Annotated in this window: 104 protein-coding genes and 6 pseudogenes (2 of these 110 cut by a window edge); 62 read left to right on the top strand and 48 right to left on the bottom strand. The window is 62.3% G+C overall.

What is annotated here, in order from left to right; translation table 11 throughout:
• Positions 1-162 carry the final stretch of a DUF2285 domain-containing protein gene (locus ABC729_RS16850; RefSeq protein WP_495608770.1) on the top strand. 315 nt of this gene lie to the left of the window's left edge, so only the last 162 of its 477 coding nucleotides appear in the window; its start codon lies beyond the left edge, outside the window; it ends in the stop codon at positions 160-162.
• A 100-nt stretch (positions 163-262) separates the two neighbouring features.
• On the top strand, positions 263-748 hold the full coding sequence (locus tag ABC729_RS16855; RefSeq protein ID WP_495608771.1) for a thermonuclease family protein: 486 nt from the start codon (positions 263-265) through the stop codon (positions 746-748).
• Here the strand turns inward: ABC729_RS16855 and ABC729_RS16860 are convergent.
• The gene (locus tag ABC729_RS16860; protein WP_495608772.1) at positions 742-1,248 is read right to left on the bottom strand and encodes a hypothetical protein; all 507 of its coding nucleotides are present in this window, start codon (positions 1,246-1,248) and stop codon (positions 742-744) included. The two genes, ABC729_RS16855 and ABC729_RS16860, sit on opposite strands and share 7 nt — an antisense overlap.
• Before the next feature lie 88 nt (positions 1,249-1,336).
• Here ABC729_RS16860 and ABC729_RS16865 point away from each other — a divergent pair, with 88 nt between their 5' ends.
• From ABC729_RS16865 to ABC729_RS16900, 8 genes are all read left to right on the top strand, one after another.
• Positions 1,337-1,576, top strand: a complete 240-nt coding sequence (locus ABC729_RS16865) for a helix-turn-helix domain-containing protein (RefSeq protein ID WP_495608773.1) — start codon at positions 1,337-1,339, stop codon at positions 1,574-1,576.
• Positions 1,577-1,671: 95 nt separating this feature from the next.
• A complete protein-coding gene (locus ABC729_RS16870) occupies positions 1,672-2,868 on the top strand; it encodes a DUF932 domain-containing protein (protein WP_495608774.1) in 1,197 nt (398 codons plus the stop codon).
• A gap of 95 nt (positions 2,869-2,963) precedes the next feature.
• On the top strand, positions 2,964-5,027 hold the full coding sequence (locus ABC729_RS16875) for a ParB/RepB/Spo0J family partition protein (RefSeq protein ID WP_495608775.1): 2,064 nt from the start codon (positions 2,964-2,966) through the stop codon (positions 5,025-5,027).
• 65 nt (positions 5,028-5,092) lie between these two features.
• Entirely contained in the window at positions 5,093-5,569 is a 477-nt protein-coding gene (locus tag ABC729_RS16880) for a DUF6878 family protein (protein WP_495608776.1), read from the top strand.
• An 11-nt stretch (positions 5,570-5,580) separates the two neighbouring features.
• The gene (locus ABC729_RS16885; protein WP_495608777.1) at positions 5,581-5,988 is read left to right on the top strand and encodes a DUF6915 family protein; all 408 of its coding nucleotides are present in this window, start codon (positions 5,581-5,583) and stop codon (positions 5,986-5,988) included.
• Positions 5,989-6,055: 67 nt separating this feature from the next.
• A complete protein-coding gene (locus ABC729_RS16890) occupies positions 6,056-6,301 on the top strand; it encodes a DUF6117 family protein (protein ID WP_495608778.1) in 246 nt (81 codons plus the stop codon).
• A gap of 2 nt (positions 6,302-6,303) precedes the next feature.
• The gene (locus ABC729_RS16895; RefSeq protein WP_495608779.1) at positions 6,304-7,302 is read left to right on the top strand and encodes a DUF7146 domain-containing protein; all 999 of its coding nucleotides are present in this window, start codon (positions 6,304-6,306) and stop codon (positions 7,300-7,302) included.
• A gap of 256 nt (positions 7,303-7,558) precedes the next feature.
• Positions 7,559-8,503 carry a DUF2493 domain-containing protein gene (locus ABC729_RS16900; RefSeq protein ID WP_495608780.1) on the top strand — a complete coding sequence of 315 codons (945 nt, stop codon included), beginning with the start codon at positions 7,559-7,561 and terminating at the stop codon, positions 8,501-8,503.
• A 113-nt stretch (positions 8,504-8,616) separates the two neighbouring features.
• Here ABC729_RS16900 and ABC729_RS16905 read toward each other — a convergent pair whose 3' ends face one another.
• The 7 genes and pseudogenes from ABC729_RS16905 to ABC729_RS16935 form a co-directional block, all read right to left on the bottom strand.
• Entirely contained in the window at positions 8,617-9,081 is a 465-nt protein-coding gene (locus ABC729_RS16905) for a ubiquitination-like system serine protease family protein (protein WP_495608781.1), read from the bottom strand.
• The gene (locus tag ABC729_RS16910; RefSeq protein ID WP_495608782.1) at positions 9,078-10,262 is read right to left on the bottom strand and encodes a ThiF family adenylyltransferase; all 1,185 of its coding nucleotides are present in this window, start codon (positions 10,260-10,262) and stop codon (positions 9,078-9,080) included. The genes ABC729_RS16905 and ABC729_RS16910 overlap by 4 nt, the downstream gene beginning before the upstream one ends.
• A complete protein-coding gene (locus ABC729_RS16915; RefSeq protein ID WP_495608783.1) occupies positions 10,237-10,818 on the bottom strand; it encodes a multiubiquitin domain-containing protein in 582 nt (193 codons plus the stop codon). The genes ABC729_RS16910 and ABC729_RS16915 overlap by 26 nt, the downstream gene beginning before the upstream one ends.
• Positions 10,712-11,622: pseudogene (locus ABC729_RS16920) on the bottom strand (IS3 family transposase); the annotation flags it as partial. The gene ABC729_RS16915 and the pseudogene ABC729_RS16920, both read right to left, overlap by 107 nt.
• The gene (locus ABC729_RS16925; RefSeq protein WP_495608784.1) at positions 11,618-12,979 is read right to left on the bottom strand and encodes an IS110 family RNA-guided transposase; all 1,362 of its coding nucleotides are present in this window, start codon (positions 12,977-12,979) and stop codon (positions 11,618-11,620) included. The pseudogene ABC729_RS16920 and the gene ABC729_RS16925, both read right to left, overlap by 5 nt.
• A 230-nt stretch (positions 12,980-13,209) precedes the next feature.
• A pseudogene (locus ABC729_RS16930) lies at positions 13,210-13,479 on the bottom strand (transposase); the annotation flags it as partial.
• 58 nt (positions 13,480-13,537) lie between these two features.
• Positions 13,538-15,733: pseudogene (locus ABC729_RS16935) on the bottom strand (Tn3 family transposase); the annotation flags it as partial.
• Positions 15,734-15,828: 95 nt separating this feature from the next.
• Between ABC729_RS16935 and ABC729_RS16940 the strand changes: the two are divergent.
• Positions 15,829-16,434 (top strand): recombinase family protein, encoded by a 606-nt coding sequence (locus ABC729_RS16940; RefSeq protein WP_495608785.1) that lies wholly within the window; start codon positions 15,829-15,831, stop codon positions 16,432-16,434.
• 263 nt (positions 16,435-16,697) lie between these two features.
• Here ABC729_RS16940 and ABC729_RS16945 read toward each other — a convergent pair.
• Positions 16,698-17,075, bottom strand: a pseudogene (locus ABC729_RS16945) (transposase); the annotation flags it as partial.
• Between the two features lie 54 nt (positions 17,076-17,129).
• Between ABC729_RS16945 and ABC729_RS16950 the strand changes: the two are divergent.
• Entirely contained in the window at positions 17,130-17,435 is a 306-nt protein-coding gene (locus ABC729_RS16950; protein ID WP_495608786.1) for a chromate resistance protein ChrB domain-containing protein, read from the top strand.
• Positions 17,436-17,623: 188 nt separating this feature from the next.
• On the opposite strand, the gene ABC729_RS16955 is transcribed toward ABC729_RS16950, so the two are convergent.
• From ABC729_RS16955 to ABC729_RS17000, 10 genes are all read right to left on the bottom strand, one after another.
• Positions 17,624-19,984 (bottom strand): heavy metal translocating P-type ATPase, encoded by a 2,361-nt coding sequence (locus ABC729_RS16955; protein ID WP_495608787.1) that lies wholly within the window; start codon positions 19,982-19,984, stop codon positions 17,624-17,626.
• Positions 19,985-20,005: 21 nt separating this feature from the next.
• A complete protein-coding gene (locus ABC729_RS16960; protein ID WP_495608788.1) occupies positions 20,006-20,449 on the bottom strand; it encodes a DUF411 domain-containing protein in 444 nt (147 codons plus the stop codon).
• Between the two features lie 52 nt (positions 20,450-20,501).
• Positions 20,502-22,349 carry an NADH:ubiquinone reductase (Na(+)-transporting) subunit F gene (gene nqrF / locus ABC729_RS16965; protein WP_495608789.1) on the bottom strand — a complete coding sequence of 616 codons (1,848 nt, stop codon included), beginning with the start codon at positions 22,347-22,349 and terminating at the stop codon, positions 20,502-20,504.
• Between the two features lie 11 nt (positions 22,350-22,360).
• The gene (locus ABC729_RS16970) at positions 22,361-23,068 is read right to left on the bottom strand and encodes a PepSY domain-containing protein (protein WP_495608790.1); all 708 of its coding nucleotides are present in this window, start codon (positions 23,066-23,068) and stop codon (positions 22,361-22,363) included.
• A gap of 70 nt (positions 23,069-23,138) precedes the next feature.
• Complete coding sequence (locus ABC729_RS16975; RefSeq protein ID WP_495608791.1) at positions 23,139-25,820, bottom strand: TonB-dependent receptor; 2,682 nt, start codon at positions 25,818-25,820, stop codon at positions 23,139-23,141.
• A gap of 377 nt (positions 25,821-26,197) precedes the next feature.
• Positions 26,198-26,584 (bottom strand): hypothetical protein, encoded by a 387-nt coding sequence (locus tag ABC729_RS16980; RefSeq protein WP_495608792.1) that lies wholly within the window; start codon positions 26,582-26,584, stop codon positions 26,198-26,200.
• A 157-nt stretch (positions 26,585-26,741) separates the two neighbouring features.
• A complete protein-coding gene (locus ABC729_RS16985; RefSeq protein ID WP_495608793.1) occupies positions 26,742-27,479 on the bottom strand; it encodes a copper resistance protein B in 738 nt (245 codons plus the stop codon).
• A gap of 14 nt (positions 27,480-27,493) precedes the next feature.
• The gene (locus tag ABC729_RS16990; protein ID WP_495608794.1) at positions 27,494-29,230 is read right to left on the bottom strand and encodes a copper resistance system multicopper oxidase; all 1,737 of its coding nucleotides are present in this window, start codon (positions 29,228-29,230) and stop codon (positions 27,494-27,496) included.
• Between the two features lie 11 nt (positions 29,231-29,241).
• A complete protein-coding gene (locus ABC729_RS16995) occupies positions 29,242-29,814 on the bottom strand; it encodes a cupredoxin domain-containing protein (protein ID WP_495608795.1) in 573 nt (190 codons plus the stop codon).
• Positions 29,815-30,640: 826 nt separating this feature from the next.
• A complete protein-coding gene (locus ABC729_RS17000; protein WP_416621613.1) occupies positions 30,641-30,790 on the bottom strand; it encodes a hypothetical protein in 150 nt (49 codons plus the stop codon).
• A 138-nt stretch (positions 30,791-30,928) separates the two neighbouring features.
• Here ABC729_RS17000 and ABC729_RS17005 point away from each other — a divergent pair.
• The 10 genes from ABC729_RS17005 to ABC729_RS17050 all read left to right on the top strand — a co-directional run bounded on the left by ABC729_RS17005 (position 30,929) and on the right by ABC729_RS17050 (position 43,071).
• A protein-coding gene (locus ABC729_RS17005; protein ID WP_495608796.1) for an IS3 family transposase occupies positions 30,929-32,070 on the top strand; the annotation gives its coding sequence in 2 pieces (ribosomal slippage) (positions 30,929-31,205 and positions 31,205-32,070; 1,143 coding nt in all).
• A 10-nt stretch (positions 32,071-32,080) separates the two neighbouring features.
• Entirely contained in the window at positions 32,081-32,302 is a 222-nt protein-coding gene (locus tag ABC729_RS17010) for a helix-turn-helix transcriptional regulator (RefSeq protein ID WP_495608797.1), read from the top strand.
• 122 nt (positions 32,303-32,424) lie between these two features.
• Positions 32,425-32,694 (top strand): DNA -binding domain-containing protein, encoded by a 270-nt coding sequence (locus ABC729_RS17015; RefSeq protein WP_495608798.1) that lies wholly within the window; start codon positions 32,425-32,427, stop codon positions 32,692-32,694.
• A gap of 281 nt (positions 32,695-32,975) precedes the next feature.
• Positions 32,976-33,317: a hypothetical protein gene (locus tag ABC729_RS17020; RefSeq protein ID WP_495608799.1), complete on the top strand. Its 342-nt coding sequence runs from the start codon at positions 32,976-32,978 to the stop codon at positions 33,315-33,317.
• Between the two features lie 138 nt (positions 33,318-33,455).
• Positions 33,456-33,851 (top strand): FixH family protein, encoded by a 396-nt coding sequence (locus ABC729_RS17025; protein WP_495608800.1) that lies wholly within the window; start codon positions 33,456-33,458, stop codon positions 33,849-33,851.
• Entirely contained in the window at positions 33,848-35,257 is a 1,410-nt protein-coding gene (locus tag ABC729_RS17030; RefSeq protein ID WP_495608801.1) for an efflux RND transporter periplasmic adaptor subunit, read from the top strand. The genes ABC729_RS17025 and ABC729_RS17030 overlap by 4 nt, the downstream gene beginning before the upstream one ends.
• A complete protein-coding gene (locus ABC729_RS17035) occupies positions 35,254-38,388 on the top strand; it encodes an efflux RND transporter permease subunit (protein WP_495608802.1) in 3,135 nt (1,044 codons plus the stop codon). Before ABC729_RS17030 ends, ABC729_RS17035 begins: the two co-directional genes overlap by 4 nt.
• A gap of 181 nt (positions 38,389-38,569) precedes the next feature.
• Entirely contained in the window at positions 38,570-39,184 is a 615-nt protein-coding gene (lspA, locus tag ABC729_RS17040) for a signal peptidase II (protein WP_495608803.1), read from the top strand.
• 107 nt (positions 39,185-39,291) lie between these two features.
• Positions 39,292-42,093, top strand: coding sequence for a heavy metal translocating P-type ATPase (locus tag ABC729_RS17045; RefSeq protein WP_495608804.1), 2,802 nt, complete (start codon positions 39,292-39,294; stop codon positions 42,091-42,093).
• A gap of 105 nt (positions 42,094-42,198) precedes the next feature.
• Entirely contained in the window at positions 42,199-43,071 is an 873-nt protein-coding gene (locus ABC729_RS17050) for a sterol desaturase family protein (protein WP_495608805.1), read from the top strand.
• Positions 43,072-43,157: 86 nt separating this feature from the next.
• Here the strand turns inward: ABC729_RS17050 and ABC729_RS17055 are convergent, their stop codons facing one another.
• From ABC729_RS17055 to ABC729_RS17085, 7 genes are all read right to left on the bottom strand, one after another.
• Positions 43,158-43,856 (bottom strand): helix-turn-helix domain-containing protein, encoded by a 699-nt coding sequence (locus ABC729_RS17055; RefSeq protein ID WP_495608806.1) that lies wholly within the window; start codon positions 43,854-43,856, stop codon positions 43,158-43,160.
• A gap of 147 nt (positions 43,857-44,003) precedes the next feature.
• Positions 44,004-46,022 (bottom strand): heavy metal translocating P-type ATPase, encoded by a 2,019-nt coding sequence (locus ABC729_RS17060; protein WP_495608807.1) that lies wholly within the window; start codon positions 46,020-46,022, stop codon positions 44,004-44,006.
• Positions 46,023-46,331: 309 nt separating this feature from the next.
• The gene (locus ABC729_RS17065; protein WP_495608808.1) at positions 46,332-46,733 is read right to left on the bottom strand and encodes a hypothetical protein; all 402 of its coding nucleotides are present in this window, start codon (positions 46,731-46,733) and stop codon (positions 46,332-46,334) included.
• 75 nt (positions 46,734-46,808) lie between these two features.
• Positions 46,809-50,069: an efflux RND transporter permease subunit gene (locus ABC729_RS17070; RefSeq protein WP_495608809.1), complete on the bottom strand. Its 3,261-nt coding sequence runs from the start codon at positions 50,067-50,069 to the stop codon at positions 46,809-46,811.
• A gap of 11 nt (positions 50,070-50,080) precedes the next feature.
• Positions 50,081-51,301, bottom strand: coding sequence for an efflux RND transporter periplasmic adaptor subunit (locus ABC729_RS17075; protein ID WP_495608810.1), 1,221 nt, complete (start codon positions 51,299-51,301; stop codon positions 50,081-50,083).
• Positions 51,298-52,581, bottom strand: coding sequence for a TolC family protein (locus tag ABC729_RS17080; RefSeq protein WP_495608811.1), 1,284 nt, complete (start codon positions 52,579-52,581; stop codon positions 51,298-51,300). Before ABC729_RS17080 ends, ABC729_RS17075 begins: the two co-directional genes overlap by 4 nt.
• A 72-nt stretch (positions 52,582-52,653) precedes the next feature.
• Positions 52,654-52,953: a hypothetical protein gene (locus ABC729_RS17085; protein WP_495608812.1), complete on the bottom strand. Its 300-nt coding sequence runs from the start codon at positions 52,951-52,953 to the stop codon at positions 52,654-52,656.
• Between the two features lie 145 nt (positions 52,954-53,098).
• On the opposite strand from ABC729_RS17085, the gene ABC729_RS17090 reads away from it, so the two are divergent.
• Together ABC729_RS17090 and ABC729_RS17095 are read left to right on the top strand one after the other, a co-directional pair.
• Complete coding sequence (locus tag ABC729_RS17090; RefSeq protein ID WP_495608813.1) at positions 53,099-53,440, top strand: hypothetical protein; 342 nt, start codon at positions 53,099-53,101, stop codon at positions 53,438-53,440.
• Between the two features lie 703 nt (positions 53,441-54,143).
• Positions 54,144-54,635 (top strand): methyltransferase family protein, encoded by a 492-nt coding sequence (locus ABC729_RS17095; protein WP_495608814.1) that lies wholly within the window; start codon positions 54,144-54,146, stop codon positions 54,633-54,635.
• Positions 54,636-54,681: 46 nt separating this feature from the next.
• Here the strand turns inward: ABC729_RS17095 and ABC729_RS17100 are convergent, their stop codons facing one another.
• Positions 54,682-55,113 (bottom strand): MerR family transcriptional regulator, encoded by a 432-nt coding sequence (locus tag ABC729_RS17100; protein WP_495608815.1) that lies wholly within the window; start codon positions 55,111-55,113, stop codon positions 54,682-54,684.
• 71 nt (positions 55,114-55,184) lie between these two features.
• Between ABC729_RS17100 and ABC729_RS17105 the strand changes: the two genes are divergently transcribed.
• A complete protein-coding gene (locus tag ABC729_RS17105) occupies positions 55,185-55,820 on the top strand; it encodes a cation efflux transmembrane domain-containing protein (protein ID WP_495608816.1) in 636 nt (211 codons plus the stop codon).
• A gap of 478 nt (positions 55,821-56,298) precedes the next feature.
• On the opposite strand, the gene ABC729_RS17110 is transcribed toward ABC729_RS17105, so the two are convergent.
• Positions 56,299-56,448: a hypothetical protein gene (locus ABC729_RS17110; RefSeq protein WP_495608817.1), complete on the bottom strand. Its 150-nt coding sequence runs from the start codon at positions 56,446-56,448 to the stop codon at positions 56,299-56,301.
• A 670-nt stretch (positions 56,449-57,118) separates the two neighbouring features.
• Here ABC729_RS17110 and ABC729_RS17115 point away from each other — a divergent pair.
• From ABC729_RS17115 to rlxS, 9 genes are all read left to right on the top strand, one after another.
• A complete protein-coding gene (locus ABC729_RS17115; protein ID WP_495608818.1) occupies positions 57,119-57,490 on the top strand; it encodes a hypothetical protein in 372 nt (123 codons plus the stop codon).
• 96 nt (positions 57,491-57,586) lie between these two features.
• The gene (locus ABC729_RS17120) at positions 57,587-57,925 is read left to right on the top strand and encodes a hypothetical protein (RefSeq protein WP_495608819.1); all 339 of its coding nucleotides are present in this window, start codon (positions 57,587-57,589) and stop codon (positions 57,923-57,925) included.
• 714 nt (positions 57,926-58,639) lie between these two features.
• The gene (locus ABC729_RS17125; protein ID WP_495608820.1) at positions 58,640-58,978 is read left to right on the top strand and encodes a DUF736 domain-containing protein; all 339 of its coding nucleotides are present in this window, start codon (positions 58,640-58,642) and stop codon (positions 58,976-58,978) included.
• A 176-nt stretch (positions 58,979-59,154) separates the two neighbouring features.
• The gene (locus ABC729_RS17130; RefSeq protein ID WP_089290451.1) at positions 59,155-59,394 is read left to right on the top strand and encodes a helix-turn-helix transcriptional regulator; all 240 of its coding nucleotides are present in this window, start codon (positions 59,155-59,157) and stop codon (positions 59,392-59,394) included.
• Complete coding sequence (locus ABC729_RS17135) at positions 59,391-59,957, top strand: S26 family signal peptidase (protein WP_495608821.1); 567 nt, start codon at positions 59,391-59,393, stop codon at positions 59,955-59,957. The genes ABC729_RS17130 and ABC729_RS17135 overlap by 4 nt, the downstream gene beginning before the upstream one ends.
• On the top strand, positions 59,945-60,499 hold the full coding sequence (locus ABC729_RS17140) for a lytic transglycosylase domain-containing protein (RefSeq protein ID WP_495608822.1): 555 nt from the start codon (positions 59,945-59,947) through the stop codon (positions 60,497-60,499). The genes ABC729_RS17135 and ABC729_RS17140 overlap by 13 nt, the downstream gene beginning before the upstream one ends.
• A gap of 209 nt (positions 60,500-60,708) precedes the next feature.
• A complete protein-coding gene (locus tag ABC729_RS17145; RefSeq protein ID WP_495608823.1) occupies positions 60,709-60,972 on the top strand; it encodes a hypothetical protein in 264 nt (87 codons plus the stop codon).
• A gap of 285 nt (positions 60,973-61,257) precedes the next feature.
• Positions 61,258-61,623: a hypothetical protein gene (locus tag ABC729_RS17150; protein WP_495608824.1), complete on the top strand. Its 366-nt coding sequence runs from the start codon at positions 61,258-61,260 to the stop codon at positions 61,621-61,623.
• Positions 61,624-61,886: 263 nt separating this feature from the next.
• Entirely contained in the window at positions 61,887-63,875 is a 1,989-nt protein-coding gene (rlxS, locus tag ABC729_RS17155; protein ID WP_495608825.1) for a relaxase/mobilization nuclease RlxS, read from the top strand.
• Position 63,876: 1 nt separating this feature from the next.
• Here rlxS and ABC729_RS17160 read toward each other — a convergent pair whose 3' ends face one another.
• The gene (locus ABC729_RS17160) at positions 63,877-64,080 is read right to left on the bottom strand and encodes a helix-turn-helix domain-containing protein (protein ID WP_495608826.1); all 204 of its coding nucleotides are present in this window, start codon (positions 64,078-64,080) and stop codon (positions 63,877-63,879) included.
• Positions 64,081-64,148: 68 nt separating this feature from the next.
• Between ABC729_RS17160 and ABC729_RS17165 the strand changes: the two genes are divergently transcribed.
• From ABC729_RS17165 to ABC729_RS17175, 3 genes are all read left to right on the top strand, one after another.
• On the top strand, positions 64,149-64,634 hold the full coding sequence (locus ABC729_RS17165; protein WP_495608827.1) for a hypothetical protein: 486 nt from the start codon (positions 64,149-64,151) through the stop codon (positions 64,632-64,634).
• A 129-nt stretch (positions 64,635-64,763) separates the two neighbouring features.
• Positions 64,764-66,101 carry a DUF8535 domain-containing protein gene (locus ABC729_RS17170; protein WP_495608828.1) on the top strand — a complete coding sequence of 446 codons (1,338 nt, stop codon included), beginning with the start codon at positions 64,764-64,766 and terminating at the stop codon, positions 66,099-66,101.
• Positions 66,102-66,176: 75 nt separating this feature from the next.
• Positions 66,177-68,201, top strand: a complete 2,025-nt coding sequence (locus ABC729_RS17175; protein ID WP_495608829.1) for a conjugal transfer protein TraG — start codon at positions 66,177-66,179, stop codon at positions 68,199-68,201.
• 50 nt (positions 68,202-68,251) lie between these two features.
• On the opposite strand, the pseudogene ABC729_RS17180 reads toward ABC729_RS17175, so the two are convergent.
• The 3 genes and pseudogenes from ABC729_RS17180 to ABC729_RS17190 all read right to left on the bottom strand — a co-directional run.
• Positions 68,252-68,383, bottom strand: a pseudogene (locus tag ABC729_RS17180) (HU family DNA-binding protein); the annotation flags it as partial.
• Positions 68,384-68,454: 71 nt separating this feature from the next.
• Entirely contained in the window at positions 68,455-68,934 is a 480-nt protein-coding gene (locus tag ABC729_RS17185; RefSeq protein ID WP_495608830.1) for a hypothetical protein, read from the bottom strand.
• A complete protein-coding gene (locus tag ABC729_RS17190) occupies positions 68,931-69,200 on the bottom strand; it encodes a hypothetical protein (RefSeq protein ID WP_495608831.1) in 270 nt (89 codons plus the stop codon). The genes ABC729_RS17185 and ABC729_RS17190 overlap by 4 nt, the downstream gene beginning before the upstream one ends.
• A 282-nt stretch (positions 69,201-69,482) precedes the next feature.
• Between ABC729_RS17190 and ABC729_RS17195 the strand changes: the two genes are divergently transcribed.
• The 20 genes and pseudogenes from ABC729_RS17195 to ABC729_RS17290 all read left to right on the top strand — a co-directional run bounded on the left by ABC729_RS17195 (position 69,483) and on the right by ABC729_RS17290 (position 89,667).
• Positions 69,483-69,881, top strand: coding sequence for a ribbon-helix-helix domain-containing protein (locus ABC729_RS17195; protein WP_495608832.1), 399 nt, complete (start codon positions 69,483-69,485; stop codon positions 69,879-69,881).
• Positions 69,878-70,846: a P-type conjugative transfer ATPase TrbB gene (gene trbB / locus ABC729_RS17200; RefSeq protein ID WP_495608833.1), complete on the top strand. Its 969-nt coding sequence runs from the start codon at positions 69,878-69,880 to the stop codon at positions 70,844-70,846. Before ABC729_RS17195 ends, trbB begins: the two co-directional genes overlap by 4 nt.
• A gap of 14 nt (positions 70,847-70,860) precedes the next feature.
• Positions 70,861-71,184, top strand: a complete 324-nt coding sequence (locus ABC729_RS17205) for a TrbC/VirB2 family type IV secretion system protein (protein WP_495608834.1) — start codon at positions 70,861-70,863, stop codon at positions 71,182-71,184.
• A complete protein-coding gene (locus tag ABC729_RS17210; RefSeq protein WP_495608835.1) occupies positions 71,181-71,444 on the top strand; it encodes a VirB3 family type IV secretion system protein in 264 nt (87 codons plus the stop codon). The genes ABC729_RS17205 and ABC729_RS17210 overlap by 4 nt, the downstream gene beginning before the upstream one ends.
• Entirely contained in the window at positions 71,438-73,870 is a 2,433-nt protein-coding gene (gene trbE, locus ABC729_RS17215; protein WP_495608836.1) for a conjugal transfer protein TrbE, read from the top strand. Before ABC729_RS17210 ends, trbE begins: the two co-directional genes overlap by 7 nt.
• The gene (gene trbJ / locus ABC729_RS17220) at positions 73,867-74,562 is read left to right on the top strand and encodes a P-type conjugative transfer protein TrbJ (protein ID WP_495608837.1); all 696 of its coding nucleotides are present in this window, start codon (positions 73,867-73,869) and stop codon (positions 74,560-74,562) included. Before trbE ends, trbJ begins: the two co-directional genes overlap by 4 nt.
• An 11-nt stretch (positions 74,563-74,573) precedes the next feature.
• Positions 74,574-75,881 carry a P-type conjugative transfer protein TrbL gene (gene trbL, locus ABC729_RS17225; RefSeq protein ID WP_495608838.1) on the top strand — a complete coding sequence of 436 codons (1,308 nt, stop codon included), beginning with the start codon at positions 74,574-74,576 and terminating at the stop codon, positions 75,879-75,881.
• A 2-nt stretch (positions 75,882-75,883) separates the two neighbouring features.
• On the top strand, positions 75,884-76,591 hold the full coding sequence (gene trbF / locus ABC729_RS17230) for a conjugal transfer protein TrbF (RefSeq protein WP_495608839.1): 708 nt from the start codon (positions 75,884-75,886) through the stop codon (positions 76,589-76,591).
• The gene (trbG, locus tag ABC729_RS17235) at positions 76,588-77,568 is read left to right on the top strand and encodes a P-type conjugative transfer protein TrbG (protein ID WP_495608840.1); all 981 of its coding nucleotides are present in this window, start codon (positions 76,588-76,590) and stop codon (positions 77,566-77,568) included. The genes trbF and trbG overlap by 4 nt, the downstream gene beginning before the upstream one ends.
• Positions 77,565-78,746 (top strand): TraB/TrbI/VirB10 family type IV secretion system protein, encoded by a 1,182-nt coding sequence (locus ABC729_RS17240; RefSeq protein ID WP_495608841.1) that lies wholly within the window; start codon positions 77,565-77,567, stop codon positions 78,744-78,746. Before trbG ends, ABC729_RS17240 begins: the two co-directional genes overlap by 4 nt.
• A gap of 3 nt (positions 78,747-78,749) precedes the next feature.
• Positions 78,750-79,040 (top strand): DUF2274 domain-containing protein, encoded by a 291-nt coding sequence (locus ABC729_RS17245; protein WP_495608842.1) that lies wholly within the window; start codon positions 78,750-78,752, stop codon positions 79,038-79,040.
• 3 nt (positions 79,041-79,043) lie between these two features.
• Positions 79,044-79,361, top strand: coding sequence for a DUF736 domain-containing protein (locus ABC729_RS17250; RefSeq protein WP_495608843.1), 318 nt, complete (start codon positions 79,044-79,046; stop codon positions 79,359-79,361).
• Positions 79,362-79,634: 273 nt separating this feature from the next.
• On the top strand, positions 79,635-81,059 hold the full coding sequence (locus tag ABC729_RS17255; protein WP_495608844.1) for an SMEK domain-containing protein: 1,425 nt from the start codon (positions 79,635-79,637) through the stop codon (positions 81,057-81,059).
• Complete coding sequence (locus tag ABC729_RS17260) at positions 81,056-82,462, top strand: argonaute/piwi family protein (protein ID WP_495608845.1); 1,407 nt, start codon at positions 81,056-81,058, stop codon at positions 82,460-82,462. The genes ABC729_RS17255 and ABC729_RS17260 overlap by 4 nt, the downstream gene beginning before the upstream one ends.
• A 316-nt stretch (positions 82,463-82,778) precedes the next feature.
• A pseudogene (locus ABC729_RS17265) lies at positions 82,779-83,020 on the top strand (transposase); the annotation flags it as partial.
• A gap of 217 nt (positions 83,021-83,237) precedes the next feature.
• The gene (locus ABC729_RS17270) at positions 83,238-83,612 is read left to right on the top strand and encodes a hypothetical protein (RefSeq protein WP_495608846.1); all 375 of its coding nucleotides are present in this window, start codon (positions 83,238-83,240) and stop codon (positions 83,610-83,612) included.
• A complete protein-coding gene (locus tag ABC729_RS17275) occupies positions 83,603-84,574 on the top strand; it encodes an MvdC/MvdD family ATP grasp protein (RefSeq protein WP_495608847.1) in 972 nt (323 codons plus the stop codon). The genes ABC729_RS17270 and ABC729_RS17275 overlap by 10 nt, the downstream gene beginning before the upstream one ends.
• The gene (locus ABC729_RS17280; RefSeq protein ID WP_495608848.1) at positions 84,571-85,470 is read left to right on the top strand and encodes a hypothetical protein; all 900 of its coding nucleotides are present in this window, start codon (positions 84,571-84,573) and stop codon (positions 85,468-85,470) included. The genes ABC729_RS17275 and ABC729_RS17280 overlap by 4 nt, the downstream gene beginning before the upstream one ends.
• Complete coding sequence (locus ABC729_RS17285) at positions 85,467-86,582, top strand: hypothetical protein (RefSeq protein WP_495608849.1); 1,116 nt, start codon at positions 85,467-85,469, stop codon at positions 86,580-86,582. The genes ABC729_RS17280 and ABC729_RS17285 overlap by 4 nt, the downstream gene beginning before the upstream one ends.
• Positions 86,583-86,772: 190 nt before the next feature.
• Positions 86,773-89,667 (top strand): SEC-C metal-binding domain-containing protein, encoded by a 2,895-nt coding sequence (locus ABC729_RS17290; protein ID WP_495608850.1) that lies wholly within the window; start codon positions 86,773-86,775, stop codon positions 89,665-89,667.
• Between the two features lie 39 nt (positions 89,668-89,706).
• Here ABC729_RS17290 and ABC729_RS17295 read toward each other — a convergent pair whose 3' ends face one another.
• The 6 genes from ABC729_RS17295 to ABC729_RS17320 form a co-directional block, all read right to left on the bottom strand.
• Entirely contained in the window at positions 89,707-90,816 is a 1,110-nt protein-coding gene (locus ABC729_RS17295; protein WP_495608851.1) for an HNH endonuclease, read from the bottom strand.
• A 456-nt stretch (positions 90,817-91,272) separates the two neighbouring features.
• A complete protein-coding gene (locus tag ABC729_RS17300) occupies positions 91,273-92,505 on the bottom strand; it encodes a site-specific integrase (RefSeq protein ID WP_495608852.1) in 1,233 nt (410 codons plus the stop codon).
• Positions 92,506-92,705: 200 nt separating this feature from the next.
• On the bottom strand, positions 92,706-94,373 hold the full coding sequence (locus tag ABC729_RS17305; RefSeq protein WP_495608853.1) for a recombinase family protein: 1,668 nt from the start codon (positions 94,371-94,373) through the stop codon (positions 92,706-92,708).
• A gap of 52 nt (positions 94,374-94,425) precedes the next feature.
• Positions 94,426-94,614: a hypothetical protein gene (locus tag ABC729_RS17310; protein WP_495608854.1), complete on the bottom strand. Its 189-nt coding sequence runs from the start codon at positions 94,612-94,614 to the stop codon at positions 94,426-94,428.
• Positions 94,615-94,955: 341 nt separating this feature from the next.
• Complete coding sequence (locus tag ABC729_RS17315; protein WP_495608855.1) at positions 94,956-97,013, bottom strand: AAA family ATPase; 2,058 nt, start codon at positions 97,011-97,013, stop codon at positions 94,956-94,958.
• Positions 97,014-97,375: 362 nt separating this feature from the next.
• Entirely contained in the window at positions 97,376-97,993 is a 618-nt protein-coding gene (locus ABC729_RS17320) for a hypothetical protein (protein ID WP_495608856.1), read from the bottom strand.
• Between the two features lie 272 nt (positions 97,994-98,265).
• Between ABC729_RS17320 and ABC729_RS17325 the strand changes: the two genes are divergently transcribed.
• From ABC729_RS17325 to ABC729_RS17335, 3 genes are all read left to right on the top strand, one after another.
• Positions 98,266-98,586: a helix-turn-helix domain-containing protein gene (locus tag ABC729_RS17325; RefSeq protein ID WP_495608857.1), complete on the top strand. Its 321-nt coding sequence runs from the start codon at positions 98,266-98,268 to the stop codon at positions 98,584-98,586.
• A gap of 456 nt (positions 98,587-99,042) precedes the next feature.
• Positions 99,043-101,127: a hypothetical protein gene (locus ABC729_RS17330; protein ID WP_495608858.1), complete on the top strand. Its 2,085-nt coding sequence runs from the start codon at positions 99,043-99,045 to the stop codon at positions 101,125-101,127.
• Between the two features lie 89 nt (positions 101,128-101,216).
• Positions 101,217-101,507, top strand: coding sequence for a hypothetical protein (locus ABC729_RS17335; RefSeq protein WP_495608859.1), 291 nt, complete (start codon positions 101,217-101,219; stop codon positions 101,505-101,507).
• A gap of 110 nt (positions 101,508-101,617) precedes the next feature.
• Here the strand turns inward: ABC729_RS17335 and ABC729_RS17340 are convergent, their stop codons facing one another.
• A complete protein-coding gene (locus tag ABC729_RS17340) occupies positions 101,618-101,836 on the bottom strand; it encodes a hypothetical protein (protein WP_495608860.1) in 219 nt (72 codons plus the stop codon).
• Entirely contained in the window at positions 101,833-102,501 is a 669-nt protein-coding gene (locus ABC729_RS17345) for an exonuclease/endonuclease/phosphatase family protein (protein WP_495608861.1), read from the bottom strand. The genes ABC729_RS17340 and ABC729_RS17345 overlap by 4 nt, the downstream gene beginning before the upstream one ends.
• A 53-nt stretch (positions 102,502-102,554) precedes the next feature.
• Between ABC729_RS17345 and ABC729_RS17350 the strand changes: the two genes are divergently transcribed.
• Positions 102,555-103,634: a site-specific integrase gene (locus tag ABC729_RS17350; protein WP_495608862.1), complete on the top strand. Its 1,080-nt coding sequence runs from the start codon at positions 102,555-102,557 to the stop codon at positions 103,632-103,634.
• Positions 103,635-103,768: 134 nt separating this feature from the next.
• On the opposite strand, the gene ABC729_RS17355 is transcribed toward ABC729_RS17350, so the two are convergent.
• The 4 genes from ABC729_RS17355 to ABC729_RS17370 all read right to left on the bottom strand — a co-directional run bounded on the left by ABC729_RS17355 (position 103,769) and on the right by ABC729_RS17370 (position 106,753).
• Positions 103,769-104,523, bottom strand: a protein-coding gene (locus tag ABC729_RS17355) for an IS5 family transposase (protein ID WP_495608863.1) whose coding sequence is annotated in 2 segments (ribosomal slippage) — positions 103,769-104,193 and positions 104,193-104,523 — 756 coding nt in all. Because the reading frame shifts where the segments join, the coding sequence is not laid out codon by codon here.
• A 558-nt stretch (positions 104,524-105,081) separates the two neighbouring features.
• Positions 105,082-105,369: a type II toxin-antitoxin system VapC family toxin gene (locus tag ABC729_RS17360; protein ID WP_495608864.1), complete on the bottom strand. Its 288-nt coding sequence runs from the start codon at positions 105,367-105,369 to the stop codon at positions 105,082-105,084.
• Positions 105,345-105,611, bottom strand: a complete 267-nt coding sequence (locus tag ABC729_RS17365) for a type II toxin-antitoxin system Phd/YefM family antitoxin (protein ID WP_495608865.1) — start codon at positions 105,609-105,611, stop codon at positions 105,345-105,347. Before ABC729_RS17365 ends, ABC729_RS17360 begins: the two co-directional genes overlap by 25 nt.
• Positions 105,612-105,874: 263 nt before the next feature.
• Positions 105,875-106,753 (bottom strand): SDR family oxidoreductase, encoded by an 879-nt coding sequence (locus ABC729_RS17370; protein WP_495608866.1) that lies wholly within the window; start codon positions 106,751-106,753, stop codon positions 105,875-105,877.
• A gap of 104 nt (positions 106,754-106,857) precedes the next feature.
• On the opposite strand from ABC729_RS17370, the gene ABC729_RS17375 reads away from it, so the two are divergent.
• Positions 106,858-107,748 carry a LysR family transcriptional regulator gene (locus ABC729_RS17375; RefSeq protein ID WP_495608867.1) on the top strand — a complete coding sequence of 297 codons (891 nt, stop codon included), beginning with the start codon at positions 106,858-106,860 and terminating at the stop codon, positions 107,746-107,748.
• Between the two features lie 276 nt (positions 107,749-108,024).
• On the opposite strand, the gene ABC729_RS17380 is transcribed toward ABC729_RS17375, so the two are convergent.
• The 4 genes in view from ABC729_RS17380 to zorA are tightly spaced (at most 16 nt apart) and all read right to left on the bottom strand, a layout consistent with a single transcriptional unit that may run on beyond the window.
• On the bottom strand, positions 108,025-111,825 hold the full coding sequence (locus ABC729_RS17380) for an SNF2-related protein (protein WP_495608868.1): 3,801 nt from the start codon (positions 111,823-111,825) through the stop codon (positions 108,025-108,027).
• Positions 111,822-113,453, bottom strand: a complete 1,632-nt coding sequence (locus tag ABC729_RS17385; RefSeq protein WP_495608869.1) for an EH signature domain-containing protein — start codon at positions 113,451-113,453, stop codon at positions 111,822-111,824. Before ABC729_RS17385 ends, ABC729_RS17380 begins: the two co-directional genes overlap by 4 nt.
• Positions 113,454-113,457: 4 nt before the next feature.
• On the bottom strand, positions 113,458-114,165 hold the full coding sequence (locus ABC729_RS17390; RefSeq protein WP_495608870.1) for an OmpA/MotB family protein: 708 nt from the start codon (positions 114,163-114,165) through the stop codon (positions 113,458-113,460).
• 16 nt (positions 114,166-114,181) lie between these two features.
• Positions 114,182-114,660, bottom strand: partial view of an anti-phage ZorAB system protein ZorA gene (gene zorA / locus ABC729_RS17395; RefSeq protein WP_495608871.1) — the 3' portion only. It continues 1,681 nt past the right edge of the window; the window shows 479 of its 2,160 coding nt (coding positions 1,682-2,160); the start codon falls outside the window, past its right edge; its stop codon occupies positions 114,182-114,184.

Here is a 114,660-nt window from a genome sequence, read left to right on the forward strand (position 1 = left end):
GCGGGCGCGCCCCAGCGTGACATTGCCGTCGCGCTCTTTGGGGAAAGGCGTGTTGCCGTTGAATGGTCGCGCGGATCGGATTGTCTGCGGCTGCGGGTCCAGCGGCTCATCCGCGAGGGACGGCGGATGGTGCGCGGTGGCTACCGGGATCTGCTGGCCTGAGGGGCCAGAGTCAAAGGGCGGCGGGCGCGGGTGTCAGGGTCTTGGGCGGGAGAAGGTTCCGCCCTTTGACTGCAACCATGATGTGACGGAGGGCTTTGCCATGAAGCTGTTCAAGATCGGATTGTCCGTGCTGGTACTGGTGGGCATCGGTACGGGGGCTTTCATTTACTGGCCCAAGGGTCGGGTGGAACAGGAGGGACCGGCCACGGTGGTCAAGGCTGACGTGGTCGAGATCGCGGGTGTTCGGCATCGGCTGGCCGGGATCGTGGTGCCACTGCCCGACCAACAATGCCTGGATCGAAAGGGTCAACCATGGCCCTGTGGTCCGGAAGCAATCAGGGCGCTTACTGAACTGACGACCGGGACACCGGTTTTGTGCCGTCCGCGTGCTGCCAACTCTGACTTGTCGGACTGCTTTGTCGGCGGTGATTCCCTGTCGGAACTGATGGTTCGTCGTGGTTGGGCGATGGCATGCCGATCGGGTCATGACGACCTGAGTGATTGGGAACGAAATGCGCGCTTCCTGTTGTCCGGTGTGTGGCGTGGCACCTTTGATCCGCCCATACCCCCAGACCAATGTCAGTGAAGGTCCATTTCTTGCGGCAAATCATCAGATACAGGACCATCGGCTGGATAGGCGCGAGCAGCCTGAACGCCGATGATCCAAAGCGTTTCTGCTGGGTTGCTGCCCATCACGGGCAGCCTGAGAAAACCGACAACACGGTCTCGGCTGCCAATCTCGTGATAGGCGGCTTGATCGACCGGTTCCTGCGACAGGATGCTGTTGATGATGGACTTATCATCCAGACCCGGGAGCGAACGGACCAGCGACAGCGCCGTCTGGCCGATCATCCGCCAGCATCGCGGTTGGATCGAGGGGTCAACGACAGCGATAGTGCCTTGGTGCGCGTCCGCGACCCCTGCAAGGACTTCTGTCACCGCAGGAAGGGGTGTCTGTTCATGTCCCGCCCTGGTCCAACTGACCAGCAAGCTGCGATGGCCGGGCTGGTGAATCCGCTGCAAATGCGGCACGCCGACCATGGCAAGGGCGAAGACCATCCGGTCTGAATAATCAGCGAGTGACATGCAGGGGGGCCGATCCTGTATAGGCTCAATAAGGGCGAAAATAGCCCTTATTCACCGCCTTGTCACCGGCTTTGCTTTGATCGGAGCCATGATCTCGCTCCGACAAATCCGTGCTGCCCGCGCTCTCCTTGGTTGGTCCCAGCAAAAGCTGGCCGACGAGGCTATCGTTTCGGTCAAGGCGGTCGCACGCCTGGAACGCAACGAGGTGTCTACGCGCACCTCTACCCTGGAAGCGCTGGAGAACACCCTCACCAAGGCGGGGATTATCTTCATCTCGGCGTCAGACGGGGTGGGGGAGGGTGTGCGCCTGGCTTCGGACGTGGATTGACCCGGTGGTGGGGGTAAAGAGTCAGAGGCGGCTTGGGCCTTCGTGACGGGTTGGGCTGGAGGAGTGGCCTTCGGCACCCGTCATGGAGATGTGCCATGACCCAGGTGGAAATCCTCGACAATCCCCGTGATGCCGCGCGCGGCTACCGGGTGGATGCGAACCGTGGCCAGCGCAATGGCCGGGTATCGTCGGAATGGTTCTCGCGGCCGAATGATGAGCGGTTCCTGTCCCTGTCCGACCTCTATGCGTCGGTTAAGACCCGCACGGATCGCAGCCGGACGCGCACCCTGGCTAGTGCTGATATACGGGTGGAGGCGCGCAGCGATGTGCCGGAACGGCTGTCGCTGCTGCTGCCTGGGGCTGACCGCCCCGTGGCACCGACCCATTGGAGCTTCGGACAGTTGGCGGGGCTGGTCGGGGCACCCGCCTCCTATCTGCGGCAGCTTCCGGCGGCGCTGGCCGGGATCAACCTGCAATATGGGCTGACATCGCATCGGGCCGAACAGGTCAAGACCCTGGAGATTGAAGACGGTCGCGTTGAGCTGCGCGCCGTCACCGGGCCGGATTATGGCCGTATCTTTGATCATGAGCTGGTCGAGGCGGTGCAGCGCATTGCCGGCAATGGCACCGGGGACACCCGCTGGAAGGTGCCCGGCGTGCTGGACTGGTCGACCGGCATCTATCATCCGCGCGTGGACATTACCCGCGACACGACCACGCTCTATGCCAGCGACCGCGACGTGTTCCTGTTCCTGGTCGATGACCTGAACCCGATTGAGGCGGGGCGACTGCCCGATGGGTCGCCGGATCTCTATTTCCGGGGTTTCTATTGCTGGAACAGCGAGGTCGGGGCCAAAACCCTGGGCATGGCCAGCTTCTACCTGCGGGCGGTGTGTCAAAATCGAAACCTGTGGGGCGTGGAGGATTTCCAGGAAATCACCATCCGCCATTCCAAATATGCCGCGTCCCGCTTTGCCCATGAGGCGGCACCCGCTCTGACGCGCTTTGCCAATTCCTCGCCCATGCCGTTTATCAACGGCATCAAGGCATCGCGTGGACAGATCGTCGCCCGCAGCGATGATGACCGCGACGAGTTCCTGCGCAAGCGCGGCTTTTCCAAGGCGGAGACGGGCAAGATCATCGAAACCGTGCTGGCGGAGGAGGGGCGCAAGCCGGAAAGCATCTTTGATTTTGTCCAAGGCATCACGGCAGTCGCCCGCGACAAGCCGCACCAGGACGCGCGGCTGGATATGGAGGCCAGGGCCAAGAAGCTGCTGGACCGGGTTGCCTGACCGGCGGCGGGCACAGAGGCAGAGGAGGCTGGGGGTTTCGCGACGGGTGCCAGGGTGGGAGAGAGGCTTCCACCGGCCCGTCATGGAGAAAACCCATGGCCACGAAAGCAGCTGACAAGATCATCCTGAGCCGGTCCCAGGATATCCCCTTCAACAAGCTGGTCCTGTCCCAGGCCAATGTCCGCCGCGTCAAGGCGGGCGTGTCCATCGCCGATCTGGCCGAGGACATTGCCCGCCGGACCCTGCTGCAAAGCCTGTCCGTCCGGGCGCAGTTGGATGACCAGGGCCAGGAGACGGGCATTTACGAGGTGCCGACCGGCGGGCGTCGCTACCGGGCGTTGGAACTGCTGGTCAAGCAGAAGCGCCTGGCCCGCAACGCCCCCATCCCCTGTGTCATCCGTACCGAGGGGCTGGGCGAGGAGGACAGTCTGGCGGAAAACCTGCAACGGGTAGCGCTGCACCCGCTGGATCAGTTCCGCGCCTTTCAGACCCTGATGGACAAAGGCCTCAGCGAAGAAGACATCGCCGCCCGCTTCTTTGTCACCCCGGCCGTGGTGAAACAGCGGCTGCGGCTGGCTTCAGTGTCGCCCAAGCTGCTGGAAATCTATGCCGAGGATGGCATGAACCTCGACATGCTGATGGCCTTCAGCGTCAGCGACAGCCATGAGCGCCAGGAACAGGTCTGGGCCTCCCTCACCCAGCCCTGGCAGAAGGAGCCCTATCACATCCGCCGTGCCCTGACGGCCAGCAGCATCCCCGCCTATGACAAGCGCGCCCGCTTTGTCGGGCTGGAAGCCTATATCGCCGCCGGTGGTCCGGTGATGCGCGATCTGTTCACGCCGGACGAGGGCGGTTGGTTGGGCGACGTACCGCTGCTGGAACGGCTGGTGGCGGAAAAGCTGGCCAAGGCCGCTGACGCTGTGATGGCCGAGGGCTGGAAATGGGTCGAGGTGAATGTCGATTTCCTCTATGGCCACACCGTCGGTCAGCGCCGCCTGAAGGCGGAGATTGTCCCCCGGACGGAGGATGAGGAGGCGCGGTTTTCCGAGCTTTCTGCCGACTATGAACGGCTGGCCGAGGAACATGATACGGGCGAGGACATCCCCGAGGAGGTCGATCAGCGGCTGACGGCTCTTTCGGCTGAAATCGCCCAGTTGGAAGAGCGGCCGGAGCGTTTCAATCCCGATGAGATGGCGCGGGCTGGCTGCTATGTTCGTGTGAACGCGGAAGGGGAATTGCGGGTGGAGCGCGGTTTCGTGCGCCGCGAAGATGAACCGCCGGTGGAGGAGGTGATCCCCGAGGGTGACACGCCGGAATGCGATGTCAACCAACCTGCTGCTGCCCATGCCGCCTATACCGGCACCAGTGTCAGCCAGGAACCGGAACCCGAGGATGAGGGCATGAAGCCATTGTCCGACCGGCTGGTGATGGAACTGACCACCCATCGCACGCTGGCCCTGCGGGATGCCTTGGCGCGGGACCCGGACACGGCGTTCCTGGCCGTGCTGCATGTGCTGTGCCTGGAGACCTTCTATCCCGGCTCCTATGCCAGTTGCCTGGAAATCAGCGCCCGCGGCACGGTGCCGGTGCTCCAGGAACCCAGCTTGCGCGACTGTGCCGCCGCCACCGCCATCGTGGACCGACATGAGAACTGGCGGCAGCAGATGCCGACGCGGGCGACGGAGTTGTGGGATGTGCTGGTGGGGTTCGATGCCGACAGCCGGTCTGGCCTGTTTGCGCATTGTGTGGCGGGGACGGTGAATGCCGTGCATGAGAACTGGAACCGCCACAATGGCCGCCTGAACCATGCCGACACGCTGGCGGGCGTGCTGGACCTGGATATGGCTGCCGCGGGTTGGGCGCCGACGGTGGACAACTTCCTGGGCCGCGTCACCAAGGCCCGCATCCTGGAAGCCGTCCGGGAGGCGAAGGGAGCAGACGCCGCCCAGCGCATTGAGCATCTGAAGAAGCCCGACATGGCGGCCCATGCGCAGGAGCTGCTGGCGGGCATAGGCTGGCTACCGGAACTGCTGCGCAAACCCAAGCGGACGATGTCCGCACAGGAGGAAGTGGCGCAGCCGACCCCGGAAATTGAGCCGGAGGAGGGGGCAGCCGTCGAGGACCCGTCGATGGCGGCACCAGCGATAGCCGCCGAATGAAGCCCGATCAATGCCATTTTCGAGCCCGGTTCGCTGCCGGGCTCCCTTTTTTGGGGAGAACTGTCATGACCGACACGACCCATGTCCCGGCACCCGCCAACCCATGTGAGGCCTGGCAGATAGAAGCCGCGCACCGTGCACGGCTGGCGGCAGAGGCCCGTATCGTCAACCGTGCCGCTATCTTTGCGGCCCTGGCCGATGCCGGTATCACCACGGTCACGCTGCATTTCGACGGCTATGGCGATTCCGGCCAGATCGAGGATGTAACCGCCCTTGCTGGTGATCAGTCCAGGGCCCTGCCGTCTGTATCCGTTGAGATGGCCAAGGCGATTTGGGATGGCTCCGGGCTTGAGCGCCAACATATGCCGCTGTCTCAGGCCATTGAGAGCTTGGTCTATGATTGTCTTGAATCAACCCATTCGGGCTGGGAGAACAACGATGGCGGCTATGGGGATTTTGTCTTCGATGTCGCCGCGCAGACGATCAAGCTCGACTATGACGAGCGGTATGTCGCCATCGAAAATTACCAACATGATTTTTGAGGGAGGCTGACATGGGACATCCCTGCCACCATGCCCTTTCCTCGGTCCGCAAATGGGGCGGGACGGCGGATGAGTACCTGCCTTTGCATCAATGGCTGGACGCGTCCAAAATGTTGGTGGCTGATTTTCGTCACCGCGCCCTGCGCCACCATGCCCAGGGCATCTTTGAGATGGAACGGGTCTATGGCGTTACGCTGACGCTATCGACGGGACGGGTTGTGCCCGTCAGGCTGGTCGGTGAGCAGCACATTATTGAGGATCTGGGCTTCATCCCCAGCTTTGCCGACTGGGTCCGCTGCATCCGTCCTGAACCCTGGATGGGGCGCGCCCAGCCGATCCACAGGCTGGTCGATCCCTTTGCCATGGCTGACCCCATGCCGGAATGCGGTACGGCAAAGGCCCCGGTCAGCCTTGAATGACCGCACCTCCCCATAGAAATCGGGCCCGGTCTCAGCGCCGGGCCTTTTACCTCTCAGGAGATGGATAATGGCGATACCTGACCATGCCCGTGCCAATTTCCAAACCCTGCTGCGGGCCGCTCATGATGGAAATCTGGCGCTGATGGAATGCAACGACGCGGTTACCGGGGAGCCGCGTTATGTCATCTGTGCCGTTGGGCGCGATGCCGACGGCTTCCTCATGACACCCTTCGGTCATCTCGCGGATGGCAATCCGTATGAGGCCTATCTCCCGCCAGATGCGCCTGGCGGTCCGGGCAGTACGGATGGCTGATCATGGAAAATATCGGCCAGTTGGTTCGCCGCCTTGCGCTGGAGGCCGAGGCGGTGTGCCGTCAGTTCTTGCCCAATGGACGTCGGCAGGGGTGCTATTGGCTGGTCGGCGATGTGCAAGGTCATCATGGCCGCAGCCTCTATGTCCGCCTGACGGGCTCCCGTGCTGGTTCCTGGACCGATGCCGCCACGGGGGAGCATGGCGACCTGTTGGACCTGATTGCCCTGAACCGGGGCCTGTCCATCCGCGACGCTATGGCGGAAGCACGGGCGGTGCTGCATCTGCCGCTGCCGGTCACCGGAACCTTTACCACTGCAATGGCACCCAAAGGTTCACCCGAAGCCTGCCGCCGTCTGTTTGCGGCCAGCAAGCCTTTGCCGGGCACTTTGGCGGAACGCTACCTGGCCAAGCGCGGCATTGTCTTGCACCACCCTGAACCGGCGCTGCGGTTTCATCCGCACTGCCATCGCTGGGAGCCGTCCGGCACCATCAGCTTGCCCGCCTTGATTGCCGCCGTCACCGATGATGGCGGCCACATCACGGGCTTGCACCGAACCTGGCTCAGCCTAGCCGGCGACAAGGCCGCGCTGGATGATCCCCGCCGTGCGATGGGTCATTTGCTGGGAAATGGCGTGCGCTTTGGCCCCTTTGGCCCCGTCATGGCGGCGGGGGAGGGGGTGGAAACGATGCTGTCGCTACGCCAGGCCTTGCCGTTGCTGCCGGCGGTCGCAACCCTCTCCGCAGCACACCTCGCCGCCTGGACTTTTCCAGCGCTGCTGCGTCGGCTCTATGTCGTCTGTGATGCCGATCCGGCGGGGGAATGGGCTTTTGCCCGTCTGTCGTCGCGTGGCCACGCCGCCGCGTTGACGGTCCTGCCTTTGCGGCCCCGGCTAGACGATCTCAACAGCGACCTGATGGCCTATGGGCTGATGGCGCTGCGCGAATGGATCGTCCCGCAATTGGCCGAGGTCGATACAACCACCTTCCTGCCCTGCGGATAGGATCCTGGCATCCGCAGCGTCAGAAGCGGACTGGGCCTGTACGGCGCACAGCATCGTCATGTCACCCGTGAAGGGCGGGCCGCAGCAAGGCGGCCTTCCAGGTTGGGGATCTGCCAGGGTCACCCGGCCCCGCAACGGCCAGAGGCCGTCCTCCGCTGGCGCTGCGGCCCGCGAGGGGTGCGGGGCCGGGCTTAACCCTGGCGGGCGCTCCCCAGGAAGGCCGCGACCGGCGCGGCCCACAAATCCGGTGACCGCCATGCTGACCAGCCGCACGACATCCCCATTCCCCGCCACCGACGGCCTTACGGAGGCCGCACCGTCCGCCCATCTGCTGGAGGAACTGCAGCTTTACGGCTATCGCCCCTTCCAGGACGAGCCCGACCCGCGTCCTTTGCCCGAGGCCGATCAGGCCAGGGCCGAGATCGGGGCCTGCCTGGAGACCCTGGCCGGGCTGTTGACCGGCACCCGGCTGGAGGATGACCTGGACGACCTGCTCTGGGCCTGCGTCAATGTCTTCCATCGCCGCATCGGCAGCCTGGAGCGCGACCTGGACACCAACGAGCAAGCCCAGCAGCGCAGCCACAGCGAACAGGACGGCTCAGAAATCCGCTCTGTTGAGCTGGAACGCCTCACCGCCGAAGGGTTGGGCCTGATCGAACGCCGCAACGCCTTCGAGTTCTTCCGCGACGCTGCCGCCGAGATGTACGAGGCCCTGACCGGCTCCACCTGGCGCCCGCGCCAGGGCTCCCAGTTGAACCACCGCACCCTGACGGCGGCGATCATTGACAGCCGCGACCATATCGCCGCCCGTCGCCACGCCGACACCAACCTGCTGCTGCCCCCCGGCCCGAAGGTCGCCTTTACCGGTGGGGTGGAGTGCAACGATGTCGACCGTATCTGGGCAGCGCTGGACAAGGTCCATGCCAAACATTCCGACATGGTCCTGCTGCATGGCGGCAGCCCCAAGGGTGCCGAACGCATCGCCGCCTGCTGGGCGGAGAACCGTCGCGTTCCGCAGATCGTCTACAAGCCCGACTGGACCCGCCACAAGAAGGCGGCACCCTTCCGCCGCAACGATCAGATGCTGGAAACCCTGCCCATCGGCCTCATCGCCTTTCCAGGTTCCGGCATCACCCAGAACCTTGCCGATAAGGCCCGCAAGATGGGCGTGCCCGTCTGGTGCTTCGGGGAGGGGGGATGAAGGGGGGGGCGTAAGCGGACGGGCGGGTTTTCGGTCAGGCTGCAAAGAAAGCGGCCGAATTTTAGGTGTCCGTCAAACTTCCGTTTAAAGGACAGGGGGCGGATTTCAGCCGACTATAGTTTACCCCACCATGTAAGCAGGCGTCGCCACCAGTTCTCGCTTGCCGATTTGGGCATGTGCTTTTCCCCGGCAGGTTCTTTCTGCACAGGTGACGGCAGGGGAGAGCTTTCAACCTGCCCAAAGTAGCTTGCCTTGGCCCGACGATCTCGCTGCCGTTCCGCAGCGATCTGAGCGTCCGTCCAGGGAGGTGCCTCGATCACCCGCCCCCGGCGGATAACGTAGTGCGACCTGCACGGCAGAGTCCAACTGCCAACCGAGGGATGCAGCGTGATCGTTTCGCCGTCGTATGTGATGTTCCAGTCCGTCGGAGTGAGGGGGGTCACGACCTCCTCGCCGCAGCCGCAGCAGCAACTGTGGGCGACGCTGCCGAATTCGAGGGAAACGTAGAGCACCCCCGGCTCCAGTGTTTCGGGAAAATGCTGCACGAAGCGATGTTCAAGGACGGTGTGCCGGATCATGATTGGTCCTCGTTGAGCAGCATGTTCCCGTCGAGCGTATAAGTCGAGTGATGCTCGTTCTCAAGATCGCAGTAGAATCCACAGAGTTTCTTCCACTTGATCACTGCGAGCACCGCGTTGAGCGCGTTGAGGTCGGCGACCTGGATGTTGGATGCGTACACGTCGCCAGCCCCGCCACCGGCCAGGGGAATGCGGCTGTGCGAGCCGATCCGCTGCCGGCTCGCCGACGTGCTAGTCGTTACCCGCAGGATCCCGCTCAGCCCATGGTCGCCGAGTTCCAGGCCCATGCCGATATCGATGAACCCGACGCCGCGGGCGTGGAGCCGTTCGATGATCGCCGCCTTGGCCTCGCCGGCATCCAAGCTCAGGAAAGCGAAGTTGATGCCGTCGAGCAGATTGAGGTTGACTGCCGTGATAGCTTGGGGCACTGCCGTGATGCCACGGTGCATGCGCTCGTAGATCGCCTTGAAGTAGTTCACCTTAAGTGGGGCGTCGCGCAACTCGTTGAGGCTCGGCGCGCCAAGCGCCCGGAAAGCGTTGTGCTGGAGGAACTCATCGGCGTCGAAGATCCGGATTTCGGCAACGGGTGCCTTCGCCAGCATGTCGAGGATATAGCTACCGGACCCGCCGAGGCCGACAATCGCGATGCGGTGGCCCGCGAGCTTCGAGGTGAGAGCGCCAATGCCGACACGATCAGACGCCGTCTCGACATAGTTGAACACGCTGCCCCCGTCCTCCTCCAGGTCAAGGGCGCGGTATGGGCGGGGAGTCGAGAGGTTGTCGATCACTGCGGCCGGACCCGCGACGATCGAAGCATAGGTGGCCATCTTGTGGTGATAGTCGCGGTAACCGCCTTCGGGCTTGCTTGAGAAGGCGTGCTCGGCGGTCAGCCCGTTGCCGAGATCGAAGTGTTTCGTTTGGTGTGAGATTGCGGCGATCCTGCTCCCGTCGGCGAAGCATGGGTAGTCGCCGTCGAAATGCATGATATGGGTGTCAGGCTGCCGGGTCTGGTCGCCGGCCAGCGCCAGACTTGAGATCAGGGTGCCTTTGCGGACCTTGCGATTCGCATCGACATAGGGAACCTCGCGCATGACGAGGAAACCTCCGACGACCTGGACGAAATAGCCTTCCTCACGCAGCTTGGAGAGGTCGGCGTTACGACTGAACAGTGCGAGTGACATTGAAGACCGTCCCCTGCTTGATGGTAACCGAACCGTGGGCGCCCAGTTCGCCGGCGTGCGGCTTCGAGGCCGCCTTGCGATAGGTCATCGAGAAGGTGACGTTGGCCTCGTGCGGACCAGGGAACGCCAGTTCGACGATCTGCTCGAAGGTCACCGTCGGGCCGCGGACCAGGCGCGGACGGGTGTTGACGATGATCTCGATCTCGACCGGAGGGCGCGGCGCGTTGTAGAAGCGCTCGATGCCGGGGGCATTCAGGTCGACCAACATGGTCGGCTCGATCAGCACGTCCGTTTCGCCGCGCACCTCGAGGAAGACCGCTTCGCCCGGTCCGGGCTTGGCAAGCTGCTCGAGGATGTAGCCGCTGATCGCGGGCTTGCCCCAGCGTTGTTCGTGCGAGTTGACCTCGAACTTTGGACTTGCCCGGAAAAAGTGGAGAGCGATTGGTTGATTATGCTGCCAGCTTGAGAGGCAGGCTCTCGAACTGGATTGGGCTTTTGAAGCCCAAGGCTGAATGCCTTCTTGTTGGGTTATAGAACGCGTCGATGTATCGGCCAATGGCGGTTTCGGCGGCGATGCGGGTTTTGAAGGTGGTTCGCCAGACCAGTTCCGCCTTCAGCGTCTTGAACACGGTTTCCACCATGGCATTGTCGTAGCAGTTTCCCTTTCCGCTCATGGATACGATGAAACCATAGGCGGCCAGGAGTTTTTGGTAGTCGTCCGAGCAGTATTGGCTGCCGCGATCGGAGTGGTGAATGACGCCCTTCGGCGGCCTGCGGATAGCGATGGCGCGCCTGAGGGCGTTTAGGGCGAGATCCTTCTTCAGCCTGTCGGACACCGCCCAGCCGATGATACGGCGCGAAAAGAGGTCGAGCACGATGGCCAGATAGAGCCAGCCCTCGGCGGTCCAGACATAGCTGATGTCGACGCCCCACTTCTCATTTGGTCCGGCGGCGGCAAAATCCTGGTCGAGGACATTGGCGGCAACCGGGCCTTTGTGGTCGCTGTCCGTCGTTTTCTTGAAGCGGCGCTTCTGCACGGCTTTCAGGCCATTATCGCGCATGAGCCTGGCAACGCGATGACGCCCGACGGCAATACCGTCCTCGTTCAGCTCTGCCGTCATGCGCGGGCTGCCATAGGTCTCATTGGATGTCCGGAACTCGGCCCGGATATGGGCGAGCAGAACCATGTCCTCGCGCTGGCGCAGGCATGGCGCGCGACCTTTCCAGGCATAAAAGCCGCTTTCGCTGACGTCGAGCAACGCGCAGGCACGCTGAACCGGCACATTCGCCTTCTCTGCCTCGATGACCTTGAACCTCATTTCATGGTCTCCTTGGCAAAGAAGGCGGCCGCTTTCCTAAGAAACACACTCTTCAGCAGTCATTGGCGCCAGCTCGTAGCCCATAGACCGGGCGCGACGCTGAAGGTTGGCTATGACCCTTCCTCGATGCCGCTCATCATAGGCAGCGGCACCTGGGTCTCGATACACCATTCCAAACCGGAGGGCGTTGTAGAACAGTACCGCGATCTTCCTTGCCGTTGCCGTCACTGCCTTTTGCTTTCCGATGCGCCCCGCCAGCCTTCGGTAAAATGCGCCAAGGGCGGTGTCACTTCGCCCAATCGCAGTGGCAGCCAACCGCAACAGCGCCGCCGCTCGACTGGAGGAACGACGGGTCCGGGATGAAAGCACTTTGCCGCCGGAGATCTTGTTGCCAGGTGCAAGGCATAGCCACGATGTGAAGTGCTTGGCGGAGGGCCATGCTCTCAGATCCGTTCCGCATTCGCCGATGAGCTTTAGCGCAAGCGAGGAGCCCAGGCCGTGAATCTGGGTCAAATCTGTCCGGGTGAGACCGTATAGTGCAGCTCGCACATTGAAGGATGGTTCATTCGTCTGCTTGGTCTTCGTCCGGCTCTTTGGTAGCGGCGAAATCGGCGCTTCCGGGTCTACGGTCATAGACGCAATTGACGCTTCAAGCTTGCGGTCACATTCGAGCATTTTCATCTGGTAGAAGTCGTAGAGCTCCAGTGACTGACAAAGGGCAAATACGTGCTCATCGCGATCGTTGCCGATCAGGGATGCCCTGATTGTTTCGACAGACGAGTGGCAGCGAACATCGCGCAACGATGCCAGAACGTTGGGATCGCGTTCACCGGAAACGATCGCACGGATGATCTTCATGCCCGTTACGCCGGTGATGTCGGAGACAACATGGTGGAGCTGTAGATTCATCTCCATCAAAGCCTTCTGCATATGCTGAATATGGGCTGCCGCATACTCCACCAGTCGTTCTCGCTGGCGCAGGTAAGCACGCAGCGTTGCGACCTGTGCGTTCGGTCGAAAGCTCCCGCGTAGCAGGCCATAGGAATGCAACTGGCGAAGCCATGCCGCATCGCTGACGTCTGTCTTCCTGCCAGGGACGTTCTTTGCATAACGCGCGTTGACCAGGATCACCTCGAAGCCATGCTGCTCCAGAATCTCGTAGGCCGGTATCCAGTAGACGCCGGTCGACTCCATCGCCACGCTTGTGACGCCGCAGGATTTGAACCAGGCGGCAAGATCATGCAAATCCTGGGTGAAGGTTCCGAATGAACGGATCGGCATGTCGGCACAATCGGGATTGACCGCAGCCATATGCATCGTGGACCCGATGTCGATGGCCGCCGCTCTAGGGTTCATGTGGGTGAGGTTCTGCGGCGTGGATGCACTTGTCTTTGGCATGGCTTTCCCTCCTCTGGATCGGGAGGGGCTGGGCCGCGCAAGTTCGTCATTTTCCTAACCGGGATCGCCGCCGAAACAGCGTCACCACTCTCAAGTCCGCAACAGCCCATGTGCCACGTTTTTTAACGGGGTCGATCGCCTCCAATAAGCAGTCGGCAACTCCCCTCCCACAGTCAGCGTAGCACGGCCTGTTTCTACCGCGCACAGGCGGACCGAAGCCCGTGATCGTTTTTTAGCAGGTCGCGCTCCTGCCGCAGAATCTCGTTTTCCTTACGAAGACGCGCCAGTTCCCTGGCGGTGTCCTCATGCGGGCCGGAAAGAAGATCAGCCTCTTTGGCCGATGAAACCCACTTACCCAGCGTCGACAGCCCAACACCAAGATCCTCGGCAATCGCCCGCAGAGGGCGACCACTCGTCTGGGTCAGGCGAACCGCCTCGGCTTTGAACTCATCCGTGAATTGCGCGTGCCGGCCCGGGCCGCGTTTCTTCTCTTTCGTCATGGGACGATATCCTATCTGACATTAAGGACATCGCTCTCCACTTTTTCCGGGCAAGTCCATGAGCGGCTTCCCCCTCCGAGACGGAGATCACCTTGGTGTGGAAGGGCGCATAGCGGCCGGAAATCAAGGTATAGAAGGATATGGCGGGTCCCGACCCCTTGTGCGGGTTGACGGCGCCCACCACCTCGCCCTGGCCGCCCAGCGGGAAATGCTGGCCGTCGGAACTGGACACCGACGCATCGCCGAACCAGGCGGACAAGGGGTGCGCGTGTTGGGCGGCAGTGACGCATGCCAGGGCACGGCCGTAATTCTCCTCACTGAGATACCAGCCGGCGGCCCAGGCCAGTTGCCGGTAGGTGGCGACATCGCAGGCTTCGGCCATGCGCGTCAGTCCCAGGTTGGTGGCGTCGGCCAGCACCGTCGTCAGGGTGATGCGCGGATCGTCCGCTGGAAGCTGTGTCCGCAGATGAGTGAAGCACTCCATCATGCCGGTCCAGCGGTTGACCTCAGCCAGCAGTTCGGTGATGCGCACTCGTGGCATCACGGCCTGGACACGGTCGGCCAGTTGCTCCGCCGCCTCCGGGGTCACGGCTTGCAATGGTGAGATTTTCAACGCTGTCCCATTGATCCTGACATCCGGGAGCAACTGCTTTGCGGCCTGCCCGTCGACTTGACGCAGCCGCTCCTCCAGCAGCTCCCGCCGCTCGCGCAGATATCCGATGGCCTCCTCCTGCACGGCGACAGGTAACGGCCCGGCCAGCTTCATGGTCGAGAACAGGGTCTTCGGCACGAGCTGGTCTTCCACGGCCCGGTATTGTCTGCTGCCGGCTACCCAGACGTCCCCGGCCCGCAGCCGGTCGCGCAATTCCACGAACAGGCAGAGTTCATAGGCTGGCGTATTGATCCCATCTCGTAGCACTGCCGCCCGCCAAGTGCGCCGGATGAAGCCGGTCGGCAGGCCCTTGGGCAGATTCCGCCGGGACCCGGCATAGAAGGTCCGCATCAGAGCCAATGCGTTCAGCAGGGCACCGACGCCAGCAATGCCCTGGAAGCGGAAACTGTCCAGGAACATTGGGCCCACCCAGCGCAGCAGGGCGTGGTTTGTGGCGGCGAGCGCCGCATAATCGGTGCCATCATCGCGGGTCAGTTCGCCGGCCTCAGCCACAGCGGCCTTGAATTTCTCCCAGGGAATGACCGCCTCGATGGCCGCGAAGGCATCGGTACCCTTGCCGCGTGCGTCGATCAGCGCCTCGCCCACCCTTGCCAGCAACCGCACCTTCTCGTTCATGGCCCGGCTGTTGGCCTGAATAGTTTCAGCCGCGCGGCGTTCGGCCCGTCGGAACAGGCCGCCGATGAGACGGTCGAACATGCCGATGACGTCGTCGGTGAGCCGGGTGATGGTTTCCAGCACGGTCATCGTCAGGATGGACTGCCGGCGCAGCGGTGCCAGTGCTGACAGATGCTGAGCCGATAATCGGTTACCTTCCCGGATCAGGAGATGGACACGGTCCGCATGTATGCTTTCCCGGATCGCCGGATTGATGCCGAGGGTTCTCAAGGCGGACAATTGTTCAACCAGCCTGGCCATGGCGCGATGTCCCGTGGCGCCGGGTGGCTGGCGTGCCCGGGCCAACAGGCTCATGCCTGTATCGGCGCGTTCCACCAGCAACCCATCAATGCCCTCGCACTGCTCCACCGTCAGGGCGGCATCAATCTGCCTTTCGACATGGCGCTCGGCCTGCAACAGGGCGGTGGCCACCAGGCGTTCGATGGTGGAGGCAACTGGGGCCACGATGGTCCGACGCCGCAACTCCTCCATCAGCAGGCCCGCCAGAACCATGCCGCTGGTGGTGGCCAAGGCGACGGGCAGCAGCCATTTGGCGATCTCGCGCCGGATCGGTTGCGAGAAGGTGGTATAGCCATAGATGGCGTAGAGCGCTTCGAGCTGGTCGTAGCGTGTCTGCGATCTTGTGGCATATTCCGCCAATGCGTCGGGCGGCAGATCCAACTGGTCGGCGACGAAAGACAGCACCTGGGGAGGAACCAGTTCCCCTGGCCGCAGCAGCCGCCCCGGATAGCGGAGCGCACAGAGCTGGACGGCAAAGCCCAGTTGGTTGTGTGGACGCCGCCGGCGCGCGACGATGGCGATGTCGGCAGGGCTCAGTGTGTAATGGCGGATCAGGTCGGTCTCCGCCGTCGGCAGAGCGAACAGCGCCTCGGTTTGGGCATCGGTCAGTACGCTGCGGCGCGGCATAGCGGTTCTGTCCCAGTTGGAGTAATGTCTATTCAGTACGCGACAAGACCCAGACGTTCCGCCGCCGACAGGGCGATGCCGCCGGGAGGGTTCAATTGGGACAGCGTGTGGCCATTTACTGCCGCGTGTCCACGGCCGATCAGTCCTGCGAACGGCAGGAGCGGGATCTGCTGACCCTGACCATGCGGGCGGGGTATGAGGTCGTCGGTGTCTACAAGGAAACCGGGTCGGGCGCCAAGCTGGATCGGGCGGAGCGGAAGAAGGTGATGGCGCTGGCCCAGGCGCGGCAGATCGATGCCGTGCTGGTCACAGAACTGTCGCGCTGGGGCCGCAGCACCATGGACCTGCTGCACACGCTGCGGGAACTGGAGGCCCGCCGCGTGTCGCTGATCGCGATGAGCGGCATGGCATTCGACCTGGGCACTGCCACCGGTCGCATGCTGGCCACCGTCCTGGCCGGCATTGCGGAGTTCGAGCGCGATCTGCTGTGTGAACGGGTCCGATCTGGCCTCGCCGCCGCCAGGGCGAGGGGCAGGGTGCTGGGGCGCAGGCCGGGACAGCGGCCCAAGTCCGACCGGTTGGCACCAAAGGTGCTGGCCCTGGTCGCCGCAGGGCGCAGCTATCGGCTGATCGGCAGAGAACTGGGGCTTAGCAAGAACACGGTGGCGGAGATCGTCAAGCGGGACAGGGATACGAAGTGATTTTTTAAATGAAACCGGCCTGGATTTCAGTCCCAACATCCTGCTCATTCTCGCTCATACTGGGCAGCTGGTTGATTGAGACGGAATTCAAATGGTCTCTCGACCGGCAGGAGGTTCAGCTGTAGTGCGGTCTCGTTCAGGTCTCCCAACCAGTTAGTATAGCTGACGAGACGTGAACGGCGTATCTTACTGTTTCGGAACCGCATACAAGCGATGATTATGCGAAGGCGGCTGAAAACACCACGCGGCTGGGCGGCTTGAAATCAGGCGTTCATGGCCTTTGTGAACCTATCGCCGAACAGGACGGCCATTTGTGCCTTGGCCGCCGTCCATTCACGTGCTGGCGTTTTCCACTCTTTCTCGGCCCTGTTCAAGACCAGGAACAGCAGTTTCAGCGCCGCGTCGTCATTGGGGAAATGGCCCCTGGCGCGGACGGCGCGTCGGAGCTTTGAGTTCAGGGCTTCGATGGCGTTTGTTGCATAGAGTATGCGACTGACCTCGCGCGGAAAGGCAAAGAACGGGATGACTTCCTGCCAGGCCCGGCGCCAGGCCTTGCCGATAGCCTCATATTCCCGGCCCCAGGGGCTTTGCTCGAATGCGGCCAGCGCCTTCTCCGCCTCCTTGTCGTCCAAAGCGTCGTATTGGTTCCACTGTCAGTCATTCCGGCGACACATGGTCAGGAAGGTACCCGTTGGGTGACCCGATCCCGACCGAAGGTCGATGGCATCGCCTGTCCCTGGTTGATCCGACGCTTCCTGGATCCGGATGCCGTCTTCCTGTTCTTTACGGTACAGGAGGTCGGCGGTGTCGCCGAGCGGTTCGCCGCCACGCCCTTCGATGCGGAGGACTTGGAGTGGAACCTCCAGGGCAAGTCCAACATGGCCATGGAGGCGATGTGCGAAGAGGCGGGCATCAGCTTCCTATCCGGTGACCTGATCGGTGGCTGGATCGAAGTACCCGAACATGCAATCCGTCGCACACTGGCCGATTTCCAGCGTTGAGCGTCACTCCTGTGCCAACAGACCTGCCGGCCACCGAACCCACCGGTTCCAATTGTAACAGCACCGGCAAGTGAACATTTTCCCATGGCACTTCTCGCGGGTCCAGCCAGTATGAAGTGGCGCAGTTTGCGCCAGAAGGGAGGCCTCGCCCTCAGTCAACCTCTCATTGTGGCTGCGACCTCCTGTTTTCACAGTGTGCTGCGATTGAGGCGCAAGGCATTGCCAACAACGCTGACTGATGACAAAGCCATGGCTGCTGCGGCAATGACAGGCGACAGCAGGACACCGAAGAATGGATAAAGCAAGCCCGCCGCCACCGGCACGCCGGCAATATTGTAGATGAAGGCAAGGAACAGGTTCTGCCGGATATTCGCCATGGTCGCCTGAGAAAGCCGGCGGGCCCGGACAATGCCCGTCAGGTCGCCCTTCAATAGCGTGACACCGGCGCTTTCAATGGCGACATCTGTCCCCGACCCCATGGCGATGCCAACGTCGGCTGCCGCCAGAGCCGGCGCATCATTGACCCCGTCACCCGCCATGGCCACGACCTTGCCTGCCCGTTTCAGCCTTTCCACGACGGCACTTTTGCCGTCGGGCAGCACTTCGGCCTCCACCTCCGTGATGTCCAGCCGGCGCGCCACAGCCTCGGCGGTGGTCCGATTGTCGCCGGTCAGCATGACGACGGCGATACCCGCCGCCCGCAACGCAGCCAGGGCTTCGGGCGTGGTCTGCTTGACAGGGTCCGCGATGGCGAAGATGCCGGCCACGATGCCATCGACCGCGATGAAGATCGCCGTTGCGCCGTCGCGGCGCAGGGCATCGGCGTCCGCATCCAGCGCGGCACTGGAGATGCTGATTTCATCCAGGAAACGGGAATTGCCCAGAGCGATCCGTTTCCCCTCCACCGTGCCGACAGCCCCTTTGCCGGTGGGACTGTCGAAATCCATGACCGTCGGGATCGCCAGACCACGTGCCTCCGCCGCCTGGACGATCGCCAGCGCCAGGGGATGTTCCGATGCACGCTCCACCCCCGCCGCCAACCGAAGCACCGTATCCTCCGTCTGCCCGGGAACCGTGACTATGGCCGTGACGGCCGGCTTGCCTTCCGTCAGAGTTCCCGTCTTGTCGACGATCAAGGTATCGATTTTCTCCATTCGCTCCAGCGCCTCGGCGCTGCGGATCAGCACGCCCATTCCGGCGCCGCGTCCGATGCCGACCATGATCGACATGGGAGTTGCCAGACCTAGCGCGCAGGGACAAGCGATGATCAGCACGGACACAGCCGCAATCAGGCCATGGGCAAGTCTTGGCTCTGGTCCCCACACGGCCCAGATCAGAAAGGAAATCAGCGCCACCAGCAGCACAACAGGGACGAACCAGCCTGAAATCTGATCGGCTATGCGTTGGATCGGGGCGCGGGAACGCTGCGCGTCGGCCACCATCTGCACGATCCGCGACAGCATGGTATCGCGCCCCACCTTCTCCGCGCGCACAATCAGCGCACCGCTCTGGTTCAGCGTACCGCCGATGACCGCGTCGCCCGCGGCCTTGGTGACGGGCAGGGATTCACCGGTCACCAGAGATTCATCCACGGCTGACCGCCCCTCTTCCACCGTGGCATCAACGGGAACCTTTTCGCCGGGTCGCACGCGCAGGCGGTCGCCCACCACGATGTCGGCCAGCGGCACTTCTTCCTCTCCGCCATCGGCCCGCAGCAGCCTTGCCGTCTTCGGTGCCAGGGCAAGGAGGGCCTTAATGGCGCCAGATGTCTGCTCGCGGGCCCGCAGCTCCAGCACCTGTCCCAGAAGCACCAGCACTGTGATCACGGACGCCGCTTCGAAATAGACGGCAACCGCCCCCTCTGCATCCCTGAAGGCGTCGGGAAAGACAGACGGCATGAGCGTCGCCAGCACGCTGTAAGCCCAGGCCACGCCTGTTCCCATGGCGATCAGGGTGAACATGTTGAGGTTGCGCGTGCGCAGAGAGGCCCATCCCCTTTGGAAGAACGGCCACCCCGCCCACAGTACGACCGGCGTCGCCAGTGCAAACTGTATCCATATCGAGGCATGCAGCGGCAGCAGATGATGCAGGCCCGGGAAGAGGTGCCCGCCCATCTCCAGAAGGAAAACCGGCAAAGTCAGGCCCAGACCGATCCAGAAGCGCCTTGTCATATCCCGAAGCTCAAGACTGGGACCCGTGCCGGTGCCCGCCACCAATGGTTCCAGCGCCATGCCGCAGATCGGGCAGGTACCGGGATGATCCTGGCGGATTTCCGGGTGCATCGGGCAGGTGAAGATGGTGCCCGGTGCCGCTGCCTGCGCCGCCACATGTCCGGCCACATACCGACCGGGCTCCGATAGGAACTTCGTGCGGCAAGCCGCGCTGCAGAAGTGATATTCCTGCCCGTTATAGTGGGCATGATGGGCGACAGCCGCCGGTTCGACGGTCATACCGCAAACGGGGTCCTTTACCGCGCCCGCCGACTGCCGCTGCCCGTCACCTTTTGCATGCCCATGGTGGTGGTGATGTGCATCATGTGATTGGGTCATGATCGTTCTCCTGAAGTCGGATCAAGGCTGGCGACGCTCAAACAAAATGGTCCGTCCCGGCGTGAAAAGCAGAATGTCGTAGGGTTCGACCGTGCCAGTCTCCATGCCGGGCGCACCCTGCGGCATGCCGGGCACTGCCAGGCCGATCGCCTGCGGCCGTTCCTTCAGCAGCCGTTTGATCGCATCGGCGGGGACATGGCCCTCCAGCACATATCCCTCCACCTCGCCGGTGTGGCAGGAGGCCAGCGAGGGTGTTACACCCAGCCTGGATTTCACAGCGTCCATCGCGTCGGTCACCGTCACATCCACGGCAAAACCGGCGGTCCGCATATGATCCACCCAGGCACCGCAGCACCCGCAGGTCGGCGACTTCCAGACCTTCATCCGGGGCTGTGCGGCGGTGGCGGCCGGCAAACCAGTAAGATGCAGGCCGGCAAGGAACACAAGAAAATCCCTGCGCTTCATGACAATCTTCCCTCCTGTCAACCCGCTGTTACCAAGCGATCTCCATCTGCCTTCAGCACCCGAAATCATCATAGGCAATCTGATCGCGAGAGACGCCGGCCTTGCGCAGCATTTCCAAGGTCGCCTTCAGCATAGCCGGTGGCCCGCAGATCAGAAAATCACAGTATTTGAGATCGCGATGGCGGGACAGATACTGGTTGCGCACGACATCGTGGATCATGCCTTTGGGCCCCTTCCAGCCATCGGCCAGGTCCGGGTCCGACAGGGCGACGGTCCAGGTGAAGCCGCCATGTTGCTGCTGCAACCGTTCGAACTCCTCCCGATAGAGGATATCGCGGGCCGCGCGCGCGCCGTACCAGAAGGAGATGCGGCGCGTCGTTTTCTTGCGCAACAGCTCGTCGCGGATGATGGCCCGCAGCGGGGCCATTCCGGCGCCGCCGCCGATCACCACCAGTTCACGATTGCTGTCGCTGGCAGCAAAGCTTCCAAACGGTCCGAATATCTGGACATCATCGCCAGGACGCAGGCCGAACATGAAGGCGGAACCCGCGCCGCACGGCAGGGCGGCAGGATCGGGAGACGGCATGAAGCGGACATTCAGCACCAGTTCGTCCGGCAGTTCACCGGGGAAGGTCGCCATGGAATAGGACCGGCGGATGCCACCCTGATGGCTCAGAACATCCGGCAGCCCGAGGCGCTGCCAATCCCCCTGCCATCCTTCGGGCACCTCGAACCGGTCAGGCCCTGTCGCGTAGGCCGGCACAGCCACCTGGATGAACTGCCCGGCATGGTAGGCGGGTGCCGCACCATCGGGCAGGCGCAGCCGGATCTCCTTGATCAGGGGGCTGAGATAGCGGACGCTGCCGACCTTCGCGGCATATCCGCGGCTGTGCAGGGCTTCCTCCGGCACGGTGACCACAGCATCCGCCGTCACAGCATGGCGGCAGGCCAGGCGATGCCCCCGCTCCAATTGCTGTTTCGGTATGTGCAGACGGTCGGCATCGGTAACCGGTACCTCACGCGACAATGTCACCCGGCACAGACCGCAACTGCCCCCGCCCCCACAATTGGAGGGCAGCACCACCCCCACACCCGCCAGCGCGTCGAAATAGGTTGCCCCCTCCAGCAGGTCCTGTGTGCGGCTGTAGCCTGAACTTGTTCGCAAGGTCACAGCCACACCCTGCCCGCGCAGGCGCCGGAAATGCCGGGCAAGGTTGAAATCATGGCGGCCGAAGCTGTCATAGACCAGGAACAGGCCGGAGACCGACAGCCACAGGGCCGCCACCGCCGCCAGGATGATCAGCGGATGATTGAAACTCTCCCGCTCTGTATAATCCATGATATGCAGCATCCAGGCGATATCCCAGAGCCGCCAACTGTCATTGCGCCGTTCCAGGATGCGCCCGGTCGCCGCAGAGACATAAAGCGTTGTGTTGTCGGCGTCCGCAAAGGCAACCCGCCATATCGGCCCCTCATGCTTGCGGGTTTCCAGGTTCGGGCCGGCCAGACGCTCGACACCGGCGATGTCGGCGGTTCCCGCATAATCCTGCCGGGCGATGTCGCGCGCCAGTCGTTCGGTGATCTCGACCCGCGATCCATCGGTCGCCGACAGAAGGCGCACACCATGGGCGGTATGCACCTCATAGACGAAGCTCCCGGCCAGCGGTCGAAGACGCAGGGCGTTGACCGGGCCCGCCAGCCTGTCCTTCATCTCGGCCAACGACAGAGACGGCGCCTCGGCCGGCAATATTGAAGGAGTGACGCCGCGCCGCGTATGCTCGCCGCTGACGGCATGGTGGTCGATCAGGGCCATGGCCGCCCCGCTCAACGCCCAGAGCGCGAACTGGACGCCCATCAGCAGCCCGACCCATTTGTGGAACCAACGGAATGTCTGAAGCATCGCGGCTCCCCTCAACGCGCGGCGGCCGCGCGGCGGCGGCGGAAACTGTAGAAAAGCAGCCAGACGCCGCTGATCATGACGATGGAGGCGGCAATCGTGGCCGCCCGGACCAGCGGGTTGTTCACATCCTCGCGCTCCGCATAATCCATGATGTGGAACATCCAGACGAAATCGAAGGTGCGCCAGAGATTGTGCCGGCGGGCCAGCAGGTCGCCAGTCACGGGTGAAAGATAGAGCGTGTGGTCGTTCCAGCCTTCGAACCGCACCTGCCAGACCGGCGCGGCGCGGCCCCGGATCTCCGATGGCGTCTCCGCCAGCAGGGTGACGGAACCGACCGCTGCCTTGCCTTTATAGAGTGTGCGGGCCACATCTTCCGCTTCCCTGTCGGAAAGCGGCAGGCGCTCCGTGCCGGTCACGGCATTGACCAGCGCGACGCCGCCGCCATGCTCCACCACGTAATGCGGTTCATTGAGCAGCGACTTCAGCCGGACGGAGCGGATATCGCCATAGGCCTGCCGGACCTGGTTGATGTCCACGCGCACCCGGTCCAGGGCCAGGGGCTGCTGGGGGCCGTGCAGATGGACGAAATGGTCGCCATGGATGATCTCGATGGGAACGACGACCATGTAAAGACCGCTGACGGCCCAGATCAGGGCCTGAATTCCGATCAGCAGGGCCAGCCATTTATGCGTCTTCCGGGCAATGGAAGCGGGGCGCATTCATGCCTCCAGAACAGTGTGAAGGATACCCGCCGCCCCGCCCGGGTGGAGCGAGGCGGCGGACACAGGATCAGAAACTGTAGGTCAGGCGGACATAGCCCCGACGCCCGAGCAGGTCATAGGTCATGGTATCGGTATTGCCATCCGTCCAGCTTTTGATGAAGGGCGCATCCCGGTCGAACAGATTGTCGATGCCCACCGCGACACGGGCACCGTCCACCACCTCATAGCTGGCCTGGAGATTGTGGTAGAAGACATTGGGAGTGCGATAGCCGATCTCGGTCGGGGCCGCGTTGAAATCGGTCGCCTTGCCGATCCACTGCACCGACCAGGTGGCGTTCCACTTCTCGTCCGACACCGTGCCGGACAGGGTGGAGCGCCAGTGCGGGAAGCCGCCATTGCCGCCGCCGATATGCCCGTCGAAGATGATCGGGGCCGCCCCCTGGAACGGGGTGATGGTATATTTGTCCAGCCAGGTGGCATTCCAGTCCAGCGCCACGCCAAGATCGGCCAGTTCGAACTGGTACAGCAGGCCGAAATCGACGCCGCGCATCTTTTCCCGGCCGGTATTCACCGGTTGGGCCGACAGGAAGTTGATTTCCCCGGTCAGCGTGTTGCGCGTGAAATGCTGCGACCCACAGAACGGATGGTTCAGGCCCGCCGCATTGTAGCAGACTGACAGCTTCGTCGATCCGGGGATGGAGCGGATGGCATCCTTGATGCGGATATCGAACAGGTCGGCCGTCAGGGTCAGGCCATCCGCGAATTCCGGCTGGATCACCGTACCGATGGTGAAGCTGTCGGAGGTCTCGGGCTTGAGGTCGCTGTTGCCGCCCACCGTGGTCAGGATGGTGTTACCCAACTGGCGGAAGCCGGCGGGTACGCCGCTGGCCCGGCAATTGGCCGCTACGGTGGAGGTCGCCGGCAGGGCGGCGTAGTTGGAACAGGGATCGGTGGTGGTCAGGTTGCCTTCCGACACGCCGCCGAACAGTTCCGGCACATTGGGAATGCGGAAGGCCGTACCATAGGTGGCGCGCAGCCGTACACCGTCGATGACCTGCCAGTCCAGGCCGGCCTTGTAATTGTCGGCGCTGCCGAACAGGTCATAGTCGGAATAGCGGGCGGCCGCGTTCAGTTCCAGCCGCCGGGCGAAGGGCAGATCGGATAGCAGCGGAACCTGGAGTTCCAGATAGGCCTCCTTGGCCTTCACCCGGCCGGCGATCGGGTCCTGCTGATTGGTGTTGGCGATGCCCAGCACGGTCAGCGCATCGGGATCGCGCCAGCCCTTGTCCTTGCGCCAGGCCACGCCCGTGGCGAAGCCGACATTACCGGCCGGCAGTTCGAACAGCGACCCGCTCAGGTCGAAAGTGCCGCTGATCTGCTCGTTCCCGCCGCTGTCGCGGCTGGTATAGAGGATGTAGTCCAGGACCTGGGGTGTCAGGTCACCAGCCCCCAGATAATCGCCGCAGGGAATGGCGGCACCGGCGGCAGCACTGCAGACGGCGGAATTGAGCGTCTGGCGCACGCGGTCCAGGTTGGCGACGTTGGTCGACCCGTCCACGCCCTTGTTGCGGCCCCAGTTGAAAGCGGCCTCCCAGCGCCAGCCATTGGCGAAACGCCCGTCCAGGCCGACCACGGTGCGCCAGGTATCCACATCCTGATAGAATTCGCGCGGGCCAGGCTCAGCCAGGCGGCGGCCCTGGATGGTCAGGGTCTGGCCCGTGGGATTGGTCGGGTTGTTGGCGGCGACCGTCAGGTTGCGCAGAGTACCCGGCGTGGCGATCTGATCGGATTGCCGGTTGGTGAACATCAGTTCGGAGAACAGCCGCACCTCGTCCGACAGGTTCAGGTGGCCGAACATGTTAGCGGAAAAACGCTCGATCGGATTGACCGCATTCAGGAACGGGTTGGAGTTGAAATTATGCTTGGCCCCGGAGTAGGGCTCGTAGAAATTGCCGTTGCCGCCCGGTGTCTGGTTGAAATTGATGCTCTGGCCGTTGGGCAGCAGCGCACGGCCGCCAACGGTGGACGAGCTGCCGACGCAGACCAGTTGCCCGCCGCTTTCGCCCAGACCGCAGGGCTCCCGGTCGGCCAGATTGACCGCCTCGGACTTGTAATAGCTGAAGGTGGCGACCATCGATCCTTTGTCGCCGGACGTGCCCCAGGTCAGGTCGGCACTCTTCTCCTCGCCATCACCCTCATCGGTGATGCCATATTTGGCCGACACCTCGACCCCGTCGAAATCGGTGCGGGTAACGATGTTGACTACACCGGCCACGGCATCGGCGCCATAGATGGCCGATGCGCCATCCTTCAGCACATCAATGCGCTGAATGACCGATACCGGGATGGTGTTCAGGTCGGGCGCGGAATTGGCGCCCGTGCCGCCAGCCACGACACGGCGGCCGTTCAGCAGCACCAGGGTGCGATTGATGCCCAGGCCACGCAGATTGACCTGCGCCGTGCCATAGCCGTTATTGGCCCAATAGGCGTTGGTCTGGTTGCCCGCGAAGCCGGCGCTGGACGGCAGGCGCTGGAGCAGCGTTTCCACGCTGGTGACGCCGGTGTTCCGGATGGCCTCCGCCGTCAGGACGGTGGCCGGGCCCACGCCCGTGATGTCCTGGCGTGCAATGCGGCTGCCCGTCACCACGATCTCTTCCAAGGCGCGGCTGTCCTGCGCCTGTGCTGGCGCGGCCAGCACGCCCGTGGCGAGCGCGGTGGCAATGAAGAGGTTCCCCGTTGCTTTTGTCATGATCTGAAGTCCCTGTTCCAGAGAGCGAAGGACCCATGCCGTGATCCGCACCGGCGGACGCATGCGGCAAAGCGGGTCGCTCCGCTTGCAGAATCAAAGTGAATCCCCAATCCATCCGGTTCCCGCCGCGACTCGAAAAGGAGAAGCGACGTGGATATTCCTGCGGATATCGGCCCGTTTATTTTAAATATCCGGGACGTTTCCTGTTTATCGGGCTGTTTTCATGCGCAGTTTTGCTCACCACGCTGATTTATTCAGCATGCCGATGCAAAGGCTGTGCATGGCGATGATCGCAGCAAAGCCGGATTTGGATGGAGGTTTATTGCCCGGGTGGAATCCGGGCGGGATGATACGCACAAGGCGCACCTGTCCAATGTTCAACCGGCGACCGGTGGTCGAAGGTCGGGCGCATGGCGGATACCCACCATTACGGCTGCTTCCACCGGCTTGCGGCTGCTGTTCTCCGGCGCGGGCAACACCATCGCCGCGCCCGACGGCAGGCCCGCAAGCGCGGTCAGGCAATGGATCACGCCGCAGCAGGCGCCGCCATCGGTACAGTCGATGGGGCATTCCCCGTCCGCCTGCATGTCGCTGGCCATGGCCAGACGGTGATGATCCAGGCCGCGCAACGGCGCGGCCTGATCATGGCGATCTTCGATGGTGGGATAGTTGGGGACTGCGTTGGCGCTGGCCGAACCGGAAATGACGAAGACGAGCGCCATGGTCAGGACGGCAAACCCGACCAGGCACAAGCGCCGCATCATTTCCATTCTGTCCGCCAAGTCCCGCCCCCAGGCTGGATTGAACTTAGGCCAATGAGTACAAAGGGATGTTAGACTGCCACTCATGCAGCGTCAACAGCATGGATGACTTTTCCGTGACAGGCCGGTCCTTTTTGGGAAAGGACCGGCCAGCCCGGTATCAGAACCAGAACCGGATACCCGTCACGAAGGAGAGCGAACCCGGGTCCTCGCCATCGGCACGGGCCAGGCTGGCGGTGCCGCCCAGCTTGCGTTCCCAGTTGACGCCGACATAGGGGGCGAACTCCTTCACCAGTTCGTACCGCAGGCGCAGGCCCAGCGTGATGTCGGTGAAGCCGCGTCCAGTGTCCAGTTCCCGCACCCGCTGGGTCGACAGGTTCGCCTCCAAGGAAGGCTGCAGGATCAGCTTCTGGGTGATCAGCAACTCATACTCCGCCTTCACCCTCGCCGACAGGTCCCCCTCCTCGCTGATAAAGGCCTGGGCATTTACCTCGAAGAAATAGGGCGCCACGCCGTTGAGGCCGACCACGCCATAGCGGGTCTGCGGCTGAGGGCGTACATCGTACCGGATACCGGCCTGTAGGTCCCAGAATTCTGACCACATTCGGCTGTAGAGAAGCTGGAATTCCGCTTCCTCCACCCCCTCGCCAGCCGACCTCTCACCTTCGGTATTGAACCAGATCTTTTCCGTGTCGCCACCGTACCAGCCCTGTGCCTCCCATTTCAGGACATTGCGCCCGTCCTGCCAGCGGTTTTCCAACTGATCCACCTTGAAGGTGCCGATCAGGGGCAGGTGGTCATGGCTGGGCACATGCGCATGGTCGTCGGCCGCTTGCGCGCCGGAAACGCCCAGCACCAGAAGGACGGCCAGGGCCGCCTGTTTGCAAAACGCGTTCATGGCTTGCCCCCTTCTCAAAGGCTCGCGGTCTTCGGGGAGACGATGAAGCGCGTCATCATCCCCGAGGCCATGTGATAGAGCAGGTGGCAATGGAAGGGCCATTCGCCGGGCTCGTCCGCCGTGAGTTGCACGGATGTCGATTGGCCCGGCGGCACCAGGACGACATGCTTTCTGGGCATGCGGTCGGTCTGGCCATTCTCCAACTCCATGAACATGCCGTGCAGATGCATCGGATGCGCCATCATGGTCGTGTTCACAAAGCGGATGCGTACGCGGTCACCATAAGCAACGCGGATCGGCTCGCCCTGGTCGAACTTCTGCCCGTTCAAGGTCCAGATGTAACGCGACATCATGCCAGTCAGTTGCACCTCGATTTCATGCGTCGGCTGGCGCAGGTCCTTGGATTTGGTCAGGGATTTCAGATCGTCGTAAGACAACGCCTTCATCCCCATGGGCGTGGCGGCATCGGCCCAACCCAGCGGTCGTCCCTGGCTGGCCGCCGTCATGTCACCATGGTTCATCCCCGCCATGCTGGCATGGTTCATCGCGCCAGGAACCATTCCCGGCATGTCCCCGTGACCCATCGCTCCATGGTCCATGCCGCCGGATCCTTGGCTCATGGTACTATGGTCCATGGAACCTTCGGCCATACCGGCATGGGCCATGCCCATATCCGCCATGGTCAGGATGGTGCGGGGACGCAGTTCCGGGATCGCCCCAACCATGCCTTCTGTCACGGCCAGGGTGGCACGGGCATAGCCGCTGCGGTCGATCGGCTCGGCCAGGAAGGTAAACGGCTTGTCCCCATCCGGCATCACGATGACATCATAGGTTTCGCCCACGCCAAAGCGGAACTCGTCCACCTTCACGGGCATCACATTCTGCCCGTCGGCTGCGACCACGGTCATGGACAGGCCGGGGATGCGCACATCGAAGATGCTCATCGCCGAGCCGTTGATGATACGCAGCCGCACCCGCTCGCCCGGCTTGTAAAGGGCAGTCCAATTGTCCTGGGGCCCCTTGCCGTTGATCAGGAACTGGTAACCGGTCACGTCCGCCAGATCGGTGGCATCCATGCGCATGTCGCCCCAGTCGAGCCGGTCGCGGATGGTTGCCTTCAGCCCTTCGCGCTCCGCATCCTTGAAGAAGTCGGACAGGGTGCGCTTGCCCCTATTGTAGTAGCCTTCGCTGACCTTCAGGTTGCGCAGCACCGTTTCCGGCTTCTGCGCCGTATGGTCGGACAGGAAGACCACGTAGTCGCGGTCGGCACGCACCGGTTCCTTGCCCGCCGGATCAATGATGATGGCGCCATACATGCCTTCCTGTTCCTGGGACGCTGAATGGCTGTGATACCAGTAGGTGCCGGCCTGACGCAGCTGGAACCGGTAGGTATAGGTCTGGCCTGGGCGGATCGGCTCGAACCCGTTGAAGCCGGGCGACCCGTCCATCACCCCCTCCAGCAACAGCCCGTGCCAGTGGATGGAGGTGGGTTCGTCCAGGCGGTTGGTGATATGGATCACCACCTCTTCCCCCTCGCGCCAACGCAGCGTGGGGGCGGGAACGGACCCGCCGATGGCGATGGCGCGGGTCGTGATCCCGTCCACGGTGATCCGGGTACGCTCCACCGCCAGTTCCAATGCCGGACCAGCGGCTGCGAAGCTCCGGCGACCGGGCAGTATGCTCACCACGCCTGCGGCACTGGCCAGACGCAACGCATCGCGGCGGGAAAGGCCGCTTGCTTGGTTGTTCATGCCTGCCTCCGTCATTTGGCGACGCTGATCTTGCCGACCATGCCGGCTTCGTAATGACCAGGAATGTTGCAGGCAAATTCCAGCGTGGTGGCGTCGCCGAAGGTCCAGACCAGTTCACCGGTCTTGCCCGGCTCCACCAGAATGCTATTGGGATCATCATGTTCCATATGGTTCATTCCCATAGCGGAATGATCCATCTTCGCCCCGTCTTTGTTAAGGCCGGTGGCTGTCAGCATGCCTTGATCGACCATCATCGCCATCATCTTCTGATGCTCGGCGTGACCGGCAGGCGTGCCGATATTGAATTCGTGCAGGAACTCGCCCTTGTTGACGATAACGAAGCGAACGGTCTCACCGGCTTTCACAGTAAGCGCCTCTTGGCTGAAGAAGTTATCGCCCAGTTCGATGGGGACGGTTCGCGTCGTCACCGTAGCCTTGCCCGGCTGTCCGATGGCAGCGGGGCTGGGCGAAGAATGGCCTTGATGGGCGCCATGGTCCATTTGCGCCATAGCCGTGCCAGGCAGTGTCAGCAGGCTGAAGCCGGCGACCAGCGCCGCGCGCAGCGTGTCGGAGATGCGGTTCATGTTCAGCAATCCTTTTGGTCGTGCCGCCGCGCCAAGCGCACGCGGCATCGTTATTCGTCGCCATGAGTTTCATAAGCGAGACCAGCCATACCGGTACGGATGCTGACAGTTACTCCGTCCGCGATAGGACAGCGTATGGTCGCAAGCATCGTGGATGTCTGGCTGGGCCATGTCCGCTTTCCGATGCGGACAGGATGAAGCTGTTTCGCGCCGTCAATGGTGCGAGGAACAGCTCAAAGGCCAAGTCGGGGCGGGCGCCGCAAGGGGGAAACCGACCGTCCAGCCATCATACTGTCAGCAGGTGCCCGCAGTCGCAGCGTTTCCCATCCAACCCCACTGAAGCCAAGACCGGGGGCGGGCAGCATTGTCGCCATGCCACAGGCGAAAAGGCAACAATTCGGCGCGCCAGAACCTGACGCGTCGAATTGAGCATCCTGCCCATCTCGCGTACTCGTATGGTCTTCATGGGCATGTTGTGCGTGCGTCTGGTTATCCACATGATGGACCGCCATCGCTGTCGTTGATGAAGTATCCGACTGGCCTGCCATTGCCATATGCGCACCATAGCCACCCAAGCCCCCCAAACTCATGAGGGCGCTGATGAGCACGGCAGCCATGTAGCGTGGAATGGACATGTCTGTTCGCAACAGCTAACACTGTGACACTACGTGATTAAATTATCATATCCAGGAGTGAGATAGCAAGGACACCTGAGCCCTCTGTCTGACTTCAGAAATGTCGAAGTGGTACGGGACGCCATGAAAAAGGGGCGCCCACCTTTGCAGATGGACGCCCCCCGGCTACTCAAAAGGTCATCAAAGACCGTTCAGCAGCAATCGCCACCGGCACCGCAGCAGGCCAGGACCAGATCGCAGCAGGTCTCCATTGCCTGCACAACGACGTCGGGGGCCGCAGCATAGGCGGTGGCCGTACCGACCAGAAAAGTGGCCACGGCGAGAAGAGCAAAACGCTTCATCTTCATTCTCCAGTTTCAAACATTGAAGTCGCAAATGATCAGGCAGCCTCACCCGCGGGGAGGGGGATCATCGACGTGGACTTGCCCTGGAAAAGTGGAGAGCCATCATCCTAAAATTTGGGTCTGATGGAGGTGACGATGGTTCGTGTGAAGCAAGAGAAGATCACGGCTGAATTCAAGCAGGAGGCGCTACGGATTCTGTCGACCAGTGGGCGGACGGTTGGTCAAGTGGCGGCAGATCTTGGGCTGGGGAAGTCGACGCTGCAGCGTTGGAAGACGCATGTGACAGAGGCGGAATTGCTGTCTGGTCCGCATCCGGATCTGGAGAAGGAACTGACACGGCTTCGGCATGAGAACAAGATTCTGCGGCAAGAACGAGATCTATTAAAAAACGCGGCGGCCTTCTTCGCCCGAGAGACAAGTCGATGATCTACCAGCTCATCGACGCGAAGAAGGCCGAAATTCCGGTTGGCCGGAGCTGTCAGTTACTGAATGTGAGCAGCAGCGGTTATTATGCATGGGCGCGGCGGCGGCCCAGTCTACGGCAATATGCTGACATGGTTCTGCTGGCGCATGTTCGTCAGCAGTTCGAATTGTCGCATGAAACATACGGAAGCCCGCGGATGCATGCGGAGTTGAAAGCAGCCGGTCTGTCCTGCGGACGGCACCGGATTGCCCGATTGATGCGGGATAACGGTTTGAAAGCCTTGATGAAACGCCGATACAAGAAGACAACCGACAGCGCCCATGGCGGGCCTGTGGCTCCCAACTTACTGGATCAGGATTTCAGCGTCGAGGGTCCGAACCGCAAATGGGGAGTCGACATTTCCTATATTTGGACGGCGGAGGGTTGGTTGTACTTGGCCGTGGTCATCGACCTTTACTCCCGCCGTGTGGTTGGCTGGGCCGTCAGCGACCGAATGAAGAAAGACCTGGTGATATCAGCTTTACAGCGCGCTATCGCCATTCGCAGACCAAAGCCCGGTCTGATCCATCACTCGGACAGAGCAAGCCAATATTGTTCGGATGAGTATCAGAAAATCCTGAAAAGCCACGGCATGGAGATTTCCATGAGCGGTAGGGGGAATTGTTACGACAATGCCATGGTCGAGACCTTCTTCAAGACTTTGAAGTCTGAACTGATCTGGAGAACGGTTTTCCTTTCACGCAGGCAAGCCGAATACGCCATTGGCACATTCATCGACGGGTTCTATAATCCAAGGCGGCGGCACTCGGCATTGGGATATAAAAGCCCTGTCCTGTTCGAGCACGCTGCCTGACGGCGAGCAAATGGCTCTCCACTTTTCCAGGGCAAGTCCACTCGGAACTTCCCCCTATCGATACCTCAACAAGCGGCGCATCCTGCGGGCTCAGCAGTTGTTGCTTGATCCGCAACAGACCCTGACCGATATCGGCCTCTCTCTCGGCTTCTCCAGCCACAGCCATTTCACCAATACGTTCCGCAAGGTTACCGGCATGACTCCGTCGCAGTTCCGCAAGGACCGGCTCTGACCGTCGGCACCCGCCGGGATATTTGTCACCGGATTTGCTCTTGGGTCACCTGTCGATTTGCAGTACGGAATCGGCGGTGCTTCCGACTGAAGCATCTCAGAATACCGGCAGGAGGCGGGCTCATGAACGAACTGGACCCAGAGGTCGAAGATGACGTCCCCTGGTCGGACAGCCTCACGCCCTATGACGAGGCGCACTTCATTACCTATGTTCGGTTGCTGGATGCCGAGGCCGACGGTGCGGATTGGGGCGAGGTCGCCCGGATCGTCCTGCATCGCAACGCCATAGAGGAGCCCGACAAGACTCGACGCTGCTGGGAAAATCACCTCAAACGAGCCCGATGGATGACAACCAGCGGATACAAGCACCTGCTCATGACTAGGTCCCAATGATCCTGTTCGGTGATGTCATCGATAAATTGCCCCCGCCCGTCGTTGGGGTCGTGTCGGGCGACGGCGCCTCGGCGATACGATAAGATTCAACGCTGCCGCCGTGGCAATGACCGATGGTGCGAACCAACTCGCCACGCAGGCGGATCGAATCCGTGAATTTGCGTTCTACTTTTGTGATCCGCCGCCGGGTCAGGACATCAACGTCACAGCAGGCCGGCCAGACCTCGGTTGCTCTCCCTTGCCAAGGGCAACACGATATGGGAGCGTGGGGCGTGAGATACTTGGCCGCCCTCTTCCGCGCGCTTTCGATCCTGACGATCGTGAGCCTTTTGACTGCTTCGATGGCGCCGCCATCGATGGCGGCAATCGGTGATGACGTATCTTATGCGGGCATGACCACGTCGGATGACATGCCCTGCTGTCCCAGCGAGGAGTCGGTGCCGGATTGTCAGAAATCCTGCCCTCTGGCGTTGCTGTGTGTCGCGAATTGCTTCGCCAATCCCTCGATATTCTCCGCGTCGGCCAACACCCAGCCCCTCCTTGCCGGCGTGCTGATGCCTCACAGCGACCCTGACTATCGGTCGATCGCTGCCTCGCCTCCGCGTAAGCCGCCCCGTATCTGAATCCGTCGCCGGCTCGTTCGCAGCCGTTTTCACAGCGCGGCGGTTCGTCGCGCGAATGAAGCCTGTGGCTTGGGCCACCGGGCTGCCGCGCAATCGCGCGGACAATGATGGATTCGGGAATCCAGCAAGATGACATTGATGATGAAGCGCACCGCGATGGCGGTGTTGATTGTCCTTGCCACCACAGGAGCAGCCGCACCAGCAAGGGCAGATATCGGAGACTACCAGTTCCAGCTTGTCAAAACGGCGGTCAAACAGGGACCCGCCGCGGAGATCGCGGTACGGCTGATCGACAAGCGCACGAACCGGCCTGTTCCCGACGCCGTGATCTTCAGCCGGCGCGTCGATATGGCGCCCGATGGCATGGAGATGATGGCCGCTCCCATCGAGCCGCTGCCGTCCACGGAGGCGGGCGTCTACCGCTTCAAGGCCAATCTGGGTATGGCTGGAGGCTGGCGTCTGTCGCTCGCCGCCAAGCTGCAAGGTGAAACCGGCACGCTCGAAAGTAGGCTCGTGTTCCAGGTCGCGCCATGAGGCTGGTGATGCGAAACATCCTCGTTCTTGCCGTCGTCCTGGCGGCAGGGAGCGGGGGATATTGGGCAGGGCGGCGCGAGATCGCGCCGCCCGTTCCCCTCCCACCAGGCGTAAGTCCGGAGCCAAGACAGTCTCCGGCACCGTCCGGTCAGATCATCTACTACCGTGATCCAGACGGACGCGCCTTCTATTCCGGTGCGCCAAGGAAGACACCCGACGGCCGGGACTACCATCCGGTCCGCGCCAGCGAGGATACGCGCTTCGAGGAAGAGCCTACCGGCGGGTCACAAACGGATGCCAGGGCCGGGACGCGACGCGTGCTCCATTACCGCAATCCGATGGGATTGCCGGATACCTCGCCGACACCGAAGAAGGACTCCATGGGAATGGACTATGTCCCCGTCTATGAGGGCGAGGACGGTTCAGCAATCATCATCCCGACCGGCAAAAGGCAGCGTACCGGCGTGCGAACAGGCATTGCTGCGGAAAGGATCATCATCGACCCTCTTCGCCTGCCTGGGGTCATCCAACTCGACGAGCGGCGGATCGTCGCCGTGGCAACCCGCGCCGATGCCTTCATCGACAAGGTGGCCGATGTCACGACCGGCAGCCGTGTCACGGCGGGTCAATCCCTGTTGCAATTCTACGCTCCCGACATCGCTGCCGCCGGCGCGCAGTTCCTGACGGAACTCAACAATGGTGGCACGAACGGCTTGCGAGGCGGCGCCCGCCAGCGGCTGGCCAATCTCGGTGTCCCGCCCGAGACCATCGCCGAGATGGAACGGTCGCGACAGGTCCCCCTGTCGATGACGTGGCGGGCACCGCGCGACGGCATCGTGCTGCAGCGGGATGTGATGGAGGGAATGAAGGCGCCATCCGGTAGCGTCCTGTTCAAGCTTGGCGATCTGTCCATCGTCTGGGTCATCGCCAACGTGCCGGAATACCGGCTGGGCTCCGTGCAGGTAGGCGCACCTGCCAGGGTCAGGCCGCGCAGCCTGCCCGGACGGGTATTCAGCGGCCGCGTCGCGCTGGTCTACCCGGAACTGGCGGCTGAGACGCGCACGGCGCGGGTCCGGATCGAGATCGCCAATCCTGATGGCGCCCTGCTGCCGGAAATGTATGCCGATGTCGAGATCCCTGCCGGCGACGCCAGTCCCGTGCTGGCGGTTCCCGACGATGCCATCATCGACAGCGGCACCCGGCAGGTCGTCATCCTGGACAGCGGTGACGGGCGCTTCGAACCGCGCCAGGTCGCCATCGGCCAAAAAGGTGGCGGCTTCACGGAGATACGGGACGGACTCCGATCCGGTGACCGGGTCGTCGTCGCGGCGAACTTCCTCATCGATGCGGAAAGCAATCTGCGGGCGGCACTCAACAGCATGACCGAAGGGGAGGCCGCTCCATGATCGCTCGATTGATCGCCTGGTCGGCCCGTAACTTGTTCCTGGTCTTCATCGGCACGGTCTTCGCTGTGGGCGTCGGGCTCCATGCGCTGACGACCCTGCCGCTGGACGCCATCCCCGATCTCTCCGATGTACAGGTCATCGTCTATACCGAGTATCCAGGCCAGGCACCGCAGGTCGTCGAGGACCAGGTGACCTATCCGCTGACGACCGCCATGCTCACCGTGCCACGATCCAAGGTGGTCCGCGGCTTCTCCTTCTTCGGCGTGTCCTTCATCTATGTGATCTTCGAGGACGGTGCCGATCCCTACTGGGCCAGGAGCCGCGTCCTGGAATATCTGAACGCGGCAGCACCGAGGCTGCCCCCCGGCGTGACCCCCGGCCTGGGACCGGACGCCACCGGTGTCGGCTGGGTCTACCAGTACGTCGTCATCGCCAAGGAGAGGACACTGGCCGAATTGCGGTCGTTCCAGGACTGGACGCTGCGCTTCGCCTTGTCCAAGGCCGGAGGCGTGGCGGAGGTCGCCAGCGTCGGCGGCTTCGTGAAACAATACAATATCGTCGTCGATCCCCTGCGGCTGCGGACCCAGGGCATTTCCCTGTCCATGGTGCGCGACGCCGTGCGGACCAGCAACCGCGATGTCGGCGGCCGCACGCTGGAACTGTCCGAGTTTGAATTCATGATCCGTGGCCGCGGCTATATCCGCTCGGTGGCAGATATAGAGGATATCGTCCTCAAGAGCGCCCAGGGCGTGCCGTTGCGTATCAAGGACATCGCTCGGGTCGAGATCGGGCCGGACGAGCGGCGCGGCATCGCCGAACTGAACGGTGATGGCGAAGTGGCGGGTGGGATCGTGCTGCAACGCTTCGGCGCCGATGCCCTGACCGTGATCGGCAATGTGAAGCAGCGGCTGGCGGAGATCGCCGGCAGCCTGCCGTCGGGAACGGAGATCGTGCCCGTCTACGATCGCTCTCGGCTGATCGAGGCGGCCATCGCCACCTTGAAGGGAACCTTGATCGAGGAGAGCCTGATCGTCGCCCTGGTCTGTGTCGTCTTCCTCCTGCATCTGCGCAGCGCCCTGGTTGCCATCCTGATGTTGCCGGTCGGCATCCTCATCGCCTTCGCCGCCATGAAGGCCATGGGCCTCGGCGCCAACATCATGAGCCTCGGCGGCATCGCCATTGCCGTCGGCGCCATGATCGACGCCGCCATCGTGATGATCGAGAACGCCCACAAGCATCTGGAACGGGCGCCGGCCAGCACGCCCCGGGTCCGGATTCTGGTCGAGGCGGCCGGCGAGGTCGGGCCGGCGTTGTTCTTCAGCCTGCTGGTCATCACAGTGTCCTTCCTGCCGATCTTCACTCTGGAATCGCAGGAAGGCCGGTTGTTCGGCCCGCTGGCCTTCACCAAGACCTTCGCCATGGCCGCCGCGGCGCTGCTGTCGGTGACCCTGGTGCCGGCCCTGATGGTAGTCTTTGTGCGGGGCCGGATCATCCCGGAGCATCGCAACCCGGTGAACCGGCTGCTGATCCGGATCTACCGGCCGGTGATCCATCTGGTGCTGCGCGCCAAGGTCCCGACCATCCTGCTGGCACTGGGCATCATAGCCGCCACGATCTGGCCCGCCCGCCAGATCGGCTCCGAGTTCATGCCGAGCCTGGACGAGGGCACGCTGATGTACATGCCGACCACCCTGCCCGGCCTGTCGGTGACCAAGGCGGCGGAACTGCTGCAGACCCAGGATAGCATCATCCGGTCATTCCCCGAGGTGGCCTCCGTCTACGGCAAAGCCGGCCGGGCAGCCACCGCCACCGATCCGGCCCCAACCGAGATGTTCGAGACCATCATCAACCTGAAGCCGAAGGCGGAATGGCGGCCCGGCATGACCATCGACCGGCTGAAGGCGGAGATGGACGCGGCCCTGCAGTTCCCCGGCGTGTCGAATGCCTGGACCATGCCTATCCGGGCCAGGATCGACATGCTGGCTACCGGCATCCGCACGCCCGTCGGCGTCAAGCTATTCGGGTCGGACCTGAAAGAGATGGAGAAGATCGCGCGCCGGATCGAAGCAGTGTTGAAGACAGTGCCGGGAACATCGAGCGCCTATGCCGAGCGTGTCATCGGCGGCTATTACCTCGACATCACCCCCGACCGGGAGGCGCTGGGCCGCTACGGCCTGGCAATCGACGATGTGCAGGACGTCATCTCCACCGCGCTGGGCGGCGTCACGGCGACGGAGACGGTGGAGGGACGGGAGCGGTATGGCGTCAACCTCCGCTATCCGCGGGACCTGCGTTCCAGCCCTGCGGCCATCGCCACGGAAGTGCAGGTGCCGCTGCCGGGGGGCGGCGCGATCCCGTTGGGAGAGGTCGCGAGCGTCGGGATCAGCCGCGGCGCCAGTTCGATCCGGACGGAGAACGGGCAACTTGTCGTCTACATCTATGTGGACATCACAGGACGCGATCTCGGCACCTACGTCGTCGACGCACAAAGGGCCGTCGCCCAGACCGTGACGTTACCAGCCGGTTATACGGTCGGCTGGAGCGGGCAATTCGAGTATCTCCAGCGCGCCGAGGCACGGCTGAAGATCGTCGTGCCGCTCACGCTGTTCATCATCTTCCTGCTGCTGTACCTGAATTTCCGGGCGCTGACCGAGACGCTGATCGTCATGCTCTCGCTGCCCTTCTCCCTGGTTGGTGGCATCTGGCTGATGTGGGGCTTGGGTTTCAACATGTCGGTGGCTGTAGCGGTCGGCTTCATCGCCCTGGCCGGCGTCGCGGCGGAGACAGGCGTCGTCATGCTGATCTATCTCGAACAGGCGATGGCCGAGGTGAAGCAGGAATGCGCCCGGCTGGGAAGGACGCTCACCGGCACGGATATACAAACGGCGATCCTGCGCGGCGCCGTGGAGCGTGTGCGGCCGAAGATGATGACGGTGGTCGCAATCACGGCAGGCCTAGTCCCGATCCTTTGGAGCGACGGCACGGGATCAGAGGTGATGCAACGGATCGCCGTGCCGATGATCGGCGGCATGGTTTCGTCCACGATCCTCACGCTCGTGGTGATCCCTGCGATCTATGGGCTGATCAAGGGCTGGCGATTACCAAGATCGGAGCCCGCTCATCATCCTTGAGACTGGATACCGGCCCCTGTTCTGCCACCTCATGCAGCGGGGGAGGGGGAGCAAAAACATCGAGCATCGTTTTAGGTGAGCAATCAGCTACTGATACCAAGCTGCAACGAGTTCTACCTATTGCAGCTTGGTATTAGACGACCGCCTGCTTACGGATCGTCTCCACGTTGGCGCCGTGGCCTTGCTCAAGGCACCGATCGACAAGCCGAATCGCGTCGACAATTTCCTTGACCCTGTAGTTGCTTCAGGGTGCATCGTGCGCAGCCTAGACGGACGACGCAAGGAATTCGGCATGGGCAAACGGCGAGGAGAAGGGCGGGGGCGGGCGCTTGCATTGGCCATGGCGGCGACTGCCACGCTGGCCGATCAGCTTTCCAAGAGGGCTGCCCTGGCGCAGTTGGCGGAACCGCCCCGCACGATCGAGCTGACACCGTTCCTCAACCTGACGCTCGGCTTCAATCGCGGTGTCAGCTTCGGCCTTTTCAGCAGTAGCGCGGATCTCGGCTGGCTGCTGATCCTCATGGCGCTTGCCATCGTCGCCTGCCTATTGGTGTGGGCATGGTACGCCCGAGGCCGAGCCATGCAACTGGCACTGGGTGCTATCATCGGCGGCGCGATCAGCAACGTGATCGACCGGGTGCGGCAGGGTGCCGTGACGGATTTCATGGACCTTCATGCCTTCGGCTGGCATTGGCCCACCTTCAATCTTGCCGATGTCTTTATCGTCTGCGGTGTAGCGGCGCTGCTGGTGCTGGGCTGGCGTGATCAGGGCGCCGCGAGGTCCGCACATAGATAGCCCCATGCACGGACGTATCTGCGGAAAGCATACGATGCCCGATGAGCCCGAAGTCCGTTCCGTGTCCCAAATCTGATCGAACCCGTCTGACGGCGGAGGAGGACTCCATGCAAGAGCAACGCGCATCCACCGGCGAGCCCGGCTCGCAGACCCTGCTGCTCAAGATTGAGGGCCTGGACTGCCAGAACGAAGTCCGTGCCTTGGCGGCAGCCGTCGGCCCGCTGGTCGGTGGCACTGATCGCCTTACCTTCGATACGCGGGCCGGCACGATGGCGCTTATCATGCCGGCAGAGGCCAACATCGCGGCGATCATAGCCGTGGTGGACTCTACAGGCATGCGGGCGACCGTGCTAAACGAACCGGTGGCCTCAGCATCGGACGCGGTGCCGGTGTCTGCAATTCCACTGGTCTTTGATGTGGCGGGCCTGGACTGCCGGAATGAGGTGGCCGCACTCCAAGCCACCGTAAGCCCATTGGTGGGTGTGGACAGGCTGTCCTTCGACACCAAGGCCAGCACCATGACGGTGGCGGCCGGTGTAAATGTGTCGGTGGCGGAGATTACGGATCTGGTAGCGACAACCGGGATGCGCGCGACCCCGCGCCGGGGCGTTGCAACCACCAGCATGCAGGCCAATCTCTGCGCCGATGACGAGGCGTTACCGACCGCCCCGACCGGGAACACTTGTGGCTCGTCTTGCGAGATTGCGGCCCTGACGGCTCCTGCCCCAGTCCAACTGCCAGGTCAGACGGTGCTGCGCATCCACGGTATGGATTGCGGTGAGGAGGTTGCGGCGCTGAAGCGCGAGGTTGGTCCCATCGTCGGTGGCGAGGATAAACTCGCCTTCGACCTCATCAACGGCCGCATGTCGATAGCGGGCGAACTGGATGCGGGAGTGCTGGAGCGGGTCGCCACGGCCGTGATACGGACCGGCATGACGGCCGAGCTGTGGCAAGAGGGTGTGACAACCGCAGCCATGGAGACGGAGGAGCATCGGCGGCATCTGCAGACCGCTCTCACGACCATCAGCGGCTTCCTGGCGGCAGCCGGATTCGCGCTGCATGCTTGGCTGGGCGATGGCGCCGCAGCCGCTTTCATGGGCGAGGGCGAGGCGCCTTTGATATCAATCCTCCTCTACGCCATTTCGATTCTCTGTGCAGTGCGTTATGTCGTGCCCAAGGCTTGGCTTGCGGCCCGGCGTCTGCGGCCGGATATGAATCTGTTGATGGTGGTCGCCGTCATCGGCGCCGTTCTTATCGGCGAGTGGTTCGAAGCGGCAACCGTCTCGTTCTTCTTTGCGTTGTCCTTGGCGCTGGAAGCTTGGAGCCTTGGTCGGGCACGCCGCGCGGTCGCCGCACTCATGGAATTGGCACCCCCAACCGCCCGTGTCCACTTCTCGGACGGCACCGAGCGCGAGGTGCCGGCGGATCAAGTCGCCGTGGGTACACGCCTCGTCGTGCGGCCCGGCGATAAGCTTCCGCTCGACGGTCGGGTTGTGGCAGGCACCAGCGATGTCAACCAAGCGCCCATCACCGGCGAGAGCGCACCAGTGACGGTAGAGCCAGGGTCAGAGGTCTTCGCCGGCACCATCAATGGAGCGGGCGCTCTGGAAATCGAAACAACCAAGGCTGCCCAGGACACCACGCTGGCCCAGATCATCCGCATGGTCGGTTCCGCCCAGAGTCGCCGGGCACCCACTGAAGCCTGGGTTGAGCGTTTCGCCCGCATCTATACCCCGGTGGTCATGGCCCTGGCCGTTGCCGTCTTCCTGCTGCCCCCACTGTTGTTGGGCGGCGATTGGACGGCGTGGTTCTACCAGGCCCTGGTGCTGCTTGTCATCGCCTGTCCCTGCGCCTTGGTGATTTCAACACCGGTCAGCATCGTCGCGGCGTTGGCGGGCGCGGCCCGTATGGGCGTGCTCGTGAAGGGTGGTGTCTATTTGGAAGCACCTGCGCGCCTGAAGGCAATCGCATTGGACAAGACCGGCACGCTCACCGAGGGTCGGCCCAAGGTGGTGGAGGTCGTTCCACTGACAGGGCGCACCGAGGCCGACCTCCTAGCCCTGGCGGCGTCCCTGGAGGCCCGCAGCGAGCATCCGCTTGCCCGCGCCATCCTGGAGGCCGCGGCGGCGCGGAGCCTGTCGTCAATGCCGGCGCAAGATGTCCAGGCGGTGCCTGGCCGCGGCGTGATTGGCAAAGTGGACGGAAGCGGGGTGTGGCTGGGCTCGCGCCGCTACCTGGAGGAACGCGGATTCGCCAAGCCCGACCTATTGCACCGCGCCGACCTGCTGGCGGCGGCCGGGCGAACCCTGGTCGCCGTCGGCGACGAGACAAGCGTCTGGGGGCTGGTCGCCATTGCCGATACGGTCCGCCCCGCCGCCCGAACCACGGTGGCGGCGCTGCACGCCGCAGGCGTCAGGCATGTGGTCATGCTGACCGGCGACAACCGCGCGACGGCCGAAGCCATAGCACGCGAGACTGGCATCGACGAGGTACGCGCCGAATTGCTGCCGGCTGACAAGGTGGCGGCCATCGAGGAACTCGTCGCGCGGCACGGGACAGTCGCCATGGTTGGCGACGGTGTCAACGACGCCCCCGCCATGGCACGGGCCAACCTTGGCATTGCAATGGGCGCGGTCGGCACCGACGCGGCGATCGAAACCGCGGACATCGCCCTCATGGCGGACGACCTGTCGCGGCTGCCCTGGCTCGTGCGTCACTCCCGCGCCACGCTCGCCATCATCCATCAGAACATCGCTTTCTCGATCATGGTGAAGCTGGTGTTCGTGCTGCTGACCTTCCTGGGCGCTGCCTCGTTGTGGGGTGCCATCGCTGCCGATGTCGGCGCCTCGCTTCTGGTCGTGCTGAATGGCCTACGCCTGCTTCGGCGCGGCCAGGAGCCGGCGGCGTGAAACAGCCAACTCCACGAAAACAATATTCGTGCGACCGCTACGTTCAAGCCGGACCCGTTCCCTCCCGTTATCGTCCGCCTCCAGTTCATCAAGAGGGAGGAAGCGATGCGGGCAGTGCTGAAAATCATCTATGCGCCAGCCATGCTCCTGGGATTCAACGGTGTCGCGCTTTGGATCATTGGATCTGGTGCCCAGCACGCATGGCTAATGCCACTGCTGCTGGGTGCAATCGGCATCTCGTTCCTGGTAGAGCGACTGATCCCCTATGACGCGACCTGGAATCACGACCGGGGGGATACGGTTCGGGACGTGATGCATGCCCTGATCAACGAGGTGAGCGTCTACCTCTCGGCCGCGCTCATTCCGCTGCTGACGATGCTTTCGCCCGCCACCGGCCTCTGGCCCTCCGATTGGCCACTCTGGGCGCAATTGCTGATGGCGGTCTTGGTGGCGGATTTCGGCATCACGCTTTGCCATTGGGCCAGCCATCGCAACGCCTGGCTCTGGCGCCTGCACGCCGTGCATCATTCGGTCAAGCGGATGTACGGCTTCAACGGGCTAATGAAGCACCCGCTACATCAGGCGTTGGAGACCACGGTCGGCACGATGCCCCTGGTCCTCGCCGGCATGCCGCTGGAGGTAGGCTTACTGCTGGGATTTGCGGTGGCGATCCAACTGCTGCTGCAGCACTCCAACACCGACATGCGCATCGGCCCCCTGCGTCATTTCCTGGCGCTGGCACCGGTGCATCGTTTCCATCACCTGAAATGGGGTGGCATCGGTGACGTGAACTTCGGGCTTTTCACCTGCCTGTGGGACCATCTGCTGGGCACAGCCGCCTATGAGCCGGACCGACGCTTCACCTCCGACGATTTCGGCATCGGCAAGCAGCCGGACTATCCGGTGGATTACTTGGCCCAGTTAGCCGCCCCCTTTCGATCGGAGGTCGGTGCGGAACCGGTCCGGCCAACCGAATGACCGGGTGAGCCCAGGCGTCAGGACCCGGAGAAGCAGTGGTGGCACACTCCCCAGGTTCCAGCCAGCCGCGCGCGCCAGAGTTCAAGCTATCGCATCAGCAAGGACTGGCCGGCTGTCACGCCGAAGGTGCTCTTGAGCGTGCGAGCGAAATGCGCCGCATCAGCGAACCCGGCGGCATGTGCCGCCGTGGTTGCGCCCCTTCCCGCCAGCAATTCAGCCGCAGCGAGGCGCAGCCTGCGCCAGAGCACATAACGGCGGTAGGCCAGCCCCATCTCTTCGGCAAACAGGTGGCGGAAGCGGTCGGGTGACAGGCCAGCTATCCGCGCGCTCTCCTCCAGCGGGACGACGCCCTGAGACAACGTCGCGTCAATATGGTGCATGACCGCTTTGATCCGGATGTCGAGCGGCTGCTCGACCCATTCCGACGCGGCGCGCCAGGAGGTCCAGAATGATCGGCCCGGTTCTGCCCCGATGATAGGCGGCGGTTGGTCCTGCCAAACCGGCAGCAGCAGGTCCTGGAGCAGGCCGTTGGCCCGTCCAGCCGGTTCCAGGTAGATAAGCCGAGCCCATGGAGCCGGGTCCAGGCGGTGCGGTGCCAAAGGCTCGATGAGCACGCACCGGGCGCACACGACCATTCCGTTGCCGTTGATGACACGGACGGGCTCCGGGGCGATGACCGCTTGCGCCGCGAAATGCCGATGGCACTCGCCGTCGCCAACCGCTCCGTCCCAGATGGCCCAACTGTCGCCAAGCGTGAGGGTGCCCTGCCAATGACCACTCGACATTCCACTACCTGTTTTGTCGTCTGAACATCACGGGCATCACTCGGCAACGGACCATCAGATGCCGTCCGGAGACTGGCGCTCATGCCTGAGCACCATGATGAAGCACCGAATTCCCAATTTTAAGTGCGTCTGCATCCCATCAATCCATCACTCCTTATAAGCCAACAGCCGCAAAGCGTTGAATACCACCAGCAGGGTCGATCCCTCATGCATGGCGACGGCGGGGCCGATGCCCAACCCCAGGATCGTGGCCGGCACCAGCAGGGCCACCACGCCCAGGCTGACGAAGACGTTCTGGCGGATGATGGAACGGGCCTGCCGACTGAGGCCAATGGCGAACGGCAGGTGCGACAGATCGTCGGCCATCAGGGCCACGTCGGCCGTCTCCAGTGCCACATCCGACCCGGCCGCTCCCATGGCCACGCCCACCGACGCGCTGGCCATGGCAGGCGCGTCATTGACGCCGTCACCGACCATGGCCACCGGCTGTTCGGCCTTCAGCGTCCGGATGGTCTCCACCTTGTCCTCGGGCATCAGGTCGCCGCGTGCCTCGCTCAACCCAACCTCCGCCGCGACGGCCGTGGCCACGCGCTGGTTGTCGCCGGAGATCATGATCATGCGCCGCACGCCCAGCGCCCGCAGCCGGCGCATCGTATCGACCGCAGCCTTGCGGGGCGTGTCCATCAGGCCGATGACGCCCAGGTCGCGATCGCCGCGGCGCACGACCATGGTGGTGCGGCCCTTCTCACGGAGTTCCTCCACTGCGGCTGCCATGGCAGCGGAAAGCGGGGCGACGCCGTCATTGCCGAACATCTCCGCCTTGCCGATCAGCACCTTCTCGCCGTCCAGCATGGCGCTGACCCCACGCCCGGTCAGGCTGTCCAGGCTGTCGGCCGACTGTACCGGCCGCCCCGCCAGCCGTTCCCTGCCGTCGCGCACGATGGCGCGGGCCAGGGGATGGTCGCTCAGGCTCTCCACGGCGGTCGCCACGGCCAACAGGTCGATATCCGTCACGCCTTCGGCCGGAACCACATCGGTGATGCGCGGCCGCCCTTCGGTCAGGGTACCGGTCTTGTCGAAGGCGATGGCGCTGACCGAGCCCAGGGTCTCCAGCGGCCCGCCACCCTTCACCAGCACTCCGCCCCGCGCGGCACGGGCCACGCCGGACAGCACGGCGCTGGGCGTGGCGATGGCCAGCGCGCAGGGGCTGGCCGCCACCAGCACCGCCATGGCGCGGTAGAAGCTGTCGCGGAACGGCTCATCCACGACGACCCAGGCGAACAGAAGCAGCACGGCCAGTACCAGTACCGCCGGCACGAAAAAGCGCTCGAATTTGTCGGTCAAGCGCTGGGTCGGTGATTTCTGGCTTTCCGCCTCGCTGACAAGCCGGACCAGGCGGGCCAAGGTGCTGTCATCGGCGCGCTTGGTCACCTCCACTTCCAGCGATCCGCCACCATTGACCGTGCCGGCGAAGACCCGATGGGCGGCCGTCAGCCTGTCCAGGTTGGCGCGGGCCTCGGCCGGGTCGACCACCGGCTGCTTGTCGACGGGGATGCTCTCCCCGGTCACGGGGGCTTGGTTCACGCTGCTGTTGCCGGTAATGACAAAGCCGTCGGCGGGCAGACGCGTGTCTGGCTTGACGATGACGATGTCGCCGATGGCCAGGGTCTCGACCGACACCTCGGTCACCTCCCCGCCCCGGCGCACCATGGCCGTACGGGGGGCGAGCGCAGCCAGCGCCTCCATGGCGCGCTTGGCGCGGCCCATGGCGTAATGTTCCAGCGCATGGCCCAGGCTGAACAGGAACAGCAATAGCGCGCCCTCCGCCCAGGCGCCCAGCGCCGCGGCGCCGGATGCCGCCACCAGCATCAGCGTGTCTATCTCGAAGCGCTTCTGCCGCAGGTTCTCCAGCGCCTCGCGCCCCGTGAACCAACTGCCGAAGGCATAGGCCACGATGAACAGGGTGAGACTGATCCAGCCCGGCGCATCGGGCATTGCATATTTTAGAACAACGCCCAGCCCGAGGGCGGCACCGCACAGCAGCGCGAAGATCAGTTCCGTGCGCGAACCGAAGATGCCGCCATGACCATGATCATGGTCGCCGCCGGCCTTGTGGTCGTGCGCGCCGGGGTCCTGCCCCTCATCTTGATGTGAATGATCCTGCACGTTTTCCCTCCTCGCCGACCTTCGCCCGCTTTGGATTTCAGCCACTCACCAGATGGTCCAACGCCAGTCCCAGCAGGAGCAGAGCACCCATGATGGCCAGGGCCACGCGATCATGGCGCAGGTGCTTCGTTCTTTTCCGGCGAAGCATGGCCTTCTCCACCGCAGCCGGTCGCGCCTGCCGGCCACCGGTCGGACTGGCGCTTCTGGCGATCTCCCTCCGCGAGGGCCTGATACGACGCCCCATCGGACATGCTCCCGATTGAATGGGGAAACCGGTGGTAGTCATTCCGCCACCGGTCTCTTGGTCCCTCAATGGTCGTGGCCACCCAGCTCGAACTTGGCTTGGCCACTCTTGCCGGCCTTGGTCCGCAGGCTGACGACGATATCGGCGCCGTCCGGCACTTCACCCTTGCCCTCCAGCTTGTCACCGGCGGCATGGAGAACGAGGGTTCCCTTGCGGGTGGCCCCTTGGGTGAAAAGGACGCTGGCCTGGGCGCCGTCCACCGGTACCGGGCTGCCCGTCTTGCTGTCGAGCAGGTACAGGGTGACGGCACCGTCGCCCACGACCAGTTCGGTGTCCTGTCCGCCCACTTCCTTGACGATGCCGCCATGCGGCCCCTTGGCCGCATGGTCATGACCATGGCTGTCCTGGGCCATGGCCGCGGCGGGCAGCAGGCAGAGGCTGGCGGCGATCAGAAACGACTTCAACATTGGATATCTCCTTCAGGGTTGGTGGCCCCGGCGCCCGCAGGCAACCGGGGCAGTCGTCGATAAGGTCAGGGAATGTCAGGCGGTGGGATGCGAGCCCGGTGCCATGGCGACGGGCTCGTCGTCTGCCTCCCCGCTTGTGACCGGCCCGGCGAAGCGGCGGTAGAGGGCCGGCAGGACCAGCAGGGTCAACAAGGTGGCCGTGATCAGTCCGCCGATGACGACGGTGGCGATGGGCCGCTGCACCTCCGCGCCGACGCTGGTGGACAGCGCCATGGGCACGAAGCCCAGGCTGGCCACCAGGGCGGTCATCAACACGGGCCGCAGACGGGTCTGCGCCCCTTCCCGCACCGCCTCCTCCAGGCTTTTCCCGCCCAGGCGGAGCTGGCGGATGTAGGAGAGCATGACCAGCCCGTTCAGCACGGCGATGCCGGAGAGCGCGATCATGCCGACGGCGGCAGAGATGGAGAACGGCATGCCCCGCAGGAACAGGGCCAGGATGCCGCCGGTAAGCGCCAGCGGCACGCCGCTGAACACCAGCATGGCATCACGGGCCGACCCTAGCGCGCTGTAGAGCAACAGGAAGATCAGCGCGAAACAGGCGGGAACCACGATCGACAGCCGCTCGCGCGCCGCGATCAGGTTCTCGAACTGTCCGCCCCAATTGATCCAGTACCCGGCGGGAACCTGGATCTGGGTCGCGATGCGGTCCTGCGCATCCAGGACGAAGGAACCGATATCGCGGCCACGGACATTGGCCTGCACCACGATGCGGCGCTTGCCGTTCTCGCGGCTGATCTGGTTCGGCCCCTCGGTGAAGGTGAAGCGCGCCACCTCACCCAACGGCACCGTGCGCATGGCCGGTCCGCTCTCATCCCCGGCAACCCCGCCCGACAACGGGATGGGGATGGAAGCCAGCGCCACCGGATCGTTGCGCAGCGCGTCGGGCAGGCGCGTCACGATGTCGAAGCGGCGATCGCCCTGATAGACCATGCCGGCCTCGCGCCCGCCGATGGCCATGGCCACCACCTCCTGCACGTCGGCCACGGACAAGCCGAAGCGCGCCGCCCGCGCCCGGTCGACCTCCACATTCATGAAGGACGCACCGGATACCTGCTCCACACGCACGTCGGCGGCACCATCGACACCCCGGACCACGCCGGCGATCTGGTTGGCAGTGGCCAGCAGCGTGTCGAAATCGTCACCGAACACCTTGATGGCGACGTCGCCGCGCACGCCGGCCAGCAACTCGTTGAAGCGCAGTTGGATGGGCTGGCTCACCTCATACACCTGGCCCGGCAATGTACCGACGGCCTTCTCCAGCCGCTGGACCAGTTCTGCCTTGGACAGGCCGGGGTCCGGCCACTGGTCGCGCGGCTTCAGCATCACGAACATATGTGAGATGCCGGGTGGCATCACGTCCGTGCCGATCTCCGCCGTGCCGGTCTTGGAGAACGCGAACGCCACCTCCGGAAAGGCGGTCACGGCCTTTTCGATTTCCAGTTGCTGGCCCGTGGCCTGGGCCAGGTTGGTGCTGGGGATGCGGAAGGCGTTGAGCGCGACGTCACCTTCATCCAGCTGCGGGATGAACTCCTGCCCCAATTGGGTGAACAGCACCAGGCTGCCGCAGAACAGCAGGGTCGCCACCGCCGCCATGCGCATGGGCGCCCTCAACGCCTTTTCCAGCAGCGGCCGGTAGGTTTCCCCGGCCTTGCGGATGATGGCGTTCTCCTTCTCCTCCACCTTGCCCGACACGAAGATGGCGATCAGGGCCGGCACCAGGGTCAGCGACAGGATGAAGGCCGCCACCAGGGCGATGATGACGGTCAGCGCCATCGGCTCGAACATCTTGCCTTCCACGCCGGTGAAGGTCAGCAGCGGCAGATAGACGACAATGATGATGGCCTGACCATAGACCGACGGTTGGATCATCTCCTTGGCGGCGATGCCCACCTCGGCCAGCCGTTCCTTCAAGGTGAGGACACGCCCGACATGATGCTGGCGTTCGCCCAGCCTCCGCAGGCAGTTCTCCGCGATGATCACGGCCCCGTCGACGATGAGCCCGAAATCCAAGGCGCCCAGGCTCATCAGATTGGCGCTGACGCCCGCCTCCAGCATGCCCGTCGCTGTCATCAACATGGTGACGGGAATGACCAAAGCCGTGATCAGGGCGGCGCGGATATTGCCCAAGAGCAGGAACAGCACCGCGATGACCAGCAACGCTCCTTCCGTCAGGTTCTTGGCCACCGTCTTGATGGTGGAATTCACCAGGTCGGTACGGTCCAACACAGTCTTGGCGACAATGTCGGTGGGCAGGGACCGGCGGATTTCCTCCAGCTTGGTATCGACGGCGGCCGCCACCGTACGGCTGTTCTTCCCGATCAGCATCAGGGCCGTACCGACCACCACCTCCCGCCCATTCTCACTGGCGGAACCGGTGCGAACCTCCTGCCCGGTCTGGACCGTGGCAACGTCGCCCAGACGCACGGGCACGCCGCCGCGGGTGGCGACGACAACCTCGGCGATTTGCGCCGCCGTAGAGATGCGCCCGTCCGAGCGGACGATGAACAGCTCGCCATTGCGCTCAAGCTGCCCCGCTCCCAGGCTCTGGTTGGCCCGTTCCAGCGCTCCCCCCAACTCGGCAAAGGTAAGGCCGAAGGAGATGAGCCGGGCCGGATCGGGCATGACATGGTATTGGCGCACGAAGCCGCCGATGGTGTCGATGCCGGCGACCCCGGTCACGCCCTTCATCTGCGGAGAGACGATCCAGTCCTGGACCGTGCGCAGGTATGTCGCCCGCTCCGCCTCCGAGGTCAGCTTCTCACCCTCCGGGGTCAGGTAGCTGCCGTCGGGCTGCCAGCCGGGCTTGCCCGCCCGGGCCTTGTCCTTGGCGAAAGGCGCATATTCCACCGTCCACATGTAGATCTCGCCCAGGCCCGTCGAGATCGGCCCCATCGTGGGGGTGAGCCCCGGCGGCAGCAGTTCCCTGGCCTCCGTCAGGCGTTCACCCACCTGCTGGCGGGCGAAATAGATGTCCACCTTCTCCTGGAAGATGGCCGTCACCTGTGACAGGCCGTTGACGGAGATGGAGCGGGTGCTTTCCAGCCCGGCAATGCCGGCCAGCGCCGTCTCCACCGGGTATGTCACCTGCTGCTCGATCTCGAACGGTGACAGGGCCGGGGCCAGCGTGGTGATCTGGATCTGGTTGTTGGTGATGTCGGGAACCGCATCGATGGGCAGCCGCAAGAGCGACTGCACGCCGAAGGCGGCGGCGACCGCCACCAGCAGCACCACCAGGAAGCGGCGCTGGATGGCGAAAGTGAGGATGCGTTCGATCATGTCGCCGCTCCTCAATGCGAATGGGAATGTTCGGCGGCGCCGCGCGACGCTTCCGATTTCAACAGGAAGGTGTTGCCCGTCGCCACCTGATCGCCGGGAAACAGACCGAAGACGATCTCGGCTGCGGTGCTGTTGCTGCGGCCGACCTCGACCACCCGCGCCTGGAACCCTTCCGCATTGCGCACGAAGACAACCGTCTCCCCATTCAGTGTCTGCAGAGCCGATGCCGGAACGGCGATGTCGGCCTGTCCCCCACCGGCTGCAATGGTGCCGGCACCGAAATCCCCTGGACGCCACTGCCCTTCGGCATTATCCAGGGCCGCGACCACGCGGGCCGCCCCGGTCTGTGCCTCCAGCGTGGCGCCCGCCGCGATGACCTTGCCCTGCGCCGTACGCCCGTCCTGGCCCTTCAGCGTGACGGATTGCCCCTCACGCACCTGTGCCAGATCGGCCGCATAGACCGGCAGTTCCACCCAGACCTTGGACAGGTCGGCGATGGTGAAGATCTCCTTCTCCGCTGCCGCCAACTCGCCGCGTACCAGTTCGCGCCGTGTGACGCGGCCGGCGATGGGGGCACGAACCTCCAGCCGGCTCAGGCTGGAGCTGCCCTGCCGCGACAGATCAGCAATCTCCGCCGGAGCAAGGCCCAACGTGGCCAGGCGCTGGCGGGCAGCGTCCAGGGTGATCCGACTGGTCTCGGCATTGGTGCGGGCGTCCAGATAATCCTGCTCCGCCGACACCTTCTTGCGCCACAGGTCCTCCTCGCGCCGAAGCGTCGTGGCGGCCAGTGCCTCCTGCCGCTGCGCGGACAAGTAGGCAGCCTTGGCCTCAGCCAGTTCACGGCTGTCCAGGATAGCCAGCACCTCCCCGGCCTCAACCGGCTCGCCCAGGCGCTTGCGCACCTCCATGACGATTCCGGGCACTCGTGTCGTGACATGGGTCATGCGGTCGGCATCGGCAACAACGGTGCCCATCACCTGGATCTCGCGGGAAACCTCGGCGGGGCCAGCGGCCACAACCTTGATGTTGGCACGGGTGATCTGCTCGGCGGTCAGATGGATGGCGCCTTCCTCATCCTCGTGCCCCTCCTCGCCTTCACCGCCATGGCCGTGACCATCGCCGCTGGCGTGCTGGGCGGCAGGCTTGCCGCTGCCGCCGAAGGTCCAATAGCCGATACCGGCGACCGCCAGGGCCAGGACCGAAACGCCGATCAGGATGCTCTTCTTGTTCATGGTGTCACCTCTCCGCCCTCGGCGGCGGTCGCGGTCAGGCGTTCAAGCTCGGCCCGCGCATTGTGGAAGCCCTGGAGCGTGTCGATCAGCTCGCGCCGCGTGTCGAACAGCGTGCGCTGCGCCTCCAGCATTTCCAGGTAGGAGAACTTGCCCTGCCGATAGCCTTCCTGTGCCGCGGCGAAACCCTGTTCGGCAGTGGGAATGATCTTCTCCTGCAAGGCCGTGGCGGTGTCGCGCGCTGCCGCCAGGTTGGCTTGGGCGGCATTGACGCGGCGCTCCTGGTCGATCCGCTCGGCCGCCAGGTCAGCCTCGGCGGCGACCAGCTCGGCCCGCGCCTTCGTGATGGCGCCGCGATTCTGGTCGAACAGGGGAATGGGTACAGAAACGCCGACCAGGAAGGCATTGTCGCTGCCCTCCCGGAACCGGCGAAAACCGCCGGATACCGTCACGTCGGGGATGGCCCTGGACCGCTCGACCTCCAACTCGGCCCGGCTGCGCCGCACCTCGGACTCTCGGCGCAACAACTCGGTAGGCTCCGCCACGGTTTCAGCCGCCGCACCATCGACGCGCCGGAACCAGCCATCCTCCAACCGGATATCGGCCTGCATGATACCGGTAAGGTCGGCCAGGACCTGGCGGGCAGCGCTTGCACGGCGCTTGGCCTGATCCAGTCCCAACTGCGCCTGCCGACGCGCGATCTCGGCGCGGCCCAGTTGGATCGGCGCCTCACGGCCAGCCTCCAGCCGCGCCTGGGTGGACCGCTCCACCTCCCCGGCCAGCCGCAATTGCTCTTCGGCCAAGGCTACGGTTGCTTCGGCAGCGACCGCTTCGGCGAAAGCCTGGCGCACGTCGCGGACCAGGTCCAGCCTGGCGGCCGCCAGGTCGAAACCGGCGGTCGAACGGGCCGCCCGGGCCGCATCGGTGCGGGCGCCGCGTTTGCCGCCCAGTTCGATCGTCTGGGACAGGCTGTAGGTGCTCTCCACATTCCCATAGCCACGATAGGGACCGCTGCCCTTGAAATTCTCGAATTCGACCGAGACTTCGGGATTGGGCATGACGTCGGCCTGATCGACCGCCCCACCGGCGGCACGCAGCCGCGCGGCAGCCGCTGCGGTGCGCGGCGCCACCTCCAGGGCGCGAGCAATGGCCGTTTCCGGCGTCAGAAGAGACGGGGATGAAGGAGAAAGTGTCGAGGGTTCAGCGGCGGGGGGCGGTTCGGCCCCTGCCGTCGGCGCCCAGGCTAAAACCATCGCCAGGGCGGCTGCGACTTGCGTGCGCATGGATGCTCCGCGTGCGGACAAGCGAATGGCGGGTGAAGCTCAAAGGCCATCACCCGGACGGAATTCGACTTGTCAGGCGCGCGGGGGTTCGTCAGGCATGCTGGGATCGGCACTGGCCGGCACAAGTGCTGCATCCATCACGTAGCGGGTCTGCTCCCATACCACGGGCTGGGCAACGTGGGCAGCGCGTGCCCGGTCAGCCACATGTATGTGGCTGCAACCATGATGGAAATCGACATGCGTCTTGCCGACCGGAGGGCTGGCTTCGGCACCCACCGTCTGGACATCACAATTCCCGATGTCCGCGGCATGAATGCCGGGGGCATTGAACAGGAACGCCGCGAGAAGCAGCAGGACGGTCAGGAAGCGCATGGAAAGGAAAATAGGTGTGCATCCCGGTTCCCGCAAGCCTGTATTTTTGCGTCACCGGATAGGATGTGGAATGCCATTGCCTGCGTCCAATTCCGGGGATAGGCTTTACCCGTCGCGTTGATCCCGTTGGAGGGGCCCTAGAGCAATGCGCCGTATCATTTGCGCCATCCTGTCCCTCACCCTCGTCTTCACCGTCATCCATGCGGCGGCGGCGATGGCATTCGCTGCCGACGGCACTGTCTTCGAGGCCACCGGGTTCCATGACCGAGACGAGGATACGACGCGGAATTCTGTGGAACGCGCCACGGAGGAGAATGGGGTGTGCCTGCACCGTTGCCATGACGGTAGGCACCATCTCCTCGTCGTGCTGCCGGTGCTGGCAGCTTTGGTTCCCCTCTCGCCGACCGGCGGTGAGGGAGCGGTGCCCGTCCGGGTCACCCTGCCGGAAAACAGCATTCGCATAGACCGCCCGCCAAGGGCAGCCTGACACCCAGGCCACGCAAGCCATCCCCATACCCGACACGGGACAGCTCACGGCTTGTCGTCCGTTCCCCCCCGTACGCCGCGATTACCGGCAGCGATCGGCCGCATCCGGCGTTTCCGATCCGAAGTGAGATAAGCCATGAAAATGATGACGACCATCACGCTTGCCGCATTGCTCCTGACTGGATGCACGGCCGGCCTCCAGGCACCGGCCAGGACCGTTGCCGACAGTTCCTGTGAAAGCGGCCAGCGCCAAATGCAGGTGGGTACACGCCCGACCGGCCATAAGCGGCACAGCATCCGCTGGCGTCGAGGCGAGTGCGCGCCAGCGGTACTCGTACAGCCGAAGCCCGAAGCGTAGGGTCAAGGCGCTGGCGGCTTCCCGTCACGGCCGCCAGCCCCCTTCCGGTTCCGCCGGACCATCACATAGGGGATCATGCCCATCAGGAAGACGCCGGCGAAGGTCGCATAGACCGGTCATTCATATTGCGTAGCCAGCAGCAGCGAGGTGAAGACGCCCAGCACGGCCGTTGGCGGCAGGGCGCACGGCCTGTTGAATGAGCCCGTCATCATCGAGCCCATGGCAATTTCATCAGGATGTTGAAGATTCAGGCTTGTCCCTGTGGTTGCTACAGGCTTTAGGCTTGAACCTTAGCATTTGCACGTGCGGGCCAACCACCGCAGAGTTCGGCACGAGGAAAATCACCATGGAAGACAATGGAAAGCCACAGTTGCATCCTTTCCCGGCACTTTCCCTAAAGGTACCGCCCCTGGTGCTGGTCTTTCTCGCGGCGCTGGCGATGTGGCTGCTGCCGCCAATGGCTGACATGCCACATCCCGGCCCTTGGTATGCTTGGCTATGCGGCGCGTTCGGTTCCCTGGGGACCATGATTTGCCTGGCCGGGGTTTGGGCCTTCCGTCGAGCTCGGACCACTATAAACCCGATGCACCCGGATACGGCTTCATCGTTGGTGGTGCGTGGCATCTACCATCATACGCGCAACCCGATGTATCTGGGCTTCCTGATCGTCCTGCTGGCATGGGCGCTGTATCTGGCCAAGCTGTCCGCCCTCCTGGTCCCGCCGCTGTTCGTCCTCTATCTTACCCTGTTCCAGATCGGGCCGGAGGAACGGGCGCTCCGCGCTCAATTCGGAACCGACTTCGATCTCTACGCCGCCCAAGTGAGGCGCTGGCTGTAGGCAGAAACCAGCAACTCCATGCCGGTTTGGGACATCCCTTCCCCGATCACCGCCGACCAACCTGAGCCGTGCTGGTATCCGGCGACAGCGCCTCAATGATGCGGCAATCGGCAATGCGACCGCCACCGCACTGCCCGACGATACGCACCAGTTCGTCGCGCAACCGGTTCAGATCGGCGATCTTGATCTCCACCTCACGGAGCTGTGCCTGGGCCAGGACATCTACATCGGCGCAGGGCTGCTCCGGCCGGTCGGCCACATCCAGCAACGCCCGGATCGTATCCAGATGGAAGCCCAGCCCCCGTGCCCGTCGGACGAAGAACAGACGGCGGACATGGTCTTCGCCGTAAGCGCGGTAGTTGCCTGCGGTGCGTGGTGGAGCGGGGAGCAACCCGATGCGTTCGTAATAGCGGACAGTCTCGACATTGGTGTCCGTTAACCGGCCCAAGCGACCGATGCTCATCATCTCATCCTCCATGACGATTTCTCCTTGACCCTGTAGCCGCTACAGGCCCCAGCTTACGCAGGAACGCCAAGAAGGAGAAGGAAATGGGCGCTTCCTGTTGTCATGAGAACCCACCGTCGCCGACAGCCGATCCCGTCTACCGCCGCGTCTTGTGGGCGGCATTGACTATCAATGCCGCCATGTTCGTCGTGGAGATCGTGGCGGGTACCGCCGCTGGCTCCGCCTCGCTGCTGGCTGACTCCCTCGACTTCCTGGCCGACAGCGCCAACTACGCCATCAGCCTGCTGGTCCTGGGTTCGGTGTTGGCCGTGCGCGCCAAAGCCGCCCTGGCCAAGGGCATATCGCTGGGCGTCATCGGCGTGGCCGTTGCCGGCAACGTCGTCTACCAAATCATGAACGGGCAGGTGCCGGAGGCCGAAGTGATGGGTGCCATCGGCTTGCTGGCCCTGGTCGCGAATGTTGCCAGCGCCATCATGCTCTTCGCCTTCCGCCGCGGCGATGCCAATATGCGGTCGGTCTGGATCTGCTCGCGCAACGACGCCATCGGCAACATCGCCGTGATGCTGGCTGCCGTCGGCGTGTTCGGCACGGGCACGAACTGGCCTGACATCATCGTCGCTGCCGTGATGGCCGGACTGGCCTTGTCGGGTGCCGTCCAGATCGTTCGGCAGGCAAGGCAGGAGTTGGCCCAATCCACCCGCGAAAAGTGCGTGGCATGACGATGCTGAAGCGTTTCGTGGACAATGAGTAGGCCAGCGATCACCGTGTCCGGCGTGACAGCTAGGTCGGTCACGCCTGGACCGCGCTGGAGCAGGCGCATGTTCTGTCGTTGCCCGATGCCTAGCTGCACACACGGGTGCATCTGGCGATGCTGCGCTTCGCCATCGGGCTGGGCGATTGGTCGGAAATCGGGGGGCCAGATTGACCGCATCACCGTGGCGACGGTCGGCTTGATGTGGGGCAAAGTATAAGAGGGCAACACCAGTCGGGCGACCGCGCCATCATGGGGGTGATGCCGGTCCCGCCGGACATCGCCGCCAAATCTGAGGAGGTGCGTCAAGGCAACAGATACTTACTCCACGCCGGATCACGTGTCGTCTGGCCCCGCAAGTGTCGAGGGCAGCACAGGAATCCACACAAAAGAGGCGTCCATCTTTGCCGATGGACGCCTCAGGCTACTCAGCTATCAAAAGCCGTTCAGCAGCAATCCCCGCCAGCGCCGCAGCAGGCCAAGACCAGATCGCAGCAGGTTTCCACCGCCTGCACGATCACATCCGGGGCTGCGGCATAGGCAGTTGCCGTGGCGATCAGCAAAGCGACCGCCGAGAGAAGGGTAAAGCGCTTCATCTTCATTCTCCAGTTTCAAGCATTGAAGTCACAAATGATCGGACTGCCTCATACACGGGGAGGGGGATCATCGACTTCTAGCTCCCTGCCGGTCCGGAGGTCCGCCATCGGCCCATCCCACTCTGCCTGGAGAGGTTCGCCCTGTAGGTCGGCTGCCGTGCGCACCGGCAGCATCAGGCACAGCAGCGCGCAAGGGGCCGGACAGCGCATCGGCATCGGACCGCAGCAATCATCGTCGCAACCGTCCAGATGGGGCATCATCGACGGCTGGGAGGCCATGCTGTCATCCAACGGGAACCGGGCGGAGGCGACGGGAGCGCTCCACACCGAAAGCCCAAACACAAACAGCATCACGAGCGTCAGCAACCGTCGAGCACGGAAACCGCAGCCTCGGGGTCCGCGCTTGGACCTATATGCTCCACGTAGAATCAGCATTAAAACACCTTAGTGAACTACCAAGCCGACAGCAATTGCTCAATGTGAGCGACCAGAACTGCATCCAGTTCCGAACCATACTCCAGCGCGACGGAGCCGACCCTGATCGGGAAGCTCTGGCTGTTGGATACCAATCCCTACGCAACCGAAGCGGTGTTCATGGTATGTCCGCTTAGCGTGGTTTTTTGCCCCTTCTATGTCGTGACCCCTTGAGGCTAAGTATCGGGAGACCTTCTTGCGCGATGCGATACAAACTGGCCACGTTGAGGTCTCCCAAGGTCGGACTTATTTCCACTCTATGCTTGGGGTCTCCCAGTTCGCGGGCCTGGTTTTAGAGGCGCACGTTGTGCGTCATCTGATTGAGAATCGCCATGCGCGTCGGATCGCAATAATGTGGTGTTCCCGACGCACGGGCGTCTTTCCAGGCTTCAACTTCGTCAACAAGTACTTACCGCTCGGCACCGGCCTGAAGGACACCAAGTTGGACCACAAGCGCTGGTTCGATAGCAGCGACCCGCACCTGGATATTATGTTTTTCAAGAAGGTGCCTTCTCACGAGCGGCTAATAAACCCTCTGCTCCCCCTGCTGCAACCGCTCACGATTTAGGGAACAACCATCCCAGCAGGCATCCAAATTGAAGCGATCACCTGCAACGAAGAGGAGCAAATCGTCACGCCGCTCATCAACGGCACGTATTCGCATGTGCTGACGCTGCTCCAGCACGACAACGGGACGCATTCTTACCATGAATGCTTGCGCCTGTTGGGCATTGCCCGGCAGAATGGGCGGATTAGTCACGAGAATTATCTGCGGCTGCAGGCTGCTGTGTACTGCCCGCAGCAGCTGTCTATGGACCAATACAACATCAATGGCTTTTACGAGTACATCACCCAGTGGTATAAAGGCCAAGTTCCTCCGGTCATCGGCATCGAAGGCGGTATGATGGCCGAGGTCAAGCAAGCGATAAATGGCAGCAGCCTCCTGGTGCCCTCAACCGAGATTATCACGACTCCATCGACCAATCTTCCGACCATCATATGACCCCTTATGGCTATGGTGGGAGCTTGGCACACCCGCTCAGTGGTGATCATAGATTATAGAAGGCCAGAACGCGGCCCTCAGTTTCCAGCCCAAGCCTGACTTTTCTAAGAAATGTCCGATTGTCAGCAGTTCCACTCAGACGGCGGACAGACCCTTTACTACCATCTCGGCCGACCGGCGACTTGGTGGCACAATGTCCGCTTCCGGTGTGTCACCCTTGTCCGCCATCTGACTGACATGGGGCGCTAAGCGGTCGGCGAAACACCGTGATCTTCTGACCGTGCTGCGCAGAAACGCACGCCGTTGGGCTGGGCATCTTCCATGCCACCGTCGGCCGTTTCTACAGCGCTAAGGTGGGCGGCTCAGGAAGACCGAGAGCCGTGCTTTGAGCGGGGGATGATGCCTTTCAGACGGCCCACCTCTCCGCTTCGCCCGCAATCACAGCCCCATCCCCGCTGTCCTCCTGTTGGCGTAGAGCCCGCGGTGCCCACGCCAACCCTGGGGATCTGAGAAAATTTCCCCTGCCGAAACCACCCCGCCTGTAGGGCGGGGCCCCGGTTCGGCATTCCGCGCGGAACAAATTTTCTCCACCCCAGGGTCCTCCACTGTGTTCCGGCCCTTCGCTTTGCTCGGGTGGCGCTGGTCACCTTTGCGGTCTCTGACGCCGGGGACATCGCGGGGATGGTCCCGCGACCGCAGCGTAGGAGACAGATCATGGCCATCACCCTCGGCACCTTCACCAAGCTCGACGACGGCAGCTTCTCGGGCATTCTCAAGACCCTGAACGTCACCGCTTCCCTCACCATCATTCCGGTGACCAAGCTGTCCGACAATGCCCCCGACCACCGCGTCTTTGCCGGCAACGGCCAGCGCTACGAGGTCGGTGCCGGCTGGTCCCAGGTCGCCAAATCCAGCGGCGAAACCTACCTGAATCTCAAGCTAGGGGCGCCTGAGTTCGGCCGGCAATGGTTGCGTGCCCGCCTCGTCAAGCTGGAACATCCGGCTGATGATGGCACCACCCACATCGCCTTGTGGGAGCCCCGCGACCGCTGATCCCCGCCTTCTCCGCCCCGTTCCGGCACCGCCGGGACGGGGCTTTTTGCCTGTTCAGGGGGAGGGGGATCGGAAATCCAGGGGATGGATTTGCGAGCGTCCGCAACCACGCCCCCGTTCGCCATGCTCGCCCCATCTGCGGCGATCCCTGCCGCTGTCACCCAAGGAGCGGTGAGATGGAGGATGAGGTCAATCGGGCGGCAAAAGCCCGCAAAGGCAGCCCGTTTCTGAATACGGCACAGGCCGCGTTCTATATCGGCCTGTCGCATCGGACCCTGGAAAAGATGCGCCTGACGGGCGGTGGCCCGCGCTTTCGCAAGCACGGACGCTATGTTCGCTACCACATTGATGACCTGGATGCCTGGTCATTGGGGGAGCGGCGCGACAGCACCTCGGACAAGGGGGATGCGTCATGACTTGCGCCCCGATGTCGCAACAGAAATCGCCCCGTCGTCCATCGCGCCGCCGCTTGTCGCGGGCGGCTCGTCGTCGGGCGTTGCTGCTGGCAGGTGTAGCCCTGGCGGCGCTGGGCTTTTCGGTACTGGCGCGCCCGGAGCCGATCCTGGTCTGGAACAGCAGCGCCTCGGCTCCCCTTGGGCTCTATCTGGTGCTGCCGGAAAGCCGTCTGCGCCCCGGCGATTTGGCACTGGTAACACCGCCGGAGGGCATTGCCGATATGGCTGCGCGGCGGGGTTATCTGCCGCGCGGTGTGCCGCTGATCAAGCAGGTGGCGGCCATGGGCGGGGATGATGTCTGCGCCAAGGGCGACATTATCACCATCAATGGCGATACGGTCGCCGTGCGTCAGAAGGCCGACAGGGCGGGCCGTCCGTTGCCCTGGTGGGAGGGCTGCCGGGTTCTTTCGGCAGGAGAAATCCTGTTCCTGATGCCCGCGGCAGAGTCCCTGGATGGTCGCTATTTCGGTCCGCTGTCGTCGGTGCATGTCATCGGTCGGTTGGTGCCACTATGGCTGCGCTGAAGGCCGTTGGGCTGACCTTTGCGCTTATGGTTACAGCGGTTGCCGGTGCGACGGATCATGCTCCTTACGATACAGCGGTGACAGCCGCTGCCCATCGTTTTGACCTGCCGCAGGACTGGATCAAGGCCGTCATCAAGGCGGAAAGCGGCGGTGATGCCAACGCCGTATCGGTCAAGGGCGCGCTGGGCCTGATGCAATTGATGCCAGACACCTGGGCCGAAATGCGCGACCGATATGGCATCCAGGGCGACGTCCTGGACCCTGCCGCCAACGTCATGGCGGGCAGCGCGTACCTTGCCGAAATGCGCCATCGCTTCGGCTATCCCGGCCTTTTCGCCGCCTATAATGCCGGGCCTGCGCGCTATGACGCACATCTCCGCGACAGCATGCCATTGCCAGCCGAAACCCAGGCCTATCTGGCAAAACTCGACGCCAGATTGGGATTGCCAGCAGGCGGCACCAGTGGGCTGTTCGTGCCGTTGAACAGCCCTGACCGCCGCCTGTTCGCACCGCTGTCCAAGCCTCGGGGAACGAGGCGATAGACGGTTGAGCAGGGGACTTCATCTCAGTCCGCCCATCGTACCAGCCTGGCAGCAGGACCCGTCAAGGATGCGCGGTCCCCCCAAAATGCTAGGCATTTTGGGGGGACCGCGCCCCGCTTCGCGGTGCCTGCGGCCTCCTTGACCGGCCCCGCTCCCGCCGATGCCAGGTGCTGTCCTCGATGAGGGGGACGACAGCGATGGAGCAGATCATGGTGACCGAGATGACCGCGACGATCCGTGGAACCGATGCCTATTGGCGTCAACGCCGTCTGGCCTTTGCCCTCATTCAACGACTGGAGCAGGCCATCCGCATCCGCAATCAGGCACCGATGTACGTCGGATCAGCCGATGATCCCATCGAGAATATCGGGCCGTGGGACCGGGTGTGTCAGCTTCAGGATCGGATCCGTCAGAACCCTTTGGCTATGGAGACCTTGGCCGCCCAGAAGCGGCTGATGCTGCTGACGACATAGCGTGGCGGGAGCGGCGTCCATCGGATGCCGCTCTCTTTTTTGGGGGCTTCCGGCACCCCTGATCCGGCCCCAGCATGGGCGGGGGAGGGGTTTCTCATCTCGGTCCGCCCATCGTACCAGCCGGGCAGCGGGACCCGTCAAGGATGCGCGGTCCCCCCAAAATGCTGCGCATTTTGGCTCCCCCGCGCCCCGCTTTGCGGCGCCTGCGGCGTCCTTGACCGGCCCCTCTCCGGCTGGACGGGAACCTCGTCCTCGATCAGGAGGACGCCAGCCACGGAGGTTCCCATGTCGTTCATTGCAGCGCATCCCCAGGCCGCGATCGACCGTTTCGACGCCCTTGTCGATGACGTCCGGACCGAGTTCGGCAGCGACGGATTGATGGCCAATGTCGAGCGTTTCATCTCTGCCGAACGTCCCGAATTCATCTGGGATGGCCGCTTCCAGGAGCATTATCTGGGCGAATGGATGGGCGATGATGATGGCGCAGAAGGCCTCCATTGCATCCTGATCCTGAGCCATTTCCGCAGCGAATTCATCGTCGCCAGCTGCGTTGTTGATGGCGATGAACGTCTGCATTCCATGACCCGTCAGCGGGCCTATGCCACGCGCGACGCAGCCGAGAAGGCCTTCCAGAGCGCCATCGGTCGATAGGCGGCGCAGATCCGGGAGCGGCGGTTCAGGCCGTCGCTCCCATTTTTTTCCAACATGAGAGCGTAGAAGGGCGTGGATAAGCGCGGATGCCGATCAGGGGCGCTGTAGGGCAAGATGAAGCGGTGGCGCCAGCGCCCCCGTAACCCCCTGTCTGCACATCCTTTTTGGGGCTTCGCGGTGGCGCCACGGCGGTTGGTCCGGTGCCATTCTGGTGCCACGGCCTCGGGATGCCCCATTTCAGCTTCGGATCGGGAGGTGCTGTGATGTTCGGTGACGATCATGATTTCCAGCCCCGTCTGGGCCTGATGCGCAGCGCCTCCGGGCGTCGCGGCAAGCGCTTTCTGAATCGGGTGCTGGCGGCGACCGTTCTGGCCAATGGCGGGCCGATCAGTTTCAGGACACGAAAGACCCGCTTCGATGGCAGCCGGATCGGACGAGGTGCTGGTGTCGGCCGGGTGCTGGCATCGCGCGACCAGTTCGCCGCCTGGCGGCAGCGCCGCGTGATCATCAAATCCCGTATCGTCAAGCTGGCAGGCAAAGGCATGGCCGGCGCCCGTGCCCATCTGCGCTATATCCAGCGCGACGGCGTCACCCGTGAAGGACAGCCCGGCCAGCTCTATGGCGCTGACCAGGATCGGATTGAGGGCAAGCGTTTCTTGGACCGAGCAGAAGGGGACCGCCACCAGTTCCGCTTCATCGTGTCGGCCGAGGATGGCGACCAGTATGACGATCTGAAGCCCTTGATTCGGCGCCTGATGGCGCAGATGGAACAGGATCTGGACACGCGGCTCGATTGGGTCGCGGTCGATCACCACAATACCGGCCATCCCCACAGCCACATCATTGTCCGGGGCAAGGATGATCGCGGCAAAGACCTGATCATCGCCCGGGAGTACCTGACCAGAGGCATGCGCGAGCGTGCCGCCGAGATCGTCAGCCTGCACCTGGGCCCGAAGACCGACGCCGAGGTACAGGGCCAACTGCGTCGGGAAGTGGAGCAGGAGCGTTTCACCAGCCTGGATCGCCGCCTGCTGCGCGACCAGTCGCCGGAGCATCTGGTGACTGGTGCTGACCACAACCCCTTCCAGCAGGCCCTGCGCATGGGCAGGCTGCGCAAGCTGGAGCGGTTGGGTCTGGCGGCGGAAATCCGCTCTGGCCAGTGGCAGTTGGCCGATGACCTGGAAACCACCCTGCGCCGGATGGGAGAGCGTGGTGATATCATCAAGACCATGCACCGGGAAATGGCGGCCCAGGATCTGGCCCGCGCGCCGGCCGACCTGATCATCCACGACCCTGGTGCCGATGGTGCCCGTCCCATCGTCGGCCGTGTTGTCGCGCGCGGCCTATCGGACGAGGTGAATGATCGCCATTATCTGATCATCGACGCCACCGATGGCCGGACTCATTATGTCGATATCGGCAAGGGGGAGGCGTCGGAGCCGACGCCGGTTGGCAGCGTCCTGCGTGTCGAGCCACGTCCCTTGGAGGCACGCCCTATTGATCGTCGTATCCTGGAGATCGCGGCAGCCAATGGCGGCCGGTACAGCATTGATATCCATCTGCGCCACGATCCTGCCGCCAGTGAGGCTTTCGCGGATAGTCATGTCCGGCGGTTGGAGGCGATGCGCCGGCTGACGAAGGCGGTGACCCGCGAGCCGGATGGTACCTGGATCATCGCCCCGAACCATCTGGAGCAGGTTGCCGAGTATGAGCGCGCCCGGGCCCGGTTCAACCCTGTCAACGTGCGCATGCTTTCCACTCTACCGCTGGAGCAGCAGGTCGTCGCCGATGGTGCGACTTGGTTGGACCGCGAACTTGTGAACACCAATCCCGAGATGGTGCGGGATGCAGGTTTCGGACGAGATATCCGCGACGCACAAGCTCGCCGCCGGCAATGGCTGATCGCGGAGGGGCTGGCCTGGGAAGAGCAGGGCGCAACCTTCTATCGCGCGGACATGCTGGCAACCCTGCGGCGGCGGGAATTGCTGCGCGTCGCCGGCCAGCTATCCGACGAACTGGGGCTGGGCTATGTCGAGATGCGCCCCGGCCAGCCGGTGGAGGGCGTGCTGCGCCGTATCGTTCCTCTGGCCGGCGACAAGGTGGCACTGATCGAGCGCAGCCGTGATTTCACCCTGGTGCCATGGCGCCCTGTTCTGGACCGGCATGTCGGGCAGCCTGTCTCCGGGATCATGCGGGCAGAGGGAATATCCTGGACGATCGGGCGGCAACGCAGCGGCCCGTCGGTCTCCTGACCTATTCCACCAACTCGGCGGGGCGGACGCCCAGGCCATCGGCGATGCGTCCAAGGACCGTGACGGTACAGCTATGCTGGCCGCGTTCGATGTCCCCCAGATAGCGATTGCTGATATCCGCACGGCTGGCCAGTTCCTCCTGGCTCAGCCCTCGTTCCTGGCGCAACCGCCGTACATTCCGGGAAACAGCTTCCATCAAGTCCATGGTGGAAACCATGACGAATGTGAAGCATACTTCCAGGAAGTATAGTTCCCAATCGGAGTGAGGATGCGATGGAAGCCGGTTCTGACGATTTCTATGCCGCCCTTGCCACGGTGCAGTTTGCCGATGGGTTCGCAAGCTGGGAGGAGTTCATGGAGCCGGAATGGACCCTGCTGGCGGCGTGGGCGCGAGCAGGTGCTGGGACCTTGATGGTCCCTTCGCGTGACACGTTGCCTCTCTGGGTGCTTAGTCCCTGGCTATCCAACCTCATGGTTTTCGATCGGATGGACAGCGGATGGCAGAAGATGCTGTCAGGGCCTGCCGCCGCCAAGCTGCTGCCGGATACGGGAGGGGAGGCTTGGGACTGCTTGTCGGAGACGGTTCGGCATGTGGTCGGACGGGTGGAGAGCGAGGCGCGTCCTATACACCAGATGCTGCCGGAAGAGGCGTCTCATATCGGTGAGGCCAGTGTCCTCGTCCTGCCGGTCGGGAATGCGGTCGTAGATCGGATTCTGATCGCAGCTCATTCCGTGCCGGAGTTCGGATCGGTCAGTTGATGGTGGCAGTGGGAACTTCACCTTGGTGCCTAACGTCACGTTCTGAACAGGCATGGTCGGCCAATCATTGCAGGCAAATCAGTGATGAGCCAGATTGGAGCAACGGCCACTGATAAGACGGGATAGTGGATGCTGAGGGTTTGTCCCAAGAATAGCGGAATTGAAGCAGCCCGTTCGCTTACCTATGAAGAAGATCAGCTTATCCGCGACGGGTTCGGTCGCCATGCCGAACCCGGAGGGCGTGAAGCAGCACTGCCTGTTATTCAGCGGCTGCACCGGCGAGAACAGAAATTGGTTTGCGATTGCCAGGACGCTCCGTCTCCCATCATGGTGCCGGTTTCGGGAACGCATATTAACCGTAACCCCCGAGGTCATTCCGCCCACGATGAAAGCTGCGATTTCTACCTGCCGCCGGGAACGCAGCGCCGTGTGACCAAAAGCTATCGCCGCCCGAGCGAAACAGCGCCATTGAATTTGTTGCGAGGCGGCAGCGGAGCCAGTCCCGCTGGAATCCGGAAGGGACATGGTGCGGAGCGCCGGCGCAGCCGCTTGGCAACCATGATGATGCGGTTGATCGAGGCGGCTGGTCTCAACATCGTTTCGCCTGATGTTGAGCCACGCCGCTTCGGCGAGCAGATGCAGGCACTCCACGCCGCTGCCCAGGGTATCGATCTGCTGCCTGGTGTGCCGCTATCCGATTTCCTGATTACAGATACCCGAGATCTCAACCGGCTGTTCAAGCGTCTCGACAAATTACGTGATCGGTTTCAGGGCAATCCACCCCACGGCATTTTACTCTGCGTTGCTGATGGCGCTCTGGAGGACCGGATTCTAGCCCACAAAAGGGAAGCCGTTCCTGTGCCCAGCAGGAGCATCGCGGTCTTTGGCGAGGAACCCCCGGCTCAACGAGGTCAAGAGCGTCCCCGCAGGCCGCCTTATCTTGCTGCATGTCTTGTCGGCGAGCGTGAAGCGGATGGGCCGATGGAGGTGCTGCGGGCATATCTCCATCCCTGCCTTACGGAGGGAAGGCTTTTTCCGGTGGATAGCGGATATGAGCGCACCACTTTCCGGGTGATCGACGGCTTGGCGGAATGGATATTGAAGGATCGGCATGTGGGGGTGACGATCGAGAAACCCCTGTTTGATATCGGCCCGGAAGAAATCGACGAGGAGGAAGCGGAGGATGCCCGCGTCACATGCATCCCCGACTTCCTCTTGCATGTTGCCGCTCCCGTCGAGACGCAGCCGCCGATCACCATCGTTGAGACGATGGGGTATGGTGATGACGTTTACCTGGATCGCAAGAAGCGTAGCCATGCGCTCATGCGGGCTGTCCTTCAGAATGCTCCCCTACTCGAACATCTTCCCAGCCAACCTGAGCTGACGCTGGCCTTTCGCAAGCGGCTATGCGCCGTCCTGCTGGAGGGTATCCCCCTGCCCAGGAAAGGTGAGCGTAACCCATCGTAACTAAAGGCGATTTTTCGGAATAGCGCCTCCGCGCACCCTTCGCAGACCGATGTTTCACGGCTGCGGAGGGCTCCGATGACCCCCACCAGGCTGCTGATCGGCCAGATTCTGGCCGTCTTCGCTATTGTCATCTTGGGTGTCTGGGCAGCCACGCAATGGGCAGCATCAATGCTGGGCTATCAGGCACAGCTTGGTCCTCCTTGGATCATCATCGCCGGTTGGCCCGTTTATCGCCCCTGGCAACTGTTCGAGTGGTGGTACTGGTACGAGGCCTATGCGCCGCATGTCTTCGACAAGGCCGGCACGTTGGCCGGTGCCAGCGGTTTCATGGGCTGTGCTGCTGCCATCATCGGGTCGCTGTGGCGCGCCCGGCAGACGCGGATGGTCACCACCTATGGCTCTTCGCGCTGGGCGACCAGCCGGGAAGTGGAAGGGGCGGGGCTGTTTCGGCCGGTGGGTGTTTTCCTGGGCCGGTTGGGCGGCCGGTACCTCCGCCACGATGGGCCGGAACATGTCATGGCGTTTGCGCCGACCCGGTCAGGCAAGGGCGTGGGGCTGGTGGTGCCGACCCTGCTGTCCTGGACCGGATCGACCGTCATCCACGACATCAAGGGGGAGAACTGGCAGTTAACGGCTGGCTGGCGGGCACGTTTTTCCCATTGCCTGCTGTTCAACCCCACCGACCCGCGTTCGGCCCGGTACAATCCGCTGCTGGAGGTGCGCAAGGGGCCGGATGAGGTCCGCGACGTCCAGAACATCGCCGACATCCTGGTCGATCCCGAAGGCGCCCTGGAGCGCCGCAGCCATTGGGAGAAGACCAGCCACAGTCTGCTGGTCGGCGCAATCCTCCATGTCCTCTATGCCGAGGAGGAGAAGACCCTGGCCCGTGTGGCCACTTTCCTGTCTGATCCCAGGCGCAGCTTTGCCCACACGCTGCGCCGGATGATGGCGACCAACCATCTGGGCACGCTCGACAAACCCATCGTGCATCCCGTCGTCGCATCGGCGGCGCGGGAGGTGCTGAACAAGTCGGAGAACGAGCGGTCGGGTGTGCTGTCCACGGCCATGTCGTTCCTGGGTCTCTATCGCGACCCCACGGTGGCCGCCACAACGGCGGCCTGTGATTGGCGGATCGCCGATCTGGTTGATGCGTCGCGGCCGGTGTCGCTCTATCTCGTCATCCCGCCCTCGGACATCTCCCGTACCAAGCCGCTGGTGCGACTGGTGCTGAATCAGATCGGGCGTCGGCTGACCGAGCGGTTGGAGGGTGACCCCGCCAAGCGGCGGCGGCACCAGTTACTGATGATGCTGGACGAGTTTCCGGCGCTGGGCCGTCTGGATTTCTTCGAGACGGCGCTGGCCTTCATGGCGGGCTATGGTATCCGGGCCTACCTGATCGCCCAGAGCCTGAACCAGATCTCCAAGGCCTATGGGGAGAACAACGCCATCCTGGATAATTGCCACGTCCGCATCGCCTTCAGCAGCAATGACGAGCGGACGGCCAAGCGCATCTCGGACGCGCTGGGCACGGCGACGGAATTGCGGGCACAGCGCAACTATGCCGGCCATCGCCTCGCCCCCTGGCTTTCCCATGTCATGGTCAGCCGGCAGGAGACGGCACGGCCGCTGTTGACGCCCGGCGAGGTGATGCAGTTGCCGCCGAAGGACGAACTGGTGCTGGTTTCCGGGCTGGCGCCGATCCGGGCGAAGAAGCTGCGCTATTACGAGGACCGGAATTTCATCGAACGGGTGCTGCCTGCACCAATCTTGGCGGAAGCGGTCTACGCTGATCGGCCGCCAGCGCGGTCGGATGATTGGGGAGGGCAGGTGCGGGGGATGGATCAGCGCTTGGCCGAGGATGATGAAGATGCTGCCCTGGATGAAATGACCGAAGGTGGCCTCCAGCAGCAACGTCATCCGGGATTGCCCGAGGAGGGCCTATCGAAGCCGGTGGAACAGGAGACTGGCGATCTGTTCGGCTTGGCGGACGATGAGACCGATGTAGCGGCAGACAAGCGAGCCATGGACCGGTTGTCGAATGTCGCCCGCGCCCATGCAATCAATGAGGGGGCCAGGGACGATCTGTTGCCTAACTTCTGATGGGGCGTAAGTAGGCCGGCGATGCCCGCATATGGGCATCGCCAGTGGGATCAGCCGTTCAGTGCGTCTTTGAGCGCCTTGGCCAGCGAGAACTTGGCCTTGGTCTGGGCGGCGATGGTGGTCGGCGCACCCGTCTGTGGGTTGCGGCCCTGGCGTTCCGGGACCTGCTTGGCCGTGAACTTGCCAAAGCCGGTTTGATTTCATTGCTGCCTTGGGGGGGGGCATTGAAAATGCATATAAAACTATAGATAATTTACTGATCTGCCCACTTTTTATAAACCTTTTCGATGTTTCTGTAAGGTGTTCCCAATTTAAAATCATCTGCAAAGTCGCGGACCGCATAATTTATTATTTCTCTGTATTCAATTCTCATATCCTCTGGATTGAACAATCCCTTTTCAATGCAAAAACATAATCTGTCTAATCCGTTTAAGTACATTTGTTTTGCTTCATCAAAACGCAACTGAAGCGCTTTAAAATCAGAATCGATGTTATTTTTTGCCTCAGAAATTGAAATGCCTACTTCGCTGAGTATTGTTCTTCTTTCAGCAATTTGTTGCTCCAGTGATAGTAGCGCATTGAGTTGACTGATGGAGTTTGACTTAACGGCTTGTTCAACTTGAAGCGTAAGTCGGCGAAGCTGTGAAATCGCAACTCCAAGCATAATTAATGCTATAACTGCAGAAACAAGATAAATCACAATAGAATAAAAATTATAACTATCGGAGGTCATTTTTTTGATACCTTCTGAGCAATTATACTTTTTGCGGCTAGTATTATATCAGACAGTGCGCTTCCGCCTTGTTGTTCAAGGGAAATGATTGGTAATTCATTTAGCTTTTCATATAGATCAATCCAGAATTTATTCTTTGATTGAAGTGAAATATTTGATTTATCTAAAACCTCCTGAGCCAACCTGATGCGATTATTAACTATCTCTATGGATTTTGATTCTCTTATCTCTTTTTCTATTTGAGAAAGATATTCATCAATTGTCATTTTTGATTTCCCTATTCATCATTTTCAGATGGCATGTAGGTAAATCTTGCCAAGTTTATAGTTGTGAATCAAGCGATAATTAATTTTATCGAGTGCGCGATTTTCATCTTATTTGTCGGAAATTTCCCAATGGGGACTGTAGGTGCCGACACATGCCTTGTGGCACTCACCGTAGGTTAGTACTCGATGTTGAAGGGGATGAGAGAGTACATAATGGCCATAAGAGATTCCGCGCCACTATCCGACCCTTAGCGCCAACGTCCCCCACGTTGGAGCTGGGTCATGAAGCCCCGCCATCACCTTTATCTCGACGATGAGCTGACCGCCCAGCTTGACGCCCTGGCGTCCAAGCCAGGGACCACCAAGTCCGCCATCGTCGCTGACGCCCTGCGGCAGTACCTGACCCGTCGGGGTGCCCAGGCCATCGATGAGGCGCTGCGCATCCGGTTGGACCGGCAGGCGCGGCAATTGGAGCGGATCGAGCGGGATATCCAGGTGCTGCTGGAAAGCTTGGCTCTGTATGTCCGTTACCAACTGACCGTCACCGCTCCGTTGCCCGAGCCTGACCGGGCTGCCCATGCGGTGGGCAAGGAGCGGTTCCAGAAGTTCATCGACCAGGTGGGCCGTCAGATGGCCGCTCCGACCCGGACCCTGTCCGCCGACCAGGAGGATGCGGCATGAGCCCCCGGCGCGAGGCGGACGAACGCCGCCAGTCCATGCTGCGCACGGCGCTGGGGCCGGATATCGCCAACGCCCTGAACGATCCCGCCGTCACCGAGGTGATGGTCAATCCCGATGGCGCCCTGCGCCTGGAACGAGCCGGGGAAGGGATCATCGCCACCGGCATGATAGTGCCAGCCGACGAGGTGGAGCGGCTGATCCGTCTGGTGGCTTCCCATGTCGGGGCCGAGGTTCATGCCGAGCGGCCCATCCTGTCGGCGGAACTGCCCACCGGTGAACGCTTCGAGGGCCTGCTGCCCCCCGTGGTGACTGGACCGTGCTTCACCATCCGCAAGCCGCCCGCCCGCATCCTTCGCCTGGGCGATTATGCTGCCGATGGCATCCTGTCGCCCTTGCAGGCCGACGCCTTGCGTCGTGCTGTGCGGGCACGCCGTAATATTCTGGTCGCCGGTGGCACGGCGTCGGGCAAAACGACATTGACCAATGCCCTGCTTGCCGAACTGGCCGATAGCACTGAGCGACTGGTGCTGATCGAGGATACGCGCGAGCTGCAATGTGCGGCGCCTGATTGCGTTGCCCTGCGCACCCGGCCGGGTGTGGTCACTTTGCGCGACTTGGTGCGCTCCACCCTGCGCCTGCGGCCTGATCGGATCATCGTCGGCGAGGTGCGGGGTGGTGAGGCTCTGGACTTGCTCAAGGCCTGGAACACTGGCCATCCGGGTGGCATCGCCACCCTGCATGCCAACTCCGCCAATGCCGCCCTCTACCGGCTGGAACAGTTGGCTCAGGAGGCCGTGGTCACCGTGCCCCGCCGGCTGATCGCCGAGGCGGTGGACCTCATCGTCCATATCCGGTCCCGTGGTGGTCAACGCCTGGTGGACAGCATCGCCTGCACCGATGGGCTGGACGCCCAGGGCGACTATCGCGTCGTCACGCTCGGGCCGGCCGACCTTCAACAGCTCTGACAGGAGAGATCATCATGCGACAGCTTCGCGTGCCCCGTCTGCGTTCCCTGGCTTTCACCGGGTTGACCCTGCTACTGGCGCTGCCGGCCCACGCCGCCGGTTCCGGCATGCCCTGGGAGGATCCCCTCCAACGCATCCTGGATTCCGTCCAGGGGCCGGTCGCCAAGATCGTGGCGGTGATCATCATCATCACCACGGGCCTGACGCTCGCCTTCGGGGAGACCTCGGGTGGTTTCCGGCGGCTGATCCAGATCGTCTTTGGGCTGTCGGTGGCCTTCGCTGCCTCCAGCTTCTTCCTGTCCTTCTTCTCCTTCGGCGGTGGGGCGCTGGTGCCATGAGCGACACCCCCGAAGGTTTCACCGTGCCGCTGCACCGGGCGCTGACCGAGCCGATCCGGCTGGGCGGGGCGCCGCGGGCGTTGGCCATCGTCAATGGCACCATCGCTGCCGCCATCGGCCTGGGGCTTCAGCAATGGCTGGCGGGTCTGCTGCTGGCGCTGGGCGGGCACAGCCTAGCTGTACTGGTCAGCCGGCGTGATCCGCACATCGCCGCCATCCTGGCCCGCCACCTGCGGCAGGCGGGAGGCTGGTCATGCTGAACCTCGCCGAGTATAGGCCCCGGCCCGACCGGCTGGCCGATCACCTGCCCTGGGCCGCCCTGGTGGCCCCCGGCACGGTGCTGAACAAGGATGGCAGCTTCCAGCGCACCCTGCGCTATCGCGGGCCGGACCTGGACTCTGCCACCGAGGCGGAACTGGTGGCCCTGGCCGCCCGCACCAACAACGCCCTGCGCCGGCTGGGTTCGGGCTGGGCGTTGTTCTTCGAGGCGGAACGGGTGGAAGCCAGTGGCTATCCGGACAGCCACTTTCCCGATGCCGCGTCCTGGCTGGTCGACCAGGAACGCCGTGCCGCCTTCGCGCGAGCCGACAGCCATTTCGAAAGTCTGTACCACCTGACCCTCGTCTATCTGCCGCCGCCGGACAGCCAAGCCCGTGCCCAACGGGCATTGGTGGACGAGGGCCGGGAAGGGGGAGGGGGACGACGCGACTGGCGGCGGGAGTTGGAGCAGTTCCAGCAGGAGTTCTTCCGGCTGGCGGGTCTGCTGCAAACCATCCTGCCCGAACAGCATGACCTGGATGATGCGGAGACACTGACCCACCTGCATGCCTGCATCTCGACACGGCGTCATCCCGTCGCCGTACCGGTGGTGCCGCTCTACCTGGACGGAGTGCTGGTCGACACGCCGCTGCTGGGCGGGTTGGAGCCGATGCTGGGCGATCGGCATCTCCGCACCCTGTCGGTGCTGGGCTTCCCCAACCAGACGCGGCCCGGCCTGCTGGATGCGCTGAACCATCTGGATTTCCCTTATCGCTGGGTGACGCGCTGGATCCCGCTGGACAAGGAGCACGCCACCCGTTCGCTGAACCGGCTGCGGCGCCATTGGTTCGCCAAACGTAAATCCATCGGCGCTCTGCTGCGGGAGGTGGTGACCAACGAGCCATCGACCCTGCTGGACAGCGATGCCGACAATAAGGCGGCCGATGTCGATCTGGCCTTGCAGGGGCTGGGTGCCGACCATGTCGCCTATGGTCATGTCACGGCCACCATCACCGTCTGGGACACCGATCGGCAGGCGGCGGATGACAAGCTGGCGGCGGTCGAGCGGACCATCACCGGGCTGGGTTTCACCATTATCCGGGAGAGCGTCAATGCCGTGGAAGCCTGGCTGGGCAGCCTGCCGGGCCATCTCTATGCCAATGTCCGCCAGCCCCTGGTTCACAGTCTGAACCTGGTGCATTTGATGCCGCTGTCGGCAACCTGGGCCGGTCCTGCTCACAATCGGCATCTGGACGGCCCGCCGCTGTTCCAGGCCGAGACCAGCGGGGCAACACCCTTCCGGTTCTCCACCCATATCGGCGATGTCGGACACATGCTGGTGGTGGGGCCGACCGGGGCCGGCAAGTCAGTGCTGCTGGCCCTGATGGCCATGCAGTTCCGCCGTTACCCAGGTGCCCAGGTCTATATCTTCGACAAGGGCAATTCAGCCCGTGCCGCTACCGTGGCCATGGGTGGCCGGCACCATGCGCTGGGGCAGGCGGGTGACCTGTCGTTCCAGCCCTTGCGCCGGATCGATGATATCGACCAGCGCACCTGGGCTGCCGATTGGGTTATCGGCCTGCTGGAGCATGAGCAAGTCACCATCACGCCCGAGATCAAGGAGATGGTCTGGTCTGCGCTGAACAGCCTGGCCGGGGTGCCACCGGAACAGCGCACCCTGACGGGCCTGTCCCTGCTGCTGCAATCCAATCCCCTGAAGGCCGCCATCCAGCCCTACACGCTGGAAGGGCCGCATGGTGCCTTGCTGGATGCTGCCGAGGATGGGTTGGACCTGGCTGCCGTGCAGTGCTTCGAGATGGAGGCGCTGCTGCACCGGGCCGGCGCCGTGCTGCCGGTGCTGACATATCTCTTCCATCGGCTGGAGGAACGCTTCACCGGCGTGCCCACCCTGCTGGTCCTGGACGAGGCCTGGGTCTATCTGGACAATCCTGCCTTCGCGACCCGCATCCGCGAATGGTTGAAGGTCCTGCGCAAGCGGAACGTGGCGGTACTGTTCGCGACCCAGTCCCTGGCCGATATCGCCGGCAGCCTCATCGCGCCGGCCCTGATCGAAAGCTGTCCCCAGCGCATTTTCCTGCCCAATGACCGGGCCATCGAGCCCCAGGCCAGGGCTGTCTATGCCGCCTTCGGTTTGAATGACCGTCAGATCACCCTGGTCGCCCAGGCCACGCCCAAGCGCGACTATTACCTGCAATCCCGGCGGGGCAACCGGCTGTTTCAATTGGGCCTCGGACCGGTGGCCAAGGCTTTCTGCGCCGCGTCCGATCCGGTGGCGCAGGCACTGATCGACAAAGTGCTGGCCGATAATGGGAAAGGTGTCTTCGCCGCCCACTGGCTGCACGCCCGAGGATTGGACTGGGCGGCTGACCTGCTGGCGGCGGACTTTCCCGAGGAGGCAGTGCCATGAAAGCCTCGCTCTGCGCGGCCCTGGTGGTCGTGATCCTCGCGGCCGGTGATGCCCGCGCCTTCACCGTCTATGACCCCTCCAACCATGCCCAGAACGTGTTGCAGGCTGCTCGTGCCCTGGAGCAGATCAACAACCAGATTCGCACCCTGCAGAACCAGGCGACCATGTTGCAGAACATGGCCCGCCAGCTCCAGCGGCTGGATTATTCCTCCCTGGGTCAGATCACCAGTGCGCTGAACCGCATCGACGGTCTGATGATCCAGGCCGACGGCATCGGCTTCGATCTGGCCGGTAGCGAAGCAACCTGGCGTCGCACCTATCCTGGCACCTACCACGACGCCGATGCCGCCGCGCTGGACCGGCAGGCCCAGGCGCAATGGCAAAGTGCCATGACCTCCTATCGCCAGACCATGCGGGTCCAGTCGGGCATTGTCGGATCCATTCAGGCCGACGCACCGCTGCTGGCTGGCCTGGTTGATCGCAGCCAGGAGGCCATCGGCAGCTTGCAGGCCCAGCAGGCCGGCAACCAACTGCTGGCGCTCTCCATCAAGCAGCAGATGCAGTTGCAGAGTCTGGTGGCTGTCCAATCCCGGGCCGATGCCGAAACCCAGGCCGGCATTGCCGAGGCCAACGCTTTGGCCCGCGAACGCACCCGCCGCTTCCTGGGTGACGGCCGCGCCTATAGCCGCTGAGGGAGGCCGTCATGGGTGATCTTGGCATCATTGATCGCTTCACCGAAACCTTCATTCGCTACATCGACAGCGGCTTCGGCCTGCTCTCCGGCGATGTGGCCTATCTGACCGGTGTCCTCATCACCGTCGACATGGTCCTGGCCGGCCTCTTCTGGGCGCTGGACGGTGATCATGACGTCATCCCGCGTCTGGTTCGCAAGGTACTCTATGTCGGCTTCTTCGCCCTGGTCCTGGGCAATTTCCAGGCCCTGTCGGAGGCGGTGTTCAGTTCCTTCGCGCAGTTGGGGCTGAAGGCCGGCGGGTCGGGCCTGTCGGCCGACGATCTCCTGCATCCCGGTCAACTGGCTGCTGTGGGGTTCGAGGCGGCACATCCGCTGCTGAGGCAGGCGGAGACCATGATCGGCTTCCCGGAGGTCTTCGGTAATATCCTGAGCCTGACCATCCTCATGCTGGCCTGGTTCTTCGTGGTCATCGCCTTCTTTATCCTGGCGGTGCAACTCTTCATCACGCTGATCGAGTTCAAGCTGACCTCGCTGGCCGGCTTCGTGCTGGTGCCCTTCGCGCTGTGGAGCAAGACGGCCTTCCTGGCCGAGCGGGTTCTGGGACACGTCATCTCGTCCGGCATCAAGATCATGGTGCTGGCGGTCATTGTCGGCATCGGGTCCGGCTTTTTCCGGGAATTCACCGAAGCGCTTAATGGCCAGGAGCCCGGCATCACCGAGGCCATGACCATGGTGCTGGCATCCCTGGCCTTGTTGGGCTTGGGCATCTTCGGACCGGGGATTGCCGCCGGTCTCGTCTCTGGCGCACCGCAACTGGGTGCTGGGGCGGCGTTTGGCACGGCCGGCGTCGCAGCCGGCACATTGCTGTTGGCAGGCGGGGCTGCCGCTGCTGGCGCCCGTCTTGCCGGCGGGACTGGACTGGGAGCCCTGAAGGCTGGCGCCAGCATGAGCGGAGCGGCGACCGGTGCCTATCAGTCGGCCCAGGCAGCCGGTCAATCCGGCATGGGTGGTGTCGCCCGCGCGACCGGAAACGCGACCATGCGGGCCACTCGAGATGCCGGAGACCGGATGACCGAGCCTCTGCGGGAAGCATACCGGTCCGGTCGACAATCAACGGCACCAGAGCCAAGCGAGGAGGGGGATGCAGGCGCATCCCCAAGACCCTCCGCTGCTGCCGGCAATACCCCCGACTGGGCGCGCAAGCTCCGCGCCGAACAGGCTGGCCGGGCCCACCGTCATGCCACGGCCCAATCCATCAAGGACGGCGACCGCTCCGGCGGCAGCGCCACCCCGTCCCTCGATCAGAAGGATGACTGACCATGTTCAAACGCACCCTGCAACGCTATGGCAGCACACCGGAACCGGTGACGCCTTATCAGAAGGCGGCCCAGCTTTGGGATGAACGGATCGGCAGTGCTCGTGCCCAGGCCCGGAACTGGCGGCTGATGGCATTCGGCTGTTTGGGATTGGCCATGGGGCTGGCTGCCACCCTGGCCTGGCAGTCCGGCCAGAGTCGTATCATCCCCTATGTCGTGGAGATCGACCGGCTGGGCGAGGCACGCGCTGTCGTCCCGGCCACCAGCGCCTATCAGGTCACCGATGCCCAGGTCGCCTTCTACCTTGGCCGTGTCATCGCCAACACCCGGTCGCTCTCCACCGACCCGGTTTTGGTCCGTCAGAACTGGCTGGCGGCCTATGATTTCGTAGCCGACCGTGCCGCCCTGTTCCTGAACGAATATGCCAAGACCAGCGATCCGTTCGGCCGCATCGGCACCAACAGCGTCACCGTGCAGGTGACCAGCATCGTCCGCGCCTCGGACCAATCCTTCCAAGTCAAATGGACCGAGCAGGTCTATGAGCGCGGCAGCCTGGTCCGCACCGAACGCTGGACCTCCATCCTGGCCGTCAGCCTGCGCACCCCACGCACGCCGGAGGCCCTGGCCCGCAACCCGCTGGGCGTCACCATCACCGCCATCGACTGGTCGCGGGAGTTCGACGCCCCCATCATCCCGAGGAACACGCCATGATCAAGCTGATCCTGCCGGTCCTGCTGGCCGGCCTCCTGTCCGCCTGCGCCGCCCAGCCCAGGAAGCCGCCCGTCATCGCCTATGATGGCAGCTCTTTTCTCTCCGCCTATGCCGAGCCGCAGACAACACCGCCGGTTCAGGTCGTGGAGAAGCCGGTCCCGTTGCCGTTGCCCGGCCAGTTGCAGCCGCTGCCACCGGCGCCTGCCGCCGTGGTGCCCGACAATCGTCCCCCACCCCAGCGCGTCGCCGACGCCAACAAGGCGGCGACCCTGGAACCGACCCGCACCGGCTATCTCAATGCCATGCAGGTCTATCCTTTCACCGAGGGCGCCTTGTACCGGCTCTATGCTGCACCGGAGCGCGTCAGCGACATTGCCCTCCAGCCCGGTGAAAACCTGGTGGCCGTCTCGGCCGGCGACACGGTGCGCTGGATCATCGGCGACACCAGCAGCGGGGCAGGGGAGGCGAGCCGGGTGCATGTGCTGGTCAAACCCGTGGCCGCCGGTCTTACCAGCAACCTCGTCATCACCACCGACCGCCGCGCCTATCACCTGCTGCTGGAAAGTACCGAGCAGACCTCCATGGCCTCGCTCTCCTGGACCTATCCCCAGGATCAGTTGCTGGCCCTGCGCCGCCAGCGCAGCCAGACCGAAGCCGCCCAACCCATCGCCACCGGCCTGTCCCTGGAGAACCTGCATTTCCGCTACGCGATCACCGGAGATGCGCCGCCCTGGCGGCCACTGCGGGCCTTCGATGACGGGGCCAAGGTTTATATCGAGTTTCCCCGCCGTCTGGACCAGGGCGAGGCACCGCCACTCTTTGTCATCGGCCGGCAGGGGGACGCGCAGTTGGTCAATTACCGGGTTCTGGGTCGGCATTACATCATTGACCGGCTGTTTGCGGCCGCCGAACTCCGCTTGGGCGGCGAGCCGCAGCAAATTGTCCGCATTGAGCGTACCGACGGGAGGCCATCATGAACGCTCCCAACGTGGATGACAAACAATCCCCGGAGAAGCTGGAACTGCGGGCAGCACCTCGCCGGGCCATTCGCTTTCGGCGGGGATTGATCATCGGTGGCACGGGCATTGCCGTTGGCACCATCCTGACCCTGACCTTCCTGTCCCTCCAACACCAGACCCGCAAACCCGACAAGCGCCAGGAACTGGCCCAACCGAGCAAGCCGCCGGCACCTGAAGGTCTGGCCGGGCTGCCGGCGGACTACAGCCAGGTCAAGCCCGACACCCCGGTGTTGGGCCCGCCGCTGCCGGGCGATCTGGGCCGCCCCATCCTGGAACACCAGCGACGCCACGGTGCGGGAGCGGACTGGCGGCCCATGGAGCCGACGCAGCAGCCGACCCCTGAACAGGTTCAGGCAAGTCAGGCCCGACAATCCGGTCTGTTCTTCCGCAGCGAGCCGAAATCGCCATCATCCATCCCGGAAACTCGAAATCCGGTGTTGTTGCCCAGTTCCGGCTCCACCTCAGATGCCACCAATACCGAGCCGGATGCGCAGCAGCGCAAGCTGGACTTCCTGGGTCGGCCGGATACGGGCGGTACCTACAATCCCTATGCTGAACAGCAGCCCGCATCTCCCCACCAGATCATGGCTGGCAGCGTCATTGCTGCGGCGCTGGTGACGGGCCTGAATTCCGACCTGCCGGGTTCGGTCGTGGCCCAGGTGACGGAGAATGTTCATGACAGCGTCACCGGCCAGATCCTGCTGATCCCTCAGGGCTCCCGGCTCATCGGCACCTATGACAGCAGTGTCAGCTTCGGACAGGAACGTGCCCTGCTGGTCTGGCAGCGGCTGATCCGCCCGGACGGCTCATCCCTGCAACTGGATAATCTGCCGGCCAGCGACACTGAGGGCCGGGCCGGCCTCTCCGACGAGGTGGATTTCCATACCGGTCGCCAGCTGAAGGGCATTGCCATGGCCACCCTGCTGGGGGTCGGCACGGAACTGACCTTCGGGCAGCAGGAAAACGAGCTGGTTCGCGCCGTCCGGGAATCCATGCAGCAGAATGCCGACCGCGCCGGCCAACGGCTTGTCGAACGTAACCTAGACATCCAGCCCACCCTGACTGTCCGGCCCGGCTGGCCCCTGCGTGTCATCGTCCGGCGGGACGTGATTCTCTCCCCCTATCGAGGAGGCTAACCCATGCTGAAGCTGCCCAAGCTCCCCGACCGCACGCCGGTGAAGCTCACCTTGTCGTTCAGCCCCGAATTGCATGAGCGGTTGCTGTCCTATGCTGCCCTTTATCGGGCAACATACGGTACGGCCGAGCCGATAGCTGACCTGATTCCCTATATGCTGGACGCTTTCCTGGATAGCGACCGGACCTATGTGAAGGCCCGGAAAGCGGACTTGCCGCCTGTCCAGGAGCCCGCCCGCCGGAGCCGTAAAAGCGACGACACTGTGGAGCAGTCCATTGATGAAACGGAGACTTGACCCATGAGCACCATCGGTCACTTCACCTTGGCCAAGGATGGCGGCTGGACGGGCACCATCCGGACCCTGACCATCAATGCTAAGGTCCGCTTCGTTCCCAACGACAACCGGGATCACGAGAATACGCCTGCCTACCGCCTGCTGATCGGCTACGATCGTATTGGTGACGCTTGGGAGGCGGAGACCACGGATGGTGAACCCCGCCCCTATCTCCGGGTGTGTTTTGATGATCCGGCCCTGCCGAAGCCGATCAGCGCGGCCTTGTTCCTCGATGGAGATGGGGTATCGGCAAAGCTCGTCTGGAATCGCTACCGACAATAACCAGCGCCAGTCTTGTCGTGGCTGTTGCGGGGCCGATTGCAGACTGTCTGATCCTACGACGTTGCCGAAAAAGTTGAACTCTGCAAACACCCCACTTCCGATCTTTGAGCGACTTGCTCGTGAAATACCGCGAACGGATAAGCATCCTCATTCGGATGCTCTCCAGCATGAACCTCAGCGGCCTTGAAGTTTGCCAACCGTTGGGTTGTACCCTCTTGCAATGTTCCTGCTGTGTTCCCATTATGAAGAGAGGATTTAGCGGAGTGGGGCAGAATGCGGCAGCTCGATGTGGAGAACAAGCTTCGCGATGTCGTTAGTCGGATCATACTGCAGGTCGAACTAGCAACATCGCAAGGCCGTACGGACATTAACTTAGCTTTGGAAGACGCATTTATCCCGATCCTCAAGTCAGTGTACAATCTGCCGCAGCTCATCAACCTCAACCGTAAGCAGAAGAATTTCCCAGGAATCGATCTGGGTGATGACCATGATCGCGTTTGTTTCCAAGTCACCTCGACCACCTCGCTCGATAAGGTGAAGGCGACAGTCCGCCAGTTCATGGATCGCTTGTACTTCAACAGCTTTGACGAGCTGTATGTTCTGACGCTCACGAAGAAGCAAGCCTCCTACAGCCAGGCCGCCGTCAATGAGCTGGTTGGCGACCGCTTTGCATTCAACTGCAAAAAGCACATTATCGACCTGGGTGATCTGCTCGGTCTCGTTGCAGCATTGCGCATCACTGCCCAAGAACGCGTTTTGGAGGAATTTCAACGGATACTCGGCGAAGTCGACGCTTACATATCGTACAGCTCGGACAGCGTTCCCAAACCGACAGCCATCACCACAAACCTCCAGCGCATTCGCCTTCCGCAGGCCGTATACGTTGCGGAACTGATGATCGACGATAAGGACGTGATCGAGCGGGCCCGTAACTCGCTGTCTTATCGCGGCAAAGCGCGGAGCAGAAATTCGGTAGTGAAGATGGCCCTTCTCCTTAATGATGTCCACACGGACGCCTGGGTTTGCCACGACAATAAGCTCTTTGCCTTCCACGACATGCAGGCAAGCGGCCTGATCGGCATCGTGGACGAGGGGTCGGCCGAGCGGCTGGACATTTCTGACCTCGCCGACTCCACCGAAATCGATAACGTTAACGTCCTTAAGCAGCTGCTTATCGCCGAGACCCGAGAATTGCTCAAGGCGCATCATGTGCGCATGCAGCCTAAGGACCGCTTCTTTTACTTCTTTGCCACTGAGGAAGGGCAGATAGAGCGCAAGGAGTCTTGGATTGGGAAGCAGAAAGCGATCCGACGCGTGTATTTCGCTAGGCCCTCGAAGAAGGACCCCGCCAAGGTCGCGCACCACCAGCACCTCTCCTTCGAGCTGAATTTCGCGAAGCTCGGCGACAACTGGTACGCGCAAGTTGTGCCAAGTTGGTTCTACTCATTTGACGGTTTCCGTGCTTCCAACTGGCATGATGACCTTCTCTCACAGCAGAAGCGTCTCGAGAGAAATTCCAGCGTCCGCAACCAAGTCCGCTTCATCGCCTATTTCCTCACGGCCAGCGGCGATAAGGACGGTCTCGGCTTTGAGACTCTCATCGAATTCGACGTCGGGGAGGATTCCGACGATGGTATCGACGATCTCGACGACACAGACATCAGCGACGACGCTGACAAACGAGAAACCGCAGCATGAAGCTCATCACCCTCGCAGAGCCGCTTCTCGAGTTCGGCACCGGCACCCACATTTGTCCGCGCACCGGCATCGAGCATATGGGAGTATATGACCAACGCGACGAACTGCGCCGCACAGAGCTGCGCATCGGAGTTGTCGGCCGCGGCGAGGGCGTCGACCTGCTCGATGAATGGCTAGCCCAGTGCCGCAGTGGCATCGAGCGGAAGAAAGAGTCGCAGTTGCTCAACCTCTTCCGTGGCTTCGGTGGCATCAACCAGAACTACGGCTTCCTCACTCGACTCATTAACTCACCCCAGTATACCCGCACGCTGCAAAAGTCCGAAATTACCGCCGTAGTGAAGCTTTCGTCGCGCGCCGACCGTGTCGACCGCGCTGTCGAACTCTATTATGAGCAAGTTCGCTTCCTCGCCGAAAACCGTTCAGTCGATGTCATCGTCTGTGTCATGCCCAATGAGATGTTTGATTCTATCACCGCCTCGAGCGCCGGCGAGGACGAAGAGAACGAACTTGAGCACAACTTCCGCCGCATCCTCAAAGCGAAGTGTATGCATCTCGGTACGCCGCTACAGTTGGTGAGGGAAAAAACTATCCTCATCACGAAGCAAGCTGGTGAACAGCAGGATCCCGCTACTAAAGCATGGAATTTCTGCACCGCACTCTACTATAAAGGCAACCGCACCATCCCATGGCGCCTTGTTGAGGACACAGCCAAGCTGCGCTCCTGTTACATCGGCATTGGCTTCTACAAGAGCCGCGACGGCGAGACCATCTCGTCCAGCCTAGCTCAGGTCTTCGACGAATTCGGCCACGGCATCATCCTGCGCGGCACCCCCGTCTCTATCGACAAGCGCAACCGCCATCCCTACCTCAGCGAAGATCAAGCTTACAACCTACTTCGCGATGCGCTCGAAGAGTACGATCGGGCCCTCCAGCATATGCCAGCCCGCATCGTTATCCATAAGTCGAGTCACTTCCGCGACAGCGAACGCAAGGGATTCGTACGCGCCCTTGATGAAAAAAGCATCCGCACGAAAGATTTCGTCGCCATCACCGACACCGATATTCGTCTCTTTGGCGATGGAGACTATCCACCCAAACGCGGCACCATGCTCGCGATCTCCGAGACCGAGGGTGTTCTCTGCACGCGTGGTACCGTTGACTTCTACAAGACCTATCCCGGCGCTTACGTCCCCAAGCCTCTCAAGGTCACTGTCTACGAGCAAGACTCCTCCCTCGAGAGCCTATGCGAGGAGATTCTTGGTCTTACAAAAATGAACTGGAATAATACCCAGTTGGATGGCCGCCTGCCGATCACGTTGGAGTGCGCACGAAAGATTGGCGACATCATGAAGTACGTCAGCCCCACAGAGAAACCACAGGTCAGCTACAGCTTCTACATGTGACCACCTACCCCGCACTCGATGACTTCTGCTTGGTCGTCATCAATGTTGCCGACGAGCGTTGCCGCGACAGCCACTGGACCACCGTTGGTTCTCGCAGCAACGCCGGTGGACGCCCAAACTTCTACTTTTGGGCGTTAGGTGAAGCGGTTTCAATGACCGTAATGGGCGCTACGCAGCAGTTGTGAGTGGCGTAATAAAGGGGCCGGTGGCGGACAGGCAGCTTATGGCCGCTCGAGCGCTAACAGGGTGCGGGAAAAGTCTTCCCGCTGCTGTGTGATCGTGATCGATCCTCTCTTGTAGCGGATTAGGGGTCGAGATGCGCGGCAGCGACGTTCGGAGCGATAGCCTGTTTTCTTACGTGAGCTGCGAGGCTCGGGTTCCAGCGACCCGCCCGTTGCGCCCGATCCGGGCGATGGTGCACGAGGTCCTGGAGGTTCTGTCGCCAGATTTTGAGGCGATATATTCGCGGGTGGGGCGTCCGTCGATTCCGCCGGAGAAGATGCTGCGAGCACTGCTGCTGCAAGTGTTCATTCGATCCGATCGGAGCGGCCATTGATGGGGCATCGGGTATTATCTTGAAAAATTGTCGAGCAGCAGTCTGCAGTGCCACTCCTATTTCATTGATCTCGATGATGTCCATGTGCTGTCTCCTTACTGATATTGCCAATTCCAATACTGCGGTTTCTTTTGCGGAATAATCGCCAGAGTACTTCCTCTGGCTCTCAATTTCCCCTATGTGTTCCTATTCGAAGACACTGCCACTGGATCAATGCCGATGACCGTTCATTCTCCGATTGCGTCCGCCGCCCCGTTCCTGCTCCGCTTCGCCACGCCGAGGTCCGCCGACGCCGAGATGCCGGGTCGCTATTCTCCCGAGCTGGGGGTCTGGGTTGTGGACGGCGAGTACGGGGCCGTGCCGATAATCGAGGTCGCAGGCGGCGGGCTGGTCGTGACGCAGAGCAAGACCATGACGCAGGTTGAAGTGGACGACGAAGATCCGTCGCGCTTCGGGGCGCTGGACACCAGCACCGGGACGAGGGTCCGGCAGGAGGTCGACGACGAGGACGCGTCCCTGTGCCTGCCCGAGTTGCAGACGAAGACCGAGGTCCAACATGAGCGGGACGACGAAGCAGTGGCGCCATGCTGGTGAGCGCGTGTGCCGGACTGATTCTCCTCGTAACCAATAAGCGCGACGTGACGACCGATTACGTTGTCATGGAGATGCGTCGACGCGGCCTGCGCTTTATCCGCCTGAATACTGAGGACCTGGCGCAGCACGAGATCGCGATGGTCGATGGCGACCCTTCGAACCTCAGGCTGACCGGACCGTGCGGCGACTTTTCCCTCGCAGATGTGACGGGCGCATACTATCGCCGGCCGGGCAATATCGAGGTCAGAGGAAGCGACGCCGTCGCCGAGTACGTCGTGGCGGAATGGTCGGCGATAGTCCGAAGCCTATGGAACGCTCTCGAGGGGCGGTGGCTGAACTCGCCGTTCTCCATCCTGCGCGCCGAAGACAAGCCGAGGCAGCTCGCCGCCGCCCGCCGCGTCGGGCTCCAGATTCCTGGCACGCTCGTCACGAATGCGTTCGGACATGCTCGCGCCTTCCTCGCGGAGGGGCCGATGGTGGCGAAACCCCTCCGGCACGCCCTCATCAACGACGGCGAGATCGGCAGTGTCATCTTCACCAGCCGGGTGGATGCGCTCGATGCGGTCGACGCCGACGGTTTTCGGCGTGCGCCGATGATCCTGCAGCGCGAGATTTCGAAGCGGTCCGACATCCGATTGCTCGTGGTGGACGACCGGGCCTTCGCGACCCGCATACTGTCCCAAGCCTATGACGAGACGCAGGTCGACTGGCGAAAGGGCGTTCGCAGGGATCTCGACCACGAGGCCATGGAGCTGCCGACTGATGTGGGTTCGGCCTGCATCTCGGTCACACGCGACCTCGGCCTGCGGTTTGCCGCGATCGACCTCGTGGAGGATTTGGATGGCCGCTTCTGGTTCCTGGAGGCCAACCCGAACGGGCAGTGGGCCTGGATCGAGCAGCGGACCGGCGCCCCGGTGACGGCCGCGATTGTCGATGCTCTTTGCGCAGGCTCACCGACATGAACTGGCATTCGATTGCGAGTGCGGTCTTCCCGTACATTGAGCCGCTCACTCCGGCGCAGAAGGCCGCTGAGGCTCAACGGCTTCAGCAGGATCGGGCTGCAATCCGGGCGGCAGTCTGGAACTCTAACGAGGAACGGGCGCTCGACGAGGCACAGAAGGTGGCGGCGGCCGAGATGGAGAGGGTCCGCGCGGCTGAGGGCAAGGCGACGACCTACCTCGCGGTGCTGGCCGCGCTGGTTCCGGTCATCATCACGCTGCAGGCGGCCAATTGGGAAAAGAAGGCAGGCCCGGCACCAGACGCGGCGCGGCTGTTCGTGCTGGCGCTGGCGACGGTCTACGTGGCTGGAGCCGGGTTCAACGCCTTCAAGACCCTGCAGGTCCGGGGTTTCCAGAAGGTTGGGGAGCCCGAGATCGTTGCCGCATGGCAGACCCGAAATCCCCTTCGCAAGCTGACCCGCGGCACCCTGCTGGCGACACGTAACTCCCGGGACGTGGTCAACGAGAAGGTCACCCGCATCCTGGTCACGCACGAGCACCTGCTTCGGGCGTTCGGGATATTCATCCTGCTCCTGCTGCTCGATCCACTATTCTACGCGATGGGCTTTCGCAACGCCACGCAGGAGCCACCCGCCTCGAAGGTCGTCGTCCAAAAGTCAGAGGCTGGCGTTCCGTCCGAACTGAAATGCATGATCGCTCAGCCCGTGGGGCTGTCCGGCGGACAGACCGGTTGTACTGTCATCTCCAAGGCGTGGCTATGCCGGCTGGCCAAGCCACGGACGGATCGTAGACGCGCCGATCTGTCGCCGACGCAGTGGTGTCCCAAACCCGCGACTGCCGGAACCGCTCCGGCTCTTCAGATCGCGCCTGCGTCTCAGGACGGAGCTACGGACCCATGACCCTCCTGACGGCCGCGATCATCGCGCCGGACACGTCGCACTGGGCCGATTGGATCGACGCCGCCATTAAGCCCGCATCGCCCAAGGGGCAGGTGGCCCGGAATCTGCACCAGCGTCTGCTTGAGCAGGGGCGCATTCCGTTCCTCTCCTGGCATCATCTGGAGGAACTGCTCGTTGTGGACGATCCGGCGAATGCCAGCGCGCGTGTGGCGTATCTCCAGTCGCTTCCGATGATGGCGTGGATGCGGATGCCAGGCGAACGTGGCTTGGGCGGGATCGTCGACATCCTTGCGGCCGAGGCGATCGCCTACGATTCCGGTTGCCGGACCATGGCGGAGGTGCGCGACCACGTGCGATCCCGCCTGCTAACGATCGGAGCCGGCGTCGCCGCTGTCGGGGAGGACGGCTGGGTCTGGAACGTCGCGCGTCCGATCATGAGGGAGAGGCGCCAGCATATTGGGATGGTCTCAGCCCTCTCGGGAATGCGAACGATGGACGAGAGGCAGACGGTCGGGCAGCTGTGCAAGGAGGAGATTCGCGCGCCTGCCGATCGGCAGAAGGTCATGACCACGATCCACCGTGACACTTTTTTCCGGGCCAAGGCGGCCGACCCGCGCCGGAGCGACACCGAGGCGTTCGAGATGGCTAACGACTTCATCTTGCGCGTCATGCAGGAGATGCCGGCGGAGGGCGTGACGGTCCGCCAGCTCCTCGTCGACACCTACGGCAGGCAGGGGATCGACGAGCACGAGATCCGGGACGAGTGCACCGTCGCGGAACTGTCGGAACTGGGCACGTTCAGGTCGCATCTGCGTCTCGTCGCGGAGAAGGCGGGCATCCACTTCGAGCGCCTGAAGCGGGTGAGCATGCAGAGCCTCCCGAGCTGGCGGATCGCCGATGCGCTGAAGCGCCACGGGCAGGAGCGTCCCATTCGACCCGGCAGCGACGTTCACGACCAGCATCTCGCCGTGTTGGCGGCTTACACCGACGTCCTTTTTGTCGACAAGCGCACCCTTGAGGACTTCCGGCGGATCAAGTCAAAGGAGCCCGAGCTGAATGGACTGTTCGGGACCGTGAAGAGAGCCAGCGTGTTCGAGGCCATTGTCAACTGACGAGCCGTCCGATTGTTCGGCAGGCTGGATAGAACGGGAAAGCTCAGTCTTCGCATTGCATCAAACGAAGCTTTTGTCGGCGTCCGATTTTTGACGCCACCTTGATGTAGCGTGTTGATTATGTGCCGTGACATGATCGGTTCGTGATCTTATATGTCGTTGGACCATCTGTCTGATCACGAGGTTCGCCTTGGCCGACGATGCAGAGGGCGCGAAGCTGGGCGGCGAGATCATGATAGCCGAGGAGGTCTCGGTTCTTGACGAGCGCCAGCTGATCCGCATCGAAGCGGTTCATCGGGGCTTCCTCTACCAGCATCTCTACGCCGCGATCTGCCTGCTTCTGGCTGGGCGGAGCGGGGTCGAGCGCATCGTCGTCGAACGCGATGAGGACGTGGAGATCGTGCTCGTGGATCGGCGGGTTTACGTGCAGATCAAGACGCGTATCGGCAATCTAGGCTTCGGCGAAATCGAAGGCGCTCTCGAGCGCTTCGAGAAAATCCGTAGTGAGCACGCAAATGGTGCTCGGACAGGCGAGGCCAGCTTCGTCATTGTTTCCAATGCAGCTCCGACAGGCCCCCTTCTCGAGAGGCTGCGCGCTGAGGGCTGGCCCGCCGACGTGCGGTTGGAATGGCCTGATGGTCCGGTGCCAACGGACACTTTTCTCCCTGCGCCACCGAAGACGGTGGGCGGCGCGATAGAGGCATGTTCGGCTCTCGCAGCCGAACTCCCCTTTGGACTTCTGCGACCGGACACACTGACATGGAAGCTCGCGAGTGTTGTGATGTTCGCCTCGGCCGGTTCACCACCCCGGCAGGACCACACCTTCACGAGGGATGAACTGCCGACCCTCTTTGAGCAGCTCGTGGTCCAAATGCAGGAGCTGCCTGCACCGCTGCCGATCTACCGGGCGCAGATCGACGAACCCGCCCTGCTCAGCGATGCCCGGGTCCGCATCGTGTCGGGCCTGTCAGGCGCGGGGAAGACGGCCTGGGTCGCCGAGGCTGCGGTTCATGCGCCTCTGCCTGTGACCTACATCGACGTCGTCGAGACGCCGGGACCCGCTCTCGCATCCGCCGTCACCCGTGAGGTGGCCGGCCGGATGTTCGGCAGGGTCAGCGGTAAGCTCGGCGAGATACTTCTGCCCGGCGCAAGCGGTCTCGACATGCTCGGGGCGCTCAGTGTCAAGCTGGGTGAGGAGGGCATCCATGCACATGTCATCATCGACAACGCCCATCGTGTACCGGCGAGCGACATCAAGGTCATGGTCGCTCGTGCGCCGAGCCTGAGGTTCCTGCTGCTTGGCCAGCCTGGTCAGGAGCTCACCGCCCTTGAGGCCACGCTGGCCATCGCCGCAGAGACCCTACACGGGTGGGACGAGGACACCATCGCGGCTGCGGTGCATGATCTAGGCTGTCTCGCCGACTTCGCCGACTGCGGGCGTCTCTCCCGTCTGACTGGCGGCCTGCCGTTCTATGTACTCAACGCGGCGACGGTCGTGGCCCGGGAATATGGAGGGTCGATCCGGGATTTCTGCGCCGACGTGGAAGCCCAGACCCACGTCGTGGAGACCGTCCAGGAGATCATCCTCAAGCGCGCGTTCGAGGGGTTGTCGCCGGAAGCCCGTGAGACGATTGCGGTGTTGAGCATGTGCGACGTCGCTCTGACCCGAGATGAGGCCAGCAAGCTGCTCCAGGCAGCCTGCGGCATCGACGCACGGGCGAGTGCGACCCGCTTGCGCAGCCTGCCCTCGACGGGGGCGCTCGAGATTTTCGGCAACTCTGCCCTGAAGGTGCACGACGCCGTCCGGCTGCTGGGAGTGGCGGATATGGCCGCCCGGGGCAGGGAGGTTGAGGAGAACGCGAGGGCAGCGCTGCGCGCGGTGATCGTCGTCTCGATCCGCGAGGACTGGAGCATCGCCAAGCTCGGTCTTCTCATCCGCCTCTTCGGTCAGCTGGGGGATGCTAGGATCCTCATCGGGTTCGCGACGGATGAGCTTTTTCATGAGATGGGCGTGTGGCCCGAGATCGAGCCGTATCTGGTGGCGATCGCTAGGAACGACGAGGCTGACCCGGAAACACGCCTTTGGGCACTGGACGGTCTGACCTTCAACGACCTCCGGGAGGGAGATTTCGACCGCGCCCAGATCCACATCGACGAGATGCAGGCGCTTGTTGAGGTGCACGGGCTGGGGGAGGATGAATGGCTCGCCTGGGGCATGAAGAGCATGCTGCTCAGGTCCATGCAGAATGATGCGGCCGGCGTGGACGAGATGCTCACGATTGTGGAGCAGCACATTCCGAAGCAAACCGAGCACATGCGGGTCTTCCGCTACAACCGCGCGCTCGCGCTCTTTAAGCTCGGCGACAACGTGACCGCGATCTCCGAGGCATCCGAGTTGATCGTCGAGTACTACGATGAGCTCGGCATCACTCCGGGAGACGTCATGGGGCGCAACGCGCCCGACCTGCGGCCGCTGCTTCCAACGGATCGCGACCTTACCGATACGTTGAAGCATCTCGCTGACACGCTCGACCTCACAGCCCAGGCCGCGGGACGCAAGGGACAGCGGTCAGCGATGGCCCGCATTCATGCGATGAAATTCTATGAATTGGCACACGCTTTCGACTCCCTTATCAGGGTTGGCCTCGATCTGGTCGATGAGTTCGTCTGGGTGCATGATTTCATCGGCGCGCGACAGGTTCTCGAGCGGAATTTGTTTCCCATTATACAGGGTGTCGGTCTCGCTTCGCGCGTGTTGGAGACGAGAGCCCTCTACGCGGTGGTGCTCGCCTACTGCGGAGACCATCGCGCAGCCGCGGAGGAGGTGGCGCACCTGGAACCGTTCGAGGAGGTGATGGCGCCAGGGCACCGCGAGGCTTTCCAGGATCAGAAGCGCCTGATCGAAAGGATTAGGCGCTTCGGCGGCCCGCGCCAGCGGGAAGTGAACATTCCGGTGCCCCTTCAGGCTTTCTTCGATCAGCGTCGCGGCCCGGTAGGAGCGATCGAACCGCGCAAGAAGGTCGGACGGAACGAGCGCTGTCCTTGCGGCTCCGGCAGCAAGTTCAAGCACTGTCACGGTCGCTGATGCTTTCAGTCTGCGGTTGTGAAAAAACGCGCAGACCCATCAGTCGCCGTCGAACCCCCAGCGGCTACGATGGTCTGCCAAGTAGACTTTCTGACCGCTGGAGGGCCGCGCACGAAGGGAGCGGGGTAGTCGGAAAAGTCTGCGGTCGTTCTTGCCGATGCGATCGGCGATCAACATCTCTCCATCGTTGGCGAATGAGATGAGGCCCTTGTCGAACAACGCGTCGAGATCCGCCGTCAGTAGAAGGCCGTTCTCCCTATCCAATCTTTCGATGTCGCTGCTCGGCTTCCAGGGCTTGATGTGAGACGCACGTAGAGCCTCGCGGATGGTGCAGCCCGAAACCGAGCACGCGTCGCCCCACAGCCTCTCAACCTCCCGCCGAAAGCGGCCTTGGCCGAGTCGCGCATCGACCAGTTGCTTCTTTTCGGTTGGCTTGATGTCGCGGCGACCCCGCAGGTTGTTCAGATCGTCGGTTAGCGGAGCGCCGCCGTCCGCCTCTATCATCGACCGAATGCGCCTCCAGATGGCATTGCGCTGACCAGCTGGCACTGCGCCCATTATCGCCGCCGCCTCGCCCTCGTCGAGAACGGTGTACCTGCCGAACATCGTGAGCAGCTTGCTGGTGCCTCGGATGGCCTTCGCATCCAACCGCGCGGGATGGTCAAGCCAAAGAAAGGCCTCGGCGGGGCAAATCCAGTTGGGGATCCATGACAAATCCTGCTGCCAAATCTTGTCGAACTGCGAGCTGTTTTCGCCATGTAGCTGACGCACTCGTGGGACAGCCCAGGCTTGGGAGCGAAGCCGATCAAGTTTGAGTCGTTCGGTGAGATGGTGACGCGCAGACTCGTCATTGATGAAACAGGTGGCCCCGCCGGCGACACCAACCAGCTCCTGCACGCCGTCATGTGAGGCGTACATGAAGATGAAGATCGAACCCAACTCGTCATCCACCGGTAGGTTGCCGACGCGTTCGGTGTGGAATGCTCGCATGGCGACGCCGTCTTCTCGGTAGGCGAGCGCGGTCGCGTTGTTCCACTCCTCGTGACCGAAGCCATGCTCGCTGGGATAGCCGGAGTTGATGCGGACACCGGAAGGGTGCCGGTAGCCGGCAGTGTTCCACATGATCGGCTTGGCGATGAAAAGTGGCACGCGAGTTTCTCTCCCCCTCGGCAGCTCATAGTCTGCGGATGGATGCTGGCATCTAATCTGCCTGAGGTGAAGCAGGAAAGAGAGCGGAGGCCAGCGCTGGCGCTATGCTTGAGCTTAGTATTTGATAAAGCTTCACTATTCTGCTTCCTAGTACCACCCCATCGAAAGACGCTTTGCAAAGTCAGCGCAATTATGAATGCGAAAGGACATCTTTCCTGCGGGGTCAGCAGAAATTGAACCCGCAACCTGTCGAAAAAATGGTCATCCTCTATCCAGCTTTGTGTTTGGCGAAATAAACTTCAGTCGCAGAACTTGGACAAACCTGCCAAGATTGTCCGGGAACATCTCGTTGATTAGGTGGGTACAGCGTTGTCATCCTGACCATAATATCCCGTAACGCCTGCATGAGATGCAGAAGCTGCTATGACGGACGAAAGGGCAGGAGGCACTTTGCCTCTACGGGACTGTTTTGGCGCCCGTCCAAGGTCTGGGGGGCTGCACCGTGTATTTGTGATTGCGCTGCCGCTTTGTGCTGAACGTCGCCTGTTTGGCGATAAAGTCCGAGACCTTCTCCATGGCATTCTTGACGGGGTCGGCAGCCAGATGGGCGTAACGAGCCGTGGTCTGCACCTGGGTATGTCCGAGCAGCTTGCCGATCATCGGCAACCCTTCTCCCAGGAACAGGGCGCCGCTGGCGAACGAGTGCCGCAGGTCATGGATGCGGACATCATCCAGCTCGGCCTTTTTGCGGATGCGGCGCCAGGGTGGCTGCATGTCGGTCAGCCGGGCACCTTCCTTCGTGCCGGTGATGACCCAGGGATTATCCTTCAGCCGGGGGATCGATCGTAGGACGGCTGCCACCGCTTCCCCGAAATGAACAACCTTCGCGCCCGTTTTGGAATCCGGCAGACGCAACGCCCGCGCCTGCCAATCCACATAGGACCATTTCAGGGTCATGACCTCGCCCAGGCGGCAGCCCGTCAGCATCAGCAACCGGACGGCAGCCACCACGGCTGGGGATTCCGAACCGTCCGCCTCGACTTCGGCCAGTGTCCGACCCAAGGAGGCGTACTCTTCGGCCCCCAGGAACCGTTCGCGCTTCTCCTCACGATACTTCTTTACATGCAGGCAGGGATTGCTGCCGTCCGGTCGTAGCCCCCAGACTTCGGCCAGATTGAACATCTTGGACAGCACCCCCAGGGTCCGGTTGGCTTGGTAGGGAATGTGCTGCAGGGATTGGTGCAGTTCGGCGATGTCTCGGCGCTCGATATCCAGGACCTTGCGGGTGCCGATCTCTGGATTAATGAACAGCTCGACAGAGCGCCTGTATTCATACTGTGTAGATGGCTTGCAGCGGACGCCGACATGTTCCTTGAGGAAGCGCTCGCCGAGCCCTTTGACCGTAGGCGATTTGCGGGCCACGTCCAGTTCCTTGACCGGATCATTGCCAGCTTTCGCCTGTGAGATGATTTCATGTGCCTTGATCCGGGCTTTCTCGGCGGTGACGGGGCCATGCGTACCGATCGTTACCTTCCGCAGCCGGCCTTTGACTCGCGTCATGGCGATATAGACCTTGCGGCCCGATGGCCAGACACGCACGCCGAAGCCGCGGAGTTCTTCATCCCAGTGGATGGTTTCGACGGTTGCCGGCTCCAATTGTTCGACCACGCGCTTTGTCAGCTTCGCCATGGTGGATCTCCATACCTGCCGATAAATCGTGGCCGAACCGGCGTTTCGCAGGTAGCATATAGGTAACAGAAGAGAGTGAAATCAGGGTAATGGAGGCGTATTTGAAAGGCAATGGCTCATTGAGATTGGTATTTATAAACAGTATGTTATTGGGAATGGGCTTATTTGGTCGTATTTGATCGAGCTAATACTTTTCAAACTCATAACCTGAAGGCCGCAGGTTCAAATCCTGCCCCCGCATCCACTGACGTTATAACAACAGCCCGCCCCGAGAAATTGGGGCGGGCTGTTGCGTTCAGGATCTCAGCCAACTTGCCGTGAAGCTCCGCCTGTACCTCGCCGCGACGAGCGCCAGGCGTGATCACTACCTTGTCGATCAGCGACCGGATCGCCTCCATGGCCTCGTTCCGCGTGGTGGCATCCTCCAGTGCCATTGTCAGGCGCTCGATCATCCTGGCATAGAGGCCGGCGACGTTGGGGTGGATGTCGGGCATGACGACTGGCGCTTCCGACAGCCGGGCCGCAAGCTGCTTCTTCTGCTGTTCCAGGTCGGCCAACCGGGCCTTCATGGACGGCTGGTAAAGCCCATCCTCGACGGCCGCCGTGATGGCGTCGATGCCGCGTTGCACCTTGGCCAGGGCCTGCCGGTCATCCAACTGCCGGGCGCGCAGCTCACGGTTGGAGCGGTTGACCAGTTCAACCCCATTCCGAATAGCCGTCTCGACAGCTTCGGGGGAGACCAGATTGTGGCGTAGCCCGTTCAGCACACGGGCTTCGATCTCCTGGCGCTTGACGGTGTGGCTGTTCTCGCAGGTGCCGCGCCGGTAGCGGTTCAGGCAGCCGTAGCGATCGTAGGTGATGATGCCGTAATTGTCGCCGCACCGGGCGCATTTGAGCAGGCCGGACAACAGGAAGCTGGGCCGGTGCCGGTCGTTCAGCCGGTTGGCGTGCGCCTCCCGGCTGGCTTTGATGGACGGTTCGAATTGAATGGCCAGCGCCTGCTGGCGCTGTCGCACTGCCTGCCAAAGCTCATCATCAATGATCCTCAAGTCCGGCACTTCCGTCCTGATCCAGGCGCTTTCTGGATTCAGACGGGGAACACGCTTGCCGGTTGCCGGATCCTTAACATAGCGAACCTTGTTCCAAACCAGCACGCCGGAATAGAGTTCGTTGTTGAGCGTGCCTGTTCCCCTGATCGCATGCCCACGAATGGTCGTGTCGCCCCACAGCTTTCCATTGGGGCCCGGCACGCCATCCTTGTTCAGGTTGGCCGCGATGGTTCGAGGGCTGATGCCCTGGGCGAATTCCTGGAAGATCCGTCTGACGGTTGTTGCCTCCGCTTCATTGATGCGCCTTCCGCCGCGGACAGGTTCGCCGTCGGGCCCAAGTTCCTTGATGACATCATAGCCGAAGCACAGGCCGCCACCGGCCTTGCCCTTTTCGACACGACCCCGAAGCCCTCTGTGGGTTTTGGCCGCAAGATCCTTGAGGAAAAGGGCATTCATGGTGCCCTTGAGCCCGACATGGAGTTCGCTGATCTCGCCTTCCGCAAGGGTGATGATCTTGACGCCGGCGAACTGGAGCTGCCGATGCAGGATGGCTGTGTCGGCCTGGTCCCGGCTCAAGCGATCCAGGGCCTCGGCCAGCACGATGTCGATCTTGCGCGCCTGCGCGTCCTGGAGCAGGGCCTGAATCCCGGGCCGCAAGGTCAGGGAGGCGCCGCTGATGGCGGCATCCTGGTAGGTGCCGACGATCTGCCAGCCATCGCGGGCGGCCTGTTCCCGGCAAATGCGGAACTGGTCCTGGATGGACGAGGCACTCTGCTGGTCGCTGGAATAGCGGGCGTACACGGCGGTGCGGAGGCTCATGAGTCACCAGCTTTACGGGGGTGGGGGAGCAACCTTACTGAACAGAAGGCTATCACGCTTCGTCGGGATGGTGGCGCTTGTCGTTCGCGGTCGCCTCGGCGATCAGATCGCGTGCGATCTTGCGGCCAAGGGCGGCGGCCACCATGAGGATCGCAGGATGGAGCGTATCGGCATAGGTGTTGAGTGGCGTTTGGTTGCCGTCATTGGCGGGGGGTGGAACGGCGAGGCGGAGATGGATCATGTGGCACCTTGGCTTTTGGGCACACGATGCGCCCAATCGCACGGCCATATGCTCCAGCCTCCAGACCCGGCCCACCCTTCATCTGACGCCCCAGGACCGCAATCCATGTATGCGCCCTGTGCATGTTTGGTTAGGACTTGGCGCGGTGCCGATATCCAACCATCTATGGCGCCCCCATTTGAATAGGGGCACGTCAGGGGCGCGGAACCTCCATTCGAATGTCACCACTTGGCGGCATCCGGCCACCGACCCATATGTACGCCCCCTTTTCTGTCATCACCAATGACACAGTGAAGATATCTGCCCACGGGGGCGAATGAGCCCCCATGGGTGCCCGTGGATCATGGTGTCGCCTCAGTGTTGGTGGGCATGGCCGCGACAAGTTCTTCCAGTTCGGGACCCGACATGCTGCCATGCTCGACCAGGATGGAGGCCACCTTGTCGATGAGCGGCAGGCGCGGTCGAAGGAGCGACAATGCACGGTCATGCTCCTCGGCCAGCATGCGGCTGACTTGGTCGGCCAAGGAGGGGTGAGCGGACAGGAACGAAGGAGTATTCTCGGGGATGGCGTTACCGAGCCACAGTAAACGCTCACCCATTCCGTGTCCTGCCAGCAGCGCGGTTGCCAAGCTAGTGGCCCTGGCAAGGTCGCTATTTGCCGGGCCACCGGACCCGAAACCAGCCGTTCCCAGGCGCAGCTCTTCCGCCGCGCGACCCGCCAGCAGGATGCGGATGTGCGCACGGGCTTCAGCCTCGGTGTCGAACTGGCCCAGTTCGAACCGAACACCGGCATGTTCGCCCTGAACCGTGACAATCTGGACCGTGCCCGGCAGCTCGACGGCGGCGGCCACAGCATGGCCAGCCTCATGCACTGCGACCCTAAAATGCAGAGTGGGGGAAACGGTTTCAGGACGAGGGATATGAGCCAGCAGGTCCTCGGGCGTCATTGGCCGTCCGGCGCGACGAGCCTCACGCTTAGCGTCACGAGCCCAAAGCTCGGCCTCGGCGCCCGATGCCGTCATGCCGGCTACAAAGGGAAGGAGGTCGATACCAGGGAGATGATCGGGACCGAGATGCTGGCGCAGGATTCCGGTCAGCGCATGGTTATCGGGCAAGGACACCATGATCACTCGATCAAGTCGGCCAGGCCTGATCAAGGCCGGGTCGACCGAAAGGCTGTTGGCAGCCGCCAGCAGCACAACCCCTTCCCTGGCAAGGGTTCCGTCGGTCGACTCAAGCAGCGCATTGACGACCTGAACACTGTAGTCCCGCTGATTGCTCCGCAGGGATTGCCGATCCTGGAAGGCATCGACCTCATCGAGGAACAGGATGCAGGGCGCTTCCATCCGCGCTCGGTTGAAGGTGTTGCGCATTGCGGCCAGCATTTGACCAAGGTGGCCCGCCGCCTGCCATTCGGAATGCGATCCCGTGACCAGCGGCAGCCCGGTGGTGCCAGCCAGAATCCGTGCGAAGGAGGTCTTGCCCGTTCCGGTGGGGCCTACCAACAGGCACCCCCTATCGACGTCCTGCCAGGGCAAGCGTCCCGCCATGTATTCCTTGAGATCATGGACCAGGTTAAGGCCCCACCTCTTCGCTTCGTCCATGCCGTGCAGGTCGGCCAGCTTGGGGCCGTCATACGGGACTGCGTGCGATGCGAGGTTCGCGAAAGACCGCAGGCGCCGGATCCAGGCATCGCCGTCCTCTCCCGGCCGCTGTGACATGCGGAGGATATCGGGGGTGAGGTAGCCGCAGAGACGATCATCGATGGTGATGGTGGGGTGGTGCCGCGTCAGCACGTGTGCGGCCACCGTCGTCGCAGCGCCGTCCAGTGCGGGGAGGGTCAGATGGTGATCGGCGGCGAGCCTGACGGTTGCCGGCAGGCTATCCACCCGGGACGTCAGTGCAATGACGCCCTTACCGCCTAGCAAGGCTGTGGTCATGGAATCGATATCGTGCTGAACGAACTGCTTGTCCTTCTCCCCCAGCCCGCTGAACCATGCCCATTGAGGGCGAACAGGTTCGTCGGGTTCTGCTGGGAACGGCGTTTCTTCGTCATCATCGGAAGCCAGGGCTTCCATCATCTTGTTGAAGTGCGCGTCATTCGATTCCGTCGGGCCGGAAAGGTAGAGCGTCAGCGTTTCCCGAACAGGGCGAAACCAGTCCGGCCCAGGCACTTCGACGATGATAAGGCAGCCGCCTTGGTCCAGCGCCTCAGCGATCTGCGGCGATCCGGCCAAGCCGCGGTCAAGCATCGCCCATGCCGCAGCGCAGTCGCCGGTCGTGACTGTCGGAGACAGGCGTGGGGCCGGTTCCGTTTCGAGGGAAGCGACGACTTGGGCATTGTGTCGCCTGGCAGCGGCGGACAGGGTGATCGGCACATTGGTGGCAGTATCGGTCATGGTTGGCCTCTTAAGGCAAAGGGTGGGTGTTCCGGCCGATGGATGGTCGGCAGGCGATGCGGATGGGCATAGGGGCGCACGCCCGGTGATGCAGGCATGGGGGAAGGCAGTGGCCGGCTCCCAGGGGCGGCGGCGATTGCTCTATGCGGAGAAGGGGGCCGTAAGGGTGAAGGTCACGGACCAGAAGGCGTGCACAACAGTAGGTGAAGGCAACCGAGTTCCTGGATGTGACGCAAGGCAACGCTCTTGGTGATCAAATCCCCTTCCTTTTCGGGGTTTTCGGGGACGATCACGGCGGCCAGCGATGTGAAGTGGAACTCAATACAGGATACACATGTAGGATGAGATGAAACTGGCTGCGATCAGCCCATCAGGCCGGCAGTGGGCGGGACGACCTCGAAGCTCGCCATAAGGTTCGACAGATCATCTTCCAGCGCCTGTTCGGACAGCAATTCGCTCAACTGGCGACCGAATTCCTTGTAGGTACGTTCGACGACGCTCCGCAAATCGACGCCGTAACGTACCTCCAATTCGCCCAGGCTGACCTGGAGGTCTGGCGAAACCGCCGAAAATCCGTGAATGGCGCACACGCAGGCGGTCGTAGTTGTGACGTCGATATTCAGCGTCTCTTTGGCGAAGCTCTTTGCGACGAGCCTCTGACAACGCAGGTCTCGCTCGGTTTGGCGGGTCTTTCCAGCGTCGGTTTTGGCCATGCCGCGTTTTAACTCGAGGATATCGATGGCTTCCCGATCCTGATCCACAATGACAATGTCGGGGGTGACCTTGCGGCCTTTACCGTGCTCGTAATGCAGATCGGATTGCAGAATCGCCGCCTTACCCGCCGCACAGTTGACGAACTGGTCAACCTCGTCCGGAATGTAAATGGCTGGCGTGCGAAGGACGATCAGGTGCGGCGATGCCTTCAGGGCTTCGCTCACGGCCGTCTCCAAGAGCTGCCCGTCGCTACGCACCGCAGACATGATGACTCCGTATGGGCGCAGATATTTCGACGGTACGATGGGATCCGGGTGTACAGGCAGATGGCGGAGGCGCTTAATCGTCCGCGCCATGAGGTCGGTCACCGGTCTGGGTAGAGCTACAGGTGGTTGGAGGAAAAGCATGATCGAAGCCTCGACGTGTTAAAGACACGCCATAAATAAGGCGCGTCATTATCGATGTCAAGGCTTCGCTGTTGTGATTGTGCGAAATTTGGATATGGTGCGGCGTTCTAGAATTCGACGGGGAAAAGCAGATGGCGCGGCCGAACTGGGATGGCATTTCAGAGGCGAGCCAGCTGCTTAAAGAAGTCCTTTCAGAACAAGGGCTTAGCGAGGCTGTAGAAACGCGTGTGCGAAGGGCGCATGAGATACTGTCTCTGAAGGTCGATGGTGCTATGCCGAAGGAGGAGTTCCGTGAACTCCGTCGCCAGTTAGGGCGTACGCAGGAAGATCTGGCTTTAGATCTAGGCAAACGACTTCGACAAATTTCCCGGTATGAGAACGGCGAAGTGCCGATTCCCGCATCTATCGCAGAGAAGCTTCGGGAACTCTGCGATCGCATCAAGCAGGGATGATCGTTCCCTCCGACACATGAGCGGCTCGAGGTAGTGTGGGCGGTTCTGATGTAAAGCCCTCCAGGGTAACACCATATCGTTGCCAATGTGACGGCGGGTGCCCCCTGGGTATGCCGATCTGCGTCTCCGCAGATGGTTAACGTCTCAATGCATTAAGGGCCTTATGAGCAGATCCGGTCCCAGAGATGTTAGCCGTTTCACCGACCCCATGTGAAAATCTGTTCCGTCTTTGAAGGCCGTCATGGCATAGTAGCGCCGCTATCTGAAGGCCTGAGAACCTGACGATGGTGCGCAGCCTTGCGCGAACACGAGGTTATCCCGCTCTGTCGGGTGGCCCTTCGGCATACAAGACCCTTTCGGGAAAACCGTTGGGGCGCGTGTCCTCGTGCTCGCGTTCTCAGCCGCCCGGCGCCAGCCGGAGCGGGTTAGGTGCGCTTGTCACCACGAGGAGACGAGATGTCCACCGACACACCTTTAGCGCACCCAAGCGGCTGCCCGTGCTGCACCTGTTCATTCGATTCCGATGAGCCGCAGGCGGCCGGCCCCCCTCCGACCGTCCAGTATGCGTCCGGCCTCCACCGCGTCGCCGACCTCGACCTGAACGCACTCCTCGCGTATCGGAACGCGCAGACCTCGACGGGCGTCTTTTCCAACGGCACGGCGCGCTGGAACATTGACGCGGCTGTTGGCCAGCCAGGGGTGAACACCCTGGATCAGCTGAGAAATTCCGACGCCGGCCTCGGCACGCCGGTGACCCTCCAGTATCATTTTATGTCGGCCCTGCCGTCCTACTATAAGGAGGGCAGCTACTTTGGTCCGGCCTCAAGTTTCAGGCCGTTGAGCGAGGACGAGAGGAAGATCGTCGTCGAGGAACTGGCGAAGATCTCGGCGGTGACAGGCGTCACGTTCGTGGAATCGTCCAGCGGCGGCGGCAAAACACTGTCCTTCGCGGTCACCGAACTGACGGCCAGCGGCCTGGGCTACAATCCTGTGTTCCAGCCTAACTATGCCGGCGGAACCATTACCAGTGTCACCGCTATTGAGCAGGCGGGCGACGTCTATTTTCGCCGCCTGGGCTTGGACAACTACGCCAAGGATGGCCTGACGGCGGTTGAGCGGGCCGGGATCGGAACCCTGGTCAGGCACGAGATCGGCCATGCGCTTGGGTTGTCGCATCCGTTCGATGGCCCTGTGGTGCTGCCGGATTCTGCCCAAAACAAATTTTACACAATGATGGGCTATAGCGATGCGAATGACATTGTCTACGGTTCCAAGCAATCCGATTCCGGGCAGTATGTGAATCTGGTCGCTGAGTTTGACAGCCTCGGGATTTTGGACATCCTTGCCCTTCAAAAACTTTACGGAGCCAATCCCAACCACCATTCTGGGGCTGACAGATACACGTGGGACCAGACAATCGGCTTCAGAGAGGTCCTATTCGACGCCAGCGGAAACGATACGATCGACCTGTCCGCCTCGACGATGCGTTCTTTCATCGACCTGACCCCAAACAGCCTCTCTTCAATCAACGTCCGGGTGACGGTGGAGGAGACCAGGACAAACACTGAACCGTGGTTGTTTGCACCGGTCGGAACATACCGCGGAATGAACAACCTGGGCATCGTCGGCACCATCGAGAATGTCCGGGCCGGCAGCGGCAACGACCGGGTCAACGGCAATTCGGTGGCCAACGAGATTAGCGGCGGGGCCGGCAACGACAGCATCTGGGGCGGCGCCGGCGACGACCGGCTCTATCTGGGTACCGGCAACGACCGCGTGGTGGCCGGAAGCGGCAACGACTACGTCGACGGCGGCCGGGACATCGACGTGGCTGGACTGTTCGGTCCGCGCTCCAGCTACAGCATTGCCCGACAGGCGGACGGTAGCCTGAAGGTCGCTGGCCCCGAGGGCACCGACACCTACCTGGGCACGGAATTCCTGGCCTTCAACGACGGGGGCAAGGTCGGCCTGTGGATGAACGCCGACGTGAAGCTGGGCGGCGGGTTCGACGAAACCTTCTACCTCGCCAGGAACCCGGACGTGGCGGCCGCTGTCGCCCGCGGGGCGCTGGCCAGCGGCTTCGCCCACTATCTCCAGTGGGGGCAGGCCGAGGGCCGGGCCGCCGTCGACGCGCGCATCGACCCGCTCTACGACGAGCTGGGCTACCTAGCGAAGAACCCGGACGTGGCCGCCGCGGTCGAGGCCGGCGCCCTGCGCAGCGGCTGGGAGCACTATTCGGCCTACGGCAAGGCCGAGGGCCGCATCGCCACCCTGCTGTTCGACAAGGACTACTACCTGGCCAAGAACGCCGACGTGAAGGCCGCCGGCCTGGATGCCTGGACCCATTTCATGAACTATGGCTGGCGCGAGGGCCGCGACCCGTCCGCCTACCTGGACGTCAGCGCCTACATAGACGCCAATGCCGACCTGAAGGCCGCCGTTGTCAATCCCTTGGTCCACTACGCGATGTATGGACAGAACGAAGGCCGTTTGCTGGTTGCCACCAGCGACCTGGGCCTGGACTGGACCTACCTGGGCTGAGCCTCAGCCGCCCGAGAAAAATCCCTTCCAACTATCGCCAGCGCGGGTCCGATCCCGCCTACGCACTCCCTCATAGAAGGAGAATCTAAATGTCAAACCTAAGTAACATCAAGAGCACACTGGTGCTGCAGGCCGGCACTGACCCGGTTAAGGTCGAGGCCATGCGCGTGCAGATGATTGCCGGAGCAAATGCACACAAGATTATGGCTTGGTGGGTTGTGATCATCGGTGCCGTGCTGACGCTGACCTTGATCGGAGGTTTCGTGGGCATCCCAGCAATGATGATGGGCTTCTTCATGATGTACCGGACCAGGAAGCTGGTGCAGAACATTGATACTGCGTCACGGGAGTACCTGGCGTCTCTCCAGAGTGAGGGATGAGGGGTTTAAGTCTCGACTCTGGTGCCAGTTCTGACGATGCCAACCGCGCTGCCCACACCAGCGGCGGCGCGGCGGGCTTTGGGCCCATTGCTCGGCGTCAGCCTCCGGGGTCACCTGCCAACATCCATGCCGTTATCCCTGGCGATGCGCTGCATCGAATGTTCGAACAGCAGCCATCCGCCCACGATGCCGGCGATCCCCAACGGCAAGAGCACCGATCCCATCCAGAAGATCGATGCCAGCAGCGCAGCGACGCCGCTGATGAAGGCGGGGACGGACGCGATTGCCTGCGCACCGGCTGCGCGGGAGATGTGGGGCGGAAACTTCATCGAACCTCGATCGCAACGGGGCAGTGGTCGCTGACGCGCTTCTTATCGTCCCTGGACGTTTCGGAATAGACCAGAACCCCAAAGGAACCCTCCTTGGCGCGACGCACGACGGGGCCGCCAACGATGATCTGGTCGATGAATTCCGGGTACTCACCCGCCCAGCAGTGGTTGGCCTTCCCCGCTGTGGCCAGCTTCAGCGGCGACGGGCCGTTATCCAGCACCTTCCAGAGCGGGTCCTCGTCGCGCAGCCGCCGATTGAAGTCCCCGGCGACCAGCAATGATGTTCCCTCGGCTTGGCGCGCGTCGATCCATTTCGACAGGATGGGCATCTGCTCGGCAATGACCGGGCAGGCATCGTTCTGGCTTTTCGGAGAGAAGCATCCACTTTTCAGATGGACGGCCAATGCGCGCAGGTCTCCGCTGGGCAGGTGAAACACGACGTCGACGCCCTTGCGGAGGCTCCTCGGCTTGCCGTCCAGCAAGTCCAAAGCGGTCAGGTCCGGCATGCGCGTGAACTTGACCGATTTCCGGATGGCCCACCCCGCGCGCTGGAAATCCGTTTCGTCACCCAGGATGACCGTGTATTCGTTCGGATCGAAGACCTTGGCCGCGTAGCCCCGCATAACCAACATCGTGAACAGCAGACCAAATTCAGGGCTGTCCATGTTCCTAGGTTCCATCCATATGCGGGGTGTGTGAACTGCTTGGAGAGGGGAACATGGATACCGATGCGTTGGCGGGCGCCATCAATGAGGCAATGAGACGGTACGCCATTATAGTGGGGCGATTTTGCATGCTCCAAGAAAAATGGAAACACAAAGAAAATCTCACTAAAAGGACGATTGCCCAATATAAATCGATAATAAATAATGTTGTTCCAAAAATTATGAATCTAGATGACTTTCGTCCGTCGGAGTATTATGGATCATCTGTGGATGATGTATTGTCAAAGATGATGAACGAGGATGCCAAATCCAATGGAAGCCTGCGGTCTATTCGTTCGGCTATCCTGCGAATTGTTTTACAATTATTTTGGGGAATTGCAAATGATTTGCGCGGTCGTCAATTTTCAATTGAAAGTAGACAGGATGTCGAAAATTTCTCCACTATTCTTGATAAATTAGATAGGCTCCTCAAATGGTTTGAGGCCTTGCTTGTGGTAAAATTTACCATAAATAAAAGTAATTCTAATATAAGTCCACGCCAATTGTTGAGTGCTAGTGAAAGAGATAGGATATACCAGTATCTTTTTAATGGTAACGGAAGATATTGGGCTGCTGCTTCCATTCTGTTTCTCACCGGATGCTCTCCGGATGACGTTCGGCGCGGTGTTTGTGTTGAATATTCGACAGGCGCAATCAAATTTCTCTTCGACTATTCGAAGAAGGGTAAAGAATTAGCACGAGACATTAGCATTGCTGTGGAGGATCCCTTCTATGGTCTTGCCGTGAAACTGAAAGATGATCATTCGCGAATTGACCTCGGTGGAGTAGAGTTGTGGCGTACATCAGAACTCGCCCGCGCAGTTAGTAATATTGGCACGGATATTGGATTAAAGAAGGCAATATGTCCTACATCATTTCGACATTCTTTCGCATGTGATCTTGCGCGCATTGGATTTTCTCGAAATATTATTGCTCACGCGCTCGGTTATAAGAGCGGAGCCGCTCGAATTCTTTTTGTTCGCCCGAAGATGGGGTTGAAAGGAAGGAAGGTAAAGGTTGGTTGGTCGGAGCCGGGAGGGACCTTAGTTGTTCATTCTACGCCCGATTCCAAGTCGGATGGGTCTCAGCATTGACCATCAAATACATAAAACGCTGACGTGGACCTGCCTAAAGCGGCTTACGTGTATGATATTACTAAGAATTCTACGGGCCTCTTGTGGTGAGGCCGTTCTGCCGAGAACGCCTGATGGCTAGGGTCCAGACTCAATCAGGTCCAGTAGGCCACGATGGTTGCAATTGCGAGGGTGGATAAGAAGTTTCTGGCGAGCTTGTCGTATCGGGTGGCGACGCGTCGGAAGTCCTTGAGGCGGCAGAAGACCGCCTCCACCATCCAGCGGAACTTGTACCGGAGCTTGTCGAAGCGAATGGGCTTCTTGCGTGACTTTCTGCCAGGAATGACCGGCTTTGCGCCCTTCTCCTTGATTTTGGCCCGCAATTTATCACTGTCATATCCCTTGTCGGCCAGGACATAGCGGCAATCATCAACCTCAGCCAGCAGGGTCTCGGCCATGGTGATGTCGGAAACGTTGCCCGCCGTTACATGCAAAGCCACCGGGCGGCCGAGCGTATCCGTCAGGGCGTGGACTTTTGTGGTCTGACCGCCTCTGGAAATGCCAATGGCTTGCGCCTTGGCCCCCCTTTTCCGCCGTGGGCACAGCGATGTGCCTTCACGTAGCTGCCATCCATGGCCACGCTGGTCGTGATCCATTGCCCGGCGGCCAGCGCCTGCAATATCCGGTGCCAGTGTTTGCGCCCAGACCAGCGGTTGAACCGATTGTACACCGTGGTCGGTGGGCCATACTCCGGCGGACAGTCCTTCCAGCGGCAGCCGCTCTTGAGTACATGAATAATCCCGCTGATGACCCGGCGGTCATCAACACGCGGCGCACCAACGGTATGGCGGGGGAGGTGTGGCTCAATCGCTGCCCACGCTTCATCCGAAAGCCAGAAAATCTCCCGCATTCAATCCTCCAACGCGTTAATCACGCCTTGGAATCACATTCAAACAGCAATTTCAATACACTGTTGCGGTTCTGACCTTAGGTGCCGGCATCGGGAACATTGTGCTGTCATCTGTTCGAAATTATTAAAATTTTCGTAAAAATCTATACATGATTGTATCGACCATAAAACGATAAATATCATTTTATATCAGTACATAAACACGTTTTAAGGTGTGTGGGTGATCGGCTCCCTGGCTGTACATAAAACACACGAGTTGGATGGATAAAGTCCTTCGGTGGCGAACAAGCGGCTGGATCCACCGGCTGCTTATGCGATATCTGTGTTATCGTATAATATTTTGATATTTCAATTGTTTGCGCCGTTTTAATGCTGATTCACTTATTGTCTGCTTTATCGAAATATATATAAATATTTCAATGAGATGGAGCATTTTATGGATGGTAAGTCGTCGTCTAATTTTTTAATTCTACATAAAACGCCATTATTCGAAGATAATACAGCCCAGTTTTTGATGTTAAAACACGTTTGGAAAGCTGATGTAACGGAGGGGAAAGATTATCCAGGTGGCGGAAAACTCCAGGTCTTCATGATTTCTGAAACGGACCGCTCGGGGAAGCTCTCCGCGACGAGCCGATTGAACATGGCCAGCGCCGTTGCGCGCTGTGCCAAGTCGATCTGCCCGGTTCGGAGTTTGATGGACAGGGCTGAGGACATCTCGGTGACGGTCCAGTCGCTGATGACGAGCAGCGCCGGGTCCTGGTCTGCCAGCCACCCCTGGATGCGGGGCGTCATGGCTTCGTTTGAAAGGGCCGCGACGATCAGCGAGGTGTCGAGGTAGAGCATGAGTAGCGGTCGCCGTCCCGCATCGACCGGACCAGGTCGCCGGCGTCCTGTGCCTGCGGGGGCATGGTCGCCGTCAGGGAACGCAGCATGCCGGCGTCTACCGGCTTGCGCGGCTTGGCCGCGGCCGTCAGATGCGCGACCGGCTTGCCGCGCCGGGTGATGTCGATGGAGGCCCCCGCGTCGACGCGGTCCACGAGTTTGTTCAGGTGGGCCTTCGCATCCGCGAGGTTGACCGTGTCCATTCCATGCTCCTGACCATATAGATGGTCATATAGCGCAGAGGAGGATGGAATTCCGGCAGCACGGGTCTGCTGCTGGCATATGGAGGCGCCCTCCATGTGCTGGCGCTTACGCGCCCTGAGAACCAAAGGTGGTGGCGAGGGAAATCGGGCGGCCCTCGGCACCGTGGTGGTGGTGCTACGCGGACCTGCCCGAGCCTACGAACGGCTAAACCCCTCCGCGCTTCGCCTGGTCTTCCCCCTTCACTGGAACAGCGCTGGCCGGATCAACTCCGCTCGGTGTCGACGGCGACCCCGCGCGCGAAATCCTTGTAGGTGTGCAGTGGACGGCCCAGCAGTCTGGTCAGGCGTTCGACGTCACCGGTCTCGGGGATCATGCCGTCGCTGACATAGCGTTCGGCCATCAGGCGCATCTCATAGGCCATCCACCGGGGCATGAACCCTGTCAGGTTCTGTTCGAACCCGCTTGGGTCATCGCCGCCATAGACGACCGGGCGGCCCACGGCGTCCGACCAGATCTCGGCCAGGTCCGCGCCGGTCAGGGTGTCGGGGCCAACCAAGTTGATGGTCTCGTTGGGCAGTTTGCCAGGGGACTGCGCGCGGCGGACCAGTTTGATCGCGGCGACCTCGGCGATGTCGCGGATGTCGACCATGGCCACGCCCTTGCTGCCGATCGGCATCGGATAGACACCATGGTTCAGGATGACGTCCTTGACCATCAGGTCGTTGTCGATGAAGTAGGCCGGGCGCAAGACCGTGGCGCTGAAGCCCATCTGCTCGATCATTCGCTCAGCACCGGACTTCACCGCGAAATGCGGCACATTCACGAAGCGGTCGGCATGGATCACCGAAAGGTAGACGACCCGGTCGACGCCGCATTCACGGGCGATGTTCAGGGCGACCAGCGCCTGGGTGAACTCGTCGCCCGCCACCGCGTTGAGGAGGAACAGCGTGTTGACGCCCTTGAAGGCGGCGCGCAGCGCGTCGACGTCCAGCATGTCGCCCTTGGCAATTTCCACGCCGGCCGGAAAGTCGGCCTTGGCGGGATCTCGGACCAGGACGCGCACGTCGGCGCCGCGATTCAGGAGTTGCTGGACGACATGGCGGCCGACACGGCCGGTGGCGCCGGTAACGAGGATGGTCATGTGAGTATCTCCGGGTTGGGTGATTGGATGAATGGAGAAATGACCGATCCACACGAAGGCTAATAGCCGCTATATCTGAACAGATCGTCTCATTGGTGGAACAGATGGACCTGCTTGCGCTTGCCGACTTCAACCTCGTCGCCCGGCATGGCGGCTTCGGCCGCGCCGCCCGTGCGGCGGGCCGCCCCAAGGCCACGCTGTCGCGCCGGGTCGCCGATTTGGAAGCCGACCTGGGCCTACGCCTGTTCGAGCGTGGCGGGCGCACGCTGAAGCTGACGGAGGAGGGCCGGGCATTGTTCGAGCGGACGGGCATCCTGCTCACCGAACTCGATGAGGCGGCGGCGGCGATCGCGTCTGGCGGCGAGGTACCGCGCGGGCGTCTGCGGGTCAGCGCGCCGCTGCTGTTCTCCCAGACCGTAATGGGCAGGCTGGCGGCCGGCTTCGCGTGCAAGTTCCCCGAGGTCCGGTTGGAGGTGACGACGGACGACCGGCAAGTCGACCTAGTGGAGGAGGGCTATGATCTGGCGATCCGGGTGAATCCGGATCCGGACGAGACCCTGGTCGGCAAGGTCTTCCTCCGTGATCGCCTAGTTGTCGTGGCCAACCCCGGCTTGGCGTTGCCGCAGGACGGATCCACCGTTCGGGCCGTCGTGCGCGGCGCTGGTGATGGAGCGGGGACATGGGAGGTCATGACCGCGGAGGGAGTGTCCAGGCTCCCGGTTGACCCTGTGATGAGACTGTCGTCGCTGGTCATGGTCCGCGATGCGGTGCGGGCAGGCATCGGGGCTGCGCGCCTGCCCGTTTCGCTGGTGACCAGGGACTTGGATGCAGGCCGCCTGGTGCATTGGGGTGACGTTGCCGGGCCGGAGATCGAGCTGTGGGCTCTCTATCCATCCCGACGGCTGCTCAGCGCCCGTGTCTCGGCCTTCCTTGATCACCTGAAGGCGGCGTTCCCGAATGGCACGCCGGGTGAGTTGGCGATCTACATTGACTGAGGGACCGGCTTCCCCGACACAGTCACCTATTGCTTGGCTATGAACAAGCCGGTGACATTGATGGCGATCCGGTCTTGAACGCGATCTCCCGGAAATGGTGCCCCGGGGTTAGGCCAGTGTGCTGTCAAGATGTTGGTGGTATTAAATTTTTTAACCCGTCATCGGCAATTGTCCCGCGGTACATTGTGCTGATCTATTGTAATGAAAGACGATGTGGCCATCGTAGAAATTGTGGTGACTTTAGGTGGAGATAAATGAGTATAATGAGCAATGAAACTATCGAATAAGAGAATATTTCATTATATGATATTTATCTGCGATTTCTATTATCTGGCGCAACTCAATGATTTTAACCTTATTGAGATCAGCTTGTTCTTTAGCTTTTTTATTGAAGTTGGAATTTGTCACCGCCAACCTTGTGAATTTGATATCTGGGTGCCGCTTTTCATAGGCTGCGGTGCCGCCAACGACCTCCTTGATGGCATCCCAGCCCAAGGCCGCGCCGGTTGATGTCGTTTTGCATTGGACCAGATGACCGATATCCCCCTTGATGGCGACAATATCCACCCCACCATCCCCTGATTTCGGCGTGGAGTAAACCGAGTAACCCTGGCACTTCCAGATTTCAAGGCAGAGCCGTTCGAACAGGGCAGGTCCGATGGACCGCAGGAACATGCTGTCAATCGGACCATCTTGCACCAATCCGGTCCCGTCTGGGCCCATCAGGGTGGAGAACTCGGCAAAGGAGATATCTTCGTATCCATTCAAGATATCGTCGGCCAACTGCCGCTTAGCGTCCAGCAGATTGGCCAGCTTTGCCTCAAAAGTCACGAAGTCGGGGGACGTGATGGTAGGGTATTTGACATGGACTTCCCGTTCCTGGCCAATGCGATAGGCGCGGTCGGTCGCCTGATCCTCCTTCGCGGGGTTCCAGGGGCGCGTGAAATGGATGACGTGATTGGCCGCCTGAATATTGACACCAAATCCGATGGCCGTGGTGGACAGGATAATCACGTTGAAACCTGGACGGGCCTGGAAAGCATCAATCAGCCGCTGCCGTGACAGACTATCGCCCACGGTCTGCGCCTTGTTGTCACCATTGATCACCTGCACCGGCAAGCCGAATTGCCGGGACAGGGTTCGTTGCAGCAGGCGTTGAATGTCGCGGAATTCGGTGAAGACAATGGCCTTCTCGCCCTTGGCATGAACGTGTTCCAGATAGCGGTGCAACCAATCCAGCTTTGGTGAGTCTACCCGCTCGGGTCCAAGAGCCTGTCCCCCTGCGTCGGTGAATTTGGTGTGGTGTGGATGGGCGCAGATCATCCTGATGTTATGCAGCAGCGTCAGGATCAGGTTGCCGACATTCCCGCCCTTTCCGGCCTCCTGCGCGGCGCGTCCGCTGGCCAAGCTGTTCACTGCTTCGCTGTAAAGGTGCCGCTGCCGGGGCGATATGGAGAGTTCGCAGGTTTCCTGGTGCTTGCGGGGTAACTGGGCGACATCGGCCTTGGTCCGCCGCAATATCTGCGGTGTGACCAGGGCGCGCAACGCCTCCACCCTGGTGCGCTGTTCATCCGTTTTCGCCTCAATCGGCCGCACATAGGTGCTGGCGAACGCATTCAGCGGGGGCAGCAGTCCCGGTTGAATGAAGTCGAACAGACACCAGAGGTCGGTCAGCGAATTTTCAACCGGCGTGCCGGTACAGGCGATCCGGAAGCGGACATTCTGTTTCTTGGCGGCCCGTGTGACCAGGGCGTTGGGCGTCTTGATCTTCTGTGCCTCGTCACAGACCATGATGCCCCAGCGTTCGCGGGCCAGGGACAATTCCTGGTCGCGCAGGGTTTCATAGGTGGTCAGCACGATCTGAGCCGCACCCCGCCACCCGTCGCCCAACAGCTTTCCAACACCGGCGGCCCGATACTCCTCTGTCAAAGCACTGGCCGGGAGCCGCACCCTGTCCAGATCCTTGCCATAGAGGGTCAGCGTCCGTGCCGCGCCCGCCGTGAAGAATTTGCGGATTTCGTTCTGCCAATTCTCCAGAAGGCTGACAGGGGCTACAACCAATACCGGTGCCGCGTCCGGGTCACTTTCAAGATACCAATGGATGAAGGTCAGCAATTGCAGCGTTTTTCCCAGGCCCATATCGTCGGCGAACACGCATCCGCGGGCATGGGCCGGGTGACGCCACAGGTTCTGCAACCAGGCCACTCCGCTGATCTGATGCGGCAACAGGCGCACATGCGGGGCCAGTGTCTTGGGCAAGGACGGGGCAGTCCCTTCATCAAAGGCCAGAAGTTCTCCGCGCTTCTCTGCGTAATCGTCCCGCTCAATATTCTCGGCAATGGTCAGTTGGATCGGCGGCCCGGGTTCCTGCCCGATCTCTCCCGTCGCCGGTCCATGGTCAAAGGCGGCCATCTCCTCTGCCATGCCACTGCCGGGACTCTCAGGGGGCAGGGGAGCTTGTGACGGCGTCAGCAACGGCTGATAGGCCTGGAGGATGCCCAATGCCTCTGGCACGGATACCGGTCCCGGCCAGCCCTCCATTTGGATCATGCTCTGCCCGCTGGCTTGCGCGTCCTGCACTCTGCGGGACATTTCGTCCAGCTGTGCGGTCTCCATCGTGAAATGCACCGGCGCGTCGGCACCGGGCGGGTGGCAGGCGATCACCGGTTGGATGCTGTCCGGCAACCAGCCCTCTCCCTTCTCCGTTTTCTGGATATAGGGGGAATAGACGGGGCGATAGATGTCAAAGCCGGTGATGCGCGCCGAATAGCGAGAAAGATCCATGATCTCCGCCAGGCTGGGCACCGGCTGGAGGGATGACCAGCGGTCAGCGATCAGGGCGGACAGCGTTGCCAGTTGCTGACCGACATCGCCGCGGAGGTCAAGTTCCTGATCTTGGAAGCTCAGGCAGGGATCGCCCTGGCTATAGGCCTGTGCCAGCCGATTGGCAAAGCGCGCGACGTCCGGCTTGCCGGTCAGCACAAGGGATGGGACCGATGGGGCCGCTTCATCATCGGGCGAAATCTTGATGTCGACCTGCGTTACCCGGCCCTCCTTATCGCGATGCGGGTGAATGCTGAAGCTGTTGAAATGGATACCCGCCGCGCGGCGTAGTTCCTCAAACCGGGCGGGCGGGACGACCTTTCCCATGGCCGGGCCCAGAACGGCATAGGGGTTGCGCAGAAAAGTCTTGGCCCTGCGGCCCGCGACTCGCCGGCCCGGCATGTCGCGAATTTCGCGCAGCACCTGCTTTACGGGTTCGTCCGGAATGATGCGCATGACCGTACCGTCATCCAGAACCAGGTCATACTGGTCCTGAACCTGGCTGTACTTATCGAAGATATCCAGCCAGGGGGACAGCGGGATATCGGGTGCGCCGGGGCGCAATTCCACAACGGGCGTACCTTCTACCGACACCAGATTCATATTTAGGTCCAGCTTATCCAGGCTGATGACCACTGAGCGGCGCAGGAAATCATCCATCTTGGCCCCGGCCTTTACGGCCAGGGCGCGCAGATGGGCCCAGGCCTGGCGGTTGGCGCGTGCTGACCTGTCCTGTCGCCGGGCAAACTGCCTGACCTCCTCGGCCAGCATCCAAGCGGATGGGGGCAAAAGCCGGTCGCCATCGGCCTGCCGCATGATGCCACCGACGCGGGTCATCCCGGTCATCACCCGTGCCTGCTGATCGAGCCAGCAGAGATGAATGGCGAAGCTGGCATCGGTGAAGCTGCCCGTTGCGTCCAAGCTGGCGGTATAGGGGCAGGCGGGTGGCAGACGGAGAAGGCCGATACTGTCCCTGTGTTCTTCCTGCTCACATAATATGTAGAGCTGATCCCAGGGCAGGATGAACGCCTCATCCAGGTCTGGCCCCCAGCCTTCCTGGTGCAGTTGCGCTAGATAGCAGGCAAGTTCCCAATCGTCGAACGGGGCGGGATTGGCCAGCCAGTCAATAGCGTCCTGACCCGAGAGGGCACCGGTGGGGCGGAAACATAGCCCGGCCTCTTCAAATGTCCGGATCAGGGAGGCGGTGGGTGCTTGGGTGGGACGCCGCCCACGCCAGCGGTCAAACAGGGTCATTTCAGCCACCATCCATTACCGGGCGAAAACTTGAAGCCTCGGGCGGCAAGGTCTTTGCCAAAGGCATCGGACTGTTCCTTGTGCCGGACCCAAAGCGCACCCTTCTTATCCCGGTGATCATTCAGCCCGACTGATCGCCGCCGACATTCAGCTCGCAGCCACGCCAGATCCAGCGGCGGCTTGGTTGGTATAGGCGTAGGTGCTGATGGCGGCGGTGGCGGGGTCGGCGGTAAGGGTGCGCGCGTTAGGCTCGGCATGGGCCGCTGCTGGCTGTCAGCATGGATCCTCAACTTGGTGGAAAGGATACGGGAGTATTTGTCCTCCCAAATGCCGAGATGCGGCTCCCGGAATACCGCAACAGCCGGTTCTGACAACAGGTCGCGTGCAATCGCGTCACTGTTTAGTTGGAATGGAAGACTGATTTGCGAATACCCATAGGCCGCATTGCCGGTATGGCTGAATTCCACCATCAGAAAGTCACCAATCTTCATGATGATGGCGTTCAGATTGCCAGAGCCCCCATCCAGGCGACAGACACGGTCTCGGCCCTTCTTTCTCAATTCGCGCAGGTCGGGATCATTGGAATGCCATGCCTGTGATCCCAGGGCGATGCGCACATAATCCATTTGCCGGTGATAGCGCAGCCAGAACTGAAACCGCCGCGTATCGACGGTCTTGTCAGCCTGCAAAATCTCAAAAAAGGTTTGAAGGTCCTCAAAGGCTAGCCAGACCTGCACCATCTTTTTCACATCGGGCGACACCTGCGCCCATTTCGCCTGGGCGAAGATGTTGGGGCTACCCCAATGCGCCACTGCCAACGCGCACAGACCGTCATGCCGGCTATCTGCCGCCGCCGCGTGATAGCGTGGCAGCAGCAGTTTCAGACCGTCATTGACCAGCAACGGATAATCCTTCAGCGCTGTGAGGACGGTTGACAGTTTGGCGTGGAAATCGCCATCCGCCATGGCGCAGGCTGCGCGGACCTGCGCCAGGACCGTTTCCCGCCAGAACCAGCTTTGCGGCGGAATGCCGAGATCGTCCCGCAGCCGCTCAAGATCGGACCGGTCCCCGGACAGCAATGCCGCCGCATAACCCGCACAGGGATTGTCTGACAGTACCGCCGTATGATCCAGGATCGTCGCCAGCCAGATCGGCATGGCCTTCATCCGCTGTTGAAGCACCGGCAGGCTGCGGGCCAGCACACCGCGCAGGGCCAGCCAGTTCTCCCGCCCGGCACCATCAACGGTGGCTGGGTCCGCCGTGAAATAGCCTTGCAACAGTCCGCGCCAGGCGCTCGCCGTCATGCTGCCGCCCGCCAACGCTCGCTCTACCTCGGTCAGAAGGGCCTTGCATTGCGGTCGCGTCAGCAGCGCCCCTGTCGGTAAAGGTTCCGTTAGCCCCCAGCATAGATGCCGCAGCGTGCCCGCAACCGTCCCGTGGTTCAGAAAGGCTGTCAGGGCATGCTGTACCTTGTTCGCCCTGGCCTGCTGCTGCTGATCCGACGCTTGTCCGCGCAGCAGCCGTTCAGCAACAGCGGCCATCAGGTCTGGTCGGCCCAGGCGGGACGGATTTTGCTGCAATCGGGCCAGTGAATGTTCCAGGTGGCGCTTCAATGCGGTGATGGTCATGGCATCAAATCCGGCATTGTCCCAGGGGAACATCCAGCAGTGCCGGTGCCTCCGGCTTTTCCCGCACCGTTCGGAAATCCAGCCGCAACTCGACCCGGCGGCTTTCCTCGTCCGTGGTGCGGGTGGAGTTGGAGGAAAAGCCGCCCACCAGAAACAGCCGCCGCACCGCCTGTTTCTGTGCATCCGTCAGTTCGGCCCCGCCGGGGGCCAGCAGATTGCACACAACGCTTTCCGCCCGCATCAGGCTGAGATGCAGGTTATGCAGATAGGTGCCGCGCGGATCGGTAAAACCCTCCACCACAACCCGCTTGAACCAGCGTCGGCCATCCTCGCTCTCCGCCATGTTCAGGATTTCCGGCGCGAACCGCCGCAGCCGTTCCGCGCCCGGCGTGCCGATCCGGTGGTCGTTGCTGGCAAACCGTGCTGCCTCGCCAAACTCAATCACCACGCGGTCACGGCTGCCGGTGACCGACACATCGCCATGTTTGGCCGCCGCTTCCTGCAGGGAGCTGACGATCCGGTCGATGGCGTCTGCCCGTTCGGCCTCCTCCATCTGCACATCGCGCAGTTTCTGCGTCACCGAAAGAAGCGAGATGGCCATCACCACCAGGAACAGCACCATCAAGGCCGTCATCAGGTCTGAAAAGCTGATCCAGAACGGCTTTTCGGCTTCATCCTTGGACCCTTTGGAAAGAACGATCCGACCCAGCATCACCGTCCCTCCCTATTCAGTTGGACACCCGGACCCGGAAATTTTCCAGCACTTCCGTCAGTTCCTGAATCTCGCTGTCCAGCATCCCGACGGCCTTGGACAAAGACACATCGAAGTCACTGCAACTCTTATCCAGGCTCGTGGTCGTGGATTTGCTGAAATCATCGAAGGCTCTGCCCAGGACGCTGGTGATCTCGTCCAGATACTCACGGGCCTGGGTCTGGCTTTCGCTGAATCTGGCCACCAGCCGTTCCATATCGGTGACCAGGGTCCCGCTCAACCCGGCCCGCTGATCGGCTTCCTGCACCGTGGTGCGCAGGGTTTCGGCCATGGCCTCCAGGCTGCCACGCGTCTGGGCATAGGCGGCGACGGTGTCGCGCATGGTACCAGCGGTTGCCTCAAGCCCCTTGGCCACTGTCGATACCCGCTCGAACAGCTCACCGCCCTTGGCAACAGCACCGGTGACGGTGTCGCCGGCGGTCGCAAAGCCCTCCG

Source organism: Niveispirillum sp. CC-CTL257, assembly GCF_059489915.1.

Bases quoted from the DNA above. Each gene is read 5' to 3' on its own strand.
- ABC729_RS16855 (WP_495608771.1), top strand. From the start codon at position 263: ATGAAGCTGTTCAAGATCGGATTGTCCGTGCTGGTACTGGTGGGCATC.
- ABC729_RS16860 (WP_495608772.1), bottom strand. From the start codon at position 1,248: ATGTCACTCGCTGATTATTCAGACCGGATGGTCTTCGCCCTTGCCATG.
- ABC729_RS16865 (WP_495608773.1), top strand. From the start codon at position 1,337: ATGATCTCGCTCCGACAAATCCGTGCTGCCCGCGCTCTCCTTGGTTGG.
- ABC729_RS16870 (WP_495608774.1), top strand. From the start codon at position 1,672: ATGACCCAGGTGGAAATCCTCGACAATCCCCGTGATGCCGCGCGCGGC.
- ABC729_RS16875 (WP_495608775.1), top strand. From the start codon at position 2,964: ATGGCCACGAAAGCAGCTGACAAGATCATCCTGAGCCGGTCCCAGGAT.
- ABC729_RS16880 (WP_495608776.1), top strand. From the start codon at position 5,093: ATGACCGACACGACCCATGTCCCGGCACCCGCCAACCCATGTGAGGCC.
- ABC729_RS16885 (WP_495608777.1), top strand. From the start codon at position 5,581: ATGGGACATCCCTGCCACCATGCCCTTTCCTCGGTCCGCAAATGGGGC.
- ABC729_RS16890 (WP_495608778.1), top strand. From the start codon at position 6,056: ATGGCGATACCTGACCATGCCCGTGCCAATTTCCAAACCCTGCTGCGG.
- ABC729_RS16895 (WP_495608779.1), top strand. From the start codon at position 6,304: ATGGAAAATATCGGCCAGTTGGTTCGCCGCCTTGCGCTGGAGGCCGAG.
- ABC729_RS16900 (WP_495608780.1), top strand. From the start codon at position 7,559: ATGCTGACCAGCCGCACGACATCCCCATTCCCCGCCACCGACGGCCTT.
- ABC729_RS16905 (WP_495608781.1), bottom strand. From the start codon at position 9,081: ATGATCCGGCACACCGTCCTTGAACATCGCTTCGTGCAGCATTTTCCC.
- ABC729_RS16910 (WP_495608782.1), bottom strand. From the start codon at position 10,262: ATGTCACTCGCACTGTTCAGTCGTAACGCCGACCTCTCCAAGCTGCGT.
- ABC729_RS16925 (WP_495608784.1), bottom strand. From the start codon at position 12,979: ATGCCAAAGACAAGTGCATCCACGCCGCAGAACCTCACCCACATGAAC.
- ABC729_RS16955 (WP_495608787.1), bottom strand. From the start codon at position 19,984: ATGACCCAATCACATGATGCACATCACCACCACCATGGGCATGCAAAA.
- ABC729_RS16960 (WP_495608788.1), bottom strand. From the start codon at position 20,449: ATGAAGCGCAGGGATTTTCTTGTGTTCCTTGCCGGCCTGCATCTTACT.
- nqrF (WP_495608789.1), bottom strand. From the start codon at position 22,349: ATGCTTCAGACATTCCGTTGGTTCCACAAATGGGTCGGGCTGCTGATG.
- ABC729_RS16970 (WP_495608790.1), bottom strand. From the start codon at position 23,068: ATGCGCCCCGCTTCCATTGCCCGGAAGACGCATAAATGGCTGGCCCTG.
- ABC729_RS16975 (WP_495608791.1), bottom strand. From the start codon at position 25,820: ATGACAAAAGCAACGGGGAACCTCTTCATTGCCACCGCGCTCGCCACG.
- ABC729_RS16980 (WP_495608792.1), bottom strand. From the start codon at position 26,584: ATGATGCGGCGCTTGTGCCTGGTCGGGTTTGCCGTCCTGACCATGGCG.
- ABC729_RS16985 (WP_495608793.1), bottom strand. From the start codon at position 27,479: ATGAACGCGTTTTGCAAACAGGCGGCCCTGGCCGTCCTTCTGGTGCTG.
- ABC729_RS16990 (WP_495608794.1), bottom strand. From the start codon at position 29,230: ATGAACAACCAAGCAAGCGGCCTTTCCCGCCGCGATGCGTTGCGTCTG.
- ABC729_RS16995 (WP_495608795.1), bottom strand. From the start codon at position 29,814: ATGAACCGCATCTCCGACACGCTGCGCGCGGCGCTGGTCGCCGGCTTC.
- ABC729_RS17000 (WP_416621613.1), bottom strand. From the start codon at position 30,790: ATGAAGCGTTTTGCTCTTCTCGCCGTGGCCACTTTTCTGGTCGGTACG.
- ABC729_RS17010 (WP_495608797.1), top strand. From the start codon at position 32,081: ATGGCTCTCCACTTTTCCAGGGCAAGTCCACTCGGAACTTCCCCCTAT.
- ABC729_RS17015 (WP_495608798.1), top strand. From the start codon at position 32,425: ATGAACGAACTGGACCCAGAGGTCGAAGATGACGTCCCCTGGTCGGAC.
- ABC729_RS17025 (WP_495608800.1), top strand. From the start codon at position 33,456: ATGATGAAGCGCACCGCGATGGCGGTGTTGATTGTCCTTGCCACCACA.
- ABC729_RS17030 (WP_495608801.1), top strand. From the start codon at position 33,848: ATGAGGCTGGTGATGCGAAACATCCTCGTTCTTGCCGTCGTCCTGGCG.
- ABC729_RS17035 (WP_495608802.1), top strand. From the start codon at position 35,254: ATGATCGCTCGATTGATCGCCTGGTCGGCCCGTAACTTGTTCCTGGTC.
- ABC729_RS17045 (WP_495608804.1), top strand. From the start codon at position 39,292: ATGCAAGAGCAACGCGCATCCACCGGCGAGCCCGGCTCGCAGACCCTG.
- ABC729_RS17050 (WP_495608805.1), top strand. From the start codon at position 42,199: ATGCGGGCAGTGCTGAAAATCATCTATGCGCCAGCCATGCTCCTGGGA.
- ABC729_RS17055 (WP_495608806.1), bottom strand. From the start codon at position 43,856: ATGTCGAGTGGTCATTGGCAGGGCACCCTCACGCTTGGCGACAGTTGG.
- ABC729_RS17065 (WP_495608808.1), bottom strand. From the start codon at position 46,733: ATGTTGAAGTCGTTTCTGATCGCCGCCAGCCTCTGCCTGCTGCCCGCC.
- ABC729_RS17070 (WP_495608809.1), bottom strand. From the start codon at position 50,069: ATGATCGAACGCATCCTCACTTTCGCCATCCAGCGCCGCTTCCTGGTG.
- ABC729_RS17075 (WP_495608810.1), bottom strand. From the start codon at position 51,301: ATGAACAAGAAGAGCATCCTGATCGGCGTTTCGGTCCTGGCCCTGGCG.
- ABC729_RS17080 (WP_495608811.1), bottom strand. From the start codon at position 52,581: ATGCGCACGCAAGTCGCAGCCGCCCTGGCGATGGTTTTAGCCTGGGCG.
- ABC729_RS17085 (WP_495608812.1), bottom strand. From the start codon at position 52,953: ATGCGCTTCCTGACCGTCCTGCTGCTTCTCGCGGCGTTCCTGTTCAAT.
- ABC729_RS17090 (WP_495608813.1), top strand. From the start codon at position 53,099: ATGCGCCGTATCATTTGCGCCATCCTGTCCCTCACCCTCGTCTTCACC.
- ABC729_RS17095 (WP_495608814.1), top strand. From the start codon at position 54,144: ATGGAAGACAATGGAAAGCCACAGTTGCATCCTTTCCCGGCACTTTCC.
- ABC729_RS17100 (WP_495608815.1), bottom strand. From the start codon at position 55,113: ATGGAGGATGAGATGATGAGCATCGGTCGCTTGGGCCGGTTAACGGAC.
- ABC729_RS17105 (WP_495608816.1), top strand. From the start codon at position 55,185: ATGGGCGCTTCCTGTTGTCATGAGAACCCACCGTCGCCGACAGCCGAT.
- ABC729_RS17110 (WP_495608817.1), bottom strand. From the start codon at position 56,448: ATGAAGCGCTTTACCCTTCTCTCGGCGGTCGCTTTGCTGATCGCCACG.
- ABC729_RS17125 (WP_495608820.1), top strand. From the start codon at position 58,640: ATGGCCATCACCCTCGGCACCTTCACCAAGCTCGACGACGGCAGCTTC.
- ABC729_RS17130 (WP_089290451.1), top strand. From the start codon at position 59,155: ATGGAGGATGAGGTCAATCGGGCGGCAAAAGCCCGCAAAGGCAGCCCG.
- ABC729_RS17135 (WP_495608821.1), top strand. From the start codon at position 59,391: ATGACTTGCGCCCCGATGTCGCAACAGAAATCGCCCCGTCGTCCATCG.
- ABC729_RS17140 (WP_495608822.1), top strand. From the start codon at position 59,945: ATGGCTGCGCTGAAGGCCGTTGGGCTGACCTTTGCGCTTATGGTTACA.
- ABC729_RS17145 (WP_495608823.1), top strand. From the start codon at position 60,709: ATGGTGACCGAGATGACCGCGACGATCCGTGGAACCGATGCCTATTGG.
- ABC729_RS17150 (WP_495608824.1), top strand. From the start codon at position 61,258: ATGTCGTTCATTGCAGCGCATCCCCAGGCCGCGATCGACCGTTTCGAC.
- rlxS (WP_495608825.1), top strand. From the start codon at position 61,887: ATGTTCGGTGACGATCATGATTTCCAGCCCCGTCTGGGCCTGATGCGC.
- ABC729_RS17160 (WP_495608826.1), bottom strand. From the start codon at position 64,080: ATGGACTTGATGGAAGCTGTTTCCCGGAATGTACGGCGGTTGCGCCAG.
- ABC729_RS17165 (WP_495608827.1), top strand. From the start codon at position 64,149: ATGGAAGCCGGTTCTGACGATTTCTATGCCGCCCTTGCCACGGTGCAG.
- ABC729_RS17170 (WP_495608828.1), top strand. From the start codon at position 64,764: ATGCTGAGGGTTTGTCCCAAGAATAGCGGAATTGAAGCAGCCCGTTCG.
- ABC729_RS17175 (WP_495608829.1), top strand. From the start codon at position 66,177: ATGACCCCCACCAGGCTGCTGATCGGCCAGATTCTGGCCGTCTTCGCT.
- ABC729_RS17185 (WP_495608830.1), bottom strand. From the start codon at position 68,934: ATGACCTCCGATAGTTATAATTTTTATTCTATTGTGATTTATCTTGTT.
- ABC729_RS17190 (WP_495608831.1), bottom strand. From the start codon at position 69,200: ATGACAATTGATGAATATCTTTCTCAAATAGAAAAAGAGATAAGAGAA.
- ABC729_RS17195 (WP_495608832.1), top strand. From the start codon at position 69,483: ATGAAGCCCCGCCATCACCTTTATCTCGACGATGAGCTGACCGCCCAG.
- trbB (WP_495608833.1), top strand. From the start codon at position 69,878: ATGAGCCCCCGGCGCGAGGCGGACGAACGCCGCCAGTCCATGCTGCGC.
- ABC729_RS17205 (WP_495608834.1), top strand. From the start codon at position 70,861: ATGCGACAGCTTCGCGTGCCCCGTCTGCGTTCCCTGGCTTTCACCGGG.
- ABC729_RS17210 (WP_495608835.1), top strand. From the start codon at position 71,181: ATGAGCGACACCCCCGAAGGTTTCACCGTGCCGCTGCACCGGGCGCTG.
- trbE (WP_495608836.1), top strand. From the start codon at position 71,438: ATGCTGAACCTCGCCGAGTATAGGCCCCGGCCCGACCGGCTGGCCGAT.
- trbJ (WP_495608837.1), top strand. From the start codon at position 73,867: ATGAAAGCCTCGCTCTGCGCGGCCCTGGTGGTCGTGATCCTCGCGGCC.
- trbL (WP_495608838.1), top strand. From the start codon at position 74,574: ATGGGTGATCTTGGCATCATTGATCGCTTCACCGAAACCTTCATTCGC.
- trbF (WP_495608839.1), top strand. From the start codon at position 75,884: ATGTTCAAACGCACCCTGCAACGCTATGGCAGCACACCGGAACCGGTG.
- trbG (WP_495608840.1), top strand. From the start codon at position 76,588: ATGATCAAGCTGATCCTGCCGGTCCTGCTGGCCGGCCTCCTGTCCGCC.
- ABC729_RS17240 (WP_495608841.1), top strand. From the start codon at position 77,565: ATGAACGCTCCCAACGTGGATGACAAACAATCCCCGGAGAAGCTGGAA.
- ABC729_RS17245 (WP_495608842.1), top strand. From the start codon at position 78,750: ATGCTGAAGCTGCCCAAGCTCCCCGACCGCACGCCGGTGAAGCTCACC.
- ABC729_RS17250 (WP_495608843.1), top strand. From the start codon at position 79,044: ATGAGCACCATCGGTCACTTCACCTTGGCCAAGGATGGCGGCTGGACG.
- ABC729_RS17255 (WP_495608844.1), top strand. From the start codon at position 79,635: ATGCGGCAGCTCGATGTGGAGAACAAGCTTCGCGATGTCGTTAGTCGG.
- ABC729_RS17260 (WP_495608845.1), top strand. From the start codon at position 81,056: ATGAAGCTCATCACCCTCGCAGAGCCGCTTCTCGAGTTCGGCACCGGC.
- ABC729_RS17270 (WP_495608846.1), top strand. From the start codon at position 83,238: ATGACCGTTCATTCTCCGATTGCGTCCGCCGCCCCGTTCCTGCTCCGC.
- ABC729_RS17275 (WP_495608847.1), top strand. From the start codon at position 83,603: ATGCTGGTGAGCGCGTGTGCCGGACTGATTCTCCTCGTAACCAATAAG.
- ABC729_RS17280 (WP_495608848.1), top strand. From the start codon at position 84,571: ATGAACTGGCATTCGATTGCGAGTGCGGTCTTCCCGTACATTGAGCCG.
- ABC729_RS17285 (WP_495608849.1), top strand. From the start codon at position 85,467: ATGACCCTCCTGACGGCCGCGATCATCGCGCCGGACACGTCGCACTGG.
- ABC729_RS17300 (WP_495608852.1), bottom strand. From the start codon at position 92,505: ATGGCGAAGCTGACAAAGCGCGTGGTCGAACAATTGGAGCCGGCAACC.
- ABC729_RS17305 (WP_495608853.1), bottom strand. From the start codon at position 94,373: ATGAGCCTCCGCACCGCCGTGTACGCCCGCTATTCCAGCGACCAGCAG.
- ABC729_RS17310 (WP_495608854.1), bottom strand. From the start codon at position 94,614: ATGATCCATCTCCGCCTCGCCGTTCCACCCCCCGCCAATGACGGCAAC.
- ABC729_RS17315 (WP_495608855.1), bottom strand. From the start codon at position 97,013: ATGACCGATACTGCCACCAATGTGCCGATCACCCTGTCCGCCGCTGCC.
- ABC729_RS17320 (WP_495608856.1), bottom strand. From the start codon at position 97,993: ATGTCTGCGGTGCGTAGCGACGGGCAGCTCTTGGAGACGGCCGTGAGC.
- ABC729_RS17325 (WP_495608857.1), top strand. From the start codon at position 98,266: ATGGCGCGGCCGAACTGGGATGGCATTTCAGAGGCGAGCCAGCTGCTT.
- ABC729_RS17330 (WP_495608858.1), top strand. From the start codon at position 99,043: ATGTCCACCGACACACCTTTAGCGCACCCAAGCGGCTGCCCGTGCTGC.
- ABC729_RS17335 (WP_495608859.1), top strand. From the start codon at position 101,217: ATGTCAAACCTAAGTAACATCAAGAGCACACTGGTGCTGCAGGCCGGC.
- ABC729_RS17340 (WP_495608860.1), bottom strand. From the start codon at position 101,836: ATGAAGTTTCCGCCCCACATCTCCCGCGCAGCCGGTGCGCAGGCAATC.
- ABC729_RS17345 (WP_495608861.1), bottom strand. From the start codon at position 102,501: ATGGACAGCCCTGAATTTGGTCTGCTGTTCACGATGTTGGTTATGCGG.
- ABC729_RS17350 (WP_495608862.1), top strand. From the start codon at position 102,555: ATGGATACCGATGCGTTGGCGGGCGCCATCAATGAGGCAATGAGACGG.
- ABC729_RS17360 (WP_495608864.1), bottom strand. From the start codon at position 105,369: ATGCTCTACCTCGACACCTCGCTGATCGTCGCGGCCCTTTCAAACGAA.
- ABC729_RS17365 (WP_495608865.1), bottom strand. From the start codon at position 105,611: ATGGACACGGTCAACCTCGCGGATGCGAAGGCCCACCTGAACAAACTC.
- ABC729_RS17370 (WP_495608866.1), bottom strand. From the start codon at position 106,753: ATGACCATCCTCGTTACCGGCGCCACCGGCCGTGTCGGCCGCCATGTC.
- ABC729_RS17375 (WP_495608867.1), top strand. From the start codon at position 106,858: ATGGACCTGCTTGCGCTTGCCGACTTCAACCTCGTCGCCCGGCATGGC.
- ABC729_RS17380 (WP_495608868.1), bottom strand. From the start codon at position 111,825: ATGACCCTGTTTGACCGCTGGCGTGGGCGGCGTCCCACCCAAGCACCC.
- ABC729_RS17385 (WP_495608869.1), bottom strand. From the start codon at position 113,453: ATGACCATCACCGCATTGAAGCGCCACCTGGAACATTCACTGGCCCGA.
- ABC729_RS17390 (WP_495608870.1), bottom strand. From the start codon at position 114,165: ATGCTGGGTCGGATCGTTCTTTCCAAAGGGTCCAAGGATGAAGCCGAA.